Raw genomic sequence first — 88,598 nt, 5'->3', positions numbered from 1 at the left:
TGGGTGAGCTTGATCCCGGTGATCTCCGAGAACGCCTTGGCGAGAACCTTGGCCTCGTATTCATGCGTGGTGATGGTTTCGGAGACGACGTTGATTTCCATGCCCTTGAACGGTTCGGCAGCCTTGATGAACCATTCCATCTCTCGCATCTGCTCGTCCTTGGAGAGCGTGGAGGGCTGGAATTCGCTGTCGATCCACTTCTTGGCGGCAGCCTCGTCCGCGCGGACGGGCAGTACCGCGAGAGGTGTCGATAGCGCTATGGCGAGCGCCGCTATCGAGGCGCGTGTTAGGCTCTGCATGGTCGTTTCCTTAGCCGGAGAACGCGCCTCTCTCTATTCGGCTGGCACCGGGCGCACATGCCAGCCCTTTCCTCGCCCGGCATCACACCCAGCGGAACACCGCCACCGCCCAGACCACCGAAAGACCGGAGGCCCAGGCAAGGTCGTCGCCGCCGACGAGCGCGATCCAGCCAAGGTGGATGAAGGCCGCTCCCAACAGCGACAGGAATAGTCGGTCGCCGCGCGTGGTCGGAAAATGCAGCACCCCGACGCGCGGCGCCTCGGGCCGCGCCGCGGCGAGCCCGATCATCAATGTGAGCGTCATGGCGAGAGCGACGAAGAACAGGCCGGTCTGCCACGTCCAGGCCATCCAGGCCGTGCTCTCCGCGAGATGCGCGAGAAACCCTTCCATGCCACCCTCCTCACACCCGCCCGAGGGCGAAGCCCTTGGCGATATGATTGCGCACGAACCAGATCACCAGCGCGCCCGGAATGAGCGTCAGCACACCGGCGGCGGCCAGCAGGCCCCAGTCGATGCCGGAAGCCGAGACCGTGCGGGTCATGATCGATGAGATCGCCTTGCTGTTCGTCAGCGTGCGCGCCAGCAACAGTTCTACCCAGGAGAACATGAAGCAGAAGAACGCCGCCACGCCGATGCCGCTTGCGATCAGCGGGATGAAGATCTTGATGAAGAAGCGCGGAAAGGAATAGCCGTCGATGCGCGCCGTCTCGTCGATCTCGCGCGGCACGCCCGACATGAAGCCTTCCAGGATCCACACCGCCAGCGGCACGTTGAAGATGCAATGCGCCAAAGCGACCGCCCAGACGGTGTCGAACAGGCCGATCGACGAGTAGAGATTGAAGTAAGGCAGGGCGAACACCGCCGCCGGCGCCATGCGGTTGGTCAGCAACCAGAAGAACAGATGCTTGTCGCCGAGAAAGCTATAGCGCGAGAAGGCATAGGCGGCCGGCAGTGCCACGCTGATCGAAATGATGGTGTTGAGCGCGACATAGGTGAGCGAGAAGCGGAAACCGTCGAACCATTCCGGCGCGGTGAAGATGACGGCGTAGTTGCTCAGTGTCGGCACGGCGGGCCACAGCGTCATCGTCGTCGATATCTCGACATTGGCCTTGAACGAGAGGTTGATCAGCCAATAGAGCGGCAGCATCAGGCAGACGAGATAGGCGTAGAAGATGATGCGGCGGCTCATGACGGGACCTCCGGGCGCTCGACAGTCTGGCTGTCGCGGGTGACGAGGACGGTGTAGAAAACCCAGCACACCGTGAGCACGATGAGCGTGTAGACGATCGACATCGCTGCGGCCTTGCCGAGATCGAACTGGCCGAGCGCAATTTTTACGAGGTCGATGGAGAGCACAGTGGTGGAATTGCCGGGCCCGCCACCCGTCACCACGAAGGGCTCGGTATAGATCATGAAGCTGTCCATGAAGCGGAGCAGCACGCCGATCATGAGCACGCGACCGAGCTTCGGCAGCTCGATGTAGCGGAAGATGGCGAGGCGCGAGGCACCGTCGATCCGCGCCGCCTGGTAGTAGGCGTCGGGGATCGATTTGAGGCCGGCGAAGCACAACAGCGCGACAAGGCTGGTCCAGTGCCACACATCCATGGCGATGAGCACGAACCAGGCCTGTGCCGCGTTTTTCGTGGCGTTGAAGTCGATTCCCACCGCGTTGATGAGCCAGCCGAACAGGCCGATATCGGGCCGCGTGTACAGCAGCCAGATGGTGCCGACGACGTTCCAGGGCACGAGCAACGGCAGCGCCATGATGACCAGGCCGATGGCGAGTTGCGCGCCGTCGCGCGGCATGCACAGCGCGACCAGAATGCCGAGCGGCACCTCGATGGCGAGGATGCCAAGCGAGAAGGCCGCCGAGCGCCCCAGCGCCGCGAAGAAGCGCCCGCCGAGTTCGCTCGAGGGATCCAGCAGTTCCTGATACCAGCCAAGCCCGTTCCAGAAGAACTGGTTGTTGCCGAAGGAATCCTGGAAGGAATAGTTCACCACCGTCATCAGTGGCACGATGGCGTTGAAGGCCACCAGCGCGAAAACTGGCAGCACCAGAAACCAGGCGCGATTGTCGACGGATTTAATCATGGTTCACCCACCAGCAGATTGTCGGCATAGACGTGGATGCGCGCGGGATCGAAGGCGATGCGTATGTCCGGCCCGCTCGGGGGCGGCTCGCCCTCCGGCACGAGGGCGGCAAGCCTGTGCCCCTCGAAATTGAGGCGGGCATAGCGCACGCGGCCGAGATCCTCGACGCGTTCCAGCCGTGCCCGGTGCTCTCCATGAGCGGACAGGCGCAGATGCTCCGGCCGGATGCCGATCGCGAGCTTCGCTCCGGCGCTCAGGGCGGGATAGCTGCGCGCCAGCGGGATCATGGCCTCGCCCACCTGCGCTTGGGCGGCCATCACCTGCGCGGGCATGAAGTTCATCCCGGGCGAGCCGATGAAATGACCCACGAAGGTGTGCCGGGGGCGATCATAGAGTTCGTCCGGCCGCCCCGACTGCACGATGCCGCCATCATGCATCACCACCACCGTGTCGGCGAAGGTCAGCGCCTCGGTCTGGTCGTGGGTGACGTAGATCATGGTGACGTCGAGGGCGCGATGCAGCGCTTTCAGCTTGGAGCGCAGCTCCCATTTCAGCGCGGGATCGATGACGGTCAGCGGCTCGTCGAACAGCACCGCGGCCACGTCGGGTCTCACCAGTCCGCGCCCCAGCGAGATCTTCTGCTTGGCGTCGGCCCCGAGGCCGCGGGCGCGTCGCGAGAGATCGGGCGTCAGATCGAGCAGGCCGGCAATCTCCCGTACCCGCGCCTCCACGGCGCGGCGGTCGAGGCCGCGATTGCGCAGGGGAAAGGCGAGATTGTCGAACACCGTCATGGTGTCGTAGACGACCGGGAACTGGAACACCTGCGCGATGTTACGCCGCTCGGTCGGCAGGCCGGTGACGTCGACGCCGTCGAACAGCACCTTGCCGCGCGAAGGTGTCACGAGGCCGGAGATGATGTTGAGTAACGTGGTCTTGCCGCAGCCGGAAGGGCCGAGCAGCGCGTAGGCGCCGCCCTGCCGCCAGGTGGTGGTCATTGGCTTCAGTGCGTAGTCCGCCGGTTCCGCATGCGTCCAATAGGCGTGGGCGAGGTCGACGAGTTCGATCTGTGCCATCTCAGCCTCTCCCGCGCTGCAAGGCGCCGTCTGCCGCGCTGTCGGGTGTGACGACCACATTGCCGTCCGTATCGAAGACGAAGAGCTGCGCCGGATCGATGTGGATGGTGATGGGCGAGCCGGGCTCAAGCTCATGCACGCCGCCGACCAGAGCCACCCAGCGCAGCGCGTCGGCGTGAATATGGATGTAGCTTTCCGAGCCGGTGATTTCGGTGACGTCGACGGTGCCGGTGACGCTGATACTTCCGGCCATGGGAGCCAGCCGCAAGTGATGCGCTCGCACGCCGATCTGGTACGGCCCATCCGAGAGCCGAGCCAGCGCGCCATCTGCGGCGACCGCCGCTCCCCCCGGCAGCACAAGCCGGCCGCTGCGCTTCATGACCTCTGCGACATTCATCGGTGGATCGGAGAAGGTCCGCGCGGCGGCGAGGCTGGTCGGGCGCCGATAGACCTGCGCCGCCGGTCCGAATTGCAGCAGGCGGCCTTCGGACAGGCAGGCCGTGTTGCCGCCGAGCATGAGGGCTTCGGTGGGTTCGGTGGTGGCATAGACGAAGATGGCGTTGGTCTCGGCGAAGATGCGCGGGAGTTCCTCGCGCAGTTCCTCGCGCAGCTTGTAGTCGAGATTGGCCAGCGGCTCGTCCAGCAGCACCAGATCGGCCTGTCGCACCACCGCGCGGGCGATTGCGCACCGTTGCTGCTGGCCGCCGGACAGTTTGAGCGGGGTTTTCTCGAGCTGATTGTCCAGCTTCAGCAGCGCGGCGGCGGCGCGTACACGCCGGTCGATCTCCGCCTTGGGGGCGCCGCGTACGCGCAGCGGCGAGGCGATGTTCTCATAGACCGTGAGGGCCGGGTAATTGATGAACTGCTGGTACACCATGGCGACCGAGCGCTTCTTGACCGGCAGGCCGGTGACATCGCGCCCGTCCGCCGTCATGAAGCCGCTGGTGGCAGGGTCCAGCCCCGCCATGACCCGCATAAGCGACGTCTTGCCAGACCGCGTGGGGCCCAGCAGCACGTTCACCGTCCCACGTTCCAATGTGAGGGCGATATCACGCAGATGGTGCTGTCCATCCACCGTCAGCGAGATATCCTGAAGCGTCAACGACATCGGGGCCTCATTGTTGAGACGTGTCTGCGAGAGAGCTGACGGGCGGCGACCGGCGCGGCGCGCGTCCGCTTCCGGCCACGCAACGTCGCGTCACCCATGCGACGGCTGTGCCGGCGATCTGGCCTAGTGCGGCCATTCCCGCGCCAATGCGCGGGTGAGGCCGAGGAAACGGGCATATTTGCGGGAGTGAACGTCGCGCTGCGCGACATTCGGCTCCCATCGCTGGCGAACCCGAACCATCTTTGAGATGGCCGTTTCAAAGTCGCCATAGGCTCCAATGGCAACCGCCGAGGCGATGGCCACGCCGCGCGCGCCAAGCTCGGTGCCGTCGGTGACCTCCACCGGCAGGCCGAGCACATCGGCGAAGATCTGCGCCCAGATGGCGCTGCGTGACGCGCCGCCCGCGAGCCGTATCGTTGTCGGCTTGGCGGCGTCATAGCCCGAAAGCAGGCGTTCGATATCCACCCGATGGGCATAGGCGATGCCCTCGAAGATGCCGCGCAGCACATCGCCCAGCTTGTCGGAGCGCTTCAGTCCGAGCAGGCCCGCCGGCGCCCCGCCGGGCCCGCCGAACAAATAGGGGAGGAACAGGATGTCGTTGTCGCGGTCGAGCGCGTCGCGGACATAATCGTTGCAGACATCGTAGACCGAGGCGCCGTTCGAGAGCGCCCGTGCGGCTTCGGCGTCGAGGACTTCACGGCAGAACCACTCGAAATTGGAGGCGGACGTCGCCGCACCCTCGGTGGCGAGCACCTGCCCGCCAATGGGATAGGGCATTTGCAGAAAGGGCGGGACGGACAGACGCGGGCTGGCGTGGAGCGTGGAGTTGATGCTGAACGTGCCGGCGATCATCGACAAGCGATCGGAGGTGACCACACCGGACGCAAGCGCGGCTGCCGCGACATCGGCCACGCCGCGCACCACCGGCGTGCCCTCTTTCAGGCCGGTCTGGCGTGCCGCGGCCTGAGTAACCTTCCCCACCACCTCGGCCGAGGGGCCGATCTCCGGCATCACGTCCAGCCAGGAGGCAATGCCGAGATCGCGAAACACCTCGCGGGCGTATGCGCCCGTCTCGACATCAATGGCACCGGCGATGCCGGCATCGGTGGGGTCGGTGGAGAAGTCCCCGCACAGCCGTCCGCGCAAGAAATCCTTGCAGAACAGGACGCGTTCGGTGCGTGCGACCGTCTCCGGCTCGTGCTTGGAGAACCAGGCCATCAGGGCAATGGCCTGACCTGGCCAGACACGCTGCTGAATGCGCCGGGCGGTGACGCCGGCGCGCCCATTGCCTTCCCATTCCGCCACGAGATCGGCCGTGCGACTGTCGGTGGACACCACGCCCGGCCGCACCGGATCGCCGTTGCGATCCGTCAGATAAATGCCGCTGCCATAACCGGCGCAGGAGACCGCCAGCACGTCGCCCGGCGACGTTCCGGTGTTCGCCAGCACCGAAGCGATGGACTCGCAGGCGGCCTGCCACATGCGATCGGGATCGCGCTCGGTGTGGCCGGGCCCGGGAAACAGCATCTGGTTGGGTCGGCGTTCGCAGGCGAGTTCTTGGCCATCAAGATCAAACAAGGCGGCCTTCGTCATCGTCCCGCCGGCATCAATGCCGATCAGGCGTTCCCTCATGGCGTCCTCCGGGCCGGATATGACCGGCAGGCTTCGTTTTTCGAAGCTCAACACGTAATTACATGTTTGATCATAGCCGCGACTTTTAGCGCGTCAATATCTTAATGACGTCGATTTATGCTGCATTGCAGCGTATTTTCAGTCCTAAATACACAAATTGACAGGTCGAACCGAATGTGGTCGTTCTAACTTGTAACTATAAGTGAGTGCGCCGTCACAGGGAGCTGAGAGCGTCCGTCGTGCGGTGCCGGTCCATCGATCCGGTCGGTATGGAGCCTGCCATGTTGTCCCGCGACGCCATTCTCGACAGCCTGCGAACAGGCCCGGGATCCGGCTCCCCCGTGCCGGAGGTGCTGATCATCGGCGCCGGCATCAACGGCGTCGGTGTGTTCCGCGATCTGGCCGTCCAGGGTGTGCCGTCGCTATTGGTCGACATGGGCGACATTTGCTCGGCGACCAGCTCGGCGTCCTCCCGGCTGATCCATGGCGGGCTGCGCTATCTGGAGATTGGTGAGTTCTCGCTGGTCCGCGAGTCGGTGGAGGAGCGCAACCGCCTGCTCCTCGATGCGCCCCACCTCGTGCGCCCGCTCCGGGTTCGCGTTCCGATCGCCGATCGCTTCAGTGGGGCGTTGGCCTCGGTGGGGCGCTTCCTCGGCTGGGTGCGCACGCCGGGGCCGAAGGGCGCCTTCGTCGTTGCGCTGGGCCTGCGGGTCTATGACCTGTTCAACCGCCGCGACCAGACCATGCCCAACCACCGCATGGTGCCCGCGCGCGAGTTCCGCGCCCAGATGCCGGCGCTGGCCTCCTCCACGCGCTATGTCGCCGAGTATCACGATGCCCGCCTCACGGCGCCGGAGCGCCTCGGCCTTGAACTGGTGGCGCAGGCCGAGCAGATGTGCCCCGCGGCGCGCGCCGCCAGCTATGTCGCCGTCGTCGGCCGCGACGGCGGGCGCATCCTGCTCGCCGACACAATCACGGGCGAGCGTTTCACGGTGACACCGAAGCTGGTGGTGAACTGCGCAGGCGCTTATGTCGACGCGGTCGATGGGAGCTTCGGCATCAATCAGCGGCTGATCGGCGGCACCAAAGGGTCACATCTGGTGGTGCGCAACCGTGCCCTGGTCGAAAGCCTCGCCGACACCATGATCTATTTCGAGACGCCGGACCATCGGATCTGCCTCGCCTACCCGCTCGACGACACCCATGCGCTGGTCGGCACCACCGATCTGCGCACCGACGACCCGGACGACACGGTCTGCTCGGACGCCGAGATCGATTATCTGTTCGAGGTGATGGCGATGGCGATGCCGGCCATTACGCTGGATCGCGGCCAGATCGTTTACACCTATGCCGGCATCCGGCCGCTGCCGGCGAGCGACCAGGTCGCCGGCGCCATCAGCCGCGATCACTCCATCCGCACCTTTCCACCCCAGGGAGACCGTCCGTTCCCCGTGCTGTCGCTGGTCGGCGGCAAATGGACCACGTTCCGCGCCTGCGCCGAGGAGATCGCTGACGACGTGCTCGCGCGCATCGGTCTGGCGCGTCGGCGCTCCACCGCCGGCATCGCCATCGGCGGCAGCACCGGATGGCCCGCCGATCGCGCGGGCTACATTGCCGACCTCTCGCAGCGCTTCGGGCTGACGCCAGCACGGGCGCGCACGCTGTTCGACCGCTACGGCACCCTGGCGTCCAAACGGCTCGAAGACTTTGCAGCGCAACATGAAATTCCGTTGACGACGCTTCCCGACTATTCGTATCAGGAAATCGCGGCCATCGCCCGCGAGGAGCGAGTGGTCCGGCTGGAGGACGTGGTGCTTCGCCGTACACATATCGCGCTGCTCGGTCAGGCGACGGCCGAGGCGCTCGCCGAGCTGGGCACGGTGGTCGGCGAGGCGCTGGGCTGGTCGGCGGAGCGCATCGCGCAGGAAGTCGTGGCGACGGCGCAGGTGATCGCCACACGGCATCATCTGCCGGGAAGGACCCAATGAGCCAAGCACGCCGCCGCGCGCCGCGAACCCCGACCAATCTGGTGCCGACGCTCAAAGCGCTGGCCGAACGGGATAACGGCCTGCGCGACAACGGCTCGAGCCTGCCGCTCTGGTCGCAGGTGAAGTCTGCCTTGCTGACGCTGATCGTCACCGAAAAGCTGGCGGAGAACGCGCGCCTGCCGTCCGAGGCCGAACTGTGCGACAGCTTCGGCGTGTCTCGGACCGTGGTGCGCGAGGCACTGACCCAGCTAGTGTCCGAGCGCGTCATCTACAAGCTGCAGGGCAAAGGTGCCTTCGTTGCCCCCAAGCGTGACGATCAAGGCTTCCTTGGCTCCAATATCGGCTTCTCCGGCGAGTTGCACCTCACCAACCACTCGGTAAGCCGCGCCATCCTGCGCCAGGAACTGGTCGCACCGGATGAGCGGGTCTGCCGAATGCTGCGGCTGGGCCCGAACGAGCCAGTGGTGGCCCTCGACCGGGTGCTGAGCGTGGACGGCAAGCCGCGCATCCTGGTCTACACCTTCATCAATCTGCGGCTCGCGCCCGGCTTCGAGCAGGTGCCGATGCACAACCGCTCGCTCTACGACACGCTGTCGCGGCGCTACGGCATCACCCTGAAGCGCGCCGAACGCTGGCTTGAAGCTGCCACCGCCACCCCGGAACAGGCTGAACTGCTGGAAATTCCCGTCGGCTCGCCGGTGATTGCGATCGAGTCCGTGACCTATATGCAGACCGACGAGGCCGTTGAATATTACACCGCCGTGTACCGGACCGACCAGGCGCGACTGCACTTCATCGTCAAATAGCGCCTGCCCGTCCGTCGAAGGTCGCCAGAACCGCCCGTGCGGTCGTCTCGTCCGTTACCAGCACATTGGCATAGCCGCCGCGCAGCATGGCAGCGATCGCCGCGATCTTGGACGGCCCTCCCCCGACGCAAATCCGTGTCGGCACGGCGAGAAAATCCTCGCGTGGCATCGACAGGTGCCGGGCATCGAGGTCCGTCAGCACCGGCCGCCCTTCCTTGTCGAAGAAATAGCCCGAGACGAAGCCGACAGCGCCATGGGCGCGGTAGTCGGCCAAGGTCGGCTCGGTCATGAAGCCGCTATGCATCAGCGACGTGCCCTCGCCCAGATCGGTGACGCCGAAAAGGGTAATGTCGCAGCCGCGCAGCAGTGCGAAATGCTGGGCAACGATGGGCTCCGCCATCAGGAGGCGCTTCACGTCGGCGCTGGAGACGATGCCAGGCGCCAGCATGTTCACGCAGCGCCCGCCGACCTTCACCGCGATGTTCGAGGTGCACAGCTCGGGCGAGAAATCATAGGTGCCGATGGCGCTGCCGGTGATCTGCGCGATGCTGGTGCCGGGCAAATGGAGCGCGGCGAGCGTCTGCGAGAGCGCCATGACCGTTCGCCCCCACGCCACACCGAGGACGCTCTGCGGCGTTATGCGCCGTTCCAGCACACGGGCACCGAGCGCCCCAATGCGCTCAGTCACCGGGCGGTCATTGCCGATGGCCGGGACGATGTAGCACTCGGCGACGCCGGTGGCCTGGCACAGCCTCTGGGCAAGGCGCAGCGCCCCGATCCGGGCGACATCAATCGAGACGCTCACCGCTCCCTCGTCCCGCGCCTTCTGCAGGAGATTGAACACCGTGGCGCGGGAGATGCCGAAACGCGCGGCGATCTCGTCCTGCTTCAGCCCCTCCTCGTAATACAGCCAGGCTGCGGTCAGCACCGGATCGAGCGCGAATTGCGTCGCATCCCCCTCGTGCCGCGCCACGCCGTTGCGCTCCGCCCGCTTCGCCATGTGCCCCTGGATCCCTCCGCCCCGTTCGCCGCACCGGTCCTGCGACCGGCGCCTCACTGATATGCATCATGTCATATGCCAAGAGAACTTGAAATATGATATTGACATACGTCACCCATCATTGAATTATGCCAAAACACAGGCGGCATCTGCCCGCATGCGCCCTGGAGCCCTTCGGCAAGCGCGCATCCTCACTGTCGATCCCAAGGAGACTTCCATGGCCCATATGGGTGATCTGGTCGCGGAGATGCTCGCCCAGTACGGTGTAGAGCTCGTGTTCGGCATGCCCGGCGGGCAGACCACGGCGCTGCATGACGGCATTTCCCGCCGCACCGACCGTATCCGCCACGTGCTGATGCGGGACGAACGCAACGCCGCCTACGCGGCCGACGCCTATGCGCGGCTCACCGGCAAGCCCGGCGTCTGCGATGTCACTGTGGGGCCTGGTGCCAATCTCCTGCCGGCCGGCTTCATCGAAGCGCTGAACGCCTCCGTGCCGATGATCGGCATTGTTGGCGAGCTGCCGCTCGACTGGCTGTCGCTGAAGGACAAGGGCATCGCGAGCCAGGGCTTCGACCAGCTTTCCTTCTTCAAGACCATCACCAAGGACAGCTGGCTGGTCCCCTCCAAGGCCGCCCTGCCGGATCTGATCCGCACCGCCTTCCGCGTCGCCACCTCGCCGCGCCCCGGCCCGGTGGCGTTGATCATTCCGCATGACATCTTCGACGCCGAGTGGAACGAGGACGAGATCAAGATCGGCATCGACAAGCGGGCGATACAGGCACCCTTCCTGCGCTCGGCGCCGGTGGCCTCTTCGGTGGCAGACGCGGTGGCCTTGATCGAGCGGGCACAGCGCCCGGCGGTCGTGTTCGGCGGCGGCGTGCATGGCGCGCTCGCCTGTAACGAGGCGACCGCCTTCGCCGAGAAACTGGGCGGGCTCGCCGTGACCAGTCTCACCGGTCGGGGCTCCGTTCCCGAGACGGCGGCCTATGCCGCTGGCACGTTGAATCCGCTGGGGTCCTGGGCCGCGATCGAGCTGATCAAGGAGGCCGATCTCATTATCTGGTGCGGCTCCAAGGCCAGCCAGAACACCGCGCTGAACTGGACGCTGCCGCTGCCCGAGCAGGCGACCATCACCATCGACATCGATCCGAACGAGCATGGCCGCACCTTCCTGCCCACGGTGGCGATGTTCAGCGATGTGCGCGAGGCGCTGACCTTGCTGAACGCGGCTCTCCCTCCGCAAACCCGCCCGGAATGGGCGGCGCGCATCGCCGAGGTGAAGGCCGAAGGCGAGCGCCAGAAGCGCAGCGAGATCGAGAGCGAGCAGCTTCCCCTCCACCCGGCACGCGTCATGGACGAGGTGGCCGCCCGGCTCGAGTCGAGCGATATCGTCGTCTCGGATGCGAGCTTTTCAGCGGGCTGGATCGCCAACTATATCCCGACCACGCGGGCCGGGCGCTCCGTGCTCTATGCACGCGGCCAGGGCGGACTCGGCTATGCCATTCCGGCAGCGATCGGTGCTGCCGAGACGCTGCCCGGCACGCGCATCGTCACCGTCGCGGGCGACGGGGCGTTCTCCTACACGATCGGTGAGCTGGCGACGCAGGCCCAGCGCAACCAGAAAGTGGTCAACGTCGTGCTGAACAATGGACGGCTCGGCTGGATCCAGCTCTGGCAGGACATCTTCTTCAAGAACGTGCAGTCGGCTCTGCTGGAGAGCCAGAGCTGCCATCCCAACTTCGCCGCCGCCGCAACCGGACTGGGGCTGATGGGGATCTATGTCGAGAAGCCGGACGAACTCGGCGCCGCGCTGGATGCGGCCTTCGCTTATGACGGCCCGTCCGTCGTCGAGGTTCGCGTGGATGATCTCGCCACCCCCATCCACAGCTTCAAGCGTCGCCTGCGCGAGGGCGGCGACACACCCCGGCCGCGTCCCGGCACGGTGTACAAGCTGCGCGACTGGAAGATCTGTCCGGACCTGCCTTGAGCGTCGCGGCGGGCGGCAGGCTGCAGACGCGCACGGCTATGAGCAGCCGTCTGGTGGCTTTGGCGGATCAAACCGCCACGGCCTCTCGACACTCGGTCGTCTGAGGCCCGTCCCGCCGCCCGGCAGGCGGTGCCGTACCTGCCGAGCCAGAAGCTGGCAAACGGCGCCTTCGGCATGCGCTGGCAGCGCATCTCATGGCGGTGGCGTGGTGGATGGGGCCGAGCGCCCTCACGCCGCCGCAACGGATTCTGGCGGGCGCGGCCTGCTCGCCAGCTTACGCGCTCACTTCTCGATCAGATGCGCCAGCTTCTGCCGCAGCAGATTGGCTGAACCCAGCACTTCCTTCAGGTGAGCCGACATGTGCCGCCCCGCCTCGTCCGAATCGCCGCTCTCGATCGCGCTCGTGATCTGTCGGTGCTGGGCGAGCAGCACGTCGAGATGGCCGGGCTCGGGCAGGCTGAGATAGCGAACCCGGTCCATCTGCAGCTTCACCGACTGGATGACACGCCAGCTCTTGGACAGGCCGGCCTCCTCGCAGAGCCCGCGATGGAACGCTTCGTCCAACTCCAGGAACAGATCGCGGTCCCTTTCGGCAACGGCGCTCTCCTGCCGGGCTAGGTTGAGCCTCAGCTCCGACAGGAAGCGCGGCGAACAATGTCCCGCCAGGCGACACGCCACCGCGACCTCCAGCGACTCGCGAATGAACTGGGCTTCCTCGACATCGCGCAGCCGGATCGGCGCGACGAAGCTGCCGCGCTGGGGCAGGATGTCGACCAGCCCTTCGTCGGCGAGGCGGATCAGCGCCTCGCGCACCGGGGTGCGGCTGACCCCGAGCTGGAGCGAGAGTTCCTTCTCGCTCAGCGCTTCGGACGGCAGCACGAGGAGCGTGGTGATGGCCCGCCGCAGCCGCTCATAGATCTGCGGAGCGATGGGCAGGCGCGGATTGACGGGCTCCATCGCCGGCGGCGCGAGAGAGCCCACACCCGTGCCCGGTGCGACCGGGGACGGCGAGGTGCCGGAGGAAGGCACGTCGGGAATCGCGGCTCCGAGCTTACGTTTAGCTTCCATCGTTCCCCTCCCAGACGGCCCGTCCCTGCTGTCGCACATTCACCGAAAGCACGCTATCACGCCGATTGACATCCTACCATGGTAGAGTACAAAACCGACAACAAGCCGCCAAGGCAGGAATGCGGACCCGGACAAATGTCGGGCCGCGACAATGGTGAGGAACATCCAATGGCGAAGTCGAACGGTAAGATTCTGGCGTTGACGGCAGCACTGCTCGCCGGCTCGGTGCTCACGAGTGGTGCTTTTGCGGCGGAAGGTACCGCCACCGGCGATACATCCGGCAAGAAGATCGCCTTCAGCAATTCCTACGCCGGCAACTCCTTCCGGCAGGTGATGATCAAGAGTTTCGAGGCCGCAGCCGCCAAGGCCAAGGCGGACGGCAAGATCGCCGGCAGCGCCGTCGTCTCCTCCAACAACTCCGTCACCGAGCAGGCCTCGCAGATCCAGAACCTGATCCTGCAGGGCTATGACGCCATCATCGTGCTGGCCGGTTCCGATACCGCGCTCAACGGCTCCATCAAGGAGGCCTGCGACGCCGGCATCACCGTGGTCGCCTTCGCCAGCGGCGTCACCGAACCCTGCGCCTATGTGGTCGACTACAATCTCGATTCCTACGCCAAGGCCGAGCTGGACTTCATCGCCTCCAAGCTGGGCGACAAGCCGGCCAACATTCTCGAAATTCGCGGCATGGCCGGCGACGGCTTCGACAAGCGCCTCAACGAGGGCGTGAACAAAGCCCTCGCCGCCCATCCCAGCTACAAGAAGGTCGGCGAAGTCTACGGCCAGTGGACCGGCACCATCGCCCAGAAGGAAGTCTCCGGCGTGCTGCCCTCGCTGCCGCAGATTGACGGCGTGCTCACCCAGGGCGGCGACGGCTATGGCGCGGCGCAGGCCTTCAAGGCGGCGGGTCGCAAGCTGCCGATCATCATCATGGGTAACCGGCAGGACGAACTCGCGCTCTGGAAGAAGGAGCATGACGCCACGGGCTACGAGACCTTCTCGCTGGGTGCCACGCCCTCGGTCTCGCAGGTCGCCTTCTGGGTCGCGCAGCAGATTCTTGCCGGCAAGCAGGTGCCGAAATTCGTCGAGGTACCGCTGCTGCAGATCAACCAGCCCGACCTCGATGCCTGGCTGAAGACCGTGCCCGAAGGCGGTGTGGTCAATGCGGAATACCCGCAGGACCTGGTGGCGACGATCATCGACGCCAATGTCGCCAAGGCGCCGCTTCCCATGGTTCCCGCGCCGAAGTGAGGCGTTGAACCCGATGCGTGCCATCCCGTCCGCCAACCGGGAGCCGCGCCCAGGCGCGGCCTCCCCGGTGCCGCTGATCGCGACCCGTGCCGTCGCCAAGCATTATGGCGCGGTGCGGGCGCTGGTCGGCGTCGATTTCGTGCTGGCGCCGGGCGAGGTGGTCGGTCTGGTCGGTCACAACGGCGCCGGCAAGTCGACACTGATGAACGTGCTGGCGGGCACGGTGCAGCGCAGCTCCGGCGCCTTCTGCTACGACGGCGCCGAGATCGGCGCCTGGGGCGCGCGCGAGGCGCAGGCTTGCGGCCTGCGTTGCATCTTCCAGGAACTGTCGCTCTGCGCCAACCTCTCGGCCACCGAGAACACCCGCATCATCCATGCGAGCCTCAGGGGCTTGGGCTGGCGGCGCCGGGCGCGCGCGCTCATAACGGCGGCGCTCGATGACATCTTCCCCGGCCACGGCATCGACCCCGACCGCAAGGTGGCCGAACTCGCCATTGGCGAGCGGCAGATGGTGGAGATTGCCCGCGCCTTCACGCAGACCAGCGTCCCGGTGCGCGGCGTCATCCTCGACGAGCCGACCTCCGCGCTCGGACACACGCCGACGGAGCAGCTCCTTGCCCATATCCGCAAGGCGGCGGCTGACGGCATTGCCTGCATCCTCATCACCCATCGCCTCAACGAAATCCTCGCGGTCAGCGATCGCGTCACCGTGATGATGGACGGCGCGGCAGTGGCGGACCGTCCGGCCGCCGGTCTCACCCGTTCCGATCTTGTCGCCATGATGGGGAGCATCGAGGCCCATGGCGGGACAGGCCGCGCCATCGGTCCGGCCGCAGATGGTGCGATCGTCGTCGACCATCCCGGCCGCGACGGGGCCGACCGCCCCATTTGTGTCCGGCGCGGCGAGATCATCGGCTTTGCCGGGCTCGACGGCCACGGCCAGCGCGACCGCCTGCGCGCCATCTATGCCGCGACCTCGGATGTGCCGGTGGCCTATGTCGCCGGAGATCGCGGCGCGGAGGGCGTGTTTCCGCTGTGGTCGATCGCGGACAATCTGACCATCCGCAGCCTCAAGGCCTTGCAGCGCGGCGGCTTCGTCGTCCCGGGGGCGGCACGGGCGCTGGCCGAGCAATGGGCGGCGCGGCTGAAGGTGAAGGCGCCGGATGTCGACACACCGATCCTGTCGCTGAGCGGGGGCAACCAGCAGAAGGTGCTGTTCGCCCGCGCGCTCGCCTCCGACGCGCAGGTGGTGCTGCTCGACGACCCGATGCGCGGCGTCGATGTCGGCACCAAGCAGGAGGTCTACGCCCTCATCCGCGCCGAGGCCGACAAGGGCCGCAGCTTCGTCTGGTACACGACCGAGATGGACGAACTGAGCAATTGCGGCCGGCTCTACGTCTTCCGCGAGGGCCGCGTCGTGGAGGAGATCCCCGGCGCGCAGATCAACCATGCCCGCATCCTGGAAGCCTCCTTCGGCGGCGCGCAAACGGGAGCCTCCCATGGCTGATACGGCCCTTCAGCGGCGCCCCCGCCTTACCTCCGCTCTGGGCTCCGCGCTGCAGATCGGCCTGCCGGCAGCGACGTTGATCGCCATGCTGGCGGTGATCTTCTGGATCCGCCCCTCGGCGATGAGCTATTTCGGCTTCACGCTGCTGTTCAAATTCGCCGTGCCGCTGATGTTCGCCGCGCTCGCGCAGATGCTGGTCATCATGCTGGGCGACATCGATCTGTCGATCGGCAGCTTCGTCGGCTTCGTCACCTGCGTGGCGGCGCTCTACCTCGATGAAGCGCCGCTGCTCGCGCTCGTCATCCTTGCCGCCAGCATCGCGGTCTATGCCGGGGTGGGACTGCTCATCCATGTGCGGCAGCTGCCCTCGATCATCGTGACGCTGGGCATGTCGTTCATCTGGCTGGGAGCGGCCGTGACGCTGATGCCGGGTCCCGGCGGGACGGCGCCGCGCTGGCTGGTGGCGTTCATGAGCTGGAAGCCGCCTTTCGTGCCGCTGCCTGTGCTCATAGCTCTTCTCACCGCACTCATCGGCCACCTCGTCATCTCGCGCTCCTCCTATGGCGCGGTGCTGCGCGGGGCGGGTGCAAATCCCCGCGCCGTCGAGCGTGCGGGCTGGTCGGTGCGGACGATCCGCTGCGCGGTCTATGCCGCCGCAGGCGCCCTCGCCTGTCTCGCCGGACTCACCCTGACCGGCCTCACCACGTCAGGCGATCCAAATGTAGCGCCCGCCTACACGCTTCTCGGCGTCGGCGCGGTGATCCTCGGGGGCGGCGCCTTCACGGGCGGCATCGTCTCGCCCGTCGGCACGGTGATCGGCGCGCTAACGCTGGCGCTGGCCGGCTCGCTGCTGAGCTTCCTGCAGGTGCCGCCGACCTGGCAGATCGGCGCGCAGGGGGCGATCCTGTTCCTCGTGCTTGCCGGCCGCATCCTGTTCTCGGAACACCGCTCATGAGCCTGCGTCTCGCCCCCTGGAGCTACGGCTTCCTCGTCGCGCTGGTCATGTGGGTGGCGACCATCTGCTATTCGGGCACCGGCAGCGCCATTCCGACGCTCTCCTCGGCGCTGGTCTTCGCCGCCTTCAGCGTGGTGGTCGGCACCGGGCAGATGCTGGTCATCGCTTCCGGTCCCGGCAATATCGACCTGTCCATGCCCTCGGTGCTGACACTGGCGGCCTATGCCTCGATGAGCATTATGGGCGGCTCCGACGCGATGGTGCTGCCGGGGCTCCTGCTCGCTGTCGCGGTGGGCGCGGTGGCGGGCATGCTCAATTATCTCGCCATCACCGCCCTGCGCCTGCCGCCGATCATCGCGACGCTGGCATGGAGCTTCGTGTTCCAGTCCTTCGCCTTCAACCTCGGCGGCGAGGCGACGCTAAAGCCGCCGGCCGCGCTCTCCGAATTCACCCTCTGGTCGATAGGCGGCATCCGCGTGCTGCCAGTGGCGGTCATGGGGCTCACCCTGCTCGCCGTCCTGGTGCTGAAGCGCGGCGTTGGCGGCCGGCAGCTGCTGGCCGTCGGGCAGAGCGAGCGCGCGGCGCGGCTGGCGGGCATTTCCGTCGGGCGGGTGCGGCTGGTCGCCTATACGCTGTGCGGCATGTCCGCCGGTCTGGCCGGCTTCCTGCTGTCCGGCTTTTCGGGCGGTGCGGCGCTCAATATGGGCGACACCTATCTGCTGGAATCCATCGCCGTGGTGGTGCTCGGGGGCACCAGCGTCGCCGGTGGGCAGGCCAACGCCATCGGCATCTGGGGCGCGGCGCTGTTCTTCAATCTCATGGCGACGATGCTCAACACCTTCCAGATGCAGGCCGGCATTCGCTTCCTGCTTACCGGTGCCCTCATCATCCTGATCGTGGCGATCGTGCCGCGCCCGAAGGCGGGGTGAGATGATGGACCTCGACGCCCTCGCCGCGCTGTTCCGCTCGCCGCAGGTCCGGCTTGTCGACCTCACCCATCCGCTGGCGCCGGACATGCCGGTGTGGCCGACGCATCCGCGCTTCACTCAGGAACTCATCGAGAGCTATGACCGCGGTGACGTCGCCTGCAATCACGCGCTGTGCATGAGCGAGCATTCCGGCACGCATTTCGACGCGCCGTTGCATTTCGTGCGTGACGGCGCCGCCATCGACCAGATCGAGCCGCTGCGCTTCTTCGGCCGCATGGCGACTATTGACTGCAGCAAGGTGGCCCCGCGCCACGCCATCGGTATCGAGACGATCCTTGATTTCGAGACCCGTCATGGGGCCATCCGCCCCGGCGACGCGGTGTTCTTCCATTTCGGCTGGGATGCGCACTGGACCGAGCCCGCGCCGCACGTCGCCTTTCTCGCGGACTGGCCCGGCCTGTCGGAGGCGGCGGCCGGATGGCTGGTCGAGCGCCAGGTGCGCATCGCCGGGTCGGATTGCCTGTCGCTCGATGCCTTCGGCAGCACGGAGTTTCCCGCCCATCGCCGGCTGCTCGGGGCGGGCGTGCTGATCGGCGAGAACTTCGCCCGGCTCGGCGAGCTGCCGCCCTTCGCCTTTCTCGTCACCCTGCCGCTGCCCATTCGCGGCGGCTCGGGGGCGCCGCTGCGCGCCATCGCGGTCGTCGGCGCGCCCACGTCCTGAACCGAAAGCCATTCGAGGATATTTCTATGCGACACACATGGCGCTGGTTCGGCCCCATCGACAAGGTGAGCGTGCGCGACGCCGCGCAGGCCGGCGCGCAGGGCATCGTCAGCGCGCTGCATCATGTCCCGACCGGCACCGCCTGGACCGCACACGAGATCGCCAGGCGCCAGGCCGAGGTGCGGGCGGGCGGGCTCGAATGGGAACTGGTGGAGAGCATCCCGGTCTCCGAGAGCATCAAGACCCAGACCGGCGCGTGGCGTGCGCACATCATTGCCTGGCAGGAAAGCCTGCGCCGGCTCGCTGAGGCGGGCATCTTCACCGTCTGCTACAATTTCATGCCGGTGCTGGACTGGACCCGCACCGATCTGCGCTGGGAAGCGGCCGACGGTGCCCGCGCCATGCGCTTCGACCTTGTCGATTTCGTCGCCTTCGACCTGTTCCTGCTGGCGCGCCCCGGCGCTGCGCAGGACTATCCGGCAGCACTGTTCGACGAGGCACGTGGGCGTTTCCTGGCTTTCAGCGACGTCAAGAAGGCAGCCCTCGCACGCAACATCGGCGCCGGCCTACCGGGTTCGTCGGACGGTTACAGCCTCGCCGAGCTGCGCGAGGCACTCGCGCGCTACGCCGCGATTGACGCCAACCGGCTGCGCAAGAATCTCAAGGACTTCCTCGCCGAGGTGGTGCCGGTGGCCGAAGAACTCGGCATGCGGCTCTGCGCTCATGGCGACGATCCGCCCTGGCCGCTGCTCGGCCTGCCGCGCATCCTGTCCACCGAAGCCGATTATCGCGACATGCTCGATGGGGTGGACAGCCCGGCCAATGGCGTAACGTTCTGCACCGGCTCATTGGGCGCGCGGCCAGACAACGACCTTCCCGCCATTGCAAAACGGCTGGCCTCGCGCATCCATTTCGTTCATCTGCGCAATGTGCGGCGCGAGACGGATGGCTTTCCCTGCTCCTTCTTCGAAGACAGGCATCTGGAAGGCGGCACAGACATGGTCGCCGTCATCGCCGCCCTTCTCGCCGAGGAGCGGCGGCGCAAGGCCGAGGGGCGGGTCGATCATCAGATTTTCATGCGTCCCGACCATGGGCAGGAAATCCTCGATGACCTGACGCGCGGCGCCCAGCCCGGCTATCCCGCCATTGGCCGGCTCAAGGGCCTCGCCGAATTGCGCGGCATTGAGCACACGCTTTCCCACCCCGCCTTCGGCGTCGCGTGACCCATGGAACGCCTCTCCCCCAAAACGGTGCTGCCGGCGCATGTCTTGCGCCCGGCCTATGACCGTGCGGCGTTGACGCCGGGCATTGTCCATATCGGCATCGGCGCCTTCCACCGTGCCCATCAGGCCATCTATACCGATGCCGCTCTGGCCATGGAGTTCGGTCCATGGGGCATCGTCGGGGTGAGCCTGCGCTCCACCGCCATCGCCCAGGACCTGCGCGCGCAGGGTGGCCTCTACAGCGTCATTACCCGCGATGGCGACGAGGACAGCGCCCGCGTCGTCGGTTCCGAAATCGACGCCCTGGCGGCGACGCAGGAGCGCGAACGCCTGCTGGCGCTGCTGACCAATCCGGCCATCCGCATCGTCACCTTGACCGTCAGCGAGAAGGCGTATGGGTTCGATCCATCCACCGGCAGGCTCGACCCGGCGCACCCGGCGGTCGCAGCCGACCTCGCCACGCCGGACACACCGACCGGCGCGATCGGTATCCTTGTCGAAGCTCTGGCGCGCCGCTACGCCGCCCAACGGCCGCCCTTCACCGTGCTGTGCTGCGACAATCTTCCCGCCAATGGCCGCCTCGTGCGCCGCCTCGTACTGGACATGGCCGAGCGCCGCGACGCCCCGCTCGCCACATGGATCGCCGAGAAGGGGCGCTTTCCATCCAGCATGGTCGATCGCATCGTGCCGGCCGCGACCGACGAGACCCGTGCCCGCGCCGCCGTCCTCATCGGTGCGCAGGATACGCTGGCACTGGAAACCGAAGCGTTCAGCCAATGGGTGATCGAGGAGGATTTCGTCGACGGCCGGCCAGCCTGGGAGGCCGGCGGGGCGCTGTTCGTCGCCGATGTCGAGCCCTATGAGAAGATGAAACTGCGGCTGCTCAACGGTTCGCATTCGCTCATCGCCTATCTCGGCCAGCTCCACGGTCTTGACCATGTGCGCGATGTGATGGCGGTGCCCGAGCATGTGGCGCGGGTGCGCGCGCATATGGAGGCGGCCGCCGCGACGCTGGACCCGGTGCCGGACATCGACCTCGCCGTCTATCGCGCGCAGCTTGTTGCCCGCTTCGCCAATCCGGCGATTGCCCATCGCACAGTGCAGATCGCCATGGATGGCACGCAGAAGCTGCCGCAGCGGGTCTTCGCACCGGCGGTCGAGGCACTGGCGAACGGCGGTGACGCCGACGCCTTCGCCTATGTGACCGCACTCTGGCTCGCCTATGTCAGCCGCATGGGACCGGTCAACGACCCGCGGGCGGCCGAGCTTGCCAGGGCAGCATCGGAGGGAGGATCAGCGCCCTTCTTCGCGCTGCCCGGCCTGTTCCCGCGGGAGCTCGTGACCTCCACCGACTGGCGCCAGCGGGTCGCTATCCATCTCTCGGCACTGGAGGCGGCCAGCCGCTGAGGCGGCTCGATCGCGTCATTCCTCAACAGGATCATCCTTATGGTCACGATCTCGGTCCGCGAACCCCATTCCCTCCTCGTCGATAGGCGCGAGGCAACCGCGCCGGGGCCGGGGGAAGTCGCCATCTCGGTGCGCCGCGCTGGCATCTGCGGCTCGGACATGCACATTCTCCACGGGTCGAACCCGTTCGTGACCTATCCACGTATCATCGGCCATGAGTTCGCCGGCGTGGTGTCGGCGCTCGGCGCGGGGGTGTCGCATCTTGCCATCGGCGATCATGTCGTGGCCGACCCCGTCATCTCCTGCGGCCATTGCCATCCCTGCCGCACCGGTCGCTCCAATGTCTGCGCGAAACTGCAGGTCATTGGCGTCCATCGCGACGGCGGATTCCGCTCGGTCGCCATCGTGCCCGAGGCCAATGCGGTAAAGATCTCGCCTTCGCTCGGCTTCGATGTCGCCGCCCTTGCCGAACCGCTGGCGGTGGCGGCAAATGTGCTCTGGCGCACCGCGTGCACAAAGGACGACGTCGTCCTCGTCTACGGCGCCGGCACGGTCGGCATCACCGTTCTACAGGTCGCGAAGATGCGCGGCGCCCGCTGCATCGTGGCGGACATCGATACCGACCGCCTCGACAGGGCACGCGAGTTCGGCGCCGATCTGGTCGTTCATTCAAGGGAGCGTTCCGTCGGCGAGGCGGTCGCGGGCGAGCTCGATGGTCTCGGCCCCTCCGTCATCATCGACGGCGCGGGTATTCCCGCTCTGCTGGAAGAGGCCTGCCGCATCGCCGCGCCGGCCGGGCGCATCGGCCTGCTCGGCTTCTCGCCGGCCCCGTGCAATGTCAGCCAGCAGGAAATCGTGCGCAAGGAACTGACGCTGGTCGGCTCGCGGCTGAACCGCCGGTTCATTCCCGAGGTTGTCAGCTGGCTGGAGAGCGGCGCGCTGAAGCCGGCGCGCATGATCACCCAGGCCTTCCCCGCGCGGGAGGCACGCGCCGCCTTCGATCTCGTCGAGCAGCATCCCGAACATACTCTGAAGGTTCAGCTCGCCTTCGATGAATGAACATCAGCTGCGGTTTGATGGCAGGGCGGCGGCGGCGCTGTCGCTGAATAGAGAACCATCGGCGAAGCTGCGGGTCCGTGGGGATTGGAAGAGGTTCACCTCAACCTCGCCTATCGCTGGTTCTGCCAGCTCGGTTTGGAAAGCGCGGTGCCGAACCACTCCACCTTCTCCACGAACCGGCACGGCCGCTACCGCGAAAGCGACCTCATGCGGGCGGGCACGCTTCGAGCGTTCGGCGCCTCGACCGTTCCCGCATCCGATATCGTGGAGGCGCAGTGTTACCGACGTGCCAACGCTATGGCATGGGCGTGATGGCCTGGAGCCTGAGCGCCGTCGAGGCGTTGATTGCGTTGGCGGAAGGCGCCGGCATCTCGCTGATGCACCTGGCGCTTGCCTTCGTCGTCTCGCATCCCCCCCTCCGCCGCGATCATCGCCACCCCACAAGGGAGCAACGCGCCGGCCTGCTGGCCGGCGCAGATGTCGTTTTTTTTTCCGACGAGCTCCTGGATCGGATCGGCGCGCTCCACGCCTCACCCCCGCCACGAACGACAGGCGCGGCCGAAAATTGCCGGGCGCGCAGGCCGGCCGCGGCATGCGCGGCATTGATGGAGGCGACCAGCGCATCCATGTCCTCCGAGGTCATGTGCCGACTGAGCTCGGTATGGATGCCACCGGGATGCACCGCCGTGGCGCCTTCGTCGACCCCACCGTGTTCGACAATGTCGACCCTTCCATGCGCGTCGCCCGCGAGGCGATCTTCGGGCCGGTGCTTGGTGTCATTCCGGTCAACCGCGTCGACGAGGCGTTGGCGCGCGACACCGATGACGGCCTGCACGCCACCCTCTTCACCCGGGACATCGACAAGGCCTTCCACCTCGCCAAGAGGCTGCCCTGCGGCACCGTGGCGATCAACGGCTTCAGCGAAGGCAATGTGACCACGCCCTTCGGCGGCTACAAGCCCTCGGGCTCGACGGCACGCGACAACGGCACCGAGGCGATGGACCGGTATCTGCAGACCAAGACCATCTGGCTGTCGCTGCGGTGAGGTAAGCGCGGCTTCTGCGAAGCCGGCGGCACGAAGCCGGCGCCCCCCGCCCGGGCACACACCCCACCCGTGATTCGTCGAAGCGGCGAGCCCGGGCCACCTCGCCAACGACGATGCCCCGATCGGCGCGGGGGCGGACGCGCCCTCGCCGGCGTCCCCCTCGGCGCGTGCCGGCCGGCGCGGCCTTCGGCAGGCCTCGGAAAATAAACGCGCGGCGGCGGCGCGCACGTAGGCCGCAGAAACCGCACATTTCCTCGCATCCTGCCCACCCATGCGGTACGCGGCGCGAGTTTGCAGGTCATAGATTATAATTATTACAAATATAATGGATGCCCCCTCTTTTAATCACAACAAACTGCCCGCCACCTGGAACTACTATAAATACATATCCTCTTTTTAACTTATATAAATCGAATAGATACGTGATTTGACTCAAGTATTTACTTAAATTAACCCTCCCCCCTCGAAATCAACTCAACGTTCGGTACCAGCCGGACAGGGATGCGGGCGCCCGGTGCCCGCCGGGGAAAATCGTGTCGTCCGGCGGACGCGCGATTCGGGGATGGACACAGATGCGCAAGACCGACCGGGGCTCTCCCCGTCTCTCGACAGTCGCACGGACGGCAGGGTTGGGCGTCTCCTGGCTCGCCTTGCTGGCCGCCGCGCCGGCAATGGCGCAGGAGGCGGCCGCGCAAGCCCCGGCCTCCAGCGCCGCCGTGGTCGAGACGGACGAGTTCGTCGAGCTCGACCCCATCACCGTCGTCGCCACCCGCACCGCCGAAAACTGGATCGACACGCTGGCGGGCGTCACCGTGCGCCGCTCGGCGCAGCTGGAAACGCTGATGCCCGAGCGCACGGCGGATCTGTTCCAGGGCATGCCCGGCACCACCGCGATCCAGAACGCCAATACCAGCCAGACGCAGATCAATATTCGCGGCCTGCAGGATTTCGGCCGCGTGGCGGTGATCGTCGACGGCGCGCGGCAGAACTTCAACCAGCTCGGCCATGCCGGCGCCGGCGGCTTCTTCGTCGAGCCCGGCCTCATCGCCGATGTCGACGTGGTGCGCGGCCCGGTGTCGAACATCTACGGTTCGGGCGCCATTGGCGGCGTCGTCACCATGCGGACCAAGGACGCCGAGGACATCATCGCCCCCGGCCAGAGCTGGGGCGTCGAGGCCACCGGCGAGACCGCCGGCAATGGCTTCATGGGCTATGGCTCGGTGCTCGGCGCGGCGAAGGTCGGCCAGAATGTCGACCTGTTCATCGGCGGCACCTATCGCAACGCCGACAATTACCATGACGGCAATGGCGACGTGGTGCCCGACAGCGGCTTCGACACCTGGACCGGCATCGCCAAGGCGACCTTCCGACCCGTCGAGTTCCACGAGATCAAGCTGACCGCGCTGAACTACGACACACAGTTCACCACCAGCGCCGACGCCAATGGCGCCACCTCCTACAGCACCCAGGCGACCAACCGCACGGTGACGGCGAGCTGGAACTACCAGAACCCCGAGGACAATCTGTTCGACTGGCGCAGCTCGGTCTATTGGAACCAGGTCGACCAGGACCAGGTGAAGGTTTCCGGTTCTTCCAACCCGATCACCGGCGCGGTGGGCGATCCGCGCAGCTTCGTCATCGACACGGTGGGCTTCGACGCCAACAATACCAGCCGCTTCGATGCCGCCGGCTGGAACAACGCCATCACCTTCGGCGGCGACTATTTCCAAGACGAGATCGACAATACCGACGATTACGGCTTCGGCGAGGGCTACAACCCCTCGGGCGATCGCGGCGTCGGCGGCGCCTTCGTGCAGTGGAAGGGCAATTATTCCACCTGGCTGGAGGCTATCGCCGCGCTGCGCTACGACGCCTATTCGCTGAATTCCGACGATGGCGGCACCAGCGGCGAACGGCTCTCGCCGAAATTCACCCTCGGCGTCACCCCCTGGTCGTGGCTGACCCTCTACGGCACCTATGCCGAGGGCTACCGCGCCCCCACCGTGACCGAGGCGCTGGTCTCCGGCCCCCACCCCCTGCCGTTCAACACCGGCGGCACGATGTTCTACTTCGTGCCCAATCCCGGCCTTGAGGCGGAAATCGGCAAGAACAAGGAAGTCGGCATCAACATCAAGAAGGACGACCTGTTCGTCACCGGCGACAGGCTGCGCGCCAAGCTGAACTACTACCAGAACGATGTGGAGAACTATATCGATGACGTGAGTTTCGGCGATTCCACGGGCACGATCTGTCCCATTCCCGGCCGGCCGACCACCTGCTTCCCCTATGATTGGGGCGTGGCAGGCTATGTGCAGTACCAGAACATCCAGGAAGTGCGGCTGAAGGGCTTCGAGTTCGAGGGCACTTATGATGCGCGCAAATGGTTCGTCGGCCTTTCCGGCCAGATCTCGGAAGGCGAGGTCACGGCGGGCCTTTATGCCGGGCAGCCGCTGGGGAGCATCCAGCCGGACCAGGTCACGACAACGCTCGGCTTCCGCTTCCTGGAGGAAAAGCTGACGGTCGCCGTGCGCTGGACCGCCGTGGCCGCCGTCAAGGCTTCCGACATCCCGGCTTACAACACCGAGCTGGAGCCGACGGGCAGCTTCAACCTCGTCAGCGTCTATGCCGGCTACCAGCCGAACGCGAACACACTGTGGCGGCTGTCTGTGGAGAACCTGCTGGACGAGCAATACACCCAGTATGAGAACTTCCTGCCGAGCGCCGGCCTCACCGTGAAGGCCGCCCTGACCATGCGTTTCGGCGGCGGCGAGATCGCCTCCGCTGCCGACCCGTTCTATGTGAAGTGAAGCGTTGTGAAAGAGCGTTCCCGCCGGCATGGCGGGATGAGAGGAGCACGATATGTCGATAGCCACGGATGTGGAGGCACCCAACCGCGCCAAGCGCCTCAAGGCTGCCTCCACAGCCGCGCATGAGCGGGTGGATTCGGGCGTCATGCAGGCCGCCCCCTTCGCCGACGGCGCGAATTACCAGCGTTTCCTGCGCTTTCAGTACCATCTGCACCGCCGGGTCGCGACGCTGTATGCCGACCCGTCGCTGCAGGAGATGCTGCCGGATCTCGCGGCGCGCTGCCGCCTCGCGGCGCTGGAGCAGGACTTCGCCGATCTCGGCCTGACGCCGCCGGAAGCCCCTTTCGGCCCGATGCTGGAGAGGCCCGAGGCGCTCGGCTGGCTCTATGTCGTCGAGGGCTCCAACATGGGCGCCGCCATCCTCGCCAAGGAAGCCGCCAAGCTCGGCTTCACCGCCGAGCACGGGGCGCGCCACCTCGCCGGCCATCCCGAGGGGCGTGCGCTGCACTGGCGCCGCTTCACCGCCGCGCTTAACGAGGCCGAGCTGACATCAGAGGAAGAGGCGCGGCTGGAGGCTGCCGCCAACGCCGCCTTCAGCCATGTCGAGACGCTGGTCGGGCGCGAGCTCCCCCGGTAGCACGAGCGGCCTCAGCGGTCCGCCGACCCTCAGCCTCGCCCGGCGCGCCCGGGCGGGGCTTTTTTCATGCGCGCGAAGCGGCCTGCGGCAAGAGGAAGGGCGTGGGCGGCGCCCAGCCGATCCGCACGCTCACACCGTAGAGCTCGGCAATGCGGGCATCGGTGAGCACGTCGGCCGGTGTGCCCTGCGCGGCCACCCGGCCCTGTTTCAGCGCCACAATCTCATCGGCCACCATGGCGGCCAGGTTGAGATCGTGCAGCACGGCGAGCACGCCGACGCCCTCACCCGCCAGGTCCCGTATCAGCCGCAGCACCAGCAATTGCTGGGCAAGGTCGAGGCTGGCGGTCGGCTCATCGAGCAGCAGATAGCCCGGCCCCTCGCCGCCCTCCAGCTGCACCAGAGCGCGGGCAAGCTGCACCCGCTGCTTCTCGCCGCCGGAGAGAGGGTCATAGCTGTGGCCCGCCAGATTGGCGAGCTCGACCCGCGCCAGCGCCCGCCGGATGCGCGCCGCGCTGTCGCGGCCGGGGGCGGCGCCAATGCCGGCCACTTCCTCGACGGTGAACGGAAAGGCGACATGCACGCTTTGCGGCAGCACCGCCCGCAGCCGTGCCAGTCGCGCCGGCTTCAGCCCGGCAAGGTCGGCGCCGTCGAGCGTCACCTGCCCACGCTGCGGCCGCCGCTCGCCCGCCAGCACTTTGAACAGCGTCGACTTGCCGGCGCCGTTCGGCCCGATCAGCACGGCGACATGGCCGGGGCGGATGTCGACCGCTGCACCGTCCAGCAGCGTCCGGCCGCCGACGGCAACTCCTATGTCAAGCGCGCGGTACATCGCTCACCCCATCAGGGCCGCGCGTCGGCGCAGCAGCAGCCAGAGAAAGAACGGCGCGCCGAAGCCGGCGGTGACGACGCCCAGCGGCAGCTCGGCCGGGCTGACGATGGTGCGCGCCACCACATCCGCCCCCAGCAGCAATGCCCCGCCGAGCAGCCCCGCGCAGGGCAGCAGCAGGCGATGGCCGGGGCCGAACATCAGGCGGATGAGATGGGGCACGACAAGGCCGACAAAGCCAATCACGCCCGCCACCGCCACCGAGGCTCCGGCCCCGGCGGCGATACCGAGAATGGCCAGCCATTTGGCCCGCTGCACGTCGATACCGACATGGAACGCCTCCGCCTCGCCGAGCGCCACCGCATCGAGAGCGCGGGCGAGCCGGGTGCAGATCACCGCCAGCAGCAGCATGAAGGGCAGCGCCGCCGCCACCTTCTGCCAAGTGGCGCCGCCGAGCGAGCCGAAGGACCAGAAGGTGAAGTCGCGTAGTTGCTGGTCCGACGCCACGAAGACCGTCAAGCCGGTGCCGGCGGCGGCCAGGGCGGCAATCGCGATACCGGCAAACAGCATGGTGACAACAGAGGTTCGCCCCTCATGGGTGGAGATGGCATAGAGCGCCACCGTGGCGATGAGGGCGCCGCAAAAGGCCATGAGCGGTAAGCCGGCATCAGCAAGAGCCGGCGGCAGATAGAAAGCGAGATGGCCCCCGGCGACGATCCACACCGCCGCCGCCAGCGCCGCGCCATTGGAGATGCCGATCAGCCCAGGATCGGCGAGCGGGTTGCGGAAAATGCCCTGGGTGACCGCTCCGGCAAGCGCGATGCCGCCGCCGACCAGCAGCCCGAGCAGGGTGCGCGGCAGCCGCACATCGAGCACGATCACCGCCTCGCGCAGCGCCGCCCCGCTCGCCCGCTCGCCGCGCAGGGCGGCGGCCAGGATCTCCACGATCCTTCCAGGGGCGATCGTCACCGGCCCGATCGCCAGCGAGGCGAGGAAGGCGACAATGACCAGCAGGGCGCAGAGGCCAAGCGCGAGAAGCGTCCGCCGCGGCCGGCGCGCCCGCAGCTCCGTGGCGGCAGAGACGGCCATGCTCACGGCGTGCCGGGCGCGGCGGCCGAGCCGGAAGCGTGGGCCGGAAGCGCCGGCAAGGCCAGCTCGGGATAGATCAGCGCGGCGAGATCGCGCGCCGCCTGCGGCGTGCGTGGCCCAAAGCTGAGGAGATAGCCGCCATCCATACGGTAGAACCGGCCCGCCATCATCGCGGAGGTGCCGGCAAAGGCCGGCATCGCCTTCACCGCGTCGTCGGACAGCGCGTGGTTCTGATCCTTCATCAGCAGGATGGCATAGGGATCGGCGCCCAGCACCGCCTCGCCCACCGCCGGCTTGTAGCCGTGCAGCGCCGCCATCGCATTGGTGACACCGGCGAGTTCAAACATCGCCTGCGCCCCGGTGCCGGCCCCGCCGACAACCGGCGCCGCGCCGGAGGCCGACAGCACGAACACCGCGCTGCGCGGCGCGGGAATGCGGGCGCGGATCTGCGCCAGCGCGGCGAAATCCGCCCCCACCGCGCGCGCGAGTTCTTCGCCGCGCTCCGGCACGCCGGCCAGCGCCGCGATGCGGCTTATATTGGCGAGAATGCCGGCCTCGTCGCGAGCCTCGGGAAGCGTCTCGAAGGGAATAGCGGCGCCCTTCAGCACCTTCACCGCGTCCGGCGGGCCGGCGCCGTCGAGGGCGATGATCAGGTCCGGTCCGACCGACAGCACGCCTTCCGGCGACAGGGCGCGGAGATAGCCGACATTGGGCTTGTCGGTCAGCGCGCGCGGCGGATAGGTGCTCGACGTGTCGACCGCGACCACCCGATCCTCCAGCCCGAGCGCATAAAGCGTCTCGGTCACGGCGCCGCCAATCGCCAGGATACGCTGGGGCGACGCGGCGGAAGCGAGCGACGCCGGAAGCCCGCCGCCCGCAGAAGCCGCCGCCACCAACAGCAGGGCCGCCGCCAGGGCTTTTTGGATCGTTACGCGCCGCACCATCGCTCTTCTCACATCTGTTCGACGCGGGCGACAATAGGCAGTGGCAAGGCCCAATTCCACAGCAAGACGCGACAAAAGAGAATAAGGTCGCAGATTATAAATGTAATAAATAGAAGGCTTTAGGGCCTTTTTGTCGGCTCTTCCCGCCCCATACCGGCTGGGCCGAGGGCGACCCCGCTCCCTTGCTTCGACCTGCGTCCGGAAGGGTTCTTCCACCTCCGCGGAGACCACTTATGGTCGCGGGAGTCTTGCCAGGCCCCCACCCGCTGGGGTTGGCCCAGCCTGTTGCAGCGCGAGAGGATCGGGTAAGGTTCTCTAGGCATCCTTCCTTTGGTCACTATAATCGAGGCGTTTCCGACAGCCGCGCCTGACAAATGAGGCCAAGCGTCATTTCCGGCGTTCGCGGCCATCTCTGGATTGGGCTTGATGCACGGACAGATTACCCGAGCGCCGGCGAGCGAAGACGACGATCGCATCGATCTTCATCAGATCATGGACTTCCTGGTCCGTCGCCGCCTGCTGATCGGCTTCATTGCCGTGATGACGATGGCGCTGGCGCTGGGCAGCGCCTTCCTGTTGACGCCGCGCTACACCAGCACCGCTGAAATCCTGCTTGACCAGGCCTCGCGCTCGGCGCTGGGAACCGAACTCAGCGGCATGGACGCCAATTCGATGGCGGCAGCCGCGAACATCGAGAACCAGATCTCCATCATTGAATCGCTCAACCTGCTGCGGCGGGTGGTGGAGAAGGAAGGCCTGGTCAACGACCCCGAGTTCGGCACCCAGGCATCGGGCCGCTCCTGGAGCACGGCGTTCTGGAGCCTGTTCGGAGGGACACCAGCCACGGTGGAGGAAAAGCTCCCGGCCGGCCCGGGCGCCTCCAGCATTCCCGACGACATACGTGCCTCCATCTACCGACTGCGCGGGGCGCTCCACGTCGAGCGTGTCGGGCGCTCCTACATTCTCCAGATCTCGGTCACCTCAACCGATCGCGACCGCGCCGCGCGGCTGGCTAATGCCGTCGCCGACGCCTTCATCGTTGACCAGCTCGAAACCCGCTTCGATGCCGCACGCCGCGCTTCGGACTGGCTGAACGACCGGCTGCAGAGATTGCGCGACGCCCTACGCCGATCCGAAGAGGCCGTGTCGCAGTTCCGCACCGAGCACAATCTTGTCTCGGTCGGCACCCGCTCGCTCAACGAGCAGCAGCTCTCCGAAGTCAGCGCGGAACTCGTGCAGGTGGAGACCGAGGCCGCCGAGAAACAGGCGAAGTACGAACAGGCCAAGAAGATCCTCGACGACGGCGGCAACCTCGCGACACTTCCCGATGTGATCCGCTCGGGCGTGGTGACGAATCTGCGCAGCCGCCACGCCGAGGTCACCGGGCGCGAGGCGGACCTCGTCACCCGCTATGGCGAGCGCCACCCGATGGTGGTGAATGTGCGGGCCGAGCGGCGGGAGGTCGAGCGCCAGATTTCGGCCGAGATCAACCGCATCGTGGCCAATCTCGAAAACGACTATGATGTCGCTCGCACCCGGGCGGCGGCGATGGCGGCCAATGTCGCCGCGGCCTCCGGGCAGAACACCAGCGACAATGCCCTCGCCGTAAAGCTGCGCGAGCTGGAGCGGGACGCCTCGGCCAACCGCACGCTCTATGAGACCTTTCTTGGCCAGTCGAAGGTGACATCCGAGCAATCGGAACTGGACATTCGCGACGCCCGGATCATCACGCCGGCCTTCCCCTCGGGAGCACCGTCCTTTCCCAAGAAATCGCTGTTCCTGGCCGCCGGCACCGCGCTGGGGCTGGTGCTGGGCATCGGCCTGGCGGCCTTGCTGGACATGCTCAATGCCGGCTTCAGCAGCCCGCGCCAGCTGGAAGAGGCGACTGGCCTGCCGGTGCTCGCCTCGGTGGAATGGGCTGACTTCACCGAGGGCGAGAAGACCAAGGGCGCCATTCCGATACTCGATTTTCTCACCGCCAAGCCGCTCTCCCGCTTCAGCGAATCCATCCGAAGCCTGCGGGCCGGGGTGCAGATGTCGGATGTCGACAACCCGCCCCGGGTTGTCGAGGTCACCTCCGCCTCGCCCTCCGAAGGCAAGACCTCGATCGCGCTGGCGATCGCCGCCTCCGCCGCCAGTTCCGGCAAGCGCGTGGTTCTGATCGACTGCGACCTGCGCCGCCCTTCGATCACCCAGCAATTCGGGCTCGACGAAAAGCCGGGCCTCGTCGAATGGCTGGCGCAGGCGGTGTCCTCGGAAGGGCTGCTGCACCGCCACAGCGCCTCCGGCATCTATGTGCTGGGCGCCGGCGCCAAGACGCAGAACCCGCCAGACCTGCTGGGCTCGGCGCGGATGCAGCACCTGATCGAGCAGCTGCGGCAGAATTTCGACCTGGTAGTGATGGACGCCCCCCCTGTCGGCCCGGTGGTGGACGCGGCCATCCTCGCTCCCGTGGCGGACAAGGTGCTGTTCGTCGTGCGCTGGAACACCACGGCGCGTGAGTTCGTGCGGCATTCGATCGAGCGCATTCCCGGCGATCGCAAGATCTGCGGGATCGTTCTCAACATGATCGATCTGCGCGGCGCGCCGAAATATGGCCGCTATTCCTACCACTCCTCCGCCTATTACAAGAAATACTATGTCGGCTGACGCTCCCCGTCGGCACGGCGGCAGCCGGGCACTGCACGCGGTGTTTTCGCTGGTGCTGATCGCACTCGCCGCCGGCGCCATCTTCAAGGGTGTCGCCTTCGCGCGGCTCGGCGCGCTCGAATGGCAGATGGAACGCGAAAGCAACAAGACCGGAGCCAAGACCGGCACCGTGACCGGCGCCGTCATCGACCCGCGCTCCCGCGCAAGGCTGGCGGAGGAGCGGCGTGAGGCGCTGGCGCAATGGCACGATGTCTGGGGGCTTCGCGACAAGGCGCGCCAGCTCGCGTTCAGCCTGGGCCAGCACGCGCTCGAACCGCCTTCGCCGACCGGGCTGGCGGAGCTTGTCGCCGTCCTGGAGGTGGATCCGGTGCGGTCCGCCTCCTGGATGGACCTTGCCCAGCTGACATGGCCGGACCTCGCCCTTCGCCCCACCTCGCTGGCGGCGTGGGAGCTCTCCCGCCTGACCGGGCCTTATGAATATGCCGAGATGCTGCGCCGGGTAAACTTCCTGGCGCGGCGCTGGATTTTTGCCGACGCCGACAGCAAGCGCCATTTCGTCTACGACGTGACCGTGATGCGCCGGTTTCCGGACCCGTTCCTGCCCGGCTGGCAGCGCCTGCTGGCCTCGCTGCCCGCAGCCCAAAGCCGGCTTCTTATCGATGAGATGAAGGTGCCTCCACCCTGATACCGCAACGCGGCAGATTGCGGCCGATTCGCCCGTGGCGGCCTGCCTCTTTCCCCTGCGAGAGCCTGAAATGGCTGGAATGCTGCGTTGCCACGGTTGGCAATGCCGTCCCGGCTCTGGTACTCTTTCCACCGGGGTCCAGGGCGGACGGGGCATGATTGGCAAAACGGTTCGCGCGCTTGTATTTATCGCTGCCACCAGCGCGAGTGTGCCGGTGGCCGGCATCCTGTTGCCCACGATGGTTCAGGCCGCGCTTTCAACCGGAGAGCAGGCGGCTCTGAACGTTGTCGTCTCAGCCGAAAGCCAGGCCAGTCCCGACGCGCAGGTCGCTGCCATCATGGGCTCCTCGCTCAGCGGCGCGCAAAAGGCCCTTGCCCTTCAGTGGCTGGCCGAAGGGGCAGCAACCGACGCGCAGGTGGTCGCAATCGCTGCGGCAATCATCTCGGCCGTCGTCGAAGCCGGCGCCGCCGGTCAAACGGGCACGGTTGCCGTTCTCGGCACCGGCCTCGGCCAGGCCTACAAGGCGCTTAATGGCGATGGCCGCGCCTCCGCCGCCGGCGCTGTCATGTCGGCGATGCAGAACGCCACCGCCGAGCCAGGAGCCGCAGGAGGTCTCTCGCGCCAGATGTCTCAGGCCTTGACCACGGCGTTCACCGCGGCGGCCGCCGGCACCCCGCGCAGCGCCGCCGATTCCTCGGGGGAAGATGCGCCCGATCCGGGGCAGACGGACAACCCCGGGCCCACGCCTGAGACACCGAGCCCCTCGTGAGGATGATGGGCTCATGAGAGCGCTCCCCCTCGCTGGATTGCTGGTCGGCCTGACGGTGCTTTCCGCGCCGCTCGACGCGCGTGCGGACGATATCGCCCCCAGCTACCGTCCGGCCGTCGAAGTCGATCCGGCGCGGGCGGCAGTTCTGGACCGCCAGCCAGTCAATTACATGCCGCTCGGCGTGCCTGTCGGCGCCTTTGTGCTGTTTCCGACGCTCGGCCTCTCGACGGGCTACGATACCAATATTACCGCGACCAATAATAACGAGAAGGCGGACTGGCTGTTCACCGTCCGGCCTGCCTTCGACCTCCAGTCGGACTGGGCGCGCCACTTCCTTGCTTTCGACGGGTATTTCGAGAGCACCAGCTACGCTAAATACAGCAATGCGGACTATGAGAACTATGCCGCCGGTGCGCGCGGCCGCATTGATGTCACCAGCGACTTCACCATAGGCGGCTATGCACGCTACGCCCATCTCAACGAGTTGCCGGGCGACGACGAGACCAATGTGAACAATCTCGGTGACCCGCTGCCATACGAGCAGGTGACGGCCGGCGTGAGCTTCGACAAGCAGTTCAACCGTATCTGGACGACGGGCGGCTTCGATTTCCGCTACCGGGATTTCGACGACTGGCTGGATGGCGCGCCGACCGACCAGTCCTATCGCGACGGCAGCGACTACAAGCTGGGCGGGCGGATCGGCTATGAGATCAGCGCGCTCACCAGCGTGTTCGTCGGCGGCTCCTATCAATGGTTCGAAGTTCAGGATTCGGACTATAATTCCAGAGAATACAAGATCATTACCGGCGTTCAGATCGAACCCTCCCGGCTGACCCGCGGCGAGGCTTACATCGGCTATTACGACTGGGCCTCCGATAACGGCTATCTCGACGGCAGTTCGGGGCTGACTTTCGGCGCCAATCTGCAATGGTTCGTGACGCCGCTCGTGACCGCCACCTTCTCCGCAGGCCAGCAGGTCACGACCTCGAACTTTGAATATAACGGCTTCACCGGCTCGGCGGTGGTGAGCTCGACGGCCGGGGTGCGGCTCGACTATGAGTTCCGCCGCAACATCGTCATCTCTGGCTGGTTCGACTATCTGAACCAGGACTATGACGAGTTCCCGCGAGTCGATAATCAGTATGTCGTCGGGGCGGAGCTGCGTTACTCGATAAATCGCTTCGCCACCGCCAAACTCAATTATTCCTACACCGACTTCCAAACGAATTTTAACAACATAAACGGTGCCGAGGATTACATCCGCAACCTGGTCACCGCCGGCGTCACCCTCGCCTATTGAGCCAATACCGGCGCGCGATGACGGGTCCCTGCCTGAACCCACGCCGGCTCATGCTACACCGCCGACCCCGGATCGCTGCCTGATGGCCTCAGCCATTTCGGCTAGGGAATTCTCCGTGAAAGCGGATAGACTCGTCGCGACGAGAAAATGCTCCAGCGTGTTGATTGCAGAGCACTTTCTTATCGATCCGGTGATACCACCTGATCGGAAAGGGCTTCTCGCATGTTCTTCTCCCGCTTCCGCGCGGCCGGAACACGGCGCGCACCGGCACGCATTCCCGAAGGCGTGCGCGTCTACGCCATCGGCGACATTCACGGACGCCACGACCTGCTCGGCGCCCTTCTCGCGGCCATCACCACCGACGCCGCGACCAGCACGAACGCCTGCCGGCTGGTCTTTCTCGGTGACTACATCGACCGTGGCGACAATAGTGCGGGGGTGATCGCGCGTCTCCTCAGCGGCGTTGCCGAAGGGCTTCCCGACGGTTCATGGACCTGTCTGCTGGGCAATCACGAGGCGACGCTGCTGGCGGCGCTCGCGGGCGAGGCCGACTGGGAGGCGTGGCTGCGGATGGGCGGAGCGGAGACACTGTTCTCCTATGGCGTCTCGGCGCGCAGCTTCACCGGGCCTGACCGCGGCGAACAATTGCGCGAGGCGGCGCTCGCCGCCATTCCCGCCGCGCATCTCGATTTTCTGCGCCAGTTGCCCGCCAGCACTGAGATCGGCGACTATTATTTCTGCCATGCCGGCATCCGGCCCGGTGTCCCGCTCGACCAGCAGTCGCGTGACGACCTGATCTGGATACGCGACCCGTTCATCCGGTCCGCGCGCGACCACGGCAAGCGCATCGTTCACGGCCACACGCCGGTGATGGAGGTCGAGATGCACACCAACCGGATCAATGTCGACACCGGCGCCTATCTCACCCACCGCCTGTCCTGCGTCGTGCTCGAAGGCGATGAGGCGCGGGTGATCCACACATGAGGCCGACGGCCGCCGCGCGTAGCGCGCCGCGCTCGGCAAAGCCCGGCGCCCCGCGTGCCTCGGCCTTTCTGGCGCGCGGCACCCGGGCGGAAACCTATAATGACCTTGTCTTCGCCGGGCTTGTCCTGGGCCTGGCCTGGGTCCCCTTCCTCCTCGGTAGCAACCGCCTTGTCGCCTGGGGCGTGAACGCTGTGCTGTTCGGCATGTTGCTGGCGCTGTTCGAGGCCGGGCGGCTTGTCAGCGGCGCCCGCCATCCCATCGCGCCACGCCGGCTGTGGTGGGGCTTTCTCATGTTGAGCGCCGTTGCCGGCTGGATTGTCTTCCAGCTCTCGTCTTGGGCGCCGCCCGCTTGGCAGAACCCGTTCTGGTCGTTGTCCGCCGATGTGCTCCAGGCCCTGCCCGGAGCGGGGCCGATCGAGGGCCGCGTCTCGGTGACGCCGGATGCCGGCGTTCGCGGGCTTGTTCTGCTGCTGACGAATGCGATGGCGTTCTACCTTGCCCTGCAGCTTTGCCGCGATGGACGACGGGCCGACCTGCTCCTGCGCGCCCTGGTGGTGATTGGCGTCGGCTACGCCCTTTTCGGCCTTGTCCAGCACGCGCTGGCACCGCACACGCTGCTGTGGTTCGAGCGGCAGGCCTATATCGGCCAGGTGACATCGACCTTCGTCAACAAGAACAGCTACGCGACCTATGCCGGCATCGGGTTGATTGCGACCATCGGCCTGCTGATCGATGTCTATCGCCGCGCCGGGCGCCGGCGCGACCTGCCACTGGCGGTGCGCGCCACCGCCTTCGTCGAAACCACTCTGCAATCCGCATTGCCGATCCTCGCCAGCGCCGGCGTCATCGGCGTCGCGCTCGTGCTCACCGTGTCGCGGGCGGGGTTTATTGCAGGCATCGCCGGTTTGCTGACGCTGATCCTGCTCGCGCTCACCGCCAGCCGCCGGCGCTGGCTGATCTTCGTCATTGCCGCCCCGGTGCTCGCCGTCCTGCTCGCCGCGCTGGCGCTGTTCGGCGACGATCTGGGGGAACGCTTCACCTTGCCGGGCGCCGGCGACGCCCGCTGGGAGGTGGCCGCCCGCGCGCTGGAGGCGGTGCGCGACGCGCCGCTGACCGGGTTCGGCTATGGCAGCTTCGAGCGCATGTTCGCTGTCTATCGCGGCAGCGAAGCCTTCACGCCCTGGCATCATTGGGACAAGGCCCACAATACCTATATCGAGCTTCTGTTCGACCTCGGCATTCCCGCCACCGCCCTGCTGGTCGTGCTGGTCGGCGCCCTGCTGGCGGTCATGCTGGCCAATATGCTGCGTCGGGAGGCCCCGCATATGATCAGCCTTGTCGCACTGGCAGCGAGCGCGACCGTTCTCCTGCACGCGGCGTTTGATTTCAGCCTGCAGATCCAGGCGGTGGCGATCACCTACTGGGCGGTTGTCGGCGCCGGCCTGGCGCAGAGCTGGAGCCGGCGGATCGACACCGCCGCCTGAGCGCGCCGGCGCCGAAGAGGGATCAGAACAGCCGCTCGCCGACCCGCACAATATCCCCAGGAAGAACCATGGTGGTGGTGGTGACAGGGTAGGAATATTCCTGGGTCTGGCCGGCGCGGCGGATATTCACCGTGGAATCGTTCGCCCGATAGGTGAAGCCGCCGGCCACCGCCACCGCGCTCATGATGTTCATGCCGTTGCGATAGGGGTATTCGCCCGGCTTCGACACCTCGCCAATGATGTAGAAGGGACGATACTGCAGAACCTCGATATTCACGCGCGGATCCCGCATGTAGCCGGACGATAGCTTCTGCGTGATCACACTCTCCAGACCATGCGCCGTCTCGCCCTGGGCCTTGATGTTGCCGATCAGCGGGATCGAGATCATGCCGGCGGAATTCACTTCAAACTCGCCCGAGAGCGTCGGCTCGTTGAACACGGTCAGGCGCAGCCGGTCGCCGGTGCCGAACACATATTCGACGGAAGCGCTCGCATCGGTCGCGGCGGGCGGTGGCGCGCTTGGCGCTGTCGTGCAGCCCGCCAGCGAAAGCAGGATCGGCACGAGAGCCAGCACCAGCCTGGCGGGGCTCATTCGTTTGCAGCGACCAACGCTCATATGGCTTCAGAACTCCCGTCTTCGCGGCCTGCGCCGTCCCTACCCCATCGCCCCGCCCGGGCGAGCCGCTCATCGATGAAGGCCTTGATCCGGCTTTCAAACAGTTCGCGGCCGAACCGCGACACATGCGAGCGGTAATCCTCGGCCGTGCCGTCGACCGCGCCCGCCTCGAAGCGCTGCACCGCATCAATGATCGCATCGGCTGTTTGTTCATGAAACAGCAAGCCGGTCTTTCCATCGACCACCGTTTCCCGTGCCCCGCCACGGCAGAAGGCCAGCACCGGGCGTCCGCTCGCCATGGCCTCCAGCGGAACGATGCCGAAATCCTCGACGCCGGGGAACACCAGCGCCCGGCAGCGCGCGAGGTGCCACTCCATCTGCGTGTCGCTCACCGGGCCGAGGAAGCGGATGGTGGGGCCAGCCAATCGCTTCAACGCCTCGCCAGCGCCATCACCGATGATGTCGAGCCGGCGCCCCATGCGGTTGAACGCCTCGATCGCCAGTTCGATCTTCTTGTAGGGTGTGATCTGACCCGCGCAGAGATAGGCCTCGTCAAGCGTATCGCTGGGGGCAAAGCGACCAAGCTCAACCGGGGGATTGATGACAGTGGATTCGCGGCGATAGAACTTCTCGATGCGCCGGGCGACATATTCGGAATTGGCGATGAAGGCGTCGACCCGGGCGGCCGTTGTCACGTCCCACTGGCGCAAGCCGGGGCCGAAGAGCGACATAGCCAGCCGGGTGATCGGGCCGGACGCGGCACGATATTGCGACTCAAGGTCCCAGATATAGCGGATCGGCGAGTGACAATAGCAGACATGCAAACTGTCCGGCCGCGTCACCACGCCCTTGGCGGGCCCGGCCTCGCTGGAGATCACCAGATCGTAATCCGTGAGGTCGAGGCTCTCCAGCGCATAGGGCATGAGCGGCAGCATCTTCTGGTAATGCCGGCGGCCGCCGATCTTCTGGAGGAACGACGTGGTAATGGAATGACGCCGGATGGTCTCGGAAAGATTAGCCGGCTCTGCAACCAGCGTGAAAATATCGGCCTGGGGGTAGAGGCGGCAGAAGGATTCGAGCACCTTCTCCCCGCCCCTCATGCCGACCAGCCAATAGTGAACTAGGGCGACCTTCATCAAGCTTCGTCTTTCATCGGGCATTGGGAGGAGAAAATGTCGGCCGTCAATCAAACGCGCCCGCAGAATCGTCCTTCCACCGTTGCAGCGCCGCCGGCAGCAGGCCGCGACGGGCAAGACCGCGCGATTCCAGCCAGGCAGGCACCACATCCGTCGAGCGCACCAGCTTCATCACACGGTCGGGGTGAATGCCAATACCTGCGCCGGCCACAGGCCGCAGCGCGGCCGCGAGCCCGAGCACCGCGGCACGTGGCACCGTCAGCGTTCGTGCCTGCGGAAAGTGGTGCGAACGGAACGTTTCGACAATCTCCTCCAATGTGTAGCGGTCGGCATAACAGCCGTTGAACACAATGAAGCGCTCCTCAAGCGAGGCGGCATGCAGCAACGATTCCACGAGATCCTCGACATAATAACATGCCTTTATGGTGTCCCGTCGCCCGGGATAGACGAAGAGCCCCCGCCGCAGCAGCCGGGCAAGCCGGGTGAAGTTTCCTCCTTCGGCATGGCCGAAAACCACCGCAGGCCGGCAGATGACCAAGCGGTGCGCCTCGCTTTCCGCCAGCCAGGAACGGTGAATATCCTCCGCCATCCATTTTGACCGCCCATAGGGCGATTCCGGCTGGGGAAGGGACGTTTCGGATTTCGTTTCCTCGCCGGGCCCGTAAACGGAGATAGAACTGGTAAACACGATCGTCTTCACCCCCTGCCGGCGGGCAAAGGCGGACACTTCCAGCGCCCCGCGGATGTTCGTCTCGTAATATTCGTGCGCAGGGTGGCCGGGCGTCGTGTGAACCGCCGCGAGATTGTATATCGTCCGGACCTCGGCGCCGACATCGAGTGCTGAGAGATCCCGGACGTCGGCAATTTTGTAATCGACGCCGGGAACTTTTATCTTTGGAGGGCGGATATCTACACTTATGAGCCGAGATCGGCAATTGGATACCAGCTTCCGCAGCAAATGTGACCCGATGAATCCTCCGCCACCAAAAGCAACTATGACCCCTTGATCCCTCATGCACCCCACCCGGCCGCCACCGACCCGCGATCTGTCATTAATTGCATTAGATTAAAATCGTTCTAAAATTTACCGATACTCTCGGCTGCCCCCCCTAGGCTTTCACATGATCCCGGGCCAGATGTCCCAACGGAATATTGCCGAGCGGCAATTGCTTCTGCTATGCAAATACCATAGCGAATGGGAGCCGCATAAGACAGCTGGGAACAGCTCGACAGTGTATTTCCCATCGGTCGATCGACATCATTTTCTCATGCTGGGTTCCCGCCTGCAGCACGACATGATCTGTCCAACGGCAGTGGCGGCGCCGCCATGTGACCGACGGCAGGGCTCATCAGGCAGAAGCTTTGCCGGCTGATGCGCGCTCGTTGCCCGCACCATCCAGGCCTCAAATGAAGGAAGATGGACGCATGGATGGCATCGGCGCTCACGGTGGCACGCGCGACGCTGCCGCGGGCGGCGGATCGGAGGAGCGATCCCCCGATAGCCTCATGCGTTACCGAGACGCCATCCGGGTCGGCCTTACGGCAGGGATGGCATGTGTCGACCTGCTCGCCATCGCCAGCGGGTGTCTGGCCGGGGCGGCCTTGCGGCACGGCTCTCCCTTGGAGGGCAATTGGGACATCTTCTTTTTTCTGGCGCCCACCTATCTTCTCGCGGCCATCCTTCTGCAGGCTTATTCGATTCCGACGGCGACGTCGTTCAACCGCTCGATCTCGGCCACCTATAGTGCGCTGCTCATCACCGTCGGCATCTTCCTCACCGCCATCTTTGCGCTCAAGGTCGGGAGCCTGCTCTCGCGCCTCGAAATCGGCTACAGTTTCGTGATTGCGTTCGCGCTGATCGGTCTGGGCCGGGTCGGCGCCACCCTCCTCACGCGAAAGCTGCTCCTGCCGATTGTCGCACCGCGGCTGGTGGTTCTCAGCGACGCCACGGAACGGAGCGCGCTGAAGGACGATGCGTTGACTACCTATGTGGATGTGCGCGCCGCCGGGCTGATACCCCATGTGCATGATCCTGACTTCTTCGCCTCCGTGAGCGGCGTCATCGGCTATGCCGACCGGGTCGTCCTTGCTTTCTCGGAGGCGCATGAGCGGCTAAAGTGGACCGAGGCCATGCGGCTGAGCGGCTTTGAAGCCGAGATCGTGTTTGATCTCGGCGGTTTCGAGCCGCTCGCACTGTCGCGTTGGAACGACCGGACCACCCTGCTCATTTCGCGAGGCCCCCTGACGCTTGCCGAACGCCTGGCCAAGCGACTGTTCGATCTCGCCGTCTCCCTTCCGCTCATTGTGGCCGTCGCCCCCACCATCGCGGCGGCGGCCTTGCTGGTGAAACTCGATTCCCCCGGTCCGGCCTTCTTCGTCCAGGAACGGGTGGGCCGAAACAATCGCACCTATCGATGCTTCAAGTTGCGGACGATGCGCAGCGAGGCGAGCGACGCCACCGGCCGGGTATCCACCTCACGCGGCGACCGGCGCGTCACCCGGGTGGGCCGGTTCCTGCGGCGAACGAGCATGGACGAGCTACCCCAACTCCTGAATGTCCTGATCGGCAATATGAGTTTGGTGGGCCCGCGCCCCCATGCGCTGGGCTCGCGCGCCGAAGGGGCGCTGTTCTGGGAGCTCGTCCCCGATTACTGGAGCCGGCACGCGGTGAAACCGGGACTGACCGGTCTCGCCCAGATCCGCGGCCTGCGCGGGGCGACCAATAGCCGCCGCGATATCGAGGCCCGCGTGGCCTCGGACCTCGAATATATCAACAACTGGTCGCTGTGGATGGATGTGAAGGTTCTTCTGCTCACGGTTCGCGTCATCATCCACCGCAATGCCAATTGATACGATGCGGAACGGAGCCTCTCCACAGGGCCGCCGCCCCCCACGCATGTGGCAGGTTGGTGCCGTTCTCGGCACACTGGCCGCGCCGTGGCGTATGGCAACCCGGCAAGCGGACCCCATGTCGATTGATGCCGACTTTTCCTCCCCACTGAACGACCGGACGGGGAAGCTGTTCCGCCGCGGGATCATCTCGCCCCTAGGCATGTCAGTTGCATCGGTGAGCGACGGCCGGCTGCACGATTTCCCGCGCGGCGATCTCGCGCGGCAAGTCGCCGGGCGGCTTACTCATTGGCGAACGGCGGCCGGGGTTTTCGGCGCCGGCCAGCGCATCGACAGGCTGGCGGGAGCGCCCTGATGATCGGCGCCTCCTCGACGCACCTCCGGCACGGCTCGTGCGATTCTCCGGCAGGGGGCGCATGAACCCCACATCCGAACTCTCCGTCGGCATCGTGATCGCCACGCTGGGGCGGGCTAGGAATGTCGCGGCCCTGCTCGACCGGCTGGCGCTGCAGAGCCGACTCCCGGCCTGCGTGGTGCTGTCGATGGAGAGTGCCGAAGATGCACCGCCGGCGCGCGCCCACCCGTTCCCTCTGATCCAGCTGTTCGGGCCGCGCGGGTCCTGCCAGCAACGCAACCGCGCCCTCGACAGGCTGCCGCCAGATATCGATCTCGTCCTGTTCCTCGACGACGATTATGTCCCTTCGCGTCGCCTCATTGCGGGTCTCGTGCACTTTTTCGTCACCTTCCCGGCCATCGCCGGGGCAAGCGGCCGTCTGCTCGCGGATGGAATCATCGGTCCCGGCATCTCGCCGAAGGCGGCGGTGGCGCTGGTGGAGGCGGAGGACGCCCGGAACGAGCAGCCGAGCCTCAGCGTGTCCGCCCCCCATCCCGGGCTCTATGGCTGCAACATGGCTTACCGAAGGACCGCGATCGGCGACGTCCGCTTCGACGAAAACCTGCCGCTCTATGGCTGGCAGGAAGATATCGATTTTGGCGGCCATATTAACGGGCCGCTGGTCTACACGGATGCATTCTATGGCGTGCATTGCGGAGAGAAGTCCGGACGCGAGCGCAACGGTCGACGTCTGGGCTATAGCCAGATCGCCAACCCCTGGTATCTCAGGCGCAAGGGCACCATGCCGGCAGGCTTCGCGCGCCGGCTGATACTGCGCAGCCTGGCAGCGAACGGGGTCCGCCTGCTCCGGCCGGAACCCTGGATTGACCGGAAAGGGCGCATGATCGGCAACTGGCTAGCGGTGCGCGATATCCTGCTGAGGCGCGTTCACCCGCGCCGTATCCTGGAGCTGTAGGCATGGCCGGCAAGGCCCCGCTCTTCATCAACGGCAAGTTCATGTCGGGCGGGGCGACGGCGGTTCATCGCGTGGCACAGGAACTGATCACCGCCCTTGCCAAGGCGGCGCCGGCGCGGGAACTGAGGCTGCTGGTGCCGCCGGGACTGGAGCGCCTGAACAATGATCCCGGCATTCCCGCCCATCCGGTGGGACGGTTCAGAGGCATCGCGTGGGAACAGATTTCGCTGCCGCTCTACGTGCGCGGCGGGCTTGTGCTCAACCTGTGCAACCGGGCTCCCCTCGCCCTCCGCAACGGGCTGACGCTGATGCACGACGCGCAGGCCTTCACTGCCCCGCAATCCTACCCTCTTGGCCGAAGAATGATGGGCCAGTGGCAGTGCCGTGCCGCCGGGCGGCGCCAGCTGGGGCTGCTGACCGTGTCGGAATTCGCCAAATCAGAGCTTGTCGGCCTGCGGCTCGCCCCGGCGGAGCGGGTGCATGTCATCCCCAATGGCGTCGACCATGTGCTGCGCGCGCCCGCCCAGGACGACATCCTTCCCCGGCTCGGGCTGGTGAAGCGTGGCTACGCGCTGGCGCTCGCCAACCTGATGCCGCACAAGAACATCCCGCTGCTGATCCGCGCCTTCGCCCGCCCCGCTTTGGCGGGAATGACCCTGGTGCTGGTGGGCGGCGCCGGGCGGGAGGCCTTCGCCGCCGCCGGCATCATCGCCGGGGCCAATGTGCTCTTTCCCGGCTATGTCTCGGATGGCGAGATGCGCGCCTTGCAGGCCCATGCGCTGGCGGTATGCACGCCCTCGCTGACCGAGGGCTTCGGCATGCCGCCGGTGGAGGGGCTGCTGCTGGGAACACCCGCTGTGATCGCGCCGTGCGGCGCGCTGCCGGAAGTCTGCGGCCCGGGCGCGCTGCAGGCGGACCCGCGCGACCCCGCCGCCTGGGAGGCCGCGCTGCTGCGGCTGCGCGACGACAAGGGGCTGCATGACCGCCTCGCCCGCGACGGCCAGGCCTTCGTCGCCCGCTTCACCTGGCAGGCCGCCGCCCGCCGCCTGCTCGACGTCATTGACGCCGTGGCGCCAGGCTAACGAGGAGGGCGCGTGGATAGGCGTTTGGATTTCTGCATCAATGGCCGCTTTCTCGCCGGCCCGCCTGCCGCAACCTACGCGGTCGCTGAACATTTGACGCGCGCGCTCGCGCTGTTGACGGCCTCATCCGGCGACGGGGAGGCGCGCCGGCAGATCCATGTGCTGGCGCCGCGCAATGCGCGCCATGCCGAATTGGGGCTGCCGATTGAGCTGGTCGGCCGCCGGGTCGGCAATGTCTGGGAGCAGATGGATCTTCCGCGCGCCGCCGCCGGCCGGATCCTCGTCAATCTCGCCTCGCGCAGTCCATTCCTGCTGCGCCAGGGACTGACCATGGTTCATGACGCGCAGGTCTTCACTACCCCCTCCTCCTATTCGCTAGCCTTCCGTGTGACGCTGAAGGCCAATATCCGGCTTGCCGGGCGGCGCCAGCTGGGGCTGCTGACCGTGTCGGAATTCGCCAAGTCAGAGCTTGTCGGCCTGCGGCTCGCCCCGGCGGAGCGGGTGCATGTCATCCCCAATGGCGTCGACCATGTGCTGCGCGCGCCCGCCCAGGACGACATCCTTCCCCGGCTCGGGCTGGTGAAGCGTGGCTACGCGCTGGCGCTCGCCAACCTGATGCCGCACAAGAACATCCCGCTGCTGATCCGCGCCTTCGCCCGCCCCGCTTTGGCGGGAATGACCCTGGTGCTGGTGGGCGGCGCCGGGCGGGAGGCCTTCGCCGCCGCCGGCATCATCGCCGGGGCCAATGTGCTCTTTCCCGGCTATGTCTCGGATGGCGAGATGCGCGCCTTGCAGGCCCATGCGCTGGCGGTATGCACGCCCTCGCTGACCGAGGGCTTCGGCATGCCGCCGGTGGAGGGGCTGCTGCTGGGAACACCCGCTGTGATCGCGCCGTGCGGCGCGCTGCCGGAAGTCTGCGGCCCGGGCGCGCTGCAGGCGGACCCGCGCGACCCCGCCGCCTGGGAGGCCGCGCTGCTGCGGCTGCGCGACGACAAGGGGCTGCATGACCGCCTCGCCCGCGACGGCCAGGCCTTCGTCGCCCGCTTCACCTGGCAGGCCGCCGCCCGCCGCCTGCTCGACGTCATTGACGCCGTGGCGCCGTCTGGTGGCAAGACGGGGCGGCGCGCTCCATGAGTGCGCTGGCGATCGCCTGTTTCTGGTCCCTGGCGTTGTGGGGCCTGTTCTCGCGGCGGCAGGTTCTGGTGTGGCTGTTCTTCGCCATGCTGCCCTTCGGCGCGTTCGCCGTGGTCCCGGTGCAAGCGACGGGGGGCCTCTCGCTTCTGGCCGTGCATGTCACTGCCGCGTTCTTTTTGCTGCGGCAGATTCTGCTGCGGCGGCATGGCCTCGCCGATCTTCTGACCACGGCCCTGCGGTTGCCCGGCGTGATACTGACGGCGTTCTGGACGGTCGCGCTGCTGGTGACGCTCTTCATGCCGCGCCTGCTGGCGGGGCAGGTCGCCATTGTCCCGATGGCAACGGCCTATCAGGAAGTCGCGCTGTTGCGCCCCACCCTTCAGAATGTCTCGCAGCTTGCCTATCTGACGCTGTCGACTTTGCTGGTTTTCGCCTTTGCCAATTTCTTTCGATCGCCGCAGCACCAGCCGCTGATCCTGCGCGGGCTGATGTTCAGCGCCATCGTCACGATCATCACCGGGGTTCTCAGCTATCTTGAGGGGTTCCTGCCGCTCGGCCCCTTCCTTGATGCCTTCAAGAACGCCAGCTATGCGCTGCTGGACAATGCCGCCATCTCGGATGGCAGCCGTCGGCTCACCGGGCTGATGCCGGAAGCCTCCTCTTATGGCGGGCTGACGCTGGGTTTGCTGGCCTGCTTGTTCTTTCTGCGCGGCAGTGTTGAGGATCGGGCACAGGCTGTCCGCCTCAACAGCATCATCATCGTCCTCGCCATATTGCTGGTGATGTCCACGTCCTCGGCCGGCTATGTCGGCCTCGGGGTTCTCGGGCTGCTGATGGGCCTCGACTGGTTTACCCGCGCCTTTCGGATCAATCGCCCCCGCTTCTCCTATAGCGGCGTGCGGCAGGACTTCTTCCTGGCATTGGCGATCATCGGCTTCGCTGCCGCTGCGGTGATGATTACACCGGGCGTCTTCGAGCCCGTTATGCAGCGCCTCGACGAAATCATCTTCAGCAAGGTCGAGACCAGTTCCTATATCGAACGCAGCGCCTGGACCGCGACATCGCTGCAGGCGGGCCTCGACAGCTATCTGGTGGGCGTCGGTCTCGGCTCGACACGGGCGTCGAACTTCGCTGTCGCGCTCTTCGCCAGTACCGGCCTGCTCGGTTTCATTTTTTACTTCTGTTTCGTGGCACGGCTGTTGCTCACCCCTGCCGCGAAGGGCGAGCCGCGCCTCCAGGGGTTGGCGAGCGGGCTGAAATGGTCCTTTTTCCCAAGTTTCGTGGCGAGCCTGCTGATCGGAACGACACCGGATTTCGGCGTGTTCGAGGCGCTGCGCTTCGGCGCGCTGATGGCTCTTCTTCAGGCAAGAGGCGCCGCGATGCCCCCTGCCGGAGCACGTATGGTGAAAGGCGCTTCTCCGGACGCGCCCTAGGCTTATGTCTTTACGCATTTTCTTCACGCGAACCGGAACCCGCTTCGCTCGAAAATGCTCTAGCCCTGTTGATCGTTGGCCACCCGGGTACGGTCGAGGAAGTCGATAAGCGAGACGCAGGCGCCGAGAATATGCTGGCGGGTGAGGTCGGCCGCCTCTTCGGCATCACGGCGGATGCAGGCGAGAAGAATGCCCTCATGCTCGCGGCGTGCCCGTGCCATGCCGTCGGTCAGCACCAGCTGGGCGCGCAGATAGCGGTCGACGCGATCCAGCGCCGCACTGATCGTCTGCAGGAAATAGGGGCGACCGGACGCCTCGTAGAGGCTGTAATGGAAGCTCCGGTTCAATTCGCCCCAATGCGAGGAATCGGTTTCGGTGGCGAAGGCATGGGCGAAGCGCTTGGCCGCCTCCAGCCCGTCGTCGGAGATGCGCTCGACCGAAAAGCGCAGCACTTCCGGCTCGAGTAGCGCGCGAAACGCGAAGATTTCGCGGATTTCCTCAGTGGATAGCGTGGTGACGACGGCCCCGCGATAGCGCTGGGTCGACACCAGCCCCTGCTCCTCCAGCCGGGTCAGCGCCTCGCGCACGGGGATGCGGCTGACATTGAACATGCGGGCGATATGGTCCTGACGCAGGGTCTGGCCCTCGGCGATATCGCCCTTGGCGATCGCCTCGCGCAGCGCGTCGAAAATGACATCCGACGCGGACGCCATCTGCGCAATGTCCGTAGCCTTGACCTTCAACGTGCCTGCCTCCTCAACGGCGTGGCCGGGCCGCCGGTCCATGTCACCGGACGCGGCCCAGCGTCCCTACACCCTGCCGTTTTGTCGCGCGCGATGCCACCGGCCGACCACAGGTAAATTTCATTCGGCTCCTGCAAAATGGATATTGAAACTTGGATCCAAAAATCGCAAGCTTCTCCTGTCGCCGGAACCGGCGCCTCCTTCGGCGCCGCCGGCCATCAACAATGAAGACAGCTTCCTCCAGAGGAGAGCCATCAATGGCTAAGGGATTCGGCATTCTGGCCGCGGCGGCGCTGACGCTCGCCGCCGTCCTGCCCGCGCAGGCGGACAAGCTCGACGACATCATCGCTTCCGGCACGCTGCGCTGCGCCGTGGTGCTGGATTTCCCGCCCATGGGATCGCGCGACGCCAATAATGAGCCGATCGGCTTCGACGTCGATTACTGCAACGACCTCGCCAAGGCGCTGGGCGTGAAGGCCGAGGTCGTCGAGACCCCCTTCCCCGACCGCATCCCCGCGCTGGTCTCGGGCCGCGTCGATGTCGGCGTCGCCTCGACCTCCGACACGCTGGAGCGCGCCAAGACCGCCGGCTTCACCATTCCGTATTTCGCCTTCACGATGGTAGTTCTCACCAAGGACGGCGTGGGGATCAAGGATTACGACAGCCTCAAGGGCAAGAAGACCGGCTCGGTTTCAGGTACTTTCGAGGCCATGGCGCTCGAGAGCGACGTCAAGAAATGGGGCGCTGGCACTACCTTCCGCGGCTACCAGAACCAGGCCGACGTGTTCCTTGCGCTTTCGCAGGGCCAGATCGACGCGACTGTGGTTACCTCCACCGTTGCTGCGGCGATCGTCAAGGAAGGCAAGTATAAGGGCCTGATGATGGGCGGCGATGCCCCCTACGACATCGACTATGTCGCGCTGATCGCCCTGCGCAACGAGCAGGGCCTTCTCAACTATCTGAACCTGTTCGTGAATCAGCAGGTCCGCACCGGCCGCTACAAGGCCCTCTACGACAAGTGGATCGGCCTTGGCGAGGCGCCCAGCCTGACTGTTCCCGGCGTCTATCGCTGAGCGGGTCTCCCTCGTGTCATCCCGGACGGCCGGCAGGCCGATCCGGGATCGCACCGAGGCAAGCCCGGTCGACGATCCCGGCTCTGTGGCTTCGCCTCAGGCCGGGATGACGGCCCGGCATCTTTCTTGCCCCTGCATTCTGCGCCCGATGCCCGCGACCACGAGCCCGCCATGAACTATACTTTCCACTGGCTGCCGGCGTTCCGCGCGCTGCCCGACATGCTGTGGGGCGCGCTGGTCACGCTTGAGATCGCCGTGCTCTCCATGGTGCTCGGCGTGTTCTTCGCGGTGCTGCTCGCGGTCGGCGCCTCCTCGAAATACCGCGTCTTCCGCGCGGCGGCGGTGAGCTGGGTCGAACTGGCCCGCAACACCCCGGCTCTGTTCCAGATCTACATGGCCTATTTCGGCCTCGGCTCGCTCGGCATCCATCTCGACAGCTTCGTCGCGCTGCTGGCGGGCATCACCTTCAACAATGCCGGCTATCTCGCGGAGACCTTTCGCGGCGGCCTGCGCGCCGTGCCGCAGACGCAGCTCCGCGCCGCCCGCTCGCTCGGCATGGGCCAGATCCAGGCCTTCCGGCTGGTGATGATGCCGCAGATGTTCCGCATCGTCTTCTATCCGCTCACCAACCAGATGGTCTGGGCGATCCTGATGACCTCGCTCGGCGTCATCGTTGGCCTCAACGACGATCTGACCGGGGTGACGCAGGAATATAATGTCCGCTCCTTCCGCACCTTCGAATATTTCGCCCTGGCGGCGGTGATCTATTATCTGCTCGCCAAGTTCGTCACCGTTTCCGCGCGCCTGATGGCGTGGCGGCTGTTCCGCTACTGAGGGAGGCGCGCCATGTTCTCCTCCCTGTTCGACACCACCTTCTCGGCCAACGACCTCTGGTTCATGCTGAAGGGCGCCGGCGTCACGCTGATGCTCACCTTCTGGGCGGTGCTCGGCGGCACGCTGCTCGGCGTGGTCTTCGGCGTCGTCCGCGCCATCTCGCCCTGGTGGGTGAATGCCCCGCTTGGCGCGGTGCTGGACGTGTTCCGCTCCATTCCCCTGCTGATCCAGCTGGTGGTGGCGAACTCGTTCAAGACCATCATCGGCATTCACTGGAGCCCGTTCACGGTGGGTTGCGTGGTGCTGGCGCTTTACATGTCCGCCTATTGCACCGAGATCGTGCGCTCGGGCTTCCTCGCCGTGCCGACCACGACGCGCCGCGCCGCGCGCTCGCTGGGGCTGAGCTGGCGGCAGGACCTGACCGAGATCGTTTTCCCCATCGCCATGCGCGTCGCCCTGCCAAGCTGGATCGGCCTCACGCTCGGCGTGATGAAGGACACCGCCATGGTGTGGTGGATCGGCGTGGTCGAATTGCTGCGCTCCTCGCAGGTGATCGTCACCCGCATCCAGGAGCCGCTCTTCGTGCTCTCCATCGCCGGACTGATCTATTTCCTGATGAGCTTCCCCATCGCCCGCCTCGGCGCACGCCTTGAGAAGCGCTGGCGCGAGAACGACTGAGGACCGACATGTCGATCGAAATCCAGGACGTCCACAAAGCCTTCGGCTCGCTCGAAGTGGTCAAGGGCGTCACCATGACCGTCGAGAAGGGCGAGGTGGTCTCCATCATCGGCGGCTCGGGCTCGGGCAAGTCGACCTTGCTCATGTGCATCAATGGGTTGGAACCGATTAATTCGGGTCGCATTCTGGTCGATGGGACCGATGTGCACGGCCGCGGCACCGATCTCAACAAGCTGCGCCGCAAGATCGGCATTGTTTTCCAACAGTGGAACGCCTTCCCGCATCTGACCGTGCTGGAAAACGTGATGCTGGCGCCGCGCAAGGTGCTCGGCAAATCGAAGGCCGAGGCCGAGGCGATCGCGGTGGAAAAGCTCGCCCGCGTCGGCCTCAGCGAGAAGATCGCGGTCTATCCCTCCAAGCTTTCCGGCGGGCAGCAGCAGCGCATGGCGATCGCCCGCGCGCTCGCCATGTCGCCGGACTACATGCTGTTCGACGAAGTGACCTCGGCGCTCGACCCGCAGCTGGTGGGCGAGGTGCTCGACACGATGCGCCTGCTCTCCTCCGAGGGCATGACGATGATCGTCGTCACCCACGAGATCGCCTTCGCCCGCGAGGTGTCGAACCGCGTCGCCTTCTTCCACAAGGGCCGCATCCACGAGATCGGCCCACCCGCCCAGGTGATCGGCAATCCGCGCGAGCCGGAAACGATCGACTTCCTGAAATCCGTCCTCTGATCCATAGATCGCATTCGCAAGAGACTTAAGGAGCACTCCCATGTGGCAGGGCGTCTATCCCGCCGTTACCGCCAAGTTCAACGAAGACGACACGCTCGACCATAAGGAGATGGAGCGCTGCTTCGCCCTTCAGATCGATGCGGGCGTCGATGGCATCATCGTCAACGGCTCGCTCGGCGAAGGCCCGATGCTCTCGCATGACGAGCGCCTTGCCGTGCTGAAGACCGCCAAGTCGGTCGCCGGCAAGCGCCCGGTGCTGATGACCATCGCCGATGCCGCCACCCGCGATTGCGCGAGCCTCGCCAAGCGCGCCGCGCAGGCCGGTGCCGACGGGCTGATGGTGGTGCCGAGCCTCGTCTACCACACCAACCCGAAGGAAACGGTCGCGACCCTCTCGGCGGTGGCTGAGGCCGCCGACCTGCCGGTCATGATCTATTCCAACCGCATCGCCTACCGCGTCGACATCACCATCGACATCATGGCGGAACTGGCCAAGGACACGCGCTTCGTCGCGGTGAAGGAGTCCTCGGACGACATCCGCCGCACGGTGGAACTGCAGAACGCCTTCGGTGATCGCTTCGACATCTTCACCGGCGTCGATAACCTCGCCTTTGAGGCGCTGGCGCTCGGCGCGGTGGGCTGGGTCGCCGGCCTCGTGGTCGCCTTCCCCGAGGAGACGGTGGCGATCTACCGGCTGATGAAGGCCAAGCGCTATGACGAGGCGCTGGAAATCTACCGCTGGTTCCGCCCGCTGCTCGACCTCGACGTCTCGACCTATCTCGTCCAGAACCTGAAGCTGGTCGAGGCGATGGTGACGGGCACCACCGAGCGCGTGCGCGCCCCCCGCCTGCCACTCGATGGCGAGCAGCGCGCCAAGGTCGAGCGCATCGTGCGCGAAGGCCTCGCCACCCGCCCGACCCTCGCCAAGGCGGCGTGAGGCGGCAAACCGCGCTCACCTCAGGCGTGCGACGCCCAGGCCACCGGTCTGGAAGCGCCGTCATCCTGAGGTGCGCGCGCAGCGCGCCTCGAAGGATGGGTTCCGGGCCGGCGCGACGAGCCTCCTTCGAGGCCCAGCTTAAGCCGGGCCTCAGGATGACGTTGCTGGTCGCGCACGCATCCGATCCTGAGGGCGCCGCGCTCGAGGTTACTTCAACCTGCTTCATCTCCCGCCGGAAGGCGGGGGATGGCCCTCTCTAACGACGTCGGTCAAACCCGTGCCCACATCAGCCTCCCCATCCAATGAGATCGTCATCGTCGGTGCCGGCATTGTCGGCCTCGCCACCGCGTTCCATCTGCTGGCCGAGGGGCATCGGGTGCGGCTGGTTGAGCGCGGCGGCGTGGCGGAAGGGGCGAGCTACGGCAATGCCGGGGCGCTGGCCTTTACCGACATTCTGCCCCTCGCCTCGCCCGGCATGCTGCGCAAGGCGCCGAAATGGCTGCTCGACCCGCTGGGGCCGCTTTCCATTCCGCCGCGCTACCTGCCGCAGATCACGCCCTGGCTGATCCGTTTCTGGCGCGCCAGCCTGCCCGACCGCTACGCCGCCTCGATCACGGCGCAGGGCAATCTGATGCGCTTCGCCGCCACCGCGACGCAGGCACTGGTGACCCAGGCCGGCCTCGCCGAACATCTGCGCTCCGACGGCAATCTCCAGCTCTATGAGAGCGAGGGCGAGCTTGCCGCCTCCCTGCCGGGCTGGGAGGCGCGGGCGCGCGAGGGCATCGCCTTGGAGCATGTGCGCGGCGAGCGGCTGGCGGACCTCCAGCCCGGCGTTTCGCCGCGCTTCACGGTGGGCACCTTCACCCCGCACTGGCAGACGGTGGGCGACCCCTATCACTACGCGCTGGCCCTGTTCCGCATGGTGATGGCGCGCGGCGCCGGGCTCGTTCATGGCGAGGTGGTCAGCCTCACGGCGCACGCGCAGGGCGTGCAACTGCGCCTCGCCGACGGCAAGGTGCTGAACGCCGGCCGGGCGGTGATCGCCGGTGGCGCCTGGTCGCGCCCGCTGGCGAAGTCGCTCGGCGATTCCATCCCGCTGGAGACCGAGCGCGGCTACAACACCACCCTGCCGCCGGGCGCCTTCGAGCTGCGGCGCCAGCTCACCTTTGGCGGCCATGGCTTCGTGGTGACGCCGCTTTCCACCGGCATCCGCGTCGGCGGGGCGGTGGAGCTGGGCGGGCTGAAGGCACCGCCGAACTTCAAGCGTTCCGAGGCGATGCTGACCAAGGCGGCGCAGTTCCTGCCGGGGCTGCGCACCGAGGGCGGCAAGCAGTGGATGGGCTTTCGCCCCTCCCTGCCGGATTCGCTCCCCGTCATCGGCCCCGCCACCGCTTCGGCGCGCGTGCTCTATGCCTTCGGCCATGGCCATCTCGGCCTCACCCAGAGCGCGGCAACGGGCAGGCTGATCGCCGATCTGGTGGCCGGGCGCCGGCCCTCCATTCCGCTCGAACCCTTCCGCCCCGACCGTTTCTGACGAGTGACACCCATGGCGCGACACAGCTTCTTCTGCATTGACGGCCACACCTGCGGCAACCCGGTGCGGCTGGTGGCCGGCGGCGGGCCGAACCTCGTCGGCGACACCATGATCGAGAAGCGCGCCCATTTCCTGCGCGAATTCGACTGGATCCGCACCGGGCTGATGTTCGAGCCGCGCGGCCACGACATGATGTCGGGCTCGATCCTCTATCCCCCGACCCGCCCCGATTGCGATGTCGCCATCCTGTTCATCGAAACCTCGGGCTGCCTGCCCATGTGCGGCCACGGCACCATCGGCACGGTGACGATGGCGATCGAGCACGGGCTGGTGACGCCGAAGACCCCCGGCGTCTTGATGCTCGACACCCCCGCCGGCGTGGTGAAGGCGGAATACCGGCAGGTCGGGCAATATGTGGAAGAAGTGCGCATCACCAACGTGCCCGCCTTCCTCTATGCGCGCGGGCTCACCGCTGAGTGCCCCGGCCTTGGCGAGGTGACGGTCGATGTCGCCTATGGCGGGAATTTCTACGCCATCGTCGAGCCGCAAGAAGCCTTCCGCGACATGGCCGACTTCACCGCCGGCGAACTGGTGGGCATGAGCCCGGCGCTGCGCCGGGCGCTGAACGAGAAATACGAGTTCATCCACCCGGAGAAGCCGGAGATTCGCGGCCTCTCGCACATTCTCTGGACCGGCGTCGCCCGCCACCCGGAAGCGCATGCGCGCAACGCGGTGTTCTATGGCGACAAGGCGATCGACCGCTCGCCCTGCGGCACCGGCACCTCCTCGCGCATGGCGCACCTCGCCGCGCGCGGCCAGCTGAAGGTGGGCGACGATTTCGTGCATGAGAGCATCATCGGCTCGCTGTTCAAGGGCCGGGTCGAGGCGGCGGTGAAGGTGGGCGAGCGCGACGCGATCATCCCCTCCATCGGCGGCTGGGCCTGCATGACCGGCTACAACACCATCTTCATCGACGACCGCGACCCCTTCGCGCACGGCTTCGTGGTGGTGTGAGGCTTTCAACATCCTTCGAGGCTCGCTGCGCTCGCACCTCAGGATGACGGCTGAACGCGGGCGGCAACGGCAGACAACGGAAACCACGCCATGAAGATCACCGGCATCAAGGCCTATAAAGTCGGTCTCCCCCTCAAGGAGGGCCGCTACAACTGGTCGAACGGCAATTTCATCGAGGTGTTCGATTCCACCGTGGTGGCGGTGGAGACCGATGCCGGTATCACCGGCTATGCCGAATGCTGCCCGCTCGGCTCGGCCTATCTGCCCGCCTATGCCCATGGCGTGCGCGCCGGGCTGGAGGAGATCGGCCCGAAGGTGATCGGCCTCGACCCGACCGATCTCAACGTGCTGAACCGGCACATGGACGCGGTGCTGCGCGGCCACCCCTATGTGAAGGCGCCGATCGACATCGCGTGCTGGGACATTCTCGGCAAGGTGGCGGGGCTGCCGGTCTACAAGCTGCTCGGCGGCGCGGCGCAGGAAAAGGTCGCGCTCTACCGCGCCATCTCGCAGGAAGCCCCTGAAGTGATGGCGAAGAAGATCGCCGGCTACAAGGCCGAGGGCTACACCAAGTTCCAGCTCAAGGTGGGCGGTGACGCCGACCAGGACATCGACCGCATCCGCGCCACCCGCGAGATTCTCGACGCCTCCGACATTCTGGTCGCCGATGCCAATACCGGCTGGACACGGGCGGAAGCCGCCCGCATCTGCGCCGAGGTGGCCGATCTCGACGTCTATATCGAGCAGCCCTGCCCGACCTATGAGGAGTGCCTCTCGGTGCGCGCCCGCACCGCGCGGCCCTTCGTGCTCGACGAGGTGATCGACGGCGTCGGCACGTTGATGAAGGCGCTGGCCGATGACGCGATGGACATTATCAACCTGAAGATCTCCAAGGTCGGCGGGCTGACCAAGGCGCGGCTGATGCGCGACATCTGCGTCGCCTCCGGCACGCCAATGACCATCGAGGACACCTGGGGCGGCGATATCGTCACCGCGACCATCGCCCATCTCGCCCGCTCGACGCCGGAGGAGTTCACCTTCTCCGCCACTGATTTCAACAGTTACGGCACGGTGGACATCGCGAGCGGCGCGCCCAAGCGCGAGAACGGCTTCATGACTGCCTCCGACGCGCCGGGGCTGGGCATCACCCCGCTGTTCGACGTGCTCGGCGATCCGGTGGTGGCGATCGGCTGACCGTGTTCGCTCCCTCTCCCCGACGGGGAGAGGGGTGGGGTGAGGGGCTGGCACGCCGACCGACCGTTCGCCCCCTCACCGACCCGCTTCGCGGGCCACCTCTCCCCAATGGGGAGAGGATCAAGGCGCCGCTCTGTCATCACGAGGCCCCGATGCGCACCAGCAAGATCATCCACATTGTCGGCTGCCATGCCGAGGGCGAGGTCGGCGATGTCATTGTCGGCGGCGTCGCGCCCCCGCCCGGCGACAGCGTGTGGGCGCAGTCGCGCTTCCTCGCGGCCGACAACACGCTACGCAATTTCGTGCTGCAGGAGCCGCGCGGCGGGGTGTTCCGCCATGTGAACCTGCTGGTGCCGCCGAAGGACCCGCGCGCCGTCGCCGCCTTCATCATCATGGAGCCGGAGGATACGCCGCCCATGTCCGGCTCCAACTCGATCTGCGTCTCCACCGTGCTGCTCGACAGCGGCATCGTGCCGATGGTGGAGCCGGAAACGCATATGGTGCTGGAGGCGCCGGGCGGGCTGATCGAGGTCACGGCTTATTGCCGCAACGGCAAGGTCGAGCGGATCAAGGTGCGCAACCACCCCTCCTTCGCCGACAAGCTGGGCGCCCAGCTGGAAGTGGAAGGGCTCGGCACGCTGACCGTCGATACCGCCTATGGCGGCGACAGCTTCGTCATCGTCGACGCCCATGCGCTGGGCTTTTCGATCCGCCCGGACGAAGCCAAGGACCTCGCCGAGACCGGCATGCGCATCGTCAAGGCGGCCAATCGCCAGCTCGGCTTCAAGCACCCTGAGAATGCCGACTGGAACCACATTTCCTTCTGCCAGTTCGCCGCCCCTGTCGTGGAGATGGACGGCGTGAAGTCGGGCGCTAATGCGGTGGCGATCCGCCCCGGCAAGATCGACCGTTCGCCCACCGGCACCGGCTGCTCGGCGCGGATGGCGGTGCTGCACGCCAAGGGCCAGCTGAAAGTGGGCGAGACCTTCATCGGCCGCTCGATCCTCGATTCGCGCTTCGAGTGCCGGATCGAGGGCGAGACCAGCATTGGCGGGCGCCCGGCGATCCTGCCCTCGATCATGGGTCGCGCCTGGGTGACGCACACCGCGCAGCTGATGGTGGACCCGGAAGACCCCTGGCCGACTGGCTACCGCCTCTCCGACACGTGGCCGGTGTGGAAGCAGGACTGACGTCCGCCTTTCGGCCGGTGTGGGCGGCGCAGTGACGGGGCCTCACCCCTGCGCGCCGTCATCCTTCGAGGCTCGCTAACGCTCGCACCTCGGGATGACGTTGTGAGCCACAAAAAAGAGGCGCCCCGCGAGGCGCCTCTTTCGTTTCAAGCGGCAACCAGATCTCAGCCCAGCGTGGCGCCGATCTTGCGCAGCTCGGGCAGGATCGGGGCCTTCGGCGCCCAGATCTTGTCGTATTCGGCGATGATCGGCGCCGCATCCGCCGTCGGCGGCACAACGATCTTGATGCCGGTGCCCTCGAAGTCCTTCAGCAGCTTCGGCGCGTTGGTCACGGTCTGGTCGACCTGCACGGCCAGCGCTTCCTTGGTCGCGGCGGTGATCAGCGCGCGATCCTCGGCGGAGAGGGTCTGCCAGGCCTTGCCCGACGCCAGCGCGATGAAGGGCATGAACACCGCGTCCATGCGCATCAGCACCTTCGACACCTTGTCGAAACGCTGGTTCCACGAGAAGTCGAGATCGGCCTCCAGCCCGTCGACCTGCCCATTGGCCATGGCGTCATAGACCTGAGGCGTCGGGATCGGGGTCGGGGCGGCGCCGAGCAGCGAGTAGAAGTCGCGGAAGGCCGGCGTGGTGTTGATGCGCAGCTTCATGCCGTTGAGGCCGGCGATGCCGTCGATCTCCTTGGCCGAGAACACGACGCGGATCGAGGTGATGCCCCAGCCGAGGCCGAGCGTGCCGGTCTCCTTCGGCAGCGGCTCCAGCATCTGCATGGCGATCGGCTGGCGCACCAGCTTGGCGGCGGCCTCGGTGGAGCGGATCACGTAAGGGGCCAGAATGGCGGCGACATTCGGCACCCGGTTGCCGACCTCGGCCGCCTGCAGGAACGCCATGTCGAGCGCGCCGGTCTGCAGCTGCTGCATCATCGCGCCTTCATTGCCGAGCTGGCCGGCATGGAAGACGGTCATGGTCAGCTTGCCGCCGGTCTTTTCCTTCAGAACCTCGGCGACCTTCAGCGCCGCATTGTTCCAGGGGTGGCCGGGCGGGGTGATGATGCCGAGGCGCAGGTCACGCGCCTGGGCGCGCAGCACGCCGGGGGCGGCCAGCGGCAGGGTGGCGCCGGCAGCGGCGGCGAGCAGGGTACGGCGGGAGATCATCGGGGCGGTCCTTTCGGCTGGAAGGGTTCAGCGGACGAGGGCAGTGGAGAGGCCGGGGAAGATCGAGAGCAGCACCAGCAGCAGGCAGGCGGCGAAGAAGAACGGCAGGGTGACGAGGAACATCTTGCCGGGCTTGGCGCCCGTCACCGCCGCCGCCACGAAGAAGCACAGCCCGACGGGCGGCGAGAGGAAGCCCAGCACAAGGTTGACCACCGCCACCACGCCGAACTGCACCGGGTCGATATGGTAGACCTCGGTGGCGATGGGCAGCAGGATCGGCACCGTCATGATTAGGCCCGGCGCCCCGTCGATCACCGTGCCGATGACCAGCAGGATGACATTGACCAGCAGCATGAAGCTGATCGGCCCGGTGGCGATGGACTGGATCCACAGCGCCACTTCCTGCGGCACCTTGGCGAAGACCAGCACCCAGGAGAGCACGCCGGCCGCCGCCACGAGGAACAGCACGATGCCGGAATAGACGCCCGCCCGCACCAGCATGTGCGGCAGCTGCGACAGCTGGAGCTCGCGGGTCCAGAAACGCCCGACCAGCACCGAGGCGAGGGCGCCGACGGCGGCGGATTCGGTGGGGTTGGCGAGGCCAGTGAGGATGGAGCCGACGATGACGATGGGGATCAGCAGCGTCGGGGCGCAGGCCACCACGGTGGCGACGCGCTCGCGCAGGGTGAAGCTCTCCCCGCGCGGGTAGTTGTAGACATAGCCCATGACGGCGATGACGATGCAGAACATCACGGTGAGCACGATTCCGGGGATCAGCCCGGCGACCAGCATGGTGCTGACCGGCACCTGCGCCAGCACCGAATACATGACGAACATGATCGAGGGCGGAATGATCGGCCCGAGCATGCCGGCATAGGCGGTGAGGCCGGCGGCGAAGGTCTTGTCATAGCCCTTCGCCTCCATCTCCGGCACCATGATCTGCGCCATGATGGCGACCTGCGCGGTCGCCGAGCCGAGAATGGAAGAGACGAACATGTTTGCCAGCATGTTCACATAGGCGAGGCCACCGCGCAGCGAGCCGACAAAGGCCATGGTCATGGAGATGATCTGGCGGGTGATGCCGCCGCCATTCATGATCTCGCCGATGAGGATGAAGAGAGGGATCGCGATCAGCCCGTAATTGTCGACCGAGCCGAACATCTGCATCGGAAAGCTCTGGTAGAGCACCGGATTGCCGGAGGCCTGGATGAAGACCACGCCGGTGAGGCAGATGGCGATGCCGATCGGCACCCCGATGAGCAGGAAGGCGAGAAAGGCGGCGCCGGTCAGCATCAGGCGACCTCCTCGGCCGTGTGCAGGCCGATGCTGCTACGGTCCGCCGGGGGCGCGAGGCCGAGATCCTCGATGAGATTGGCGGCGCTGTGGACGATGAGGGTGAAGGCGAAAAGCGGCATCACCAGATAGACCACCCAGCTCGGCCAGTTCAGCGTCTGGGTGCGCTCAGTGTAGAGGAAATTGAACGTCGCCCCGCCATATTCGCGCCCATCGAAGCCGGCGGAGGCGATGCCGACCGGGTCCATCCACAGCCAGCACATGGCGGCCAGCGCCAGGCCGAAGCCGAGGATGCAGAGCGTGGAGAGGACCCGCATCGCCTTCACCGCCCCCGCCGGAAGCCGCTCGGTCAGCAGTGTCATCGAGAAGTCGAGCCGCAGCCGCGACATGGCGGACGCGCCGATGAAGGTGAGCCAGACGGTGGTGAAGATGGCGGATTCGTCGATCCAGTAGAGCGGGACGTGACTGTAGCGGGTGACGACGTTGAGGAGGATCAGGCCGGTGAGCAGCGCCATCAGCGCGCCGATGGCGAAGCGCTCGGCGACCAGAAGGGCTTCCGAAGCCGCTGTGACGGCACGCAACGGCCGGCCACCGGCAGCAAGGCCGTTGGTGTGCGACATGGTAGCTGTTTCCCTCTTTTGGTGGATCGTAGATTTTATAAATTATCTCCGTCAATATGCCTGATGTGATTATTCGGGGCCCGACGCCAGGAAAATGAACCCGCTTCTCAAGCACCGCACACTGACGGCGGCCATTCTCGACCAGTTGCGCATGGCGATCCTCGACGGCACCTATCCGGCCGGGGCGCAACTGCGGCAGGACGCGCTGGCGGCGACGTTCAAGGTCAGCCGCATCCCCGTGCGCGAGGCGCTGTTCCAGCTCGACGCCGAGGGGCTGGTGCGCTTCGTGCCGCAGAAGGGCGCGGTGGTGGCCCAGCTCTCCACCGCCGAAATCCGCGACGTGTTCGAGCTGCGCCGGCTGCTGGAGCCGCGGCTGCTCGCCGGCTCCATTCCTGCCCTCGAAGCCGACGACTTCGCGCGGCTCGACGCGCTGCACGCGGAAATGGTGACAGCCACGGCAGCGAATGATCTCGGCCGCTGGGGCCAGATCAACGCCGATTTCCACATGGCGCTCTATGCGCGGGCCGAGCTGCCGCGCTCGCTCACCATCGTGCACGGCCTGCTCCAGGCCAGCGACCGCTACACCCGCGTGCATCTGAGCGATGTCGCCGGCATGGGCATTGTCGGCATGCAGCGGGCGGTGAGCGAACACGCCGCGCTCGCCGATCTCGCCAGGGCGGGCGATGTCGCGGCGGCCTGCGGCTTTCTCGACACCCACATCCTGACCGTGCAGCAGGACCTGCTGCGCGAGCTGGAGCGCAGCCAGCGCAAGGCCACGCCATGACCCGATCCCACACGCCCGACATGGTTCGCCTCGGCCTCGACGAGGTGCACGATCTCACCCGCGACACGCTGCGTGCCGCCGGACTTGGCGCGGCACATGCGGCGGCGATCGCCCGCTCCATCACCCGGGCGCAGGCGGATGAGTGCCATTCGCACGGGCTCTACCGGCTGCTGGGCTATGTCGACAGCGTCCGCAGCGGCAAGGCGGAGCGGGAGGCGCTGCCGGTGCTGGCCCGGGCGACGCCGGTGGTGCTGCGGGTCGATGCGAAGCGCGGCTTTGCCCCGCTCGCCATCGAGGCCGGCGTGCCGGCGCTGATCGAGGCGGCGAAGACCTATGGCATCGCAGCCCTGGCCATTCACGACTGCTACCATTTCTCGGCCCTGTGGGCGGATATCGAGCCGGCTATCGAGGCGGGGCTCGCCGCCTGGTGCTTCACCGTCGGCCAGTGCTGCGTCGCCCCCGCCGGCGGCACGGCGCCGCTGATGGGCACCAACCCGATCGCCTTTGGCTGGCCGGGGCCGCAGGACCGGCCCTTCATCTTCGATTTCGCCACCAGTGCCGCCGCGCGCGGCGAGGTAGAGCTGAAGCGCCGCGCCGGCGAGGCCCTCCCCGCCGGATGGGCGGTGGGCCCGGACGGCGCCCCGACCACCGACCCCGCCGCCGCGCTGGCCGGCGCGCTGCTGCCCTTTGGCGGGCACAAGGGATCGGCCCTCTCGATGATGGTGGAGCTGATCGCCGGGCCGTTGATCGGCGACCTGACCAGCCGGCAGGCGAAGGCGGTGGAGAATGGCGATGCCGGCCCGCCGCTCGGCGGCGAACTGTTCATCGCCATCGACCCCGCCGTGTTCGGCGGCGCGACGCTGGCGCAGCGCATGAGCGATGCGCAGGAGCTGTTCGCCCTCGCCCGTGCGCAGCCCGGGGTGCGGCTGCCCTCGGAGCGCCGCTACGCCGCCCGCGCCCGCAGCGCCGGGGGCGTGCTGATTCCGGCCGGCCTTCTCCAGGAAATCCGCACCCTGACGAGCCCTCACGCGGCGGCAGAACGCACCGAGGGCGGGTAGCAAGCGAGCGAGCGCTTGGTCTATCAGTGGCGGGCGCGGCACTGAGGCCGGGCCGATGACGGGCGGGCAGGCATGCGCGAGGACGCGGCGGACGATACGGCAGCGGAGGAAACGCACCCCCTGCCGCCGAGTGCGGGCGGCCGCAGCCGAAACTTGTCCGCAATCGCCCGTTTCTTCGTTCTTCTGCTGCTGGTGGGAGGCGGCGGCGCCATCGCCTGGACGGCGGGTGTCTCCTCGCAGGACCATGTGCTCGCCCGCGCCATGCTGGAGGACCGCGACGGCACGCTGACCATCGACAACGTGGTCGGCGCCGACTTTGCCCCGGTGTCCCCGATTCTGGCACGGGGCTACACCCCCTCGGCCACATGGCTGCGGCTGACGGTCGGCCCCGCCGACGGGGGGCCGCTGGTGCTGCGCATCCGCCCGACCTATCTCGACCGCGTCTCCCTGTTCGAGCCGGTGCCCGGCCGGCCCGGCGTCTGGCGCGAATATGTCACCGGCGACCGCACGCCGTTTCTCGAACGCGAAATGCCTTCGGTCACGCTCGGTTTCACCATCTGGCCGAGCGGGCCGGAAACCACCTATTATCTCCGCCTCTCCACCACCAGCACCTCGTTGATGCATGCCGAGGCGCTGTTGCCGCAGGTGGCGGCGCTGCGCGACCTGCACATCCATGTCAGCCAGATCTTCATTCTGGCGCTGCTGCTGTTCATCCTGTTCTGGACCGCCAGCGATTTCGCGCTCAACCACGACATCGTGGTGGGCTGCTTCGCGATCAATCAGCTTTTCTTCATCAGCTACAACGTCCTGATCATGGGCTATGGCGCCCTGATCTTTCCCGATGCGCCGGTGGGTTTCGTCGACAAGCTGACCAGCGTCGTGGTCATTGCCACGCCGCTGTTCTCACTGCTGACCAACCGCCTGCTGCTGCGCCAGTTCGACCTCATCCCAGTGGCGCGATGGGGGCTCGACGCGCTGCTGCTGGCGCAGATTGTCGCTCTCGGTCTGCTGGCTTCCGGTGCGACCCAGACGGCGCTGACGGTGAATGCGCTGGTGGTGGCGCTCATCGTGCCGCTGCTGCCGCTGATGGCGTTCGGCACACGGCGCGAAGCCGCGCCTGGCCGGCGGACGCTGCGCATTTTCTATGTCATCCAGGCGGTGTCGCTGCTTCTGACCATGCTGCCCATCCTCGGCGTCCTGCCGGCCTCGGCGTGGAATCTCGACGCCAACATCATCCACGGCCTGCTGTCCGACCTGCCGATGTTCGTGCTGCTGGCGCTGCGCTCGCGCGAGGCGCGGCTGCGCGGCATCGAGGCGCAGCTGGCGCTCGACCTGACGCGCGGCCAGCTGGAACTGCAACGGGCGCAGTTCGAGATGCAGAACCGCTTCATGGCGATGCTGACCCATGAGCTGCGCACGCCGCTCGCCGTCATCCGCCTCGCCGTCGGCACGGCGAAAGTCGAGGGCGAGCCGCGCCGGCTGATCGAGGTCGCGTTCGGCAACATGGAAGGCATCATCGACCGCTGCAGCTTCGCCGACCGCATGGAGCAGAACGGCCTCGACGTCGCCCGCGCGCCGGTGGACCTTGCCGCCCTGCTGCGCGCGGCGGTGTCGGCAAGCACCGAATCCGCCCGCATCGTGCTGTGCGCCGAGGCGCTGCCCCCGCTCATCTCCGACCGACAGCTCATCGCCACGGTCCTGCACAACCTGATCGACAACGCGCTGAAATACTCGCCGGAGGACTCGACCGTCGCGGTGGCGGCGGCCGCGGCAACCGGCGACGCCGGCCCCGGCGTGCGGATCACCGTCGAGAATGCCTGCGGGCGCACCGGCGCACCCGACCCGGCGCACCTGTTCGAGAAATTCTACCGGGGGCCGCATGCCCGCACCAAGAGCGGCTCAGGGCTGGGGCTTTACATTGTCCACGGAATCGTAGACCTCCTCGATGGTTCGCTTGCATATGAATTCATCGAGGGAAGAGCGCGCTTCAGCGTCTGGTTGCCATGCTCAGCATTGCCGTCGTCGAAGACAATGACGATCTCAGGGCCGCTATCGTCAACGCCTTGAGCGGTGAAGGCCACCATGTGGTCGGCTTCGACTGCGCCGAGGCGCTCGCCGAGCAGGGGCAGGCGCTGCGCATCGACCTCGTCGTCCTCGACCTCAATCTTCCCGGCGAGGACGGGCTGAGCCTCACAAGAAGGCTGCGCGTCACCAATCCCGAAATCGGCATCATCATGATGACCGCCCGCACCCGCACCGACGACAAGCGGATCGGTTATCAGAGCGGCGCCGACATCTATCTGGCAAAGCCGGTCTCGCTCGACGAGCTTGCCGCCGCCATTCTCGCCCTGTCGCGGCGGCTGCGCCCGGCCGTGGCGGCGCCAACGGGATTGGTGCTCGATACGGTGCGGCTCACTCTGGCAGGGCCGCGGGGCCTTACCGCCCTCTCCGCCCCAGAGGCGGCTCTGCTCGCGGCCTTCGCCCGGGCGCAGGACCACCGGCTGGAAACCTGGCAGATCATCGTGGTGCTCGAACAGGGCGACCGCGCGCCCAATCGCAACGCGCTCAATGTCACCATGTCCCGCCTGTCCGCCAAGGTGCGCCAGTGCGGCGCCGGCGCGCATCCCCTCCGCTCGATTCGCAACTGGGGCTACCAGTTCTGCGAGCCGATCATCCTCACATGAGCGGCGCACAGTAGCGCCAAGAACCACCCGTTACCTCCGGTAAGCTTTGGTAATCATCTCGTTTTCGGCTTCGCTAGGCTTCCACCATGGGACAGCCGGGCACGGGGGCCTGGGGCGGGGAATCGCAGGGTCATGGGGAAATGTGAACGCCGGGTAAGCCGCACACGCGGCGCCGGGAGACTCGTTGTCGGCGGCGTGATTGTCGCCGCCTTCTCCGGCCTCACCACGCAGGCGCAGGCAGACTGCGTGCGCGACGGCACGGTCGTCACCTGCGCCACCGCCTCGCCCAATGGCTATGAGGAAACAGTCACCAGCGGGCGCACGGACCGCACGGTGAACGTCTCGGCCGATGTGGCCGACGGGATCGACATCACCCTCTCGGCCGGCGGCAACATCGCGATCGACCAGACGGCCGGGACGATCACCAATAATTACGGCGACAGCGTCTATCTCAAGACCACTGACGGCAAGGTTTCCGGCACGGTCGGCAACCTTTCGACCAAGGACAACGCGCTCGAGATCGTGGCGTCGGAGATCGACATCACCGTCGCCGGCTCGGTGAGCGGGACCGGCCGCTACTCCTCCGGGGTGGTCTTCAACGACGTCGGAACGGTGAAACTCACCAATTCCGGTGGAGCCGACCACGCGATCACCGGCAATTCGGCCGGCGTCAATGTCTGGGGCGCCGACAGCCTGACGCTCATCAACGAGAACGGCAGCAACATCGTCGGCACCGGGCGGAGCAACAGCGGCGTCTTTGCCAACGACATTTCCGGTAATGTCTGGATCTCGAATGATGCCAGCTCGATGACCGGCGCCACCGGCTTCGGCGCCTGGGGTATCGGCGGCGATGTCACCGTGCTGAATGGCAGCGGGACCATGTCGGGATCGAGCTACGGGATCGACATCTATTCCTTGGCCGGCAATGCAAGCGTCACCAATGGCAGCGGTTTCCTCGCGGGTGGCACCTATAGCGGCGTCTCCTTCGTCACCATCGGCGGCGATGTCGACCTTCACAATGGCGCCGGCGGACAGATCACCAGCAAGGACGACTATGCGGTGCTCGCCTATCTCGTCGAGGGCGACACCCGCATCGAGAACCGCGGCGGCCTCATCGCCTCGGGCAATGGCGGCATCTATGCCGATGGCGCCAGCGTGTCGATCACCAACGGCCCGGGGAAGGATGTCGACGACGTCGAGCATCTGGGCTTCATCACCGGCGGCATTATCATCGACAGCGGGGCCTATTCGGCGATCGACAACACGGGCGGCGCGACGCTCACCAACGAAGCCGGCGGCGTCATCATCAGCCAGGCGCTCGATGTGCTCGACGAGGACATCACCCGCGAGCAGATCGCGGTGGCCTCGGCCGACCGGGTGGTGAAGGCCACCGGAGGCCGGATCGCCATCGCCAATGACGGCATCCTGATCGGTCGGGTCGAACTCACCAAGTCAGACGATACGTTCGAGAATTCGCGGGTCTGGGCGGTGACCGGGATCAACGATTTCGGTGCGGGCCAGGACCTGCTCACCAATAGCGGGACCCTTTACGCGGCGTCCTTTGCCGAGACCGCCGAGACGACCCAGTTCAACAATCTCGAAAGCTTCGTCAACCATCGTGTCTTCAGCCTTGCCGATGGCGGCGCCGGTGACGTGGCCAGCTTCAGCGGCGATATCTCCTTCGCGACGGGCGCGACCTACCTCATCGATGTCGACCTCGCCGGCAATGCGGACCTGATCTCGGCCGGGGGCGCGGCCACGATTGATTCCGGTGCCGGCATCCGCCTGCGGGCGGAAGACGGTATCGCCTTTGGCACCGATTATCACGTGCTCACCGCCACTGGCGGGGTCGAGGGCAATTTCGGCAATGTCGATGGCGAGGTTGCGGTTTCCGCCTTTGTCGGCCTCACCTCCACCAATACCGGCAACGACATCTTTGTGCGCTTCGACCAGGCGCGCGCCTTCACCGCAGCGGCGTCAACGCGCAACCAGCGGACCACCGCCACCGCGCTCGACACGCTGCCGGCCACGGGGCCGACGCGCGGCCTGCGCAATGCGCTGCTGTTCCTCGCAACGGACGCCCAGGCGCGCGGCGCCTTCGACCAGCTCTCGGGCGAGGTGCATGCCTCGTCGCAGAGCCTGTTCATCCAGCAGAGCGGCCTGATCCGCAACGCGCTGATCGACCGGATGCGCGCCGCGCAGGGAGCGGTGGGCGCCTCCGCCGCGCCGGTGCTGAGCTATGCCCCGGCTCAAGGCACCAGCGCCGCCGGACGGGCCATCGACGACGGCCTCGCCACCAAGGCGGCACCGTCGGCGGCGACCACGCCCGAGCGGGCGCTGTGGGCCACCGGATTCGGCTCCTGGACCACTTTCGACGGCACCGCCAATGCCGCCGGGCTCAATGGCGCGACGGGCGGCTTCCTGATGGGCGGCGACGGGGCGCTCGATGGCGGCTGGCGCCTCGGCGTGGCCGGCGGCTACAGCTCCACCTCCTTCGACGGACAGGGCTCCTCGGGTGACAGCGACAACTGGCATATCGGCGCCTATGGCGGCAACCAGTGGGGCGCGCTCGCCCTGCGCGCCGGGCTTGCCTATACGTGGCAGGATGTGTCGACCTCCCGCTCGGTCGCCTTTTCCGGCTTCGCCGACAACCTGAGCGCCGACTATCACGCCGGCCTGTTCCAGGCCTTTGGCGAGCTCGGCTACCGGCTGGACACGGCGTTCGCCGCCTTCGAGCCCTTCGCCAACCTTTCCTATGTCAGCCTCGACACCGACGGCTATGGCGAATGGGGCGGCGCGGCGGCGCTCTCCTCCAGCGGCACCGACATGGAAACCAGCTTCACCACGCTCGGCCTGAGGGCGGAGAAAGAGGTGCTGCTCGGCGCCTTCGCCACGACCTTGCGCGGCGCGGCCGGCTGGCGGCACGCCTTCGGCGACATCACCCCGGTGGCGCGCCAGGCTTTCCTCGGCTCGGCGGCGTTCGACACCACGGGGGTCGCGATCGCGCAGGATGCGGCCGTGCTGGAGGCGGGGCTCGACGTGCAGGTGGGTGCCGGGGCCACGCTCGGCGTCGCTTATAACGGCCAGTTCGGCGACGGCGTCAGCGAGAACGGCTTCAACGCGACCTTCAAGCTGGGCTTCTGAGGCTTTGCCGAGCTTCTGAAGGTTCGCCTCACAAGATCCCGGCGGAATGCGGGTTCCGCCGGCTCTTCGTGGAAGATCGGCACCGAAAGGTGCGGTGACGCCGCGAAGGCCCCGGGTTGCCAGGGTGGGGGCGCCCGGGGGACCGCCTTTTGGCCGGGAGGCCGCCTATTCCTCCAGCTCCTCGCTGTCGACGTCGGACGACAGATGCTGCACCGCCTCGCGCGTCGGCTGGCGGGTGAAGCCCTTGAGGTCGGCTGTCTGCTGGAAATCGCGGGTAATCTCGACCGGGCTGACGACATAGGCCGTCACCAGCTCGGCCAGCGAGCGCAGCGCGTGCATATGGATGCGCTCATAGCCGTGCGAGGCATCGACGCCGAAGGTGATCAGCGCCGTGCGGACATCCGCCCCGGCAACCACAGCGCTGGCCGAATCCGAGCGGTAGAAGCGGAACACGTCCTTCTGGCAGCGTATGTCGTTGGCGCGGCACAGCTCGGCCAGCTTGCGGGTGAGGTGGTAGTCGAACGGCCCGCTCTGGTCGGCCATGGAGAGGGTGACGCCGAATTCGTCGGAATTCTGCCCCGGCGCGGTGGTGCCGTTGTCGATCACGACCAGCGAGGCGACATCGGCGGTGAGCACGGCGGAGGCGCCGACCCCAACCTCCTCGGCGATCGAGAACAGCCAGTGAATGTCCACCGGCGTTTCGGCCTTGGCCTCGTGCAGCGCCTTGATCGCCGCCAGCATCACCGCGACGCCGGCCTTGTCGTCGAGGTGGCGCGAGACGATGAAGCCGTTGTCGAGGAATTCCGGCTGCGGATCGATGGCGATGATGTCGCCGACCTCGAAGCCGAGATGGGCGAGGTCGGCGGCATTGCGGGCGCGCGCGTCGACCCGCATCTCCACATGGTCCCAGCCGATCGGGTGCCGGTCCACCTCCTCGTTGAAGGTGTGGCCCGAAGCCTTCATCGGCAGGATGGTGCCGCTATAGCCGCCCTTCTCGGTGAAGACGGTGCCGCGCGCCCCTTCCGCGAAGCGCGCCGACCAGGTGCCGATAGGCGCCAGCGACAGCCGCCCGTTCTCCTTCAGCATCTTCACCTGGGCGCCGAGCGTGTCGACATGGGCGACCAATGCGCGCGCGCCCAGATGCGTGCCGCCGGGGCGGATGGCGCGGATAGCGCCGCGCCGCGTCAGCTCCACCTTCAAATCGAAATGGGCGAGTTCCTTGGCGACGAAGCGGACGATGGTGTCGGTGTAGCCGGTGGGGCTCGGGATGGCGAGCAGCCGGCGCAGCACCTTGGCGAGGTAGTCGGCATCGATGGTCAGCCGGCTCATGCCTCCGCCCTCCCCTGCGGGGCATCCATCACCTGGCGTACCCCGGCGGGGATGGCGAGGGGGAACAAGAGGTCGATGAACCGCTCGGCGGTAGGCTGCGGCTCGTGATTGGCAAGGCCGGGGCGCTCATTGGCCTCGATAAAGGCGTAGTCCGGCCCGGTGGGCGACGTCACCATGAGATCGACTCCGACGACGGGAATGTCGATGGCCCGCGCCACCTTGATCCCGGCCTCCACCAGCGTGGGATGCACCATGTCGGTGATGTCGTGAATGGTACCCCCGGTGTGCAGATTGGCGGTGCGCCGCACCTTCAGCTCACGGCCGGCGGGCAGCACGCTGTCCATCGCCATGCCGGCGTCGCGCACCGTCCGCTCGGTTTCGGCGTCGATGGGAATGCGGGATTCACCTGATGTGGCGGCGGCGCGGCGGCGGCTCTGCGCCTCGATGAGCTCAAGGACGGTGCTGCGCCCGTCGCCGACCACGGTCGCGGGACGGCGGATGGCGGCGGCGACCACCTTGAAATTGATGACCACCAGACGGACATCCTCGCCCGCGACGCATTCCTCCACCAGCACCTCGCTGGCGAAGGCGCGCGCCTCAGCGATGGCGGTGTCGAGCTCGTCCAGCGAGGCCACCCCGACGCTGACGCCCTGCCCCTGCTCGCCGCGCGCCGGCTTCACCACCAGTCGCCCATGCCGCTTGAGAAAGGCGGCGATCTCGTCCATCGGCGCGCTGGTGGTGAGCTGGGCGGGCACCCGCACGCCCGCCTCGGCGACGATGCGGCGGGTGATGCTCTTGTCGTCGCAGATCGACATCGCCACCGCCGAGGTCAGTTCCGACAGGCTCTCGCGGCAGCGCACCGTGCGGGCGCCGAAGGCCAGCCGGAAGAAGCCGCCGGCGGGGTCGATGGGCTCCACCAATATGCCCCGGCGGCGGGCCTCGTTGATGATGATCTGGGCGTAGGGATTGTAGCCCTCGCTTTGCTCGGGGCCGGCGAACAGCTTCTCATTGATCGGGTTCTTGCGCTTCACCGTGAAATAGGTGACGCGTTCGAAGCCAAGCTTCTCATAGAGGGCGATGGCCTGCGCATTGTCGTGCATGACCGAGAGGTCGAGAAAGGCCGCGCCCTTTTCTTTGAGGCGCTCGGCGAGGCGGCGCACCAGCGCCTCGCCAATGCCGGGCTGGCGGGCCTGCGGATCGACCGCAAGGCACCAGAGGGAGGCGCCGAATTCGGGATCGTCAAAGGCGAGGCCATGATCGACGCCCGTCACCGTGCCGATGATGCGGCCCGTCGCCTCGTCTTCGGCCACCAGATAGGTGAGCGGATCGGGCGCGCGCGCCGACTGGAAGAACTCCAGCGGCACCGTCACCATGCCGCGCGAGGCATAGATGCGGTTGATGGCGTCCGCATCCGCTCCGCTCGACAGCGCACGCACCCCAAAGCCGGCGAACGGCCGCCCGGAGGGGCGATAGGAGGCGAGGTCGAGCCGGAAGGTGTGGGAGGGATCGAGAAACACCTCCTGCGGCGCGTGCGAGAGCAGCACATGCGGCTCCTGGACATAGACGGCGATGTCGCGCCGGTCGGGCCCCTCCTCGCGCAGCGTCTCCACCAGGTCGGGCAGATTGTCGAAGGTCTGGCCGAAGATCAGCCGGCCCCAGCCGACATCGAGGGCGCAATTGGATGTCACGTCGCTCTCCTCCCGCTCAGAAGCCATGCGACTGGAGCCACATTTCCAGCAGCGCCACCTGCCACAGCTCCGAGCCGCGCAGCGGCGTGATGTGGGAGACGGGGTCGGCGAACAGCGTGTCGAGATAGTCCTGCCGGAACAGCCCGCGCTCGCGCGCCGCCTGCGAGCCGAGCACGTCGCGCACCATGTCGAGATAGGGGCCGGAGATGTATTTGAGCTGCGGCACCGGGAAATAGCCCTTGGGCCGGTCGATCACCTCATGCGGCACCACCAGCCGGGCGGCATCCTTCAGCACGCCCTTGCCGCCATGGGCGAGCTTGAAAGCGGGCGGAATGGTGGCGGCCAGTTCCACCAGCTCATGGTCGAGGAAGGGCACGCGGGCTTCCAGCCCACAGGCCATGGTCATGTTGTCGACCCGCTTCACCGGATCGTCGACCAGCATCACCTGCGAATCCAGCCGCAGCGCGCGGTCCACCGGGGTCGCGGCGCCCTCCGCCATCAGATGGGCGGCGACGAGATCGCGGCTCGCATCGGTGTCGGCAAGCCATTGCGGCCCGAGCTGGCGGGCGAGGGTGGCATGGTCGCGGTCGAAGAAGCCGCGCGCATAGTCGCCCACTACGTCGTTGCTGTCGGCGAGCGGGGGATACCAGTGATAGCCGGCAAACACCTCGTCGGCGCCCTGGCCGGACTGCACCACCTTGATCGACTTCGAGACTTCGCGGGAGAGCAGATAGAAGCCGATATTGTCATAGGACACCATCGGCTCGGACATGGCGTGGATGGTATCGGGCAGCGCGCCCATCAGGTCGGAGGACGGCACGAAGATCTTGTGGTGATTGGTGCCGAAGTGTTTGGCGATCAGGTCGGAATAGACGAACTCGTCGCCCTTCTCGCCATTGGCCTCCTCGAAGCCGATCGAATAGGTCGCGAGGTCCCTTTGCCCTTCCTGCGCCAGCAGGCCGACGATGATCGAGGAATCGACGCCCCCCGAGAGCAGCACGCCCACCGGCACATCCGCCACCATGCGCCGGCGCACGGCGGTGCGCAGGGCCTCCAGCACGCGGTCGCGCCAGTCCTGCGCGGTGAGGTTCGAATCCTCCGCCCGCCGTTCATAGGGCGGCTGCCAATAGACCCGCTCGGTGAAGCTGCCATCGGGGGCATAGCGGCGCACGGTGGCGGGGGGCAACTTGCGCACGCCCTTGAGAATGGTGCGCGGCGGCGGCACCACGGCGTGGAAGCTCATATAATTATGCAGGGCGTCGCGGTCGATCGAACTATCGACATCGCCCGCCGCCAGCAGCGCCGGCAGGCTGGAGGCGAAGCGCAGGCGCTTGTTCCCTTCCGTGTAGTACAGCGGCTTGATGCCGAAACGGTCGCGCGCCAGCACCACCGCGCCGCTGTCACGTTCGGCGATGGCGAAGGCGAACATGCCGTGGAAGCGCTCGACGCAGGCCTCGCCCCAGGCGTGATAAGCCTTGAGGATCACCTCGGTATCGCCCTGCGAGAAGAAGCGGTAGCCCTTGGCTTCCAGCGCGGCCCGCAGCTCGGGGTAATTGTAGATGCAGCCATTGAAGGTAAGCGTCAGCCCGAGTTCGGGGTCGACCATCGGCTGGGCGGCCTTGTCCGAGAGATCGATGATCCGCAGCCGCCGGTGCCCGAAGGCAACCGGTCCGCGCGCCTCCAGCCCGGCGCCGTCGGGGCCGCGCGGGGCAAGGACATCCATCATGGAGGCGATGGCGCGCGCATCCGCGAATGAGCCATCAAATCGAACTTCACCGGCAATCCCACACATGCGGCTGTCTGTCTCCCTGGCGTTTCGTCCCGGCCAAGCACAGGCGCATGGCAGCGCCCGCTCCGGCCTACTGGGATAGGGATAAGCCGACGGGAGCCGAAACGTTTCACGCGGGGGTTCGGTTTCTGCCACCGCCGCCCCCTCGACGACGCGGCGAGGGGGGAACGGGTTCAGCCGGCCTCGGGCTCGGCGAGGGCAAGGCGGGCCTTGACGCCCGCGACGGCGAGAGCCGCCACCACCTGCAGTTCTGACCCGCTGGTGCCATCGCGGGCGAGGAGCGACATGCCGGTCTGCACCGTCTGTACGAACCGGGCGATTCCCTCGCAATCCGCGCCGGCGGGCATCTCGCCTTCGGCCACGCCACGCTCCAGTCGCTCTTTCAGCCGGGCGAAGGTGACGGTGCGGGCCGCGCGCACGAGATCGCCGAGGTCGCGATGCGCCTCGCAATCGACGGTCGCCAGCGTCACCATGCAGCCCGGCGGAATGTCGGCCACACCTCCGGTCAACGCCGCCGCGGAATCGAACAGCAGCGCGGCGATGGCACCCTCGGCCGTCGGCGCGGCCCGGAACCCTGCCCAGACGCGGCCTTCATAGCTGCGCTCATAATGGCGCAGCGCCTCGACATACAACGCTTCCTTGCAGCCGAAGGCGGCATAGAGGCTGGGCGAGCCGATGCTCATGGCCTCGGTGAGATCGGCGATCGAGGTGGCCTCATAGCCCTTGAGCCAGAACAGCTTCATGGCCTGCGCCAGCGCCGCGTCGCGATCGAAGGCACGCGGGCGGCCCCGGGGACGCCCACGGGGGCGGCAGGCCTCGGCTTTGCTGGTGTCTGAAGGTCCATCCGAATTTTGCATCGCCCACTATATAAAGGCTTGACCGCCCCGATCAATCGCTTTAGCTATTTATGTATCAATCAATATATAAATGGATCGATCATGAGTGAACTTGCAGGAAAACGCGCTTTGGTCACGGGCGCCTCGCGCGGCATCGGCGCGGCCATCGCCCTGGCGCTGGCGGAAAAGGGCGCGGATGTCGCCCTCACCTATGAGCGCTCGGCCGAGCGGGCGGCAGAGGTGGTGCGCTCCATCGAGGCGATGGGCCGGCGGGCCATTGCGATCCAGGCCGACAGCGCCGATCCGGCGGCGGTGAAGCGGTCGGTCGAGGAGGCGGTGGAGGGCCTCGGCGGCCTCGACATCCTTGTCAACAACGCCGGCATCGCCCGTCAGGGGCCGCTGGCGGAGATCAGCCTGGCCGATCTCGACGCGCTCTTGAACGTCAATGTGCGGGCGATCGTGCTGGCCTCACAGGCGGCAATCCCGCATCTGAAGGCGGGCGGGCGCATCATTTCCATCGGCTCGTGCCTCGGCGAACGGGTGCCGTTCGGCGGCGTGACGGTCTATTCGATGACCAAGTCGGCGCTGCTCTCCTTCACCCGCGGTCTCGCTCGCGAGCTCGGCCCCGCCGACATCACGGTGAACCTCGTGCAGCCCGGCGCCACCGACACCGAGATGAACCCGGCCGATGGCGAGCAGGCGGACGGGATGCGCAGCCTTACCCCGCTGGGGCGCTACGGCACGCCGGCCGATGTCGCGGCGGCGGTGGCCTTCCTTGCCAGTCCGGCGGCGCGGCAGATCACCGGCACCACTGTCACCGTCGATGGCGGCTTCAACGCCTGAACGCAGAAGGCGCCGCGCAGGGCCCGGCCGTTAGCGGCCGGACCCTGCCCCACCCTGCCCGCCGACAGGCCCTGGCAGCGTTTCATCGCCGCCCATAGCCGGCGCCGCTGCGCCCTTTCCCATCCCGTTCCGGCCATCATCCACGCGATCCGTGCGCTCCCGAGCGCGCGGCCGCACCGCTGCGTCTTGACCCCGCGCTCTTGGTATGTACACTGGTCTTACCACGGCAAGACTAGGGTCCTTTCCCGGCGATGGACGAGACATTTGAAATCACCCGCCTCGACGAGCAGGGCGGCAAGGGCTTCGAGAAGGTGTTCGCCTTCCTGCGCGAGCGGCTGCTCGCCGGCGCCCTGAAGCCGGGCGACCGGCTGATCCCGGAACGCGACCTCGCGGCGCAGCTTGGCGTCAGCCGCCCGATCCTGCGCGAGGCGCTGCGGGCGCTGACCGTGCTCGGCATCGTCGAGATCCGCGACCGCGTCGGCACCATCGTGCGCCGGCCGGATATCTCGGTGCTGAATGACTTCTTCACCTTCGCCCTCGCCCACCGCGCCGACCTGATGGACGACATCGTCCAGGCGCGCGTCGCCATCGAGTGCCAGTCGATCCGGCTGGCGGCCGAGCGGGCGAGCGTCAGCGACCTTGAGCGCCTCCAGACCGCGCTGCGCCGCATCGAGGCGACGATCGACGATGTCGATGCCGGCGGCCGCGCCGATTTCGATTTTCACCACGCCATCGTCCAGGCCAGCGGCTCGGAGACGCTGCGCGTGCTCTATGAATCGATGTCGGCCGTGCTGATGCGCTCGCATGTCGACCGCCGCCATCTCGTCGGCGTCTTCGACATGCGGACCTACCTGATCGAGGACCACAAGCGCGTCTTCGACGCCATTGTCGCCGGCGACCCCGAAGCCGCGGACCGCGCGCTGCGCGAGCACTTCGCCATTGGCGACGAGTTCCGCCGCAAGCTGGCCATTCAGGGAGGGCCACGGGTCGCCAAACCCGACTGAACCGCGCCACAACAAAAAACGCAGGATGCTATGGGACGGAAACACCAAGGAAGCGTCGGCTTCATCGGCCTCGGCACGATGGGCCGCGAGATGGCACGCAATCTTCTCGAAGCCGGCTTTGCCGTGCGCGTGTTCGACGTCGTACCAGCGGCGATCGACGCTCTTGTCGCGCTGGGCGCCCAGGCTGCCAGCGGGCCGGCCGATGCCGCCCGCGACGCCGACATCGCCATCACCATGCTGCCCGACACGCCGCAGGTCGAGGAAGTCGTGCTCGGCGCCGGCGGCCTGCGGGCCGATCCGCCACGCGGGCGCCTCGTCGTCGACATGAGCACGATCGCGCCGGTGGCGGTTCGGCGCATGGCGGCGGACCTCAAGGCGTCGGGCATCGACATGATCGACGCCCCGGTTTCCGGCGGCCCGATGGGGGCCAAGAACGCCGCGCTTTCCATCATGGCCGGCGGCGAGGCCGAGGCCTTCGCCCGCGCCCTGCCCTATTTCGAGGCGATGGGCACCACCATCAACCATGTCGGCGGCCCGGGTGCCGGCCAGGCGGTGAAGCTGTGCAACCAGCTGATCTGCGGCATCAACATTCAGGCGATCTGCGAGGCATTGGCGCTTGGACGCGCCTGCGGGGTCGATCTCGACCAGCTCCGGCAGGTGCTGCTGGGCGGCTCGGCCGCCTCCTGGATGCTCGACAGGCTCGGCCCGGCGATGATCGCCGGCGACGACGCGGCCGGCTTTCGCATCGACCTGATGCTGAAGGACCTGCGGCTGGTGCAGGAACAGGCCCTGGCGCTCGCCGTGCCGCTGCCGGCGACCGCGCTAGTCACCAGCCAATATGTCGAGGCCCGCGCCCATGGCGAAGGCGCCAACGGCAACCAGGCGCTGTTCCGCGTCTATGACCGCATGGCCAACCAGCCGCGCCAAACCGTCGACGGCTGAGCCGCCGTCCGCCTTCCCCTACGCCTCCTGGACAGTTGGGCGGAGCCTCCCCCATGGGTCTCGTACTTGATTTCTCGGTCGTGCTCGATCGCTGGCAGGCCCTGCTCGACGGCGCCACGCTGACCTTGCAGCTCGCCATCATCGCGGTGGTGTGCGGCGCGACCATCGGCGTGTTCGGCGCCATCGGCCGGCGCGGCGGTAATGTGCTGGTCGAGCGGCTGTGCGGCGCCTATGTCGAGGCCATCCGCAACACGCCGCTGCTGGTGCAGATCTTCCTGGTCTATTTCGGCCTCTCCAGCCTCGGGCTGCAATTCTCCGCCTTCACCGTCGCCGCCGTGGCGCTGACCATCAATGTCGGCGCCTACACCACCGAAATCATGCGGGCGGGCTTCGATTCCATCCACAAGGGCCAGATCGAGGCGGCGGAAGGGCTCGGCCTGTCCAAGGCGCAGATCTACTGGCACGTCATCATCTGGCCGGGCATTGAGCGGGTCTATCCCGCCCTCACCAGCCAGTTCGTGCTGCTGATGCTGGCCTCCTCGGTCACGTCGCAGATTTCGGCCGAGGAACTGACGGCTGTCGCCAACTACATCCAGTCCGAGACCTACCGTTCCTTCGAAACCTACATCGTCGTCGCGCTGATCTATGTGGCGCTGTCCTTCATCATGCGGTTCGGCTTCTGGCTTCTCGGCCTGGCGCTGTTCCCGCGCCGGCGCCGCCTCGGCACGCCGCTGTGAGGAGATGACCATGGGCGGCGCTCTCAACATCAACCACCTTCTCTTCCTTGGCCATGGCGCGCTGTGGACCATCGGGCTTTCCGCCATCGCGCTGATCGGCGGCGGCAGCTTCGGCTTCCTGATCGCGCTCGGCAGGGTCTCGCCGAGCCGAGCGGTGCGCCTGCTGGCGGCCACCTATGTGCAGCTCATCCAGGGCACGCCGCTGCTGGTAATCATGTTCCTGTCCTTCTTCGGGCTGGCGGCGCTCGGCTTCAACATCTCGCCGCTGCTTGCCGCCGGCGCTTCGATGACGATCTTCGTCGCCGCCTATCTCGGCGAAATCTGGCGCGGCTGCATCGAGGCGGTGCCGAAGCAGCAATGGGAGGCGGCCGAGGGCCTCGCTCTGTCCCGCAGCCAGCGCATGGTCAAGGTTATCCTGCCACAGGCCATCCGCCTCGCCACGCCGCCCACCGTCGGCTTCATGGTGCAGATCGTCAAGAATACCTCGCTCGCCTCGGTGGTCGGATTCGTCGAACTGACGCGCTCGGGCCAGATCATCAACAACTCACTGTTCGAACCCTTCATCATCTACTCGATCATTGCCGTCGTTTACTTCTCGCTCTGCTATCCGCTCTCGCGCCTCAGCCGCCGGCTGGAGCGCTCGGCCCTCCAGAAGAAGCCGGCACTTGCGTGACACGGCCCGCGGAACGCCAAGGAAACCGCCCATGAACGCTCATGTGAATCCGCCCGCCGCGCCCCCGAACGCCCCGGTCGTGGCGCTGCGCAACGTCCATAAGAGCTTCGGCTCGCTCAAGGTGCTCGACGGCGTCAGCTTCAGCGTCGGGCGCGGCGAGGTCACGGTGCTGATCGGCCGCTCCGGCTCCGGCAAGAGCACGGCGCTGCGCTGCATCGACCGCTTCGAGACCATTGATGGCGGCGAGATCGAGGTGTGCGGCCGGCGGGTCGACGATGCCGGGCTCGATGTGCGGGCGCTGCGCCAGGATGTCGGCATCGTCTTCCAGAGCTACAATCTGTTTCCGCACCTCACCATCGAGGAAAACATCACCCTCGCCCCGCATGCGGTGAAGAAGGTGCCAAAGGCCGAGGCCCGCGCGCTCGCCGCCAAGGTGCTGGCGCAGGTGGGACTTGAGGAGAAGCTCCACGCCTATCCCGAGCAGCTTTCCGGCGGCCAGCAGCAGCGCGCCGCCATCGCCCGCTCGCTCGCGATGCAGCCCAAGGTGATGCTGTTCGACGAGGTGACTTCCGCGCTCGACCCGGAACTCACCGGCGAGGTGCTGAAGGTCATCGAGGCGCTCGCGGCTGATGGCATGACCATGGTGCTGGTCACGCACGAAATGAGCTTCGCGCGCGGCATCGCCGACCAGGTGGTGTTCATGCACAAGGGCAAGGTCCACGAGGCGGGACCGGCCGGCATCCTCTCATCGCCCTCCACGCCCGAACTCGCGCAGTTCGTCGGCACGGGGTTCTGAGCCTTCACAACAAAATGCAAGCAAGGGAGAGACGCATGATCAAGCATACGATGTTCGCGGCTGCCGTGGCGGCGGCCTGCCTCCTCGGCGCCACCGCCGCGCGGGCCGATCTGCTCGACGACATCATGTTGGCGAAGAAGATCCGCATTTCGACCGACCTCGCCATCCCGCCCTCGGGCATGATGGACGCCAGCATGAAGCCGACCGGCTCCGATGTGGAAACTGCCGAGCTTCTCGCCAAGGATCTCGGCCTTCAGATCGAGTGGGTGCAGACAACAGGCGCGACCCGGATTCCCAACCTGCAGACCAACAAGGCCGATGTCGTCATCTCCACCCTCTCGGTCACGCCCGAGCGCGCCAAGGTGATCGACTTCACCGAGCCCTATGCGGCGCTGGAATCGGTGGTCGGCGGCCTCAAATCGATCGAGGTCAAGGACTGGGACGGCCTGAAGGGCAAGAAGATCGCCGTCTCGCGCGGCACCACCCAGGACACGGCGCTCACCAACCGCGCCAAGGACGGCGGCGGCTTCGAGGTGGCGCGCTATGACGACGACGCCACCATGGTGACGGCGGCGGTGACCGGCCAGGCCGACTTCGTCGCCACCTCGGCCACCATCGTCAACCAGATCGGCGTGAAGAACCCGGCGCGCGCCTTCGAGCCCAAGGTGCTGATCACCACCTTCAATCTCGCCATGGGCGTGAAGAAGGGCGAGCCGCGCCTCGTCGCCAAGCTCAACGAGTGGATCACGGCCAACATCGCCAACGGCAAGCTGAACGCGATCTACAAGAAATATCACGGCGCCGATCTGCCGGCGAACATGCGCGGCGCCAGCTGAGCCGTCCCACCCTTCCCAACCGGCGGCGTCCGCGAAAGGGCGCCGCCGCCCTGCCACCTCTCAAGGAAACCAACATGCGCCTTGTCATTGGATCCGATCATGCCGGCTGGTCGCTGAAGGGCGCCGTCATCGAGCACATTCGCGGCCTCGGGCACGAGGTGATCGATGTCGGCTCGTATGACGACACGCCGGTCGACTTCCCCGACATCGCCCGCCAGGTGGCGGCAAAGGTCACGTCAGGCGAGGCCGAGCGCGGCATCATGGTGTGCGGCACCGGCGTCGGCGCCTCGATCGCGGCCAACAAGATGAAGGGCATTCGCGCCGCCGTCTGCCACGACATCCACTCCGCCCACCAGTCGGTCGAGCATGACGATGTGAACGTCATGTGCATCGGCGCGCAGATCATCGGCCCGTGGCTGGCGCAGGATCTCGTGGCCTCCTATCTTGCCGCCGAATTCTCCACCGACGAGGATTTCCGCCGCCGGGTGGAAAAGCTCCACCAGATGGACGCGGAAGGCTGACGGCCGTCAGGGCGGCGATGGGGAGGAAACCGTGATCCTTGTCTTCGGATCGATCAATATGGACCTCGTCGCCTGCGTCCCGGCGATTCCCCGGCCGGGTGAAACCGTGCTGTCGCCGGGCTACCGCACATTGTTCGGCGGCAAGGGGGCGAACCAGGCGGTGGCGGCCGCGCGCATGGGCGGAAGCGTCAGCATGGTCGGCCGCGTTGGCGCGGACGGTTTCGGCGAGGCCTGCCGCGCCAACCTCGCCGGCAATGGCGTGGCGACGGACCATGTCGTCACCTGCGCCGCCCCGACCGGCTGCGCCTTCATCACCGTGGACAGCGCCGGCGAGAACGCCATCACGGTCGCCAGCGGCGCCAATGGCACGGTCGAAGCCGGCGACCTGCCGGACGGCGTTCTCGTTTCCGCGCCAGTGGCGGTGATGCAGATGGAGGTGCCGCTAGCGGCCAGCCTCGCGGCAGCCGCGAGGGTGCGGGCCGCCGGCGGGCGGGTGATCTGGAACCTCGCCCCGGCACCGGCCGGCCTCGGCACGGCGGACATGCACGCGATCCTCGCCGCGACGGACATCCTTGTCGTCAACGAGATTGAGGCGCTGATGGCCGCCCACGCCCTTGGCGGCGCCCCCGATTTCACGACCGCCGCGCGCCAGCTGGCGACGCAAGGCGACACGGTCTGCGTCGTCACCGCCGGCGCGCAGGGGGCGTTCTTCGCCACACCCGAGGGCGCGCTCCACCACACCCCCGCCGTTCCGGTAACGCCAGTCGACACGACAGGCGCCGGCGACACCTTCGTCGGCGTGCTCGCCAGCGAACTGGCGTCGTCCACCGGGCTCGACCAGGCCGTGCAGCGCGCCTGTGCCGCCGCGTCGATGGCCTGCCTCGTCAGCGGCGCGCAGGACGGCATGCCGACACGCCCACAGCTGGACGCCTGGATCGCGCGCTGACCCGTTCCGGCCACCGCGGGCCGGCAGAACCGCAGGCGATGCCGGCGCGACGCGCTTGATCGCCGGCCAGGGGACACTTGTTTTGTTCGGGAGGCGACACCCGGCTTGACCGGGCCGGGCTCGGTCGGATTAGCTACGCGTAAGCATTGCATTACCGGTGCGGATACGAGGTTCCGCCGCCGTGGTCTGGATATGCGTTCCACCGCCAGAGGACTGCGGCCACGCCCCATGAAATCACGGTCGAGGCCCGCCAGCCGGATCCCCCCTCTCGCTTTCGGCAGCCACACGGGGCTCGAATTCACCGATGCCGAGCAGATGTCGGAGGTGCTGACGCGCGCGGGGACGGCCACGACCCTCTACCGGCCCACGGGGCGCGACACGCCATTCCTCAGCCGCGCCGCCATGTTGCGGGCCGGCAAGGCGCGCCTCGTCGCCAGCGCGTCGTCACCCGTCCAGTTCGATGCCGGCGGGGCCAGCATCGGCATTTTGATGGTGCCTTTCCACGGCCTGACCATGACACGCTGCGACGGACGCAGCCTCGAATGGGGGGCGGCGCGCAGCGCGGTGTTCCTGCCGCCCGGCGGATGCAGCGGCCAGTCTTCCGCCCGTTCGGTGGTGGGGATCGACATCGAGCCTGGCGTGCTGGGCGAGATTTTGCACGGCATGCTTGGCGATCAGCGCGCGGCCGACCTGAGCCCGGCCGCCGATTTCACCACGCCGCGCGCCTTGGGCCTCGCGTTGCTCGGTGTGGATTTCAGCCAGCTTCTGTTCCAGCACATCGCGCTGATGAATGCGATGAACGGCGATCCCGAGCGGATCACCCGGTCCGGGGTTGATGACGCGGTGCTGCGCGCGGCCCTGCTCCTGCTGCAGCCCGAACTGTTCTTCGCCGAGCAAGCGAAGCCGGCGCCGCATGCGCGCGGCCTGAACATGGCGTGCGACTACATCGACGCCAATCTGGCCGGGCGGATCACCCTCAGCGATCTGGAACGGGTGAGCGGGTTGTCGGCGCGCAGCCTGCAATATGCTTTCCGTGCCACCTTCAATCGCTCGCCCCTGCAATGGACCACGGACCGGCGCCTGGAAAAGGTGCGGGAACTGATCTTGTCCGCACGCTCCGGCGACACGCTGACAGTTATTGCCGGCGCGTACTTCACCAACCCCGGCGATTTCTCCCGCTTCTACCGGGCGCGCTACGGAGAGCTTCCCTCGCAGACGCTGCAGAAGGTGCTGGCGCAGCCGCTGCGCAGCTGATGCGACGCGAGAGCTTGGGCACCATGCGGCCAAGCTTGTCCATGGGGATGGCCCGGCCCTTGCCGACGGCGTCACCCTTGACGCGCCCGGAACGCACCGTTGGCAACTCTGCCACCCGGCAGGAAGAGGCGGCGGCCTCCGCCGGTGAAGAGGGAGGTGAGGCCGTGCGTACGGTGCTCGCTGGGCGCTCTCGACGGCGACCACCCGGCGGCTCGGATCAGCACGAGCCGCCGGGTGGACCTGTCATTCTGCCGGCTGCCGGTCGTCGACCCCGGTTTCCGCAATCTGCGCCATGCCGTCCGACTGGCGCTCGAACAGGCGCCGGTAACGCCCGCCCGGCCGCGCCAGCAGCTCCTCGTGCCGGCCGTCCTCAAGGATGCGGCCATGCTCGAAGACGAGGATGCGGTCCATTGCCCGCACCGTGGAAAGCCGGTGCGCAATGACGATGGCCGTGCGTCCCTGCATCAGCCGCTCCATCGCCTGCTGGATCGCCGCCTCCGACTCGGAGTCGAGGCTGGAGGTCGCCTCGTCCAGAATGAGGATCGGCGCATCGGCGAGGAAGGCGCGGGCGATCGCCACGCGCTGGCGCTCGCCGCCGGAGAGCTTCACGCCCCGCTCGCCGACCAGCGTGCGATAGCCCTTCGGCAGCTGCTCGATGAAGTCGTGCGCATTGGCGAGACGCGCCGCGCGCTCGATCTCGGCCGCGCTGGCGCCGGGCCGGGCATAGGCGATGTTCTCCGCCAGCGTGCGGTGGAACAGGATCGGCTCCTGCTGCACGATGGCGATCTGCTGGCGCAGCGAGGCCTGCGCCACCTCGCGCACATCATGCCCGTCGATCAGCACCTGGCCAGCGCTGACATCGTAAAGCCGCTGCAGCAGCTTGACGAAGGTGGTCTTGCCCGAGCCGGACGGCCCCACAAGACCCACGCGCTGCCCGGCCGGGATCCGCACGTCGAGGCGGTCGAACAACGGCGCGGCGTGCTGGCCGTAATGGAAGGTGACGTGCTCGAACCGCACCTCGCCGCCGTGCACCGCCAGAGGCTCAGCCGCGTCGCGGTCGGCAACGCCGGCGGTGAGGCCGTGCAGGTCGACCATCTCCTCCATGTCGTTCACCGCGCGCTGGAGATTATGAACATGCTGGCCGATCTCGCGCAGATAGCCGTGCAGCACGAAATAGGTGGTCAGCACATAGGTGACGTCGCCCGGCGTGGCACGCCCCTGCCACCACAGCCAGAGCGCGGTGGCGGTGACGGTGGTACGCACCACCCAGAGCAGCGCGAACTCGCCGCTGGCGCTCCAGGTGTGAAGCATCCAGGTCCGCTGGACCCGCCGCCTCCAGCGTACCACCACCGCCTCGAGACGGGCATCTTCCCGCGCCTCGGCGCCGAAGGCCTTCACCACCTGGTTGGCGCCGAGCGTGTCGGAGAGGATGCCGCCGATGCGGGTGTCCCACGCATTGGAGAGCCGCGCCGCCGGCGCGACGACGCGCGTGGCGAGCGTGACGGTGAGCGCGCCATAGGCCAGCGCGCCGACCGCCATCACCAGCCCCATCACCGGCCAGTGCAGCATCAACAGCAGCACCGTGCCGGCCAGCACCACCAGCGAGGGCAGCAGCGAGAGCAGCAGCACATCGTTCATCACGTCGAGCGCCCACATGCCGCGGGTGATCTTGCGCACGGTGGAGCCGGCGAAGCTGTTGGCGTGCCAGTCGCTGGAAAAGCGCTGCACCCGGTGGAAAGCCTCGCGCACCACGTCCGACATGATGCCCAGCGTCAGCGGTACCACCCCCCACCAGGCGAGATGGCGCAGCAGCACCATGACAAGGCCGAGACCCGCCATCATGACAAAGGCCTCCAGCGCGACGGGAGCCTCACTCTTGCCGGCGGTCAGCGCGTCGATCAGCCGGCCGGCATAGAGCGGCACGAAGACCTCGGTCAGCGTCGCCAGAACGATGGCCGCGCCGATGCCGGCCGCCATCGGCCAGCGACGCGCCCAGTGGCGGAAGGTGAAAGCGAGAACGTTGCGCAGCGCGTCGCTGCCGCGTTTGGACGGGAAAGACATGGGAAACGCAGGCGCGAAAGACGCGCCTCTCCTGCGAAGGAAACGGGCTCAAAACGTGAAATGGGTGACGGTATGGCGGGGGAGCGCGGCTCCGCGGCCTGCCGAACTAGCCGTGTGGCTTCACAGCCGGGGTGGGCTGACGAAACAGAATAGTCATTCGCGCCCCTCCCTGGTTCGCAGCGTCAATTCTCATTCGATACCACGGTCCGCTCGCGCGGACAATCTCGGCAGACTTGATAGCGGATGAGGACGCGATCGGCGCGCATCGCCAAGACGTCACATTCGGCTCATGTCGCAAGACGCACGCGTGCCGTCATCGCCAGCGCGGCAGGACGGTGGGTGCACGGGTCGACGTAGGCCGGCTGGTGGCGATATCGCGTGAGCTGAGAGCAACGCGCCTATGCGGCAAGCCCCGGGCAAGGCTTCCCCGTCACATGCTGTGCCGCTCTCGCCAAGGCGGGCGAAGGCGTGCGTCTGGGATTACGCCCGGCGCAGGACGCGTGATTTCGAGGTGCATCATGACGCTCAATGGGAACCTGAAGGCTCTTGCCATCATCGGCGTGGGCGTCAGTGGCTGGTTGCTCCTGCGCGACGAGGACCCCGCCCAAACCGCCAGGCTGACATGCGAGATCCACCTGGAGGCGGCGACCGGCCACGACCTCAGTGCCGTCGAGGTCGCCGCGATGGGTGTCACGGGCGACATGCACAATGGAAAGGTGCAAGGCGCTTTTATCCGTAGCGATGAGCTGCGGTCCGCTATGTGCGAATTCGAGAACGGCGGCACGAGGCGCGTCGTGATCGATGGCAAGCCATGGCCGCACACGGACCGCGCCGCGAACGCCGCCGGGCCGGCCTCCGCTCCGCAAGAGGCGAAGGCGCTGTGAGGCGTAGCCTCCGTCGAAAAGCGCGGTGGCAAGCGGGCTCTTCTGTGATTCACCGCCTGAATTGACGCAGGCGGCGATGGCACGGGCTGAATTCTGTCCGCCGCCTCAATTCCTCCGTGACTGGCACGGAGGCGTGCCTTAATACTCTGCTAACCAAGACTAAGGGGCAGGGGTGGACCGCAAGCTGAACATAAGCACAGCCTTGCGTGGCGTCGTCGGCATCGGCGTCGCCTATGTGCTGCTGTTTCAGCTGGTGTTTGCGGGTTTCGTCGCCGAACGAATGGCGATGGCCTCCCTCGGCCTGCCGGGCGTCATCTGCTCATCCACCAGTGGCACCTCCCCCGGGGATGGGCCGTCTCACGACAGGATGGCGCCGGCCAAATGCGTCGTCTGTGCGCTTGCAAGCGCGCTCCCGGTGCTGCCCGACATTGGCGGCACGCTGCACGCGCGCGACGCAACCGTCGTTTTCGCGCCGGCGGCAGCCATCGCATCCGCCCCCCTCCAGCGGCAATTCACCCCTCGTTCGTCGCAAGGACCTCCGCGTCAAGCCTAGCCGACAGCCTCACGCTAACGGTCAGCGCTTTTCTCCGGAGAGATATCCATGTTCCGCGCCCAACGGGTCGCCCTGGCGACGTCCGTGTCGCTTGTCGTGCTGAGTTTGCCAGCCTTCGCGCAAACGGTTACCGAGCTCCCCACCGTCGTCGTCGAGGCCCCGGATGGGCCGGAAGGCGCGGATGAAGGCACCGGTATCCCGGTCGTGGAAACGAGTGCGGGTCCGGTTCAGGGGTTTCGCGCCCTGACGGCCGAGAGCGCCACGCGTACCAACACGCCGATCTCGGAAATTCCGCAGTCCATCCAGGTCATTCCTCGCTCGGTCATCGACGCGCAGAACGACCTGACCGTCAGCGAAACGCTGCAGAACGTTAGCGGCACGCAGGGCAGCAATCCCCTGCAGCTGCCGGCGCCGGGCTTCATGTATGTCCGCGGCTTCCCGGCCGAGATGTGGATCGACGGGCTGACCACCTTCAACAATGGCGGCAATGGCGACTCGCTGGTCAATGTCGAGCGCATCGAGGTGCTGAAGGGCCCCAACGCCATCCTCTATGGCGGCGGCACCGGCTCGCCTCTGGGGGGCGCGGTGAATGTCGTGTCGAAGATGCCGCTCGACGAGGCGTTCGCACAGTTCGGCTTCACCTATGGCAGCTATCAGTTCCTGCAACCCACTTTCGACGTCAACACGCCGCTGAACAAGGATGGAACCATCCTGTTCCGCATGACCGGCGAATACACCAATGCCGATTCCTTCGTCGACGTCATCGAAACCGAGAAGTATTCCATCAACCCCACCGTGACGTTCACGAACAAGGACGACACGACGCTGACAATCCAGGGGCGTTTCACCAGCTGGGAGCAGCAGGACTATCAGGGGCTCCCTGCGACAGGAACGATCACGGGTCCTTTCCGGCTGGATCCCGACATGTATATCGGCCCCTCCAACACGCCCAACGCCACGTCCCGCGTGCAAAGCGTCACGGCAAATTTCGATCACGAAATCAACGATGTGTGGTCGGTGAACATTCAGGGGCGCGTCTCGCAAACCGAATGGAACGAGCCGATGCAGAACTATTTTTCCACGGATTTCGCCGGCAATGCCCCGCTGCCGCCTGACTATGCCGGGGGCGACTATCCCGCCTGGTACGTGATGAACGCTCTCCTCTCCCAGAAGCAGCAGGAGGCGACCATCGCCGGCAATGCGCTGGCCGAGTTCGATGTCGGCATTACCAGGAACAAGTTTCTGGTCGGCGCCGACTTCAGCCGCATTACTGAAGTCGCATCTATGTATTATCCGATGCTGCCGACCGGGACCGTCAATTTTCTTGATCCCGTCTATCCTCCCTATGTCGAGCCGTTCCCGGGAGACGGGCTCGGCACCATCGGCACGGACAATGACAACGTCTACACGACGGCCGGCGCCTTCGTGCAGCTGCAGACAACGATCGGCGAGCGTATTCACCTGCTGGGCGGCCTGCGCCTCGCCAATCTCCAGATCGACAGCAATACGTACGACTATTATTCCCTGACGAACGCGGTGCAGGATCTGAGCACCACCGATCTTCTTCCCCGGGTCGGCGCCGTCGTCGACATCGTCAAGGGCTTTTCCGTCTATGCGAGCTATACGGAAGGCCTGAAGGGCAATCCCTTCACGATCTATAATGGCCCTCCGGCTCCCGAGCGCTCGAAGCAGAGCGAGGCCGGTATCAAGTTCGATCTTGGCTACGGGCTCACCGGGTCGATGGCCATTTTCGAGATCAACCGAACCGGCGTTCCCGTCGCGGTCGGGCTCTATGCCGAGCCGATCGGGGAGCAGCGTTCGCGCGGCTTCGAGGTGGACGTGCTCTGGCAGCCCAACCGCAACTGGCAGGTGCTCGCCAACTATTCCTATATCGATGCCGTGCTGCTCAACGACATCCCCGGCGTTGGAGAAGCGGGCAATCAGCTGAATATCGTGCCACCGAATTCCGGTCGGCTGTGGGTGAACTACACCTTCGATCCCGGTCCGCTGCAGGGCTGGAGCGTCGGCGCCGGTGTCTATGCGGCCTCGGGTGCCTATGTCGATCTCGCCAATGTCTACGAGACGGATGGCTACTTCACCGTCGACGCCAATATTTCCTACAAGAAAGATAATTTCAGCGCCTCTCTGACCGCCAAGAGCCTCACCGGGGAAGAATATTACGTCCCCTATAACTACTATGGCGGGCGTGTCGCGCCGGGCGAAGCCCGTGGCATCTTCGGCAAAGTCGCCTGGACCTTCAAGTGAGGCGCGCGATGGACATCACACGCAGAGACCTCGCTTTGATCGGCTCGTTGACGGCCCTGCTGGCGCCGCTGGCGGCCCGGACCAGCGCCGCCCAGGCGCCCGAGGCCGCCATCGAGCACGACATGTCGGCCTTCCCACCGGAATGGATGGGCTCCGAGCAGATCGCCTTCCTGATCTATCCGGAGTTCACCGCGCTCGACATGGTCGGCCCGCATTACATGCTGTCGAGCCTCATGGGCTCCAAGACCCATATCGTGGCCAAGACCACGGACCCGGTGAAGAGCGACACGGGGCTGGTTTTCATGCCCTCGATGAGCTTCGACGCGTGCCCGGAGGAACTCGACATAATATGTGTTCCCGGCGGCGCCGCGGGAACGCTCGCCGCCATTCAGGACAAGGCAACCCTGGCATTCCTCGCCAGCCGCGGCGCCAAGGCCAAATATGTAACCTCGGTCTGCACCGGCTCCTTGCTCCTGGGCGCCGCCGGCCTGCTGCAGGGCTACAAGGCGACGTCGCACTGGGCGGCGCTTGATGTCCTCGCCGAATTCGGCGCGACACCGACGGCCGGCCGCGTGGTGCGCGACCGCAACCGCATCACGGGGGGCGGCGTCACGGCCGGCATCGATTTCGGGCTCTATCTCGTCGGGCAGTTGCGCGACAAGACCTATGCCGAGAGCGTGCAGCTGCTCGCCGAATACGCGCCCGATCCGCCCTATCATGCGGGCACGCCGGAGACCGCGCCCCCTCATGTCAGGCAGATGATGGAGGCCATGATGGCGGACTTCGTCGTCAAGATCAGGTCGGCCGGCAAGGCGTCGTTCGCGACGATGCAGAACAAATGACGTTTGCCAGCGGGTTAAAGGCTCGAAACGGAAGGCACGCGCGGATGCGGACACGGGCGCCCCTCCGCGTCGCCGCGTGGACTTTCGTACTGTTTCAAACCGGAATCTCGGCCCTGCTTGCTCAGGACGTTTCCGCGCAGCTTCCTCCGCTCCCGCATGACCTGTCCCCTTGGGGGATGTTCCTGGCGGCGGACTGGGTGGTGAAGGCTGTGATGATCGGCCTTGCCTTCGCCTCGGTGGTGA

78 protein-coding genes and 3 pseudogenes are annotated in these 88,598 nt (G+C 66.7%); 56 read left to right on the top strand and 25 right to left on the bottom strand.

From position 1 onward, the window contains the following. The 7 genes and pseudogenes from J2S76_RS22355 to J2S76_RS22325 all read right to left on the bottom strand — a co-directional run. Positions 1-299 (bottom strand): annotated as a pseudogene (locus J2S76_RS22355) (carbohydrate ABC transporter substrate-binding protein); the annotation flags it as partial. A gap of 82 nt (positions 300-381) precedes the next feature. After that, positions 382-690: a DUF2160 domain-containing protein gene (locus J2S76_RS22350; protein ID WP_307064236.1), complete on the bottom strand. Its 309-nt coding sequence runs from the start codon at positions 688-690 to the stop codon at positions 382-384. A 10-nt stretch (positions 691-700) separates the two neighbouring features. Further along, positions 701-1,489: a carbohydrate ABC transporter permease gene (locus J2S76_RS22345; protein ID WP_307064234.1), complete on the bottom strand. Its 789-nt coding sequence runs from the start codon at positions 1,487-1,489 to the stop codon at positions 701-703. Further along, a complete protein-coding gene (locus J2S76_RS22340) occupies positions 1,486-2,391 on the bottom strand; it encodes a carbohydrate ABC transporter permease (protein WP_307064233.1) in 906 nt (301 codons plus the stop codon). Before J2S76_RS22340 ends, J2S76_RS22345 begins: the two co-directional genes overlap by 4 nt. Further along, on the bottom strand, positions 2,388-3,464 hold the full coding sequence (locus J2S76_RS22335) for an ABC transporter ATP-binding protein (protein WP_307064231.1): 1,077 nt from the start codon (positions 3,462-3,464) through the stop codon (positions 2,388-2,390). The genes J2S76_RS22340 and J2S76_RS22335 overlap by 4 nt, the downstream gene beginning before the upstream one ends. Position 3,465: 1 nt before the next feature. After that, positions 3,466-4,572: an ABC transporter ATP-binding protein gene (locus J2S76_RS22330; RefSeq protein ID WP_307064229.1), complete on the bottom strand. Its 1,107-nt coding sequence runs from the start codon at positions 4,570-4,572 to the stop codon at positions 3,466-3,468. 123 nt (positions 4,573-4,695) lie between these two features. Further along, positions 4,696-6,204: an FGGY-family carbohydrate kinase gene (locus J2S76_RS22325; RefSeq protein WP_307064227.1), complete on the bottom strand. Its 1,509-nt coding sequence runs from the start codon at positions 6,202-6,204 to the stop codon at positions 4,696-4,698. Between the two features lie 281 nt (positions 6,205-6,485). Here J2S76_RS22325 and J2S76_RS22320 point away from each other — a divergent pair, with 281 nt between their 5' ends. After that, entirely contained in the window at positions 6,486-8,192 is a 1,707-nt protein-coding gene (locus tag J2S76_RS22320; protein ID WP_307064225.1) for a glycerol-3-phosphate dehydrogenase/oxidase, read from the top strand. Then, positions 8,189-8,998, top strand: a complete 810-nt coding sequence (locus J2S76_RS22315) for a GntR family transcriptional regulator (RefSeq protein ID WP_307064223.1) — start codon at positions 8,189-8,191, stop codon at positions 8,996-8,998. The genes J2S76_RS22320 and J2S76_RS22315 overlap by 4 nt, the downstream gene beginning before the upstream one ends. On the opposite strand, the gene J2S76_RS22310 is transcribed toward J2S76_RS22315, so the two are convergent. Further along, a complete protein-coding gene (locus J2S76_RS22310; protein ID WP_307064220.1) occupies positions 8,991-9,998 on the bottom strand; it encodes a sugar-binding transcriptional regulator in 1,008 nt (335 codons plus the stop codon). The two genes, J2S76_RS22315 and J2S76_RS22310, sit on opposite strands and share 8 nt — an antisense overlap. Positions 9,999-10,215: 217 nt before the next feature. On the opposite strand from J2S76_RS22310, the gene J2S76_RS22305 reads away from it, so the two are divergent. After that, a complete protein-coding gene (locus J2S76_RS22305) occupies positions 10,216-11,988 on the top strand; it encodes a thiamine pyrophosphate-binding protein (protein WP_307064218.1) in 1,773 nt (590 codons plus the stop codon). A gap of 282 nt (positions 11,989-12,270) precedes the next feature. On the opposite strand, the gene J2S76_RS22300 is transcribed toward J2S76_RS22305, so the two are convergent. Then, positions 12,271-13,056: a GntR family transcriptional regulator gene (locus J2S76_RS22300; RefSeq protein ID WP_307064215.1), complete on the bottom strand. Its 786-nt coding sequence runs from the start codon at positions 13,054-13,056 to the stop codon at positions 12,271-12,273. A gap of 168 nt (positions 13,057-13,224) precedes the next feature. On the opposite strand from J2S76_RS22300, the gene J2S76_RS22295 reads away from it, so the two are divergent. The 9 genes and pseudogenes from J2S76_RS22295 to J2S76_RS22255 form a co-directional block, all read left to right on the top strand. Further along, the gene (locus J2S76_RS22295) at positions 13,225-14,307 is read left to right on the top strand and encodes an ABC transporter substrate-binding protein (protein ID WP_307064212.1); all 1,083 of its coding nucleotides are present in this window, start codon (positions 13,225-13,227) and stop codon (positions 14,305-14,307) included. Between the two features lie 13 nt (positions 14,308-14,320). Next, a complete protein-coding gene (locus J2S76_RS22290; protein ID WP_307064210.1) occupies positions 14,321-15,814 on the top strand; it encodes a sugar ABC transporter ATP-binding protein in 1,494 nt (497 codons plus the stop codon). Next, the gene (locus tag J2S76_RS22285) at positions 15,807-16,769 is read left to right on the top strand and encodes an ABC transporter permease (RefSeq protein WP_307064208.1); all 963 of its coding nucleotides are present in this window, start codon (positions 15,807-15,809) and stop codon (positions 16,767-16,769) included. Before J2S76_RS22290 ends, J2S76_RS22285 begins: the two co-directional genes overlap by 8 nt. Then, positions 16,766-17,698: an ABC transporter permease gene (locus J2S76_RS22280; RefSeq protein ID WP_307064206.1), complete on the top strand. Its 933-nt coding sequence runs from the start codon at positions 16,766-16,768 to the stop codon at positions 17,696-17,698. Before J2S76_RS22285 ends, J2S76_RS22280 begins: the two co-directional genes overlap by 4 nt. Before the next feature lie 4 nt (positions 17,699-17,702). Further along, complete coding sequence (locus J2S76_RS22275; RefSeq protein WP_307064205.1) at positions 17,703-18,419, top strand: cyclase family protein; 717 nt, start codon at positions 17,703-17,705, stop codon at positions 18,417-18,419. Positions 18,420-18,445: 26 nt separating this feature from the next. Continuing rightward, positions 18,446-19,642 carry a mannonate dehydratase gene (gene uxuA / locus J2S76_RS22270; protein WP_307064203.1) on the top strand — a complete coding sequence of 399 codons (1,197 nt, stop codon included), beginning with the start codon at positions 18,446-18,448 and terminating at the stop codon, positions 19,640-19,642. A 3-nt stretch (positions 19,643-19,645) separates the two neighbouring features. Further along, a complete protein-coding gene (locus J2S76_RS22265) occupies positions 19,646-21,049 on the top strand; it encodes a mannitol dehydrogenase family protein (RefSeq protein ID WP_307064201.1) in 1,404 nt (467 codons plus the stop codon). Positions 21,050-21,088: 39 nt separating this feature from the next. After that, the gene (locus J2S76_RS22260; protein ID WP_307064199.1) at positions 21,089-22,108 is read left to right on the top strand and encodes a Zn-dependent oxidoreductase; all 1,020 of its coding nucleotides are present in this window, start codon (positions 21,089-21,091) and stop codon (positions 22,106-22,108) included. 87 nt (positions 22,109-22,195) lie between these two features. Continuing rightward, positions 22,196-22,321, top strand: a pseudogene (locus J2S76_RS22255) (transposase); the annotation flags it as partial. A 65-nt stretch (positions 22,322-22,386) separates the two neighbouring features. Here the strand turns inward: J2S76_RS22255 and J2S76_RS22250 are convergent. Then, on the bottom strand, positions 22,387-22,635 hold the full coding sequence (locus J2S76_RS22250) for a hypothetical protein (RefSeq protein WP_307064239.1): 249 nt from the start codon (positions 22,633-22,635) through the stop codon (positions 22,387-22,389). A gap of 134 nt (positions 22,636-22,769) precedes the next feature. Here J2S76_RS22250 and J2S76_RS22245 point away from each other — a divergent pair, with 134 nt between their 5' ends. The 3 genes from J2S76_RS22245 to J2S76_RS22235 all read left to right on the top strand — a co-directional run bounded on the left by J2S76_RS22245 (position 22,770) and on the right by J2S76_RS22235 (position 26,597). After that, the gene (locus J2S76_RS22245) at positions 22,770-23,153 is read left to right on the top strand and encodes an aldehyde dehydrogenase family protein (protein ID WP_307064196.1); all 384 of its coding nucleotides are present in this window, start codon (positions 22,770-22,772) and stop codon (positions 23,151-23,153) included. Between the two features lie 572 nt (positions 23,154-23,725). After that, the gene (locus J2S76_RS22240; RefSeq protein ID WP_307064193.1) at positions 23,726-25,960 is read left to right on the top strand and encodes a TonB-dependent hemoglobin/transferrin/lactoferrin family receptor; all 2,235 of its coding nucleotides are present in this window, start codon (positions 23,726-23,728) and stop codon (positions 25,958-25,960) included. A gap of 52 nt (positions 25,961-26,012) precedes the next feature. Further along, positions 26,013-26,597 carry a biliverdin-producing heme oxygenase gene (locus J2S76_RS22235; protein ID WP_307064191.1) on the top strand — a complete coding sequence of 195 codons (585 nt, stop codon included), beginning with the start codon at positions 26,013-26,015 and terminating at the stop codon, positions 26,595-26,597. Between the two features lie 64 nt (positions 26,598-26,661). Here J2S76_RS22235 and J2S76_RS22230 read toward each other — a convergent pair whose 3' ends face one another. The 3 genes from J2S76_RS22230 to J2S76_RS22220 are packed head-to-tail and all read right to left on the bottom strand — an operon-like array spanning position 26,662 to position 29,456. Further along, the gene (locus J2S76_RS22230) at positions 26,662-27,426 is read right to left on the bottom strand and encodes a heme ABC transporter ATP-binding protein (RefSeq protein ID WP_307064188.1); all 765 of its coding nucleotides are present in this window, start codon (positions 27,424-27,426) and stop codon (positions 26,662-26,664) included. Positions 27,427-27,429: 3 nt separating this feature from the next. After that, a complete protein-coding gene (locus tag J2S76_RS22225; RefSeq protein ID WP_307064186.1) occupies positions 27,430-28,512 on the bottom strand; it encodes a FecCD family ABC transporter permease in 1,083 nt (360 codons plus the stop codon). Between the two features lie 2 nt (positions 28,513-28,514). Next, positions 28,515-29,456 carry a heme/hemin ABC transporter substrate-binding protein gene (locus J2S76_RS22220; protein ID WP_307064184.1) on the bottom strand — a complete coding sequence of 314 codons (942 nt, stop codon included), beginning with the start codon at positions 29,454-29,456 and terminating at the stop codon, positions 28,515-28,517. Between the two features lie 426 nt (positions 29,457-29,882). Between J2S76_RS22220 and J2S76_RS22215 the strand changes: the two genes are divergently transcribed. The 6 genes from J2S76_RS22215 to J2S76_RS22190 all read left to right on the top strand — a co-directional run bounded on the left by J2S76_RS22215 (position 29,883) and on the right by J2S76_RS22190 (position 37,327). Next, complete coding sequence (locus J2S76_RS22215) at positions 29,883-32,105, top strand: GumC family protein (protein WP_307064182.1); 2,223 nt, start codon at positions 29,883-29,885, stop codon at positions 32,103-32,105. Further along, a complete protein-coding gene (locus tag J2S76_RS22210) occupies positions 32,095-32,790 on the top strand; it encodes a hypothetical protein (RefSeq protein ID WP_307064179.1) in 696 nt (231 codons plus the stop codon). Before J2S76_RS22215 ends, J2S76_RS22210 begins: the two co-directional genes overlap by 11 nt. 154 nt (positions 32,791-32,944) lie before the next feature. Next, the gene (locus J2S76_RS22205) at positions 32,945-33,559 is read left to right on the top strand and encodes a hypothetical protein (protein WP_307064176.1); all 615 of its coding nucleotides are present in this window, start codon (positions 32,945-32,947) and stop codon (positions 33,557-33,559) included. Positions 33,560-33,572: 13 nt separating this feature from the next. Beyond that, positions 33,573-34,859, top strand: coding sequence for an outer membrane beta-barrel protein (locus tag J2S76_RS22200; protein ID WP_307064174.1), 1,287 nt, complete (start codon positions 33,573-33,575; stop codon positions 34,857-34,859). Between the two features lie 222 nt (positions 34,860-35,081). Continuing rightward, positions 35,082-35,843 (top strand): metallophosphoesterase family protein, encoded by a 762-nt coding sequence (locus J2S76_RS22195; RefSeq protein WP_307064172.1) that lies wholly within the window; start codon positions 35,082-35,084, stop codon positions 35,841-35,843. Next, positions 35,840-37,327, top strand: coding sequence for an O-antigen ligase family protein (locus J2S76_RS22190; RefSeq protein ID WP_307064170.1), 1,488 nt, complete (start codon positions 35,840-35,842; stop codon positions 37,325-37,327). The genes J2S76_RS22195 and J2S76_RS22190 overlap by 4 nt, the downstream gene beginning before the upstream one ends. Before the next feature lie 22 nt (positions 37,328-37,349). On the opposite strand, the gene J2S76_RS22185 is transcribed toward J2S76_RS22190, so the two are convergent. From J2S76_RS22185 to J2S76_RS22175, 3 genes are read right to left on the bottom strand one after another with little or no spacing between them, the layout of a single operon-like run. Beyond that, positions 37,350-37,919: a polysaccharide biosynthesis/export family protein gene (locus J2S76_RS22185; protein WP_307064168.1), complete on the bottom strand. Its 570-nt coding sequence runs from the start codon at positions 37,917-37,919 to the stop codon at positions 37,350-37,352. A 20-nt stretch (positions 37,920-37,939) separates the two neighbouring features. After that, positions 37,940-39,196, bottom strand: coding sequence for a glycosyltransferase (locus J2S76_RS22180; RefSeq protein WP_307064166.1), 1,257 nt, complete (start codon positions 39,194-39,196; stop codon positions 37,940-37,942). Continuing rightward, positions 39,126-40,094 (bottom strand): NAD-dependent epimerase/dehydratase family protein, encoded by a 969-nt coding sequence (locus tag J2S76_RS22175; protein ID WP_307064164.1) that lies wholly within the window; start codon positions 40,092-40,094, stop codon positions 39,126-39,128. Before J2S76_RS22175 ends, J2S76_RS22180 begins: the two co-directional genes overlap by 71 nt. 410 nt (positions 40,095-40,504) lie before the next feature. Between J2S76_RS22175 and J2S76_RS22170 the strand changes: the two genes are divergently transcribed. The 6 genes from J2S76_RS22170 to J2S76_RS22145 all read left to right on the top strand — a co-directional run bounded on the left by J2S76_RS22170 (position 40,505) and on the right by J2S76_RS22145 (position 46,888). Beyond that, positions 40,505-41,929, top strand: a complete 1,425-nt coding sequence (locus J2S76_RS22170) for an exopolysaccharide biosynthesis polyprenyl glycosylphosphotransferase (protein WP_307064162.1) — start codon at positions 40,505-40,507, stop codon at positions 41,927-41,929. A 118-nt stretch (positions 41,930-42,047) separates the two neighbouring features. Then, positions 42,048-42,284: a hypothetical protein gene (locus tag J2S76_RS22165; RefSeq protein WP_307064161.1), complete on the top strand. Its 237-nt coding sequence runs from the start codon at positions 42,048-42,050 to the stop codon at positions 42,282-42,284. A 94-nt stretch (positions 42,285-42,378) separates the two neighbouring features. Beyond that, a complete protein-coding gene (locus J2S76_RS22160; protein ID WP_307064160.1) occupies positions 42,379-43,239 on the top strand; it encodes a glycosyltransferase family 2 protein in 861 nt (286 codons plus the stop codon). A gap of 2 nt (positions 43,240-43,241) precedes the next feature. Beyond that, on the top strand, positions 43,242-44,321 hold the full coding sequence (locus J2S76_RS22155) for a glycosyltransferase family 4 protein (RefSeq protein WP_307064159.1): 1,080 nt from the start codon (positions 43,242-43,244) through the stop codon (positions 44,319-44,321). A gap of 12 nt (positions 44,322-44,333) precedes the next feature. Beyond that, entirely contained in the window at positions 44,334-45,455 is a 1,122-nt protein-coding gene (locus tag J2S76_RS22150) for a glycosyltransferase family 4 protein (protein WP_307064158.1), read from the top strand. Next, complete coding sequence (locus J2S76_RS22145; protein WP_307064157.1) at positions 45,452-46,888, top strand: hypothetical protein; 1,437 nt, start codon at positions 45,452-45,454, stop codon at positions 46,886-46,888. The genes J2S76_RS22150 and J2S76_RS22145 overlap by 4 nt, the downstream gene beginning before the upstream one ends. A gap of 59 nt (positions 46,889-46,947) precedes the next feature. Here the strand turns inward: J2S76_RS22145 and J2S76_RS22140 are convergent, their stop codons facing one another. Beyond that, a complete protein-coding gene (locus tag J2S76_RS22140; RefSeq protein ID WP_307064156.1) occupies positions 46,948-47,601 on the bottom strand; it encodes a GntR family transcriptional regulator in 654 nt (217 codons plus the stop codon). A gap of 287 nt (positions 47,602-47,888) precedes the next feature. Between J2S76_RS22140 and J2S76_RS22135 the strand changes: the two genes are divergently transcribed. The 9 genes from J2S76_RS22135 (at position 47,889) to J2S76_RS22095 (ending at position 56,819) form a co-directional block, all read left to right on the top strand. Beyond that, the gene (locus J2S76_RS22135) at positions 47,889-48,704 is read left to right on the top strand and encodes an ABC transporter substrate-binding protein (protein ID WP_307064155.1); all 816 of its coding nucleotides are present in this window, start codon (positions 47,889-47,891) and stop codon (positions 48,702-48,704) included. Between the two features lie 171 nt (positions 48,705-48,875). Then, a complete protein-coding gene (locus J2S76_RS22130; protein WP_307064154.1) occupies positions 48,876-49,538 on the top strand; it encodes an amino acid ABC transporter permease in 663 nt (220 codons plus the stop codon). A gap of 24 nt (positions 49,539-49,562) precedes the next feature. Further along, positions 49,563-50,216 carry an amino acid ABC transporter permease gene (locus J2S76_RS22125; RefSeq protein WP_307064238.1) on the top strand — a complete coding sequence of 218 codons (654 nt, stop codon included), beginning with the start codon at positions 49,563-49,565 and terminating at the stop codon, positions 50,214-50,216. 8 nt (positions 50,217-50,224) lie between these two features. Further along, positions 50,225-50,950 carry an amino acid ABC transporter ATP-binding protein gene (locus J2S76_RS22120; protein WP_307064153.1) on the top strand — a complete coding sequence of 242 codons (726 nt, stop codon included), beginning with the start codon at positions 50,225-50,227 and terminating at the stop codon, positions 50,948-50,950. 40 nt (positions 50,951-50,990) lie between these two features. Next, positions 50,991-51,887, top strand: a complete 897-nt coding sequence (locus tag J2S76_RS22115) for a dihydrodipicolinate synthase family protein (RefSeq protein ID WP_307064152.1) — start codon at positions 50,991-50,993, stop codon at positions 51,885-51,887. Between the two features lie 277 nt (positions 51,888-52,164). Then, a complete protein-coding gene (locus tag J2S76_RS22110) occupies positions 52,165-53,421 on the top strand; it encodes an NAD(P)/FAD-dependent oxidoreductase (RefSeq protein ID WP_307064151.1) in 1,257 nt (418 codons plus the stop codon). A gap of 12 nt (positions 53,422-53,433) precedes the next feature. Next, positions 53,434-54,435 (top strand): 4-hydroxyproline epimerase, encoded by a 1,002-nt coding sequence (locus J2S76_RS22105; protein WP_307064150.1) that lies wholly within the window; start codon positions 53,434-53,436, stop codon positions 54,433-54,435. A 90-nt stretch (positions 54,436-54,525) separates the two neighbouring features. Continuing rightward, a complete protein-coding gene (locus tag J2S76_RS22100; protein WP_307064149.1) occupies positions 54,526-55,629 on the top strand; it encodes a cis-3-hydroxy-L-proline dehydratase in 1,104 nt (367 codons plus the stop codon). A gap of 152 nt (positions 55,630-55,781) precedes the next feature. After that, a complete protein-coding gene (locus tag J2S76_RS22095; RefSeq protein ID WP_307064148.1) occupies positions 55,782-56,819 on the top strand; it encodes a trans-3-hydroxy-L-proline dehydratase in 1,038 nt (345 codons plus the stop codon). A gap of 164 nt (positions 56,820-56,983) precedes the next feature. Here the strand turns inward: J2S76_RS22095 and J2S76_RS22090 are convergent, their stop codons facing one another. Genes J2S76_RS22090 through J2S76_RS22080 form a run of 3 tightly spaced genes read right to left on the bottom strand, consistent with a single transcriptional unit; the run spans position 56,984 to position 59,886 of the window. Then, positions 56,984-57,973: a TRAP transporter substrate-binding protein gene (locus tag J2S76_RS22090; RefSeq protein ID WP_307064146.1), complete on the bottom strand. Its 990-nt coding sequence runs from the start codon at positions 57,971-57,973 to the stop codon at positions 56,984-56,986. 27 nt (positions 57,974-58,000) lie between these two features. Next, positions 58,001-59,266, bottom strand: a complete 1,266-nt coding sequence (locus J2S76_RS22085; protein WP_307064144.1) for a TRAP transporter large permease — start codon at positions 59,264-59,266, stop codon at positions 58,001-58,003. Further along, on the bottom strand, positions 59,266-59,886 hold the full coding sequence (locus tag J2S76_RS22080) for a TRAP transporter small permease (RefSeq protein ID WP_307064142.1): 621 nt from the start codon (positions 59,884-59,886) through the stop codon (positions 59,266-59,268). The genes J2S76_RS22085 and J2S76_RS22080 overlap by 1 nt, the downstream gene beginning before the upstream one ends. A 94-nt stretch (positions 59,887-59,980) precedes the next feature. Here J2S76_RS22080 and J2S76_RS22075 point away from each other — a divergent pair, with 94 nt between their 5' ends. The 5 genes from J2S76_RS22075 (at position 59,981) to J2S76_RS22055 (ending at position 67,556) form a co-directional block, all read left to right on the top strand. Further along, entirely contained in the window at positions 59,981-60,670 is a 690-nt protein-coding gene (locus tag J2S76_RS22075; RefSeq protein WP_307064140.1) for a GntR family transcriptional regulator, read from the top strand. Between the two features lie 20 nt (positions 60,671-60,690). Next, complete coding sequence (locus J2S76_RS22070) at positions 60,691-61,728, top strand: Ldh family oxidoreductase (protein ID WP_370874828.1); 1,038 nt, start codon at positions 60,691-60,693, stop codon at positions 61,726-61,728. 153 nt (positions 61,729-61,881) lie between these two features. Beyond that, positions 61,882-63,795, top strand: a complete 1,914-nt coding sequence (locus tag J2S76_RS22065; protein WP_307064136.1) for a sensor histidine kinase — start codon at positions 61,882-61,884, stop codon at positions 63,793-63,795. Then, a complete protein-coding gene (locus tag J2S76_RS22060) occupies positions 63,732-64,412 on the top strand; it encodes a response regulator transcription factor (RefSeq protein ID WP_307064133.1) in 681 nt (226 codons plus the stop codon). Before J2S76_RS22065 ends, J2S76_RS22060 begins: the two co-directional genes overlap by 64 nt. A 195-nt stretch (positions 64,413-64,607) precedes the next feature. Further along, positions 64,608-67,556, top strand: coding sequence for an autotransporter outer membrane beta-barrel domain-containing protein (locus J2S76_RS22055; RefSeq protein ID WP_307064131.1), 2,949 nt, complete (start codon positions 64,608-64,610; stop codon positions 67,554-67,556). Positions 67,557-67,721: 165 nt separating this feature from the next. Here the strand turns inward: J2S76_RS22055 and J2S76_RS22050 are convergent, their stop codons facing one another. The 4 genes from J2S76_RS22050 to J2S76_RS22035 form a co-directional block, all read right to left on the bottom strand. Next, on the bottom strand, positions 67,722-68,885 hold the full coding sequence (locus J2S76_RS22050; RefSeq protein WP_307064130.1) for an osmoprotectant NAGGN system M42 family peptidase: 1,164 nt from the start codon (positions 68,883-68,885) through the stop codon (positions 67,722-67,724). Next, positions 68,882-70,600, bottom strand: a complete 1,719-nt coding sequence (gene ngg, locus J2S76_RS22045) for an N-acetylglutaminylglutamine synthetase (protein WP_307064128.1) — start codon at positions 70,598-70,600, stop codon at positions 68,882-68,884. Before ngg ends, J2S76_RS22050 begins: the two co-directional genes overlap by 4 nt. Further along, entirely contained in the window at positions 70,590-72,365 is a 1,776-nt protein-coding gene (locus J2S76_RS22040; protein ID WP_307064126.1) for an N-acetylglutaminylglutamine amidotransferase, read from the bottom strand. Before J2S76_RS22040 ends, ngg begins: the two co-directional genes overlap by 11 nt. A gap of 170 nt (positions 72,366-72,535) precedes the next feature. After that, complete coding sequence (locus J2S76_RS22035; protein WP_370874825.1) at positions 72,536-73,219, bottom strand: TetR/AcrR family transcriptional regulator; 684 nt, start codon at positions 73,217-73,219, stop codon at positions 72,536-72,538. An 81-nt stretch (positions 73,220-73,300) separates the two neighbouring features. On the opposite strand from J2S76_RS22035, the gene J2S76_RS22030 reads away from it, so the two are divergent. From J2S76_RS22030 to J2S76_RS21985, 10 genes are all read left to right on the top strand, one after another. After that, the gene (locus J2S76_RS22030; protein WP_307064122.1) at positions 73,301-74,041 is read left to right on the top strand and encodes an SDR family NAD(P)-dependent oxidoreductase; all 741 of its coding nucleotides are present in this window, start codon (positions 73,301-73,303) and stop codon (positions 74,039-74,041) included. Positions 74,042-74,292: 251 nt separating this feature from the next. Further along, a complete protein-coding gene (locus J2S76_RS22025; RefSeq protein WP_307064120.1) occupies positions 74,293-75,045 on the top strand; it encodes a FadR/GntR family transcriptional regulator in 753 nt (250 codons plus the stop codon). 30 nt (positions 75,046-75,075) lie between these two features. After that, positions 75,076-75,987, top strand: coding sequence for an NAD(P)-dependent oxidoreductase (locus tag J2S76_RS22020; protein WP_307064117.1), 912 nt, complete (start codon positions 75,076-75,078; stop codon positions 75,985-75,987). Positions 75,988-76,040: 53 nt separating this feature from the next. After that, positions 76,041-76,724 carry an amino acid ABC transporter permease gene (locus J2S76_RS22015; RefSeq protein WP_307064116.1) on the top strand — a complete coding sequence of 228 codons (684 nt, stop codon included), beginning with the start codon at positions 76,041-76,043 and terminating at the stop codon, positions 76,722-76,724. A gap of 10 nt (positions 76,725-76,734) precedes the next feature. Further along, positions 76,735-77,397, top strand: a complete 663-nt coding sequence (locus J2S76_RS22010; RefSeq protein ID WP_307064114.1) for an amino acid ABC transporter permease — start codon at positions 76,735-76,737, stop codon at positions 77,395-77,397. A 31-nt stretch (positions 77,398-77,428) separates the two neighbouring features. Then, positions 77,429-78,193 (top strand): amino acid ABC transporter ATP-binding protein, encoded by a 765-nt coding sequence (locus J2S76_RS22005; RefSeq protein WP_307064112.1) that lies wholly within the window; start codon positions 77,429-77,431, stop codon positions 78,191-78,193. Between the two features lie 35 nt (positions 78,194-78,228). Further along, entirely contained in the window at positions 78,229-79,029 is an 801-nt protein-coding gene (locus J2S76_RS22000; protein ID WP_307064110.1) for a transporter substrate-binding domain-containing protein, read from the top strand. A 74-nt stretch (positions 79,030-79,103) separates the two neighbouring features. Continuing rightward, positions 79,104-79,550 carry a ribose 5-phosphate isomerase B gene (rpiB, locus tag J2S76_RS21995; RefSeq protein ID WP_307064108.1) on the top strand — a complete coding sequence of 149 codons (447 nt, stop codon included), beginning with the start codon at positions 79,104-79,106 and terminating at the stop codon, positions 79,548-79,550. 31 nt (positions 79,551-79,581) lie between these two features. Then, positions 79,582-80,496, top strand: coding sequence for a ribokinase (locus J2S76_RS21990; RefSeq protein ID WP_307064106.1), 915 nt, complete (start codon positions 79,582-79,584; stop codon positions 80,494-80,496). Between the two features lie 228 nt (positions 80,497-80,724). Beyond that, positions 80,725-81,750 (top strand): AraC family transcriptional regulator, encoded by a 1,026-nt coding sequence (locus J2S76_RS21985; RefSeq protein ID WP_307064104.1) that lies wholly within the window; start codon positions 80,725-80,727, stop codon positions 81,748-81,750. 243 nt (positions 81,751-81,993) lie between these two features. Here J2S76_RS21985 and J2S76_RS21980 read toward each other — a convergent pair whose 3' ends face one another. After that, entirely contained in the window at positions 81,994-83,811 is a 1,818-nt protein-coding gene (locus J2S76_RS21980) for an ABC transporter ATP-binding protein (protein ID WP_307064102.1), read from the bottom strand. Between the two features lie 518 nt (positions 83,812-84,329). Between J2S76_RS21980 and J2S76_RS21975 the strand changes: the two genes are divergently transcribed. The 5 genes and pseudogenes from J2S76_RS21975 to J2S76_RS21955 all read left to right on the top strand — a co-directional run. Beyond that, positions 84,330-84,695 (top strand): hypothetical protein, encoded by a 366-nt coding sequence (locus J2S76_RS21975; RefSeq protein WP_307064100.1) that lies wholly within the window; start codon positions 84,330-84,332, stop codon positions 84,693-84,695. 172 nt (positions 84,696-84,867) lie between these two features. After that, positions 84,868-85,248, top strand: coding sequence for a DUF2946 family protein (locus J2S76_RS21970; protein WP_307064098.1), 381 nt, complete (start codon positions 84,868-84,870; stop codon positions 85,246-85,248). A gap of 48 nt (positions 85,249-85,296) precedes the next feature. Continuing rightward, entirely contained in the window at positions 85,297-87,513 is a 2,217-nt protein-coding gene (locus tag J2S76_RS21965) for a TonB-dependent siderophore receptor (protein ID WP_307064096.1), read from the top strand. Positions 87,514-87,521: 8 nt separating this feature from the next. Beyond that, positions 87,522-88,355, top strand: a complete 834-nt coding sequence (locus J2S76_RS21960; RefSeq protein ID WP_307064094.1) for a DJ-1/PfpI family protein — start codon at positions 87,522-87,524, stop codon at positions 88,353-88,355. Next, positions 88,352-88,598: pseudogene (locus J2S76_RS21955) on the top strand (hypothetical protein); the annotation flags it as partial. The gene J2S76_RS21960 and the pseudogene J2S76_RS21955, both read left to right, overlap by 4 nt.

This window comes from Ancylobacter vacuolatus (assembly GCF_030813595.1).
GTDB lineage: Bacteria > Pseudomonadota > Alphaproteobacteria > Rhizobiales > Xanthobacteraceae > Ancylobacter > Ancylobacter vacuolatus.
Note: the sequence above shows the minus strand (reverse complement) of the source record. Positions and strands in the feature narration are given on the sequence as shown.

Bases quoted from the DNA above. Each gene is read 5' to 3' on its own strand.
- J2S76_RS21985 (WP_307064104.1), top strand. From the start codon at position 80,725: ATGAAATCACGGTCGAGGCCCGCCAGCCGGATCCCCCCTCTCGCTTTC.
- J2S76_RS22085 (WP_307064144.1), bottom strand. From the start codon at position 59,266: ATGCTGACCGGCGCCGCCTTTCTCGCCTTCCTGCTCATCGGGGTGCCG.
- J2S76_RS22120 (WP_307064153.1), top strand. From the start codon at position 50,225: ATGTCGATCGAAATCCAGGACGTCCACAAAGCCTTCGGCTCGCTCGAA.
- J2S76_RS22170 (WP_307064162.1), top strand. From the start codon at position 40,505: ATGGATGGCATCGGCGCTCACGGTGGCACGCGCGACGCTGCCGCGGGC.
- J2S76_RS22105 (WP_307064150.1), top strand. From the start codon at position 53,434: ATGGCGCGACACAGCTTCTTCTGCATTGACGGCCACACCTGCGGCAAC.
- J2S76_RS22265 (WP_307064201.1), top strand. From the start codon at position 19,646: ATGGAACGCCTCTCCCCCAAAACGGTGCTGCCGGCGCATGTCTTGCGC.
- J2S76_RS22070 (WP_370874828.1), top strand. From the start codon at position 60,691: ATGGTTCGCCTCGGCCTCGACGAGGTGCACGATCTCACCCGCGACACG.
- J2S76_RS22220 (WP_307064184.1), bottom strand. From the start codon at position 29,456: ATGGTGCGGCGCGTAACGATCCAAAAAGCCCTGGCGGCGGCCCTGCTG.
- J2S76_RS22175 (WP_307064164.1), bottom strand. From the start codon at position 40,094: ATGAGGGATCAAGGGGTCATAGTTGCTTTTGGTGGCGGAGGATTCATC.
- J2S76_RS22030 (WP_307064122.1), top strand. From the start codon at position 73,301: ATGAGTGAACTTGCAGGAAAACGCGCTTTGGTCACGGGCGCCTCGCGC.
- J2S76_RS22145 (WP_307064157.1), top strand. From the start codon at position 45,452: ATGAGTGCGCTGGCGATCGCCTGTTTCTGGTCCCTGGCGTTGTGGGGC.
- J2S76_RS22135 (WP_307064155.1), top strand. From the start codon at position 47,889: ATGGCTAAGGGATTCGGCATTCTGGCCGCGGCGGCGCTGACGCTCGCC.
- J2S76_RS22020 (WP_307064117.1), top strand. From the start codon at position 75,076: ATGGGACGGAAACACCAAGGAAGCGTCGGCTTCATCGGCCTCGGCACG.
- J2S76_RS22000 (WP_307064110.1), top strand. From the start codon at position 78,229: ATGATCAAGCATACGATGTTCGCGGCTGCCGTGGCGGCGGCCTGCCTC.
- J2S76_RS22295 (WP_307064212.1), top strand. From the start codon at position 13,225: ATGGCGAAGTCGAACGGTAAGATTCTGGCGTTGACGGCAGCACTGCTC.
- J2S76_RS22165 (WP_307064161.1), top strand. From the start codon at position 42,048: ATGTCGATTGATGCCGACTTTTCCTCCCCACTGAACGACCGGACGGGG.
- ngg (WP_307064128.1), bottom strand. From the start codon at position 70,600: ATGGCTTCTGAGCGGGAGGAGAGCGACGTGACATCCAATTGCGCCCTC.
- J2S76_RS22080 (WP_307064142.1), bottom strand. From the start codon at position 59,886: ATGTCGCACACCAACGGCCTTGCTGCCGGTGGCCGGCCGTTGCGTGCC.
- J2S76_RS22340 (WP_307064233.1), bottom strand. From the start codon at position 2,391: ATGATTAAATCCGTCGACAATCGCGCCTGGTTTCTGGTGCTGCCAGTT.
- uxuA (WP_307064203.1), top strand. From the start codon at position 18,446: ATGCGACACACATGGCGCTGGTTCGGCCCCATCGACAAGGTGAGCGTG.
- J2S76_RS22215 (WP_307064182.1), top strand. From the start codon at position 29,883: ATGCACGGACAGATTACCCGAGCGCCGGCGAGCGAAGACGACGATCGC.
- J2S76_RS21960 (WP_307064094.1), top strand. From the start codon at position 87,522: ATGGACATCACACGCAGAGACCTCGCTTTGATCGGCTCGTTGACGGCC.
- J2S76_RS22050 (WP_307064130.1), bottom strand. From the start codon at position 68,885: ATGAGCCGGCTGACCATCGATGCCGACTACCTCGCCAAGGTGCTGCGC.
- J2S76_RS22005 (WP_307064112.1), top strand. From the start codon at position 77,429: ATGAACGCTCATGTGAATCCGCCCGCCGCGCCCCCGAACGCCCCGGTC.
- J2S76_RS22185 (WP_307064168.1), bottom strand. From the start codon at position 37,919: ATGAGCCCCGCCAGGCTGGTGCTGGCTCTCGTGCCGATCCTGCTTTCG.
- J2S76_RS22305 (WP_307064218.1), top strand. From the start codon at position 10,216: ATGGCCCATATGGGTGATCTGGTCGCGGAGATGCTCGCCCAGTACGGT.
- J2S76_RS22210 (WP_307064179.1), top strand. From the start codon at position 32,095: ATGTCGGCTGACGCTCCCCGTCGGCACGGCGGCAGCCGGGCACTGCAC.
- J2S76_RS21975 (WP_307064100.1), top strand. From the start codon at position 84,330: ATGACGCTCAATGGGAACCTGAAGGCTCTTGCCATCATCGGCGTGGGC.
- J2S76_RS22245 (WP_307064196.1), top strand. From the start codon at position 22,770: ATGGATGCCACCGGGATGCACCGCCGTGGCGCCTTCGTCGACCCCACC.
- J2S76_RS22320 (WP_307064225.1), top strand. From the start codon at position 6,486: ATGTTGTCCCGCGACGCCATTCTCGACAGCCTGCGAACAGGCCCGGGA.
- J2S76_RS22090 (WP_307064146.1), bottom strand. From the start codon at position 57,973: ATGATCTCCCGCCGTACCCTGCTCGCCGCCGCTGCCGGCGCCACCCTG.
- J2S76_RS22280 (WP_307064206.1), top strand. From the start codon at position 16,766: ATGAGCCTGCGTCTCGCCCCCTGGAGCTACGGCTTCCTCGTCGCGCTG.
- J2S76_RS22075 (WP_307064140.1), top strand. From the start codon at position 59,981: ATGAACCCGCTTCTCAAGCACCGCACACTGACGGCGGCCATTCTCGAC.
- J2S76_RS22330 (WP_307064229.1), bottom strand. From the start codon at position 4,572: ATGTCGTTGACGCTTCAGGATATCTCGCTGACGGTGGATGGACAGCAC.
- J2S76_RS22025 (WP_307064120.1), top strand. From the start codon at position 74,293: ATGGACGAGACATTTGAAATCACCCGCCTCGACGAGCAGGGCGGCAAG.
- J2S76_RS22350 (WP_307064236.1), bottom strand. From the start codon at position 690: ATGGAAGGGTTTCTCGCGCATCTCGCGGAGAGCACGGCCTGGATGGCC.
- J2S76_RS22040 (WP_307064126.1), bottom strand. From the start codon at position 72,365: ATGTGTGGGATTGCCGGTGAAGTTCGATTTGATGGCTCATTCGCGGAT.
- J2S76_RS22325 (WP_307064227.1), bottom strand. From the start codon at position 6,204: ATGAGGGAACGCCTGATCGGCATTGATGCCGGCGGGACGATGACGAAG.
- J2S76_RS22260 (WP_307064199.1), top strand. From the start codon at position 21,089: ATGGTCACGATCTCGGTCCGCGAACCCCATTCCCTCCTCGTCGATAGG.
- J2S76_RS22310 (WP_307064220.1), bottom strand. From the start codon at position 9,998: ATGGCGAAGCGGGCGGAGCGCAACGGCGTGGCGCGGCACGAGGGGGAT.
- J2S76_RS22195 (WP_307064172.1), top strand. From the start codon at position 35,082: ATGTTCTTCTCCCGCTTCCGCGCGGCCGGAACACGGCGCGCACCGGCA.
- J2S76_RS21980 (WP_307064102.1), bottom strand. From the start codon at position 83,811: ATGTCTTTCCCGTCCAAACGCGGCAGCGACGCGCTGCGCAACGTTCTC.
- J2S76_RS22015 (WP_307064116.1), top strand. From the start codon at position 76,041: ATGGGTCTCGTACTTGATTTCTCGGTCGTGCTCGATCGCTGGCAGGCC.
- J2S76_RS22230 (WP_307064188.1), bottom strand. From the start codon at position 27,426: ATGTACCGCGCGCTTGACATAGGAGTTGCCGTCGGCGGCCGGACGCTG.
- J2S76_RS22275 (WP_307064205.1), top strand. From the start codon at position 17,703: ATGGACCTCGACGCCCTCGCCGCGCTGTTCCGCTCGCCGCAGGTCCGG.
- J2S76_RS22335 (WP_307064231.1), bottom strand. From the start codon at position 3,464: ATGGCACAGATCGAACTCGTCGACCTCGCCCACGCCTATTGGACGCAT.
- J2S76_RS22225 (WP_307064186.1), bottom strand. From the start codon at position 28,512: ATGGCCGTCTCTGCCGCCACGGAGCTGCGGGCGCGCCGGCCGCGGCGG.
- J2S76_RS22205 (WP_307064176.1), top strand. From the start codon at position 32,945: ATGATTGGCAAAACGGTTCGCGCGCTTGTATTTATCGCTGCCACCAGC.
- rpiB (WP_307064108.1), top strand. From the start codon at position 79,104: ATGCGCCTTGTCATTGGATCCGATCATGCCGGCTGGTCGCTGAAGGGC.
- J2S76_RS22035 (WP_370874825.1), bottom strand. From the start codon at position 73,219: ATGCAAAATTCGGATGGACCTTCAGACACCAGCAAAGCCGAGGCCTGC.
- J2S76_RS22285 (WP_307064208.1), top strand. From the start codon at position 15,807: ATGGCTGATACGGCCCTTCAGCGGCGCCCCCGCCTTACCTCCGCTCTG.
- J2S76_RS22060 (WP_307064133.1), top strand. From the start codon at position 63,732: ATGCTCAGCATTGCCGTCGTCGAAGACAATGACGATCTCAGGGCCGCT.
- J2S76_RS22290 (WP_307064210.1), top strand. From the start codon at position 14,321: ATGCGTGCCATCCCGTCCGCCAACCGGGAGCCGCGCCCAGGCGCGGCC.
- J2S76_RS22155 (WP_307064159.1), top strand. From the start codon at position 43,242: ATGGCCGGCAAGGCCCCGCTCTTCATCAACGGCAAGTTCATGTCGGGC.
- J2S76_RS22235 (WP_307064191.1), top strand. From the start codon at position 26,013: ATGTCGATAGCCACGGATGTGGAGGCACCCAACCGCGCCAAGCGCCTC.
- J2S76_RS22315 (WP_307064223.1), top strand. From the start codon at position 8,189: ATGAGCCAAGCACGCCGCCGCGCGCCGCGAACCCCGACCAATCTGGTG.
- J2S76_RS22300 (WP_307064215.1), bottom strand. From the start codon at position 13,056: ATGGAAGCTAAACGTAAGCTCGGAGCCGCGATTCCCGACGTGCCTTCC.
- J2S76_RS21965 (WP_307064096.1), top strand. From the start codon at position 85,297: ATGTTCCGCGCCCAACGGGTCGCCCTGGCGACGTCCGTGTCGCTTGTC.
- J2S76_RS22345 (WP_307064234.1), bottom strand. From the start codon at position 1,489: ATGAGCCGCCGCATCATCTTCTACGCCTATCTCGTCTGCCTGATGCTG.
- J2S76_RS22130 (WP_307064154.1), top strand. From the start codon at position 48,876: ATGAACTATACTTTCCACTGGCTGCCGGCGTTCCGCGCGCTGCCCGAC.
- J2S76_RS22095 (WP_307064148.1), top strand. From the start codon at position 55,782: ATGCGCACCAGCAAGATCATCCACATTGTCGGCTGCCATGCCGAGGGC.
- J2S76_RS22190 (WP_307064170.1), top strand. From the start codon at position 35,840: ATGAGGCCGACGGCCGCCGCGCGTAGCGCGCCGCGCTCGGCAAAGCCC.
- J2S76_RS22200 (WP_307064174.1), top strand. From the start codon at position 33,573: ATGAGAGCGCTCCCCCTCGCTGGATTGCTGGTCGGCCTGACGGTGCTT.
- J2S76_RS22010 (WP_307064114.1), top strand. From the start codon at position 76,735: ATGGGCGGCGCTCTCAACATCAACCACCTTCTCTTCCTTGGCCATGGC.
- J2S76_RS22240 (WP_307064193.1), top strand. From the start codon at position 23,726: ATGCGCAAGACCGACCGGGGCTCTCCCCGTCTCTCGACAGTCGCACGG.
- J2S76_RS22100 (WP_307064149.1), top strand. From the start codon at position 54,526: ATGAAGATCACCGGCATCAAGGCCTATAAAGTCGGTCTCCCCCTCAAG.
- J2S76_RS22140 (WP_307064156.1), bottom strand. From the start codon at position 47,601: ATGGCGTCCGCGTCGGATGTCATTTTCGACGCGCTGCGCGAGGCGATC.
- J2S76_RS22115 (WP_307064152.1), top strand. From the start codon at position 50,991: ATGTGGCAGGGCGTCTATCCCGCCGTTACCGCCAAGTTCAACGAAGAC.